At 45.2% G+C, this 115,343-nt stretch carries 102 protein-coding genes, 3 tRNA genes, 3 rRNA genes, 3 pseudogenes and 2 riboswitches (1 of these 113 only partly in view); of the genes and pseudogenes, 39 read left to right on the top strand and 72 right to left on the bottom strand.

Translation table 11 applies throughout. From position 1 onward, the window contains the following. Together J4N40_RS00860 and btuB are read right to left on the bottom strand one after the other, a co-directional pair. Positions 1 to 20: the 5' end (the start) of a Dph6-related ATP pyrophosphatase gene (locus J4N40_RS00860; RefSeq protein ID WP_005378675.1), read on the bottom strand. Its footprint begins 673 nt before the window's first position; 20 of the gene's 693 nt are visible here — the first part of the coding sequence; its start codon is at positions 18 to 20; its stop codon lies beyond the left edge, outside the window. Positions 21 to 79: 59 nt separating this feature from the next. Next, positions 80 to 1,915 carry a TonB-dependent vitamin B12 receptor gene (gene btuB, locus J4N40_RS00855; protein WP_054579652.1) on the bottom strand — a complete coding sequence of 612 codons (1,836 nt, stop codon included), beginning with the start codon at positions 1,913 to 1,915 and terminating at the stop codon, positions 80 to 82. Positions 1,916 to 1,971: 56 nt separating this feature from the next. Next, positions 1,972 to 2,169: riboswitch (cobalamin riboswitch) on the bottom strand. A 186-nt stretch (positions 2,170 to 2,355) separates the two neighbouring features. Between btuB and trmA the strand changes: the two genes are divergently transcribed. Continuing rightward, positions 2,356 to 3,465 (top strand): tRNA (uridine(54)-C5)-methyltransferase TrmA, encoded by a 1,110-nt coding sequence (trmA, locus tag J4N40_RS00850; protein ID WP_064376997.1) that lies wholly within the window; start codon positions 2,356 to 2,358, stop codon positions 3,463 to 3,465. A 191-nt stretch (positions 3,466 to 3,656) separates the two neighbouring features. On the opposite strand, the gene J4N40_RS00845 is transcribed toward trmA, so the two are convergent. From J4N40_RS00845 to J4N40_RS00835, 3 genes are all read right to left on the bottom strand, one after another. Then, positions 3,657 to 4,880: a RelA/SpoT domain-containing protein gene (locus J4N40_RS00845; RefSeq protein WP_025593654.1), complete on the bottom strand. Its 1,224-nt coding sequence runs from the start codon at positions 4,878 to 4,880 to the stop codon at positions 3,657 to 3,659. Further along, positions 4,877 to 5,344: a Panacea domain-containing protein gene (locus tag J4N40_RS00840; protein ID WP_005378671.1), complete on the bottom strand. Its 468-nt coding sequence runs from the start codon at positions 5,342 to 5,344 to the stop codon at positions 4,877 to 4,879. Before J4N40_RS00840 ends, J4N40_RS00845 begins: the two co-directional genes overlap by 4 nt. 328 nt (positions 5,345 to 5,672) lie before the next feature. After that, positions 5,673 to 6,344 (bottom strand): hypothetical protein, encoded by a 672-nt coding sequence (locus J4N40_RS00835; protein WP_025593651.1) that lies wholly within the window; start codon positions 6,342 to 6,344, stop codon positions 5,673 to 5,675. Between the two features lie 144 nt (positions 6,345 to 6,488). Between J4N40_RS00835 and J4N40_RS00830 the strand changes: the two genes are divergently transcribed. After that, positions 6,489 to 7,505 (top strand): hypothetical protein, encoded by a 1,017-nt coding sequence (locus tag J4N40_RS00830; protein ID WP_229644735.1) that lies wholly within the window; start codon positions 6,489 to 6,491, stop codon positions 7,503 to 7,505. A 182-nt stretch (positions 7,506 to 7,687) separates the two neighbouring features. After that, a complete protein-coding gene (locus J4N40_RS00825; protein WP_025593649.1) occupies positions 7,688 to 8,332 on the top strand; it encodes an inovirus Gp2 family protein in 645 nt (214 codons plus the stop codon). Positions 8,333 to 8,371: 39 nt separating this feature from the next. Here J4N40_RS00825 and J4N40_RS00820 read toward each other — a convergent pair whose 3' ends face one another. Further along, entirely contained in the window at positions 8,372 to 8,818 is a 447-nt protein-coding gene (locus J4N40_RS00820) for a hypothetical protein (protein ID WP_025593648.1), read from the bottom strand. Positions 8,819 to 8,927: 109 nt separating this feature from the next. Then, on the bottom strand, positions 8,928 to 9,917 hold the full coding sequence (locus J4N40_RS00815; RefSeq protein WP_025593646.1) for a GTPase family protein: 990 nt from the start codon (positions 9,915 to 9,917) through the stop codon (positions 8,928 to 8,930). Positions 9,918 to 9,994: 77 nt separating this feature from the next. Between J4N40_RS00815 and J4N40_RS00810 the strand changes: the two genes are divergently transcribed. Continuing rightward, positions 9,995 to 10,204, top strand: a complete 210-nt coding sequence (locus tag J4N40_RS00810) for a helix-turn-helix transcriptional regulator (protein WP_025593645.1) — start codon at positions 9,995 to 9,997, stop codon at positions 10,202 to 10,204. A 58-nt stretch (positions 10,205 to 10,262) separates the two neighbouring features. Here J4N40_RS00810 and J4N40_RS00805 read toward each other — a convergent pair whose 3' ends face one another. The 3 genes and pseudogenes from J4N40_RS00805 to radC all read right to left on the bottom strand — a co-directional run bounded on the left by J4N40_RS00805 (position 10,263) and on the right by radC (position 11,645). Next, entirely contained in the window at positions 10,263 to 10,694 is a 432-nt protein-coding gene (locus J4N40_RS00805; RefSeq protein ID WP_140279178.1) for a DUF2787 domain-containing protein, read from the bottom strand. A 38-nt stretch (positions 10,695 to 10,732) separates the two neighbouring features. Beyond that, positions 10,733 to 11,181 (bottom strand): annotated as a pseudogene (locus tag J4N40_RS00800) (DUF2787 family protein). Then, on the bottom strand, positions 11,178 to 11,645 hold the full coding sequence (radC, locus tag J4N40_RS00795; protein ID WP_025593642.1) for a RadC family protein: 468 nt from the start codon (positions 11,643 to 11,645) through the stop codon (positions 11,178 to 11,180). The pseudogene J4N40_RS00800 and the gene radC overlap by 4 nt, the downstream one beginning before the upstream one ends. 343 nt (positions 11,646 to 11,988) lie before the next feature. Between radC and J4N40_RS00790 the strand changes: the two genes are divergently transcribed. The 4 genes from J4N40_RS00790 to J4N40_RS00775 all read left to right on the top strand — a co-directional run bounded on the left by J4N40_RS00790 (position 11,989) and on the right by J4N40_RS00775 (position 16,608). Continuing rightward, complete coding sequence (locus J4N40_RS00790) at positions 11,989 to 13,371, top strand: COG3014 family protein (protein ID WP_025593641.1); 1,383 nt, start codon at positions 11,989 to 11,991, stop codon at positions 13,369 to 13,371. Between the two features lie 8 nt (positions 13,372 to 13,379). Then, entirely contained in the window at positions 13,380 to 13,982 is a 603-nt protein-coding gene (gene lpoB, locus J4N40_RS00785; RefSeq protein ID WP_005393740.1) for a penicillin-binding protein activator LpoB, read from the top strand. 66 nt (positions 13,983 to 14,048) lie between these two features. Further along, positions 14,049 to 15,476, top strand: a complete 1,428-nt coding sequence (locus J4N40_RS00780) for a DUF6844 domain-containing protein (RefSeq protein WP_140279177.1) — start codon at positions 14,049 to 14,051, stop codon at positions 15,474 to 15,476. A gap of 1 nt (position 15,477) precedes the next feature. Beyond that, positions 15,478 to 16,608 carry a hypothetical protein gene (locus tag J4N40_RS00775; protein ID WP_140279176.1) on the top strand — a complete coding sequence of 377 codons (1,131 nt, stop codon included), beginning with the start codon at positions 15,478 to 15,480 and terminating at the stop codon, positions 16,606 to 16,608. Positions 16,609 to 16,715: 107 nt separating this feature from the next. On the opposite strand, the pseudogene J4N40_RS00770 reads toward J4N40_RS00775, so the two are convergent. Further along, positions 16,716 to 17,126: pseudogene (locus J4N40_RS00770) on the bottom strand (type I restriction enzyme endonuclease domain-containing protein); the annotation flags it as partial. Between J4N40_RS00770 and J4N40_RS00765 the strand changes: the two are divergent. Then, a pseudogene (locus J4N40_RS00765) lies at positions 17,092 to 17,439 on the top strand (hypothetical protein); the annotation flags it as partial. The pseudogenes J4N40_RS00770 and J4N40_RS00765 overlap by 35 nt on opposite strands. Positions 17,440 to 17,502: 63 nt before the next feature. Beyond that, complete coding sequence (locus J4N40_RS00760) at positions 17,503 to 18,291, top strand: hypothetical protein (RefSeq protein WP_025593094.1); 789 nt, start codon at positions 17,503 to 17,505, stop codon at positions 18,289 to 18,291. Positions 18,292 to 18,463: 172 nt separating this feature from the next. Here J4N40_RS00760 and J4N40_RS00755 read toward each other — a convergent pair whose 3' ends face one another. Next, positions 18,464 to 20,026 carry a sensor domain-containing diguanylate cyclase gene (locus J4N40_RS00755; protein WP_140279175.1) on the bottom strand — a complete coding sequence of 521 codons (1,563 nt, stop codon included), beginning with the start codon at positions 20,024 to 20,026 and terminating at the stop codon, positions 18,464 to 18,466. Positions 20,027 to 20,394: 368 nt separating this feature from the next. On the opposite strand from J4N40_RS00755, the gene J4N40_RS00750 reads away from it, so the two are divergent. Continuing rightward, entirely contained in the window at positions 20,395 to 21,930 is a 1,536-nt protein-coding gene (locus tag J4N40_RS00750) for a putative bifunctional diguanylate cyclase/phosphodiesterase (RefSeq protein WP_250654334.1), read from the top strand. 469 nt (positions 21,931 to 22,399) lie between these two features. Here the strand turns inward: J4N40_RS00750 and J4N40_RS00745 are convergent, their stop codons facing one another. The 4 genes from J4N40_RS00745 to fabR form a co-directional block, all read right to left on the bottom strand. Beyond that, positions 22,400 to 23,305, bottom strand: a complete 906-nt coding sequence (locus tag J4N40_RS00745) for a sensor domain-containing diguanylate cyclase (RefSeq protein ID WP_025593100.1) — start codon at positions 23,303 to 23,305, stop codon at positions 22,400 to 22,402. Positions 23,306 to 23,734: 429 nt separating this feature from the next. Next, complete coding sequence (locus J4N40_RS00740) at positions 23,735 to 25,012, bottom strand: tyrosine-type recombinase/integrase (protein WP_025593104.1); 1,278 nt, start codon at positions 25,010 to 25,012, stop codon at positions 23,735 to 23,737. 295 nt (positions 25,013 to 25,307) lie between these two features. Then, complete coding sequence (locus tag J4N40_RS00735; protein ID WP_005378634.1) at positions 25,308 to 25,673, bottom strand: YijD family membrane protein; 366 nt, start codon at positions 25,671 to 25,673, stop codon at positions 25,308 to 25,310. Continuing rightward, the gene (fabR, locus tag J4N40_RS00730) at positions 25,673 to 26,314 is read right to left on the bottom strand and encodes an HTH-type transcriptional repressor FabR (protein ID WP_005378632.1); all 642 of its coding nucleotides are present in this window, start codon (positions 26,312 to 26,314) and stop codon (positions 25,673 to 25,675) included. The genes J4N40_RS00735 and fabR overlap by 1 nt, the downstream gene beginning before the upstream one ends. Before the next feature lie 293 nt (positions 26,315 to 26,607). On the opposite strand from fabR, the gene sthA reads away from it, so the two are divergent. Beyond that, entirely contained in the window at positions 26,608 to 28,008 is a 1,401-nt protein-coding gene (gene sthA / locus J4N40_RS00725) for a Si-specific NAD(P)(+) transhydrogenase (protein WP_005393772.1), read from the top strand. Positions 28,009 to 28,065: 57 nt separating this feature from the next. On the opposite strand, the gene dinF is transcribed toward sthA, so the two are convergent. The 3 genes from dinF to lexA form a co-directional block, all read right to left on the bottom strand. After that, entirely contained in the window at positions 28,066 to 29,415 is a 1,350-nt protein-coding gene (dinF, locus tag J4N40_RS00720) for an MATE family efflux transporter DinF (protein WP_170960433.1), read from the bottom strand. 55 nt (positions 29,416 to 29,470) lie between these two features. Beyond that, the gene (locus J4N40_RS00715; protein WP_005378679.1) at positions 29,471 to 30,265 is read right to left on the bottom strand and encodes a class I SAM-dependent methyltransferase; all 795 of its coding nucleotides are present in this window, start codon (positions 30,263 to 30,265) and stop codon (positions 29,471 to 29,473) included. 194 nt (positions 30,266 to 30,459) lie between these two features. Then, positions 30,460 to 31,080, bottom strand: coding sequence for a transcriptional repressor LexA (lexA, locus tag J4N40_RS00710; protein ID WP_005378682.1), 621 nt, complete (start codon positions 31,078 to 31,080; stop codon positions 30,460 to 30,462). Positions 31,081 to 31,448: 368 nt separating this feature from the next. Between lexA and plsB the strand changes: the two genes are divergently transcribed. After that, entirely contained in the window at positions 31,449 to 33,875 is a 2,427-nt protein-coding gene (plsB, locus tag J4N40_RS00705) for a glycerol-3-phosphate 1-O-acyltransferase PlsB (RefSeq protein ID WP_053307422.1), read from the top strand. Between the two features lie 64 nt (positions 33,876 to 33,939). On the opposite strand, the gene ubiA is transcribed toward plsB, so the two are convergent. After that, the gene (gene ubiA, locus J4N40_RS00700; RefSeq protein WP_005378684.1) at positions 33,940 to 34,794 is read right to left on the bottom strand and encodes a 4-hydroxybenzoate octaprenyltransferase; all 855 of its coding nucleotides are present in this window, start codon (positions 34,792 to 34,794) and stop codon (positions 33,940 to 33,942) included. After that, positions 34,795 to 35,334: a chorismate lyase gene (locus tag J4N40_RS00695; protein ID WP_005378686.1), complete on the bottom strand. Its 540-nt coding sequence runs from the start codon at positions 35,332 to 35,334 to the stop codon at positions 34,795 to 34,797. A gap of 161 nt (positions 35,335 to 35,495) precedes the next feature. Between J4N40_RS00695 and J4N40_RS00690 the strand changes: the two genes are divergently transcribed. Continuing rightward, on the top strand, positions 35,496 to 35,906 hold the full coding sequence (locus J4N40_RS00690) for a flagellar basal body-associated protein FliL (RefSeq protein ID WP_115386361.1): 411 nt from the start codon (positions 35,496 to 35,498) through the stop codon (positions 35,904 to 35,906). Positions 35,907 to 35,968: 62 nt separating this feature from the next. Here J4N40_RS00690 and glpG read toward each other — a convergent pair whose 3' ends face one another. The 6 genes from glpG to ftsY form a co-directional block, all read right to left on the bottom strand. Further along, positions 35,969 to 36,811 carry a rhomboid family intramembrane serine protease GlpG gene (gene glpG / locus J4N40_RS00685; protein ID WP_025768168.1) on the bottom strand — a complete coding sequence of 281 codons (843 nt, stop codon included), beginning with the start codon at positions 36,809 to 36,811 and terminating at the stop codon, positions 35,969 to 35,971. Then, entirely contained in the window at positions 36,811 to 37,131 is a 321-nt protein-coding gene (gene glpE, locus J4N40_RS00680) for a thiosulfate sulfurtransferase GlpE (protein ID WP_005378691.1), read from the bottom strand. The genes glpG and glpE overlap by 1 nt, the downstream gene beginning before the upstream one ends. Before the next feature lie 493 nt (positions 37,132 to 37,624). Then, entirely contained in the window at positions 37,625 to 38,482 is an 858-nt protein-coding gene (rpoH, locus tag J4N40_RS00675) for an RNA polymerase sigma factor RpoH (RefSeq protein ID WP_005378693.1), read from the bottom strand. A 176-nt stretch (positions 38,483 to 38,658) separates the two neighbouring features. Next, a complete protein-coding gene (ftsX, locus tag J4N40_RS00670; protein ID WP_005378695.1) occupies positions 38,659 to 39,627 on the bottom strand; it encodes a permease-like cell division protein FtsX in 969 nt (322 codons plus the stop codon). Further along, positions 39,617 to 40,291: a cell division ATP-binding protein FtsE gene (gene ftsE, locus J4N40_RS00665; protein ID WP_005393800.1), complete on the bottom strand. Its 675-nt coding sequence runs from the start codon at positions 40,289 to 40,291 to the stop codon at positions 39,617 to 39,619. The genes ftsX and ftsE overlap by 11 nt, the downstream gene beginning before the upstream one ends. A 22-nt stretch (positions 40,292 to 40,313) precedes the next feature. Further along, positions 40,314 to 41,558, bottom strand: a complete 1,245-nt coding sequence (gene ftsY, locus J4N40_RS00660; RefSeq protein ID WP_047103980.1) for a signal recognition particle-docking protein FtsY — start codon at positions 41,556 to 41,558, stop codon at positions 40,314 to 40,316. A 230-nt stretch (positions 41,559 to 41,788) separates the two neighbouring features. Between ftsY and rsmD the strand changes: the two genes are divergently transcribed. Then, positions 41,789 to 42,388, top strand: coding sequence for a 16S rRNA (guanine(966)-N(2))-methyltransferase RsmD (gene rsmD / locus J4N40_RS00655; protein WP_005378702.1), 600 nt, complete (start codon positions 41,789 to 41,791; stop codon positions 42,386 to 42,388). 25 nt (positions 42,389 to 42,413) lie between these two features. Then, entirely contained in the window at positions 42,414 to 42,680 is a 267-nt protein-coding gene (locus J4N40_RS00650) for a DUF1145 domain-containing protein (RefSeq protein ID WP_005378704.1), read from the top strand. A 57-nt stretch (positions 42,681 to 42,737) separates the two neighbouring features. Here the strand turns inward: J4N40_RS00650 and J4N40_RS00645 are convergent, their stop codons facing one another. The 4 genes from J4N40_RS00645 to J4N40_RS00630 all read right to left on the bottom strand — a co-directional run bounded on the left by J4N40_RS00645 (position 42,738) and on the right by J4N40_RS00630 (position 45,790). Further along, the gene (locus J4N40_RS00645) at positions 42,738 to 43,322 is read right to left on the bottom strand and encodes a YhgN family NAAT transporter (protein WP_005389671.1); all 585 of its coding nucleotides are present in this window, start codon (positions 43,320 to 43,322) and stop codon (positions 42,738 to 42,740) included. A gap of 106 nt (positions 43,323 to 43,428) precedes the next feature. Beyond that, positions 43,429 to 43,650 carry a YecH family metal-binding protein gene (locus J4N40_RS00640; protein ID WP_005378711.1) on the bottom strand — a complete coding sequence of 74 codons (222 nt, stop codon included), beginning with the start codon at positions 43,648 to 43,650 and terminating at the stop codon, positions 43,429 to 43,431. A gap of 69 nt (positions 43,651 to 43,719) precedes the next feature. Then, a complete protein-coding gene (locus J4N40_RS00635) occupies positions 43,720 to 44,340 on the bottom strand; it encodes a lysoplasmalogenase (RefSeq protein ID WP_005389670.1) in 621 nt (206 codons plus the stop codon). A 1,081-nt stretch (positions 44,341 to 45,421) separates the two neighbouring features. Then, positions 45,422 to 45,790, bottom strand: coding sequence for a hypothetical protein (locus J4N40_RS00630; RefSeq protein WP_005378717.1), 369 nt, complete (start codon positions 45,788 to 45,790; stop codon positions 45,422 to 45,424). A gap of 328 nt (positions 45,791 to 46,118) precedes the next feature. Between J4N40_RS00630 and J4N40_RS00625 the strand changes: the two genes are divergently transcribed. Then, the gene (locus J4N40_RS00625; RefSeq protein ID WP_005378719.1) at positions 46,119 to 46,448 is read left to right on the top strand and encodes a DUF2500 domain-containing protein; all 330 of its coding nucleotides are present in this window, start codon (positions 46,119 to 46,121) and stop codon (positions 46,446 to 46,448) included. Here J4N40_RS00625 and J4N40_RS00620 read toward each other — a convergent pair. The 7 genes from J4N40_RS00620 to rhtB form a co-directional block, all read right to left on the bottom strand. After that, positions 46,445 to 47,458 (bottom strand): acyltransferase, encoded by a 1,014-nt coding sequence (locus J4N40_RS00620; RefSeq protein WP_064354407.1) that lies wholly within the window; start codon positions 47,456 to 47,458, stop codon positions 46,445 to 46,447. The two genes, J4N40_RS00625 and J4N40_RS00620, sit on opposite strands and share 4 nt — an antisense overlap. Before the next feature lie 283 nt (positions 47,459 to 47,741). Continuing rightward, a complete protein-coding gene (gene arsJ, locus J4N40_RS00615; protein WP_054575539.1) occupies positions 47,742 to 48,959 on the bottom strand; it encodes an organoarsenical effux MFS transporter ArsJ in 1,218 nt (405 codons plus the stop codon). Positions 48,960 to 49,213: 254 nt separating this feature from the next. Continuing rightward, complete coding sequence (locus J4N40_RS00610; protein ID WP_005383629.1) at positions 49,214 to 49,708, bottom strand: cyclin-dependent kinase inhibitor 3 family protein; 495 nt, start codon at positions 49,706 to 49,708, stop codon at positions 49,214 to 49,216. Positions 49,709 to 49,720: 12 nt separating this feature from the next. Next, entirely contained in the window at positions 49,721 to 50,722 is a 1,002-nt protein-coding gene (locus tag J4N40_RS00605) for an ArsJ-associated glyceraldehyde-3-phosphate dehydrogenase (RefSeq protein WP_005383630.1), read from the bottom strand. Positions 50,723 to 50,764: 42 nt separating this feature from the next. Next, positions 50,765 to 51,100, bottom strand: a complete 336-nt coding sequence (locus J4N40_RS00600) for a metalloregulator ArsR/SmtB family transcription factor (RefSeq protein ID WP_005378730.1) — start codon at positions 51,098 to 51,100, stop codon at positions 50,765 to 50,767. A 154-nt stretch (positions 51,101 to 51,254) separates the two neighbouring features. Then, positions 51,255 to 52,478 carry an EAL and HDOD domain-containing protein gene (locus J4N40_RS00595; protein WP_053304474.1) on the bottom strand — a complete coding sequence of 408 codons (1,224 nt, stop codon included), beginning with the start codon at positions 52,476 to 52,478 and terminating at the stop codon, positions 51,255 to 51,257. A 24-nt stretch (positions 52,479 to 52,502) separates the two neighbouring features. Further along, on the bottom strand, positions 52,503 to 53,120 hold the full coding sequence (gene rhtB / locus J4N40_RS00590; RefSeq protein WP_054729573.1) for a homoserine/homoserine lactone efflux protein: 618 nt from the start codon (positions 53,118 to 53,120) through the stop codon (positions 52,503 to 52,505). 65 nt (positions 53,121 to 53,185) lie between these two features. Here rhtB and J4N40_RS00585 point away from each other — a divergent pair, with 65 nt between their 5' ends. Next, the gene (locus J4N40_RS00585; protein WP_005378733.1) at positions 53,186 to 54,196 is read left to right on the top strand and encodes an alpha/beta fold hydrolase; all 1,011 of its coding nucleotides are present in this window, start codon (positions 53,186 to 53,188) and stop codon (positions 54,194 to 54,196) included. Positions 54,197 to 54,440: 244 nt separating this feature from the next. Next, the gene (locus J4N40_RS00580) at positions 54,441 to 55,265 is read left to right on the top strand and encodes a Cof-type HAD-IIB family hydrolase (protein ID WP_005378734.1); all 825 of its coding nucleotides are present in this window, start codon (positions 54,441 to 54,443) and stop codon (positions 55,263 to 55,265) included. A gap of 50 nt (positions 55,266 to 55,315) precedes the next feature. Here J4N40_RS00580 and J4N40_RS00575 read toward each other — a convergent pair whose 3' ends face one another. Continuing rightward, positions 55,316 to 55,786 (bottom strand): EVE domain-containing protein, encoded by a 471-nt coding sequence (locus tag J4N40_RS00575; RefSeq protein WP_005378735.1) that lies wholly within the window; start codon positions 55,784 to 55,786, stop codon positions 55,316 to 55,318. Positions 55,787 to 55,833: 47 nt separating this feature from the next. On the opposite strand from J4N40_RS00575, the gene J4N40_RS00570 reads away from it, so the two are divergent. Further along, positions 55,834 to 57,384, top strand: coding sequence for a COG3650 family protein (locus J4N40_RS00570; protein WP_054577269.1), 1,551 nt, complete (start codon positions 55,834 to 55,836; stop codon positions 57,382 to 57,384). Next, the gene (locus J4N40_RS00565; protein WP_033907272.1) at positions 57,384 to 57,980 is read left to right on the top strand and encodes a tRNA-uridine aminocarboxypropyltransferase; all 597 of its coding nucleotides are present in this window, start codon (positions 57,384 to 57,386) and stop codon (positions 57,978 to 57,980) included. The genes J4N40_RS00570 and J4N40_RS00565 overlap by 1 nt, the downstream gene beginning before the upstream one ends. 83 nt (positions 57,981 to 58,063) lie before the next feature. Here J4N40_RS00565 and J4N40_RS00560 read toward each other — a convergent pair whose 3' ends face one another. From J4N40_RS00560 to lptM, 7 genes are all read right to left on the bottom strand, one after another. After that, the gene (locus tag J4N40_RS00560; RefSeq protein WP_115386363.1) at positions 58,064 to 60,550 is read right to left on the bottom strand and encodes an EAL domain-containing protein; all 2,487 of its coding nucleotides are present in this window, start codon (positions 60,548 to 60,550) and stop codon (positions 58,064 to 58,066) included. 138 nt (positions 60,551 to 60,688) lie between these two features. After that, complete coding sequence (gene yigB, locus J4N40_RS00555) at positions 60,689 to 61,405, bottom strand: 5-amino-6-(5-phospho-D-ribitylamino)uracil phosphatase YigB (protein WP_053350826.1); 717 nt, start codon at positions 61,403 to 61,405, stop codon at positions 60,689 to 60,691. An 8-nt stretch (positions 61,406 to 61,413) separates the two neighbouring features. Further along, positions 61,414 to 62,346 carry a tyrosine recombinase XerC gene (gene xerC / locus J4N40_RS00550; protein WP_053350819.1) on the bottom strand — a complete coding sequence of 311 codons (933 nt, stop codon included), beginning with the start codon at positions 62,344 to 62,346 and terminating at the stop codon, positions 61,414 to 61,416. After that, positions 62,312 to 63,043: a DUF484 family protein gene (locus J4N40_RS00545; protein ID WP_005383398.1), complete on the bottom strand. Its 732-nt coding sequence runs from the start codon at positions 63,041 to 63,043 to the stop codon at positions 62,312 to 62,314. The genes xerC and J4N40_RS00545 overlap by 35 nt, the downstream gene beginning before the upstream one ends. Then, positions 63,037 to 63,867 carry a diaminopimelate epimerase gene (dapF, locus tag J4N40_RS00540; RefSeq protein WP_006743008.1) on the bottom strand — a complete coding sequence of 277 codons (831 nt, stop codon included), beginning with the start codon at positions 63,865 to 63,867 and terminating at the stop codon, positions 63,037 to 63,039. Before dapF ends, J4N40_RS00545 begins: the two co-directional genes overlap by 7 nt. 10 nt (positions 63,868 to 63,877) lie before the next feature. Further along, positions 63,878 to 65,131 carry a diaminopimelate decarboxylase gene (gene lysA, locus J4N40_RS00535; RefSeq protein WP_033907276.1) on the bottom strand — a complete coding sequence of 418 codons (1,254 nt, stop codon included), beginning with the start codon at positions 65,129 to 65,131 and terminating at the stop codon, positions 63,878 to 63,880. A 61-nt stretch (positions 65,132 to 65,192) separates the two neighbouring features. Further along, entirely contained in the window at positions 65,193 to 65,309 is a 117-nt protein-coding gene (lptM, locus tag J4N40_RS24640) for an LPS translocon maturation chaperone LptM (RefSeq protein ID WP_005378746.1), read from the bottom strand. A 74-nt stretch (positions 65,310 to 65,383) separates the two neighbouring features. On the opposite strand from lptM, the gene cyaY reads away from it, so the two are divergent. After that, positions 65,384 to 65,698, top strand: coding sequence for an iron donor protein CyaY (gene cyaY, locus J4N40_RS00525; RefSeq protein ID WP_005383391.1), 315 nt, complete (start codon positions 65,384 to 65,386; stop codon positions 65,696 to 65,698). Between the two features lie 69 nt (positions 65,699 to 65,767). Here the strand turns inward: cyaY and J4N40_RS00520 are convergent, their stop codons facing one another. Beyond that, positions 65,768 to 68,296, bottom strand: coding sequence for a class I adenylate cyclase (locus tag J4N40_RS00520; protein ID WP_005378748.1), 2,529 nt, complete (start codon positions 68,294 to 68,296; stop codon positions 65,768 to 65,770). Between the two features lie 346 nt (positions 68,297 to 68,642). On the opposite strand from J4N40_RS00520, the gene hemC reads away from it, so the two are divergent. The 4 genes from hemC to J4N40_RS00500 are packed head-to-tail and all read left to right on the top strand — an operon-like array spanning position 68,643 to position 72,722. After that, entirely contained in the window at positions 68,643 to 69,581 is a 939-nt protein-coding gene (gene hemC, locus J4N40_RS00515) for a hydroxymethylbilane synthase (protein WP_005383388.1), read from the top strand. A 2-nt stretch (positions 69,582 to 69,583) separates the two neighbouring features. Beyond that, a complete protein-coding gene (locus J4N40_RS00510; protein WP_053350816.1) occupies positions 69,584 to 70,312 on the top strand; it encodes a uroporphyrinogen-III synthase in 729 nt (242 codons plus the stop codon). Between the two features lie 17 nt (positions 70,313 to 70,329). After that, positions 70,330 to 71,541 (top strand): uroporphyrinogen-III C-methyltransferase, encoded by a 1,212-nt coding sequence (locus J4N40_RS00505; protein ID WP_250654333.1) that lies wholly within the window; start codon positions 70,330 to 70,332, stop codon positions 71,539 to 71,541. Beyond that, positions 71,541 to 72,722: a heme biosynthesis protein HemY gene (locus J4N40_RS00500; protein WP_136977226.1), complete on the top strand. Its 1,182-nt coding sequence runs from the start codon at positions 71,541 to 71,543 to the stop codon at positions 72,720 to 72,722. Before J4N40_RS00505 ends, J4N40_RS00500 begins: the two co-directional genes overlap by 1 nt. 676 nt (positions 72,723 to 73,398) lie before the next feature. On the opposite strand, the gene J4N40_RS00495 is transcribed toward J4N40_RS00500, so the two are convergent. The 12 genes from J4N40_RS00495 to trxA all read right to left on the bottom strand — a co-directional run bounded on the left by J4N40_RS00495 (position 73,399) and on the right by trxA (position 85,056). Further along, a tRNA-Ser gene (locus tag J4N40_RS00495) sits at positions 73,399 to 73,489 on the bottom strand. A 70-nt stretch (positions 73,490 to 73,559) separates the two neighbouring features. Beyond that, positions 73,560 to 73,676, bottom strand: a 5S ribosomal RNA gene (gene rrf / locus J4N40_RS00490). Positions 73,677 to 73,769: 93 nt separating this feature from the next. Continuing rightward, positions 73,770 to 76,659: ribosomal RNA gene (locus J4N40_RS00485) — 23S ribosomal RNA — on the bottom strand. A 291-nt stretch (positions 76,660 to 76,950) separates the two neighbouring features. Then, positions 76,951 to 77,026: transfer RNA gene (locus J4N40_RS00480), tRNA-Ala, on the bottom strand. 42 nt (positions 77,027 to 77,068) lie between these two features. Then, positions 77,069 to 77,145: transfer RNA gene (locus tag J4N40_RS00475), tRNA-Ile, on the bottom strand. A gap of 66 nt (positions 77,146 to 77,211) precedes the next feature. After that, positions 77,212 to 78,764: ribosomal RNA gene (locus tag J4N40_RS00470) — 16S ribosomal RNA — on the bottom strand. Together the 16S, 23S and 5S rRNA genes with 3 tRNA genes alongside form the textbook arrangement of a ribosomal RNA operon. Positions 78,765 to 79,235: 471 nt before the next feature. Next, the gene (gene fre, locus J4N40_RS00465; RefSeq protein ID WP_213867454.1) at positions 79,236 to 79,949 is read right to left on the bottom strand and encodes an NAD(P)H-flavin reductase; all 714 of its coding nucleotides are present in this window, start codon (positions 79,947 to 79,949) and stop codon (positions 79,236 to 79,238) included. Positions 79,950 to 79,963: 14 nt separating this feature from the next. Continuing rightward, a complete protein-coding gene (locus J4N40_RS00460; RefSeq protein WP_009696789.1) occupies positions 79,964 to 80,233 on the bottom strand; it encodes a 2Fe-2S iron-sulfur cluster-binding protein in 270 nt (89 codons plus the stop codon). Then, positions 80,230 to 82,083, bottom strand: a complete 1,854-nt coding sequence (ubiD, locus tag J4N40_RS00455; protein WP_085570149.1) for a 4-hydroxy-3-polyprenylbenzoate decarboxylase — start codon at positions 82,081 to 82,083, stop codon at positions 80,230 to 80,232. The genes J4N40_RS00460 and ubiD overlap by 4 nt, the downstream gene beginning before the upstream one ends. A gap of 91 nt (positions 82,084 to 82,174) precedes the next feature. Next, positions 82,175 to 83,167, bottom strand: coding sequence for a hypothetical protein (locus J4N40_RS00450; protein ID WP_033907315.1), 993 nt, complete (start codon positions 83,165 to 83,167; stop codon positions 82,175 to 82,177). Between the two features lie 106 nt (positions 83,168 to 83,273). Next, the gene (gene rho / locus J4N40_RS00445; RefSeq protein WP_005378757.1) at positions 83,274 to 84,533 is read right to left on the bottom strand and encodes a transcription termination factor Rho; all 1,260 of its coding nucleotides are present in this window, start codon (positions 84,531 to 84,533) and stop codon (positions 83,274 to 83,276) included. A gap of 196 nt (positions 84,534 to 84,729) precedes the next feature. Further along, positions 84,730 to 85,056: a thioredoxin TrxA gene (gene trxA / locus J4N40_RS00440; RefSeq protein ID WP_004745500.1), complete on the bottom strand. Its 327-nt coding sequence runs from the start codon at positions 85,054 to 85,056 to the stop codon at positions 84,730 to 84,732. 111 nt (positions 85,057 to 85,167) lie between these two features. Here trxA and rhlB point away from each other — a divergent pair, with 111 nt between their 5' ends. From rhlB to J4N40_RS00425, 3 genes are all read left to right on the top strand, one after another. Beyond that, a complete protein-coding gene (gene rhlB, locus J4N40_RS00435; RefSeq protein ID WP_250654332.1) occupies positions 85,168 to 86,493 on the top strand; it encodes an ATP-dependent RNA helicase RhlB in 1,326 nt (441 codons plus the stop codon). Between the two features lie 20 nt (positions 86,494 to 86,513). Further along, complete coding sequence (gene gppA / locus J4N40_RS00430) at positions 86,514 to 88,007, top strand: guanosine-5'-triphosphate,3'-diphosphate diphosphatase (RefSeq protein ID WP_005382885.1); 1,494 nt, start codon at positions 86,514 to 86,516, stop codon at positions 88,005 to 88,007. Between the two features lie 172 nt (positions 88,008 to 88,179). Then, the gene (locus J4N40_RS00425; protein WP_017633802.1) at positions 88,180 to 89,823 is read left to right on the top strand and encodes a sugar nucleotide-binding protein; all 1,644 of its coding nucleotides are present in this window, start codon (positions 88,180 to 88,182) and stop codon (positions 89,821 to 89,823) included. A gap of 222 nt (positions 89,824 to 90,045) precedes the next feature. Here J4N40_RS00425 and J4N40_RS00420 read toward each other — a convergent pair whose 3' ends face one another. The 3 genes from J4N40_RS00420 to recQ all read right to left on the bottom strand — a co-directional run bounded on the left by J4N40_RS00420 (position 90,046) and on the right by recQ (position 93,105). Then, positions 90,046 to 90,720 (bottom strand): 7-cyano-7-deazaguanine/7-aminomethyl-7-deazaguanine transporter, encoded by a 675-nt coding sequence (locus tag J4N40_RS00420; RefSeq protein ID WP_005378770.1) that lies wholly within the window; start codon positions 90,718 to 90,720, stop codon positions 90,046 to 90,048. A gap of 234 nt (positions 90,721 to 90,954) precedes the next feature. Beyond that, positions 90,955 to 91,260 carry a DUF3630 family protein gene (locus J4N40_RS00415; protein WP_005378772.1) on the bottom strand — a complete coding sequence of 102 codons (306 nt, stop codon included), beginning with the start codon at positions 91,258 to 91,260 and terminating at the stop codon, positions 90,955 to 90,957. A 9-nt stretch (positions 91,261 to 91,269) separates the two neighbouring features. After that, a complete protein-coding gene (gene recQ, locus J4N40_RS00410; protein WP_005451195.1) occupies positions 91,270 to 93,105 on the bottom strand; it encodes an ATP-dependent DNA helicase RecQ in 1,836 nt (611 codons plus the stop codon). A 178-nt stretch (positions 93,106 to 93,283) separates the two neighbouring features. On the opposite strand from recQ, the gene rarD reads away from it, so the two are divergent. The 4 genes from rarD (at position 93,284) to ggt (ending at position 97,699) form a co-directional block, all read left to right on the top strand. Further along, positions 93,284 to 94,201: an EamA family transporter RarD gene (gene rarD / locus J4N40_RS00405; RefSeq protein ID WP_170890942.1), complete on the top strand. Its 918-nt coding sequence runs from the start codon at positions 93,284 to 93,286 to the stop codon at positions 94,199 to 94,201. A 71-nt stretch (positions 94,202 to 94,272) separates the two neighbouring features. Next, on the top strand, positions 94,273 to 95,070 hold the full coding sequence (locus tag J4N40_RS00400; protein WP_017633800.1) for an AraC family transcriptional regulator: 798 nt from the start codon (positions 94,273 to 94,275) through the stop codon (positions 95,068 to 95,070). Between the two features lie 91 nt (positions 95,071 to 95,161). After that, positions 95,162 to 95,821, top strand: coding sequence for a LysE family translocator (locus J4N40_RS00395; protein ID WP_005378776.1), 660 nt, complete (start codon positions 95,162 to 95,164; stop codon positions 95,819 to 95,821). A gap of 111 nt (positions 95,822 to 95,932) precedes the next feature. Next, a complete protein-coding gene (gene ggt / locus J4N40_RS00390; protein WP_213962157.1) occupies positions 95,933 to 97,699 on the top strand; it encodes a gamma-glutamyltransferase in 1,767 nt (588 codons plus the stop codon). Between the two features lie 919 nt (positions 97,700 to 98,618). On the opposite strand, the gene uvrD is transcribed toward ggt, so the two are convergent. Then, a complete protein-coding gene (gene uvrD, locus J4N40_RS00385) occupies positions 98,619 to 100,793 on the bottom strand; it encodes a DNA helicase II (protein ID WP_250654331.1) in 2,175 nt (724 codons plus the stop codon). Between the two features lie 281 nt (positions 100,794 to 101,074). On the opposite strand from uvrD, the gene J4N40_RS00380 reads away from it, so the two are divergent. The 4 genes from J4N40_RS00380 (at position 101,075) to J4N40_RS00365 (ending at position 103,528) form a co-directional block, all read left to right on the top strand. Then, positions 101,075 to 101,335: a BufA1 family periplasmic bufferin-type metallophore gene (locus J4N40_RS00380; RefSeq protein WP_005378779.1), complete on the top strand. Its 261-nt coding sequence runs from the start codon at positions 101,075 to 101,077 to the stop codon at positions 101,333 to 101,335. Positions 101,336 to 101,434: 99 nt separating this feature from the next. Next, on the top strand, positions 101,435 to 102,307 hold the full coding sequence (gene bufB, locus J4N40_RS00375; RefSeq protein WP_005378781.1) for an MNIO family bufferin maturase: 873 nt from the start codon (positions 101,435 to 101,437) through the stop codon (positions 102,305 to 102,307). Continuing rightward, a complete protein-coding gene (locus J4N40_RS00370) occupies positions 102,304 to 103,062 on the top strand; it encodes an HvfC/BufC N-terminal domain-containing protein (RefSeq protein WP_005378782.1) in 759 nt (252 codons plus the stop codon). The genes bufB and J4N40_RS00370 overlap by 4 nt, the downstream gene beginning before the upstream one ends. Before the next feature lie 10 nt (positions 103,063 to 103,072). Beyond that, positions 103,073 to 103,528 carry a DoxX family protein gene (locus tag J4N40_RS00365; RefSeq protein WP_005378784.1) on the top strand — a complete coding sequence of 152 codons (456 nt, stop codon included), beginning with the start codon at positions 103,073 to 103,075 and terminating at the stop codon, positions 103,526 to 103,528. Positions 103,529 to 103,559: 31 nt separating this feature from the next. Here J4N40_RS00365 and tsrA read toward each other — a convergent pair whose 3' ends face one another. Further along, the gene (gene tsrA, locus J4N40_RS00360; protein ID WP_005378786.1) at positions 103,560 to 103,841 is read right to left on the bottom strand and encodes an H-NS-like global regulator TsrA; all 282 of its coding nucleotides are present in this window, start codon (positions 103,839 to 103,841) and stop codon (positions 103,560 to 103,562) included. Between the two features lie 91 nt (positions 103,842 to 103,932). Then, positions 103,933 to 105,126 carry a multidrug effflux MFS transporter gene (locus J4N40_RS00355; RefSeq protein ID WP_005382927.1) on the bottom strand — a complete coding sequence of 398 codons (1,194 nt, stop codon included), beginning with the start codon at positions 105,124 to 105,126 and terminating at the stop codon, positions 103,933 to 103,935. A gap of 107 nt (positions 105,127 to 105,233) precedes the next feature. On the opposite strand from J4N40_RS00355, the gene J4N40_RS00350 reads away from it, so the two are divergent. Together J4N40_RS00350 and J4N40_RS00345 are read left to right on the top strand one after the other, a co-directional pair. Further along, entirely contained in the window at positions 105,234 to 106,175 is a 942-nt protein-coding gene (locus tag J4N40_RS00350; RefSeq protein ID WP_053303014.1) for a LysR family transcriptional regulator, read from the top strand. Between the two features lie 203 nt (positions 106,176 to 106,378). After that, complete coding sequence (locus J4N40_RS00345; protein ID WP_115386369.1) at positions 106,379 to 108,169, top strand: aminopeptidase P family protein; 1,791 nt, start codon at positions 106,379 to 106,381, stop codon at positions 108,167 to 108,169. A gap of 114 nt (positions 108,170 to 108,283) precedes the next feature. Here the strand turns inward: J4N40_RS00345 and thiH are convergent, their stop codons facing one another. The 7 genes from thiH to crcB all read right to left on the bottom strand — a co-directional run bounded on the left by thiH (position 108,284) and on the right by crcB (position 115,318). Next, positions 108,284 to 109,396 (bottom strand): 2-iminoacetate synthase ThiH, encoded by a 1,113-nt coding sequence (thiH, locus tag J4N40_RS00340; RefSeq protein ID WP_115386370.1) that lies wholly within the window; start codon positions 109,394 to 109,396, stop codon positions 108,284 to 108,286. A gap of 34 nt (positions 109,397 to 109,430) precedes the next feature. After that, a complete protein-coding gene (locus J4N40_RS00335; RefSeq protein ID WP_171343425.1) occupies positions 109,431 to 110,198 on the bottom strand; it encodes a thiazole synthase in 768 nt (255 codons plus the stop codon). A 5-nt stretch (positions 110,199 to 110,203) separates the two neighbouring features. Beyond that, positions 110,204 to 110,458 (bottom strand): sulfur carrier protein ThiS, encoded by a 255-nt coding sequence (gene thiS / locus J4N40_RS00330; RefSeq protein ID WP_009703038.1) that lies wholly within the window; start codon positions 110,456 to 110,458, stop codon positions 110,204 to 110,206. A 38-nt stretch (positions 110,459 to 110,496) separates the two neighbouring features. Continuing rightward, on the bottom strand, positions 110,497 to 111,270 hold the full coding sequence (locus J4N40_RS00325; RefSeq protein WP_213900110.1) for a HesA/MoeB/ThiF family protein: 774 nt from the start codon (positions 111,268 to 111,270) through the stop codon (positions 110,497 to 110,499). Next, entirely contained in the window at positions 111,257 to 112,672 is a 1,416-nt protein-coding gene (locus J4N40_RS00320) for a thiamine phosphate synthase (RefSeq protein WP_250654330.1), read from the bottom strand. The genes J4N40_RS00325 and J4N40_RS00320 overlap by 14 nt, the downstream gene beginning before the upstream one ends. Beyond that, on the bottom strand, positions 112,672 to 114,612 hold the full coding sequence (thiC, locus tag J4N40_RS00315; RefSeq protein ID WP_213972581.1) for a phosphomethylpyrimidine synthase ThiC: 1,941 nt from the start codon (positions 114,610 to 114,612) through the stop codon (positions 112,672 to 112,674). The genes J4N40_RS00320 and thiC overlap by 1 nt, the downstream gene beginning before the upstream one ends. 163 nt (positions 114,613 to 114,775) lie before the next feature. Then, positions 114,776 to 114,874, bottom strand: a riboswitch (TPP riboswitch). A gap of 60 nt (positions 114,875 to 114,934) precedes the next feature. Next, on the bottom strand, positions 114,935 to 115,318 hold the full coding sequence (crcB, locus tag J4N40_RS00310; protein WP_005378811.1) for a fluoride efflux transporter CrcB: 384 nt from the start codon (positions 115,316 to 115,318) through the stop codon (positions 114,935 to 114,937). Positions 115,319 to 115,343 lie beyond the last annotated feature (25 nt).

Genomic DNA, 115,343 nt, shown 5'->3' with positions numbered 1-115,343 from the left:
ACTCGCTTGGGTTTCTTCATTCGATTTTCCACCACAAAATATTAAAAACCGCCCGAAGGCGGTTTGTGCTCATTCACGATTAGAATTCGTAGCCAACGTTGAGATAGTACGCTCGCTCTGCAGCAGGGTAACCTTTTGCCATCTCATACTCTTCATCAAGTAGATTATCGATACGAGCACTAATAGAGGTCGACTCATTCGGATAGTAAGTCACTGCCGTATCAACCAACGAGTAAGAAGAAAGCGTAATATCTTGTGAAGGCCAAGTGCTGTAATCCACATCTGGACGCTTACCGACGTACTGATAGCTAACCGACCAATCCACTTTATCGAAGCTCACTAAAGCATTCCACTTATACATTTCTTTAGCGCGACGCTGCAACTGATGCCCTTTATCGTCTTCAGCATCTTTGTAATCTGCACTCAACTGGTGCTGCACAATCCCTGTATCAAACTCAGCAACAAGCTCCACACCTTGGATATGTGTTTCACCATCGACATTCAAATATTTGTATGTGGTTTGATGGTAATCGATAAGATTCGTGATTTTATAGTCATAACCCGTTACGGACCAAAAAACGCCTTGGACATCACCGCTGAATGCTAGCTCCCAAGCATCTGACTCTTCCGGCTTAAGATCTTTCTCACCGTATGTTGGGTCATACTGTTGATATAGGTTTGGAGCCTTAAACGCAGTACCAAAAGAAGCTTTAACCCCAAACTCTGGCACAAACTGGTAACCAGCCGCTAAGCTGTAAGTGAACTCACTACCGTATTCTTCGTTATCATCAAGGCGAGCACTGCCCTCAAGCATTGCTTTATCAATACTGGTGGTTGCCATACCAAACAGAGCGCCATTGGTACGATCAAACGTTTTATTCGCACTCTTGTCTTTATAAGACTCATTACGCCAGTCAATACCACCAGCAAACGTCGTATTGTTGTTTAGCAAGTAACTGTTGGTCCACTGGACATTTTGCTGCTCAAGTTCATCTTCAGTACCTGAGTGTTTGCCTTTTGCTTGCTCATAGTTCCAAGACTTCTGTTTCTGTGCTGTTACTTGTAGTTCTGACATCACATTATCAGACTGATACTTACCGCCCAGAGTGACAGAAAGATCGTCTTTTTCTGCTTCGTAGTAACCGCGACTGCCGTAGCTGCTGTCATATTGATAAACATTTTCGTAAGCACGCAGGTTACCAAATGCAGACCACTGGTCATTGAAGTTATGCACGTAACCTAGCAGACCATTCTTTGTATCAAAGCCATGGCGATCACCGTCATTAACTCCCGGTACAGGACGAACGTTATAACCATCATCACTTTCACTACCAAGCGCGATATTTAGCTGGCCGCTCTCTGTGACTTTAATACCAGATGCCACACTCAATTCCTGGTAATCTAAGCTGCCTAAACCCGCACTTAACTTCGTTCCTTCTTCGTCAGCACGCGCAATGGTGATGATATTGATCACGCCACCAATCGCTTCTGAGCCGTAAAGTGACGCACGCGCACCACGCACGTACTCAATACGTTGAACGTAAGTAAGTGGGATTTGGTTAAAGTCCACAGCGCCCTTCGCTGCTCGTGCAAAACGCACGCCATCAACCAGTACTAAAACTTGGTCGGAACTGGTTCCACGAACAAATAAAGACGCTAGCTGACCACGACCACCATTTTGTGAAACTTGAATCCCGGTAAGGCGACGCAATACATCTGGTAGGGTTTTCGCTTGAATGCGATCGATGTCTTGTCGAGTAACTACTTCGACATCTGCCAACGTACGGCTTTCGGCTTGCTCAAAACGGTTTGCCGTAACAACGATGGTTTCGTCAGTGGAGGTTTCTTGGGCCTGTAGATAAGAGACAGGTGAAAGCAGCGATGCCAAAGTGATCGCCAGTGCGGATTTTCTCATTGTATTGTCCTAAATCGCGTAATTCCTTCCGAGCCCTGTCATCATGACAGTCCAGTGCTGTGGCTCAGTTGTTGGCAGGTATTCGGACTCAAGAGCACGGGTGTACCGCCTACTTGCTCGACTTCCCACATAAACTAATGCAGTGTCTGATGAGCGTTCGTTCTCTTTTACCGCTGCGCGTCAGTTCTGGATTCACACCAGATTCCCATTTCAGCCATCTAGATTGCTAGATAGCACCAACTTGAGGCAAATATTATTCAGCTATTGATTATTTGTCCAGCCCATATTGCCCTTAGAAGTTGTAACGTTTTGATTGATTTTGCTTTCTACTCTGCCTGTACGCACTATCTTTAAATCAATTCCAGTACAAAACTGGACATCCTATTGAGATTGAATAAAATCTGCGCTCTTAAATTGAATGCACCATAAAAGGTAAGATCATGGCTACTCTTGATGTAAACCCACAACGCTACCAAGAACAACTGGCTGAAAAAGTCGAACGTCTCACGGATATGTTCGCGCCATACAACATGCCAGAACTGGAAGTGTTTGAATCACCAGAGCAGCACTACCGCATGCGTGCTGAGTTCCGTGTTTGGCATGAAGGCGAAGATCTTTACTACATCATGTTCAACCAAGAAACTCGTGAGAAGTACCGTGTTGACCAATTCCCTGCAGCAAGCCGTCTGATCAACGACCTGATGCCGCTATTGGTTGAAGCGATGAAAGACAACGACTCACTACGTCGTAAACTGTTCCAAGTGGATTTCCTATCGACGCTAAGTGGTGAGATTCTGGTCTCACTCCTTTACCATCGCCAACTTGATGAAGAGTGGATTGAAAACGCGAAAGCCCTTAAACAGCGTTTAAATGATGAAGGCTTTAACCTAAACATCATTGGTCGCGCTCGTAAGATGAAGATTGTCCTAGACCGAGACTACGTTATCGAGAAGCTCGATGTAAATGGTCAAAGCTACATCTACCAACAAGTAGAGAACAGCTTCACTCAGCCGAACGGCAAAGTCGCAGAGAAGATGCTGGAATGGGCGGTCGACTGTACCCAAGAAAGCACTGGCGACCTACTAGAGCTTTACTGTGGTAACGGTAACTTCTCGCTGGCGTTGGCACAGAATTTCGACCGCGTACTGGCAACTGAGCTAGCGAAGCCATCTGTGGTATCTGCACAGTACAACATCGCCGCCAATAAGATTGATAACGTACAAATCTTACGTCTATCGGCAGAGGAATTTACTCAAGCGATCGAAGGTAAGCGTGAATTCCGTCGTCTACAAGATGCAGGTGTGGATCTGAAGAGCTACAACTGCAACACGATTTTTGTCGATCCACCACGTGCTGGGATGGATGTCGATACTTGTAAAATGGTGCAAGGTTACGAGCGCATCATGTACATCTCTTGTAACCCTGAGACTCTAAAAGAGAACTTGGACATTCTATGCGAAACACACAACGTGACGCGTTTTGCTCTGTTTGACCAATTCCCTTATACCCACCATATGGAGTCTGGAGTGCTTCTAGAGCGCATAAAATAAGGACATGAACGGCTTTTATCTTTAGCAAAAAACACCCTGGGTACGGCTTGGGGTACGGGGACAATAAAGTCTAACCCTCAAGCCATCACAGGAAGCCATATTTTACACATACCAAATTCGATGACAGATTGGGCACGTTTTAACAAGCAGGATTAGATACAAGGGTCAATAACAACAAGAAAGGTTTGTATTTAACTTTCACCAGACAGCATTGTGTCTTCAAGCAGAGTGATGAATGAGGCACAATCGCCTAGATAGTTAGGGTAGGCTTCCGAAAGTTGGCCCATATTTTTTGTGGATATGAGAAGGGTATTGAGTCTCGAGGTTGCTCGTGAGTAGCTACGAGTGACTTTCTCAGCTGCGTTATAAACTGAAATTGCTTGGCTGTAATTTTCAAACTCTTCACTAAAGATCAATTCTCGTGAAGTTTCGTTAATAACTAGCAATACGTGCTCAATGGAACTATCACAGTAAGAATTAACCTTTTCAGATAAAATTTTAAAACTACTCAACCGATTTAGCGCATTGATTTCGCGGTCCAAGACGACCAAACGCTTTGAAAAATCGGCTTTATCGATATCACTTAACTCTATAGCCCCTTCAGCATCAGCAATGCATTGGCTCATTATCGAAAGCAATTCTTCCCACTGAACCTGTAAACTGCTCTTGCCTTCATTTGAACTGTGAGAGTGAGTCTTAATCTTGGTACCTTCTAGGATGTCGACAATTTCCACTGTAGTAGCCCAAAGATGTTGAAGTCGAGTACGTAGCTGAGCCTCAATGTTAAAACTTTTACCGCTAGCATGGTCATAGCGATAAATCACATGCAAGCTTCGGTAACCACAATCATTAGGTTTAGGACTAGTAATATAGTCATCAATATCTTTAATTCTAACTCGGCCTACCTTCTCAACTGTAAGTTGCAGTTGAGATTTCACCTTCTCCAATGAAATTAAATCCGGAAAAATCGCCCTGCAGCCGCCAATATCATTCATATTGGTTACACAAGTAGCATTTGCCGTTTCACCATCAAGAGATTTACGCTGCAACTTATCTACGATTGTTTCTAAGCGCTTTAACCGTGTAACTGGTTTAACATCTATACCCAGCTCACGGCAACAGCGACCAACAAGATATGCGATAGTGTTTAATGGCTTTTCGTGTGCGGCTCGAAACTGTTGGATTGTAGCAGTAGCTGACTTGAGGTCGCCCTCTCTCTTGCGAAGCCGTCTTCCAGCTTTCTTTACTCCATTATTTGAGTACGAGAAGTCTTCAGCAGCACTTTCATTTACCGTTCTTTCTATAAAATCTTGAAAGTCCAGTTCGTAGTCGTCTTGGAAGGTTTTTGAAGCTTGTTCAGCTGTGGGAGTGTCGTCAATGTAAAAACTGACGACACTATTTTCTTTGTTACTCACAGGCTAGCTGTTCGTCCGGATTGTTTGATTTGAGTGTAATGGGCTTGAATCAAATGGTCCGGAATCACTTTTTGGTGTGTGCCATCCCATACCTGATGCCATGGACTTCCTTCGCGGTGAGTTAAATCTACAAGTTGAGGCCCCGTCAAATGGCCCAGCTTAGAGACTACATCTTTAACAATAGACTCACTTTCTTGGTCTAGTGCTACATCACATTGTTCAGTGATCACACTACTACCGTAAGATTTAAAGCGAAAGTAAACAGATGGCACCACTGGACCAAACTTCCAAGCAAATACATCATCTACGACGAGAGGACGCTGGAAGTGTGCCAATGATAAACCATGACAAACATAGGTAAGTTTTTGTAGCTGCAAATTGGAGAAGCATTTACCTTGCTCTTTCGCATGCTTGAGCAAGCTCCATGCAACGTCTACAGCACTGTATGTGTGATATGCTTTCATTTTTTATTCCAATTTCGTCCAAATAGTTTACATAATCCGGTTGATATAACGCAAAAAGTGTAAACCATCGCTGTATTTAAAGACAGTGATTTTATTAACTGTTAGATGCTAGTTCGCAAAAATAAGCAACATGTTCATGTGGATAGTCAGCGCTGACAGCGCGTTATATGCTCACATGCAGTAAGCAGACAATTTCCTTACATTAAGCACACCAAGTGTGTATTTTCACCCAAGCTGATCACTCAATAACCCGATCTCCTTCATGTTAATACTCACACCAAGCGCCTAGCCACCAGCTCTACTAGTGGTATTTATAGTGTAAAGATGCTTAGTCTTGGTCACTGTCCTTTGGCTGCATGTGAATAATTGAACGACCTTTTCTTTCTAGAGTCAGTTGTAACGGTTCATCTGCATGATGGTTAGTAGAAACATTGTCGCTTTCAGAGGCCTTGTGAAGGTTCTCTTTTTTAAGAGTCGCAATTTTTGACTCCAACTCTAAAATTTTTTTTCGAGCAGAGCCTAACTCCTTTTCTAACGTGGTATTGGCTGTAGCTTCTAGTGATAGAATTCTATCAGTTTCTTGTAACTTTCGAACTTCGAGCATTGATGTTAATGAACCATTTACAAGCTCTTCAAGAACCTTCTGCTGAGTCTGTCCCCTCTTTGTGGCTAAAGCTTGAAGATTTTGACCAAATTCTATCGTGAGTTCAAAATTATACTGTTTTTTCCCCTTCCGCTTTTGCTTTTCTCTTCTCGACCTTTTCCCCCAAGCTCCATGCATAAGTAACCAGATCTCTCTACCATCAGCTGAATTTTTACAATCTATAAAAAAATTTTGAAGTCGTTTTTTAGGTGATGCTGATAACTGAAATAACCCAAAGTAATGCTTTTCGACAATTGGATTAGTTTTGGCTTTTGCTAGATACGTATTTAACCATTTCACATGAGATTCATTGTTGAAACTAAAACCTTCTAATGGACGTATTTTTTTCTCACTCATATCACTCTAGCTTCCAGCGTTTTTAATATAGTTGGCATCCTTCACACTATAACTATGTCTTTGGACGTAGTCCAAGGACATAGAAAGAAAAACCAAGTAATATACATACCAAAACGCCCTATAAATAAATATAAATGTGATTTTATGATTGTAAACTGGACTTTCCAAGAGAATGACAAACTAAACGCTGAAGCTAGAATGCTACTGCTGCTTATGTATTTGGATGCCGAATCAGACAATTTTTACAGAAAACCTGTTCTATATATGGCCCGAAAATACCAAGCCTCAGAACGCCTTATAAGGCGCTGTCTACGCTTATTGATAGAGGCAAAAGTTATTCTCTTGATACCTGAGAAAGAAGTACCTAGAAAACGAGGAAGACCAGTCACACGCTATCAACTTACAGGCATTGATTTTGATGAGTTGAGTAGTCAGTTTGAACAACGCCCCATCTATATGAGGAGGTGGATGAATCATCTTTGGTATAGTAATCAGCATGCTAAAGAGTTGACGCTGTCAAATCGCTTAATGCTTACCCATCTTTTAAGTGAGGCTACGGAATCTGGGATTGTTGATAGTATAAGCCTTAGAGATTTATGCAGATTTATGGGATGCACTGAACGTAAAGCTCAAGCAATGCTCAGCAAGCTTAGAAGACTTGGTTATATCAGGGGATATATCAAAGGTCTCAGCCACTCTGTTCTAAAGAAAAGAAAGTCAATAATTTTTCTGAACTTATCCATGTACGATCAAAAAAGCTACTACAGCTTTATCGCCCATTTAAAATCGTCTGGTGCGCTGAATCCCGTTTACAACCTCACAATACCTTTATTATTTCAAAAAGTTGCTGACGTAAAATGCAATAAAGAGTTTGCAGAACACATAGATTACTTTATTGAAAGTGAAATCATTAAGTTCATCAATGTCGAAGGAAAGGTTTGTACAGACATTGAGTGGTATGAGCGTGTTATACGTGAACATTTTGCCTGGTCAACACTTAAGCTTGAGAAAGAGAAAGTCAATAAGTTAATCGAATTTCTTGCTTATCGTGCATTGGACCTAGCACGTACAATCAAAGCCCTTGATGTTGTTGATGGAAAGCAATTTGCGATTGGTATCAATGAGAAAAATCAGAGACTCCTTCTCAAACGGGGGGCCTAACTTTTTATCAGAGTAACTTTTGCAAGTTTTGAAGCTACAGGACGCCTTGTCGAGCAAAGATGCGTGGCTGGAGGAAGGGAGTGAAAAACTGTCGGTAATAATAGTATTTATATGAACCTTATCTAATTAATTACAACAACCTATCTACCTATTGAGAACACTAACCAATAGGAATGATAGAAATGAATAACATCAACAATGCATGTAAGTTACACATCAACGGTATGCCATTGAGTTTCAATACCAACAAAGGGGCCCTTGAACCAAAGTACTTACGAAAAATCAAGAAGACTTTCGATTATGCGTTAAGCCAATACCCTCGAACACGGCTAATGCGATTTGATTTACATTACCCGGATGGTTATCCGGTTAACGGGGTAACTGGCAAACAGATTACTAAGTTCCAAGAGTCCTTCAAAGCTATCATGTGTGCTTATCTAAAACGTAAGAAGCACAACCGCCACTCTCAACCTCGATTTATCTGGTGTAGAGAGATAGTCACTTCAGTGTATCCTCACTATCACGTAGCCATATTGCTCAATGGTGATGTTTTTCAAGGAATAGGGCCTTATGATGATCTTACGGGTGAATACGTTTCAGGGATGGTTGCTAAGGCTTGGGCAAGTGCAATCGGTATTACGGTCGGGCAAGCAAGTAGTGCGATTTTTTTCCCTAATAACGGTACTTATGAAATTAATAAGCGACTAGATACGGAGACTTTTTACAACCAATACAATCAGGCTTTTTACCGTGTCAGCTATTTAGCAAAACTTGAAAGTAAGCCTTTTGGGGATAAAGGAAAAAACTTCCACAGCAGTTGTAAGTGAGAAGACAAAAAAGAAAGGCCCTTGTGGCCTTTCAGTTGTTTAATCCGCATTAAAGCGGTAACTCCCTTCACTAGAGTGAATGTCAATTTGTAGGACTCTACAGGGCATTGTAGTGACATAACCAGTAGACTCTCCGTACTTCAAATCCACTTCGGAATAAGGAAGCCATTTCACACCACTAGACTTGTTGTTACTGGAGGGCTTTTTGTAATCAGGGTTGCTCATGTTTTTGAGTAACTCTTCAGATTGACTGTACTTATTCTTGTTGACGGTAATCTTTGGTGTTTCTGGTCTAGCGACTTCACAGTTACCTCGGTTAACTTCGATCCTGAAGACAGTCGAGTAGTCAAAGAGGGACGTTACATATATTTTCGTCTTTGGTCCCCATCGGGTGTTGATGTCTTTGTATTCGACTTTGTAGCCCTCAGCAGACGCAGTAAAGGTCATGAGCAGTGTTAGTGCTGCGGTAATTACAATAGGTTTCATGAGAGATATCCTTTATATATTATTCAATGAGTTGATATTAAAAGGTGGTTGCGACAACTTATGTCGAAGAGAGATTGGCTTTGAGAGATGTAACCGTAGCGGCGCTTATCTACCAGCCAAAGAGATAGCGTAAACCGCCTAAGCATGCCCCTAGCGCACCGCCTATAATTTTGCCTAGGTGCTTGCCCGTAGTGCCAAACACACTTCCTATTTCTTCGCCGTATTGCGCACCTTCAGTCGTAGTGTCGAAGATTGCCTCCCACAAACTAAGACTGGTTTTTTTGTTGTAATCACTGGCATCGTTGTCTTTCCAATTCTCATGTCGAGGGGAAAGCGTGCGATTCGCCAGTAAGAGCCGTTTATTTTTTGGTAAACGTTCAACAATCAAATACAGCAACTTGGAAAGGTTATAGGGCCGTTGCTTGGCCAATCCATCACAGTGCCCCGCAACGTAGTAGACGGGCTTTAGATAAACCCCTGTTGCACGCAATACGCGTCGATGAACCGAGCGCACCATGGTTTCAAGATAAGCTTTTGATGCGGGTGTCGGTGTATTGCTTTCGTAGTCCCAGGCTTGATTTCCTTTTAACGCATTATCGGCTTGATTAATGGCGATGATTAAACGGTGCTGTGCGTCTTCGCCTAATACCGGAATAAGCACATCGCTAATCAAGGTGATAGGTGTACCTAAATCGCGTGAGCTACCATCAAGAATCACAAGTACCAAGTCAATCACGAAACGGTTCTGCTCATCTCTCGCTCTCAGCGTATTTTTCAATAAGCGGGCATGGCGCTTATCTTCTTCGATACCATCCCCCAGACCAGGACTATCCCAAAGAATAAGATTGTTCAGACGATATTGCGTAACACCCTGAGTGTGCGGCTCACAACTGATTCCCACCTCTGCAACACTCATGTCAAAGAGTGCGTTAATCGTTGAGCTTTTTCCTGCTCCGGTGGCTCCTGTAATGAGAATGTTGAGCTCGGTGGCTCTCATTTGTTTGAGGTTATCGAGTAACTTGGTGCGAGTACGTTCATTGAGGGATGCCTGGCGTATCTCGCTTTCAAGCGTAGTGAAAAGATCGTGCTGTTCGGACATAGGCGCTCCTTAGTTAGCGTCCGGAAAAATTACAACTAGCTACCTCCTTATGACGAACAAATCATGAGGACAGAAAAATGAGACTAATTCGACTAAAAGAAGTGCTGGATAATACAGGTTTGAGCCGTGCGTACATGTACAAGCTCATGGCTGAGGGTAAGTTCCCTAAATCGGTATCACTGGGCTTTCGCAGCGTGGCTTGGGTAGAAAGCGAAGTCCAAGACTGGATATTAGAAAGAGTGACAGAGCGAGATGAACAGTTGGGATTACCACAATCAGAAGTTTGATTGATTCTTTGGTGGAGATATAAAGCAGCAGGTTAAAGCTTAGCTAGATTGATAAAAGTTAATGAGAAATCTGAATGTCGTCGTAACACTCCCATTCGACGTACTGAAGAAAGTTTTGCTCCCACATTTGATACAGCTCATCGATACCTGGAGAGCGAATGCTTTGCCATCCAGTGGCGACGGTAAAAGCGACTTGATTGCCAAAATCAAAATCAATGCATCGCTCTAGCTCCGGATAATAGTTCCCCATATACGCAAAATCGGTAATGTAGAGAATATCAACCGTTTTACCATTCACAATGTTGAGGCCAATCTCAACCGGATGATATCCCCCCTCTTCCGCGCTATAGCTTTTGTCTCGAAAATGGATAGAGAGGGCATGGCTGGTGGACTGTGTTGATTTCATCGAGGCATGACAATGTTGGTTTAATAACGTCAAAAGCTTATTAGAAACAGCAAGAGCTGACGGCGTAAAATGCAGTATAGACATGGTTAGATCTCCTAAAAGTGACCGAGGTTAAAATGTGATCATGAATGGTGTTCATCGAAGGTTTGAATCATCGATAACTGAATGTCATCAAAGAGAGACTGAGTAAGGTGTCGAGAGAGCGCGTTCAGCCAAGTATCTAACAGCGCTTTCACTTGCGGGTCTGCAAGACTTGCAGCACCGCTATCTGGTTGATAACACCAAAGATTGAAGAGATGAAAGTAGAGTTCAGGCTCCATCTCACTCGGTTTATTTTCCGAATAAGAAAACTCGCTAAGCAAACAACCTGCCAATCTTCACTGACCGATGTACGACGAAATTGAATTTCAATGGGATGAAGCCCCTGCCCTGTCTGGTAATAGCGTCTTTGTCGACAGTTCAGGACCATACGTTGAGCTTGTGGAGGAATCGAATAACGTTGGATTACCAAAAGCAATGCTCGATGAAAGCTATCCTGCAATTCCAGTTCACCCGATGTTTTCTGGATCATAGTAGCCCCCTCTCTGCAAAAGAGATGGCACTATCGCCAACCACGATATGATCAAGAACTCGAATGTCCACCAGCGCTAAAGCCTCTTTGAGCCTTTGCGTAATTTGTTTATCGGCTTGGGAAGGTGTGGCATCACCAGAAGGGTGATTGTGAGCAAATATGAGTGCGGCGGCATTGACTTTTAAAGCCGCTTTGAGGACTTCTCTGGGATAGACACTTGCCGAATCTATTGTGCCAAAGAAGAGCTTTTCAAAAGCAATAAGACGATGCTGATTATCTAGAAACATCACCGCAAACACCTCTCTTTCATGGTGTTTTAATTTGCAAGATAAATAGGTTTTTGTTGCTTCGGGATTGCAATACTGATCGCCTCGGAGAGCCCGTGTAGCAAGGATTTCAGCAGCCGCGTCGAGCACCTTATTTGCTGTGACAGGACCATCAAAATAGTAGTTGTTTTCGTGCATAAAAAGCTCCTAAAAATGAAACCGTTGGGATATACACGAAGATAATATCTATCTGAAATTCCTTTCATTACTACTACACATAATGAAATGGTCCAATTGAGATAAGAAGAGCTTCCCTACTGATAACAATAGATATTCGCTTACGTTTAGTAGATACACTCAACTTTCAAAGACAAGAGACGCATGTGAGCCTAATGACATAAATCAAATAAATAGCATTCAATAATCGGATAATACTAAAAGTGTTAATTAACCACACATTAAGAGCTTGATTGCAGTGCTATTTGTGAGTATAAGGTGATTCTAGTTCAAAAATTCAATCATTTAGATAACAATAAAGTCAATGAATATAAAACTAATTAGCAGTGCGATCAGTATGGTTATGTTGTCAGGCTGTACAAGTATGATGCAGAGAAACGACTTCGATAGCTTCAATTCAAAGCTTGATTCTGGTGACTTTTCGGGAGCATCTCAAGTAGCCTTAGAACATGCTGGCTACGATAACGATTCAGGTGAAACAAGCGACCTACTATGGACATTGCAAGCTGGTGCAAGCTTGAACTATGCAGGTGAATACGAATTATCCACCAAGCTGCTTGATGAAACAGAAATAATGATGAAAGAAGAAGATACGGAAAGTACTGCTTCTGAGGGAGTTGAGCTTATTGGTTCAATGGTTGGAAATGACGCCATGTTGGCTTACGAACAAGCGCATTACGACGGCATCATGACAAATACCATTAAAGCATGGAATTTTATATCACTTCATGACTATCAAAATGCTCGCGTTGAACTAAATAGAGCAGAAGAGCGACAGCGTAGAGCAGCTCAACATTTTGCAGATATCATTAAGGAGCGAAGCGAAGAACTGGAGTCTGAAGCTGGTGAGTCAAGCGCTTTGGTAAAGCAGACCATAGAATCGGATTTGACACAAAATACACTAAAAAAAGCAGGTATTGAGCAAGGCCAATGGAAACCTTATGAAGGCTACGTAAACCCTTTTACTACATACTCTTACGGTCTTCATTTACTCATCACAGGTAAATCTAAGTCAGACTTTGAAAAAGCTGCTAACTCTTTCAAGCGTGTACACTCTCTTACTGGTTCACCTGCTGCCAAAGCGGACTATCAATTGGCACGTAGTATGGTTAAAAATCCAAGCCAATCTAGGCTAAAAGATCAAGTTTGGGTGATTTTTGAAAATGGCAAATCGCCAGTGAAAGAAGAGCGTCGAATTGATCTGCCAATTTTCTTACTGTCTAACAATGTATCTTATGCTGGTATCGCAATTCCTACCTTGAAAAAACGCGGTACAACATTTGACAGCATTACAATTAATGGTTCAAAGACCAGCACTATTGCAGATATGGATAAGATAATTAGTGCCGAATTCGATCAGGAGTTTCCATATATTTTAGCTCGTGAAATCACCCGAGTAACATTAAAAACCATCGCTCAAAAACAAGTTAAAGATGAAAACGCTTTACTTGGTGATGCATTAGCCATTTTACAAATGGTGACTACTGGTGCTGATATTCGAACTTTCTCAGCCCTACCGAGTGAATATCAAGCAACTCGAATCAAAGCCAAACACAATACAGTTGAAATAAAGGCAGGATCTTTCACTATTCCAGTTGAGCTTAGCACAGAATCTAACAAACACATCATCTACGTGAAAGCGGTCTCTCCATTAATAGAACCATCCGTAAAAGTCGTAAATATTTAAGGATAAACATGAAAAAATTGACAATTGCAGCTGTTGTAGCTGCGATGAGCTTGGTTGGTTGTAAAACAACCACATCTTATATTGATGCTGCTGATACAACGACAAATGTGGTAGCAGCCCTCTCTTACGCTGATTTCTCGAAAGCAGCAAATGAAATGGCTGATGACATTATTTCTAATAAATTGATGACTCACCCTCAAGCAGATGTTGGTGGTCGATACATTATTTATGTAAGTGGCATTGAGAATGACACTATGCAGCGCTTAGACACTGATCAGCTAACCAAATCTTTAAGAGTAAAGTTACTTCAATCAGGAAAATTCTTAGTAACAACTGCATTCGGTGAGGACGATGCCACAAAAAAAATGCGTGATTTAAAAAATTCCAAAATGGTCAAACAGGCAAGTGTCAAAGGAGATAACCAAGTACTAGCCCCAGACTTTAGCCTATCAGGCAAAATCCTTCAGCGAGACTCAACTCTAGATAACGGAGATACACGAATTGAGTACTATTTCCAAATGTCACTAACCAATATAGAAAATGGTTTAGCGTATTGGGAAGGAGAGCGAGTAGTCGGCAAGGTAGCGGATGGCTCAAGTGTGAGCTGGTAGGTAGCGTCAAATGATGGGCAGTGAAAGCTGCCCATTACTTTTAGTTAGAGGGTTAGGTGATTAAAAATGAAATTAAACCAATTATTTACAGCAATGGTAATCGCTGGCTTGTCATTACCAACACATGCATCTCAAGAAGGTAATTTAGTAGATACAACAACGGTAGCAGAAATAACAGAAGAGGCTGCGGGCAAACAAACCGATAAAGATGTGGTCCAAGTTCAAAACGATGTTGATACCACTGATGCCATTGATGAAAAGCTTGATGCTTATGTGTCAAACGTAAAACGCACCTTATATAAACAGGGTAAGCAACATAGTGTATTTATTTATTCTGGTTCTGCTGAAATCATGGCAGATCGCAATGACCCTCGATGGGCAGAGTTTCGAGTAGCAGCATTAGATAAGGCCGTATTAGAGGCGCAAAAAGAATACTTACAAACACTAAATACCAGTGTCGAAAATAACATGCTTTACTCCATGACAAAAAATAGCGGCTTGCCGACCCCGACTGAAGAGGATTTTAAGAGTGACTCTCAGATGGCGAGCTTCTTAGATAAAGTGGTTGCGGTGCTAGAAGGTAAACTTGATGCAGAATTACAAGAAATGGGGATTGATCCAAAAGAGTTTGAAGCAGCCCCACCATCGATCAAGCGCGATCTATTTAAAGAGTCAGTGATCAAGCAGACTATAAGGTCTTCATACGGTGATTTGGCTGGAATGATGATTATCAAAACCTATGAAGAAATCAGAGATTCTGGTCAAGGGACAGTTGGGGTTGTTCTTGCTTTGTCTGCAAATAAACGAGATCAAGTTCGTGCAATGATCGATTCCGGCGGTCAAATTACACCACAGAAAGATAAAGCTAACCCTAAAATGACATCTATCTACGATATGTTCTATAACCAAAAAGACAGTCTATATCTGAAGGTAGGAACTCAAGTTAGCTATGACTCCGACGGCTATCCCATGTTGATTTCATACGGTCAAGCAGGCGTTACTTATACATCCTCACCAACGGAAAGAAAAATTGAACGTAAAGCAGCTAAGAGCTTTGCAACGAACAACGCTTGGGCGAGCTTGGCACAAACCTATAATCTGAATGGCGATTTCCAAGAGTCAACTTCAGAAGAAAACCGTGTCAGTAAAGCTGAGCAGTTCGATTTGATAACAGGTGCTGTTCGCAAAAAGTCCCCAGGCTTAACTAATGAATTAATCAAATCCGTTCAACAAAGTGCTTCAATGACATCAAGTGTACAAAATATGACTGGTGTAAGTACTGAGTTTGAATGGCGTCGTAAGCACCCTGTGATGGGGCATGAAATGGTGGGGACGGTACTCGTTTGGCATCCTAAGAAGATTGTGAGTGCAAAAAATATGGCAAGTGGAATGAGTGCTGAAAAGCTGGAGCAAGAAGCCCTGGGAGCAGAAACTCTCTCTGATAACATTAACTCGGCTGAATCGGAAGATATGTTTGATGTGGCGGATTTTTAACATGAATAAAAGGCTTATACTACTTTGCGCAGCAAGCTTATTCTCATGTTTATCTAGTGCTGCAAGTTATGAGAAAGTTATAACAAATGGGCAAGGAGAAACATTAGATCAGGCTATTGATGTCAGTTTAAGGCGTGCGGTAGAACAGGTCTCAGGTGTATCTATTGAAAGTGCCCGCACTTCACTCCTTACATCAATTAACGACGGAAAGACAAAACAGTTAAACGACTCTATGGCAGATGGCACTGCAACATACTCGCGAGGGAACGTTAAGTACAAAGTGCTACATGAAAAGTGTTCAAGTTATGGCTGTGAGGTAAAGTTAGAGGTTAAGGTTGAGGTTGACCCTAGAGAGAAAATAAAAGATCAAAATGCCAAAAGAAGAACAATCGCTATTGGTAGTTTTTCTGGCCCAAAAGGCACTATTATCGGCAAAAAAGTCGAAGAACTTTTGGTGCAAGACCGAAAGTTCAAAGTACTATATGACAAACTCGACCCAACGTTACAGTATTTTGTAACTGGTCAGGTTGTTACTGCTAACACTAACGAAAGTGTCGTCGATAACTCACGTACCGTAGAGCTCACAGGGGAAAGCATTAAAGATGTGAAAACCTACTATAGCTCTAAAGTTTTGGTAAAATTTCAAATTCTCGATGTTGTCAATAATCAAGTGAAATGGTCAGCAACTATTCCAACCACTTCAAGTAGAAACAATTTGAATCTTCTGGTTGATATTGCTTCGAAAAAAATATTTAACCAACTAAAAGATAACATTTATCCGTTAGTGGTTTTAGTTGGCGATAATGGCTCTTTAGTTTTGAACTCGGGCGGCAATACAGTTAAGCAAGGACAATACTTTGATGTCTTCAATTTGGGTGAAAAATTTATCGATCCTGTGACAAAAGAGAGTTTAGGCCACGATGAAATCAAAGTTGCGACCATTGAAGTGACCAAAGTATTGCCTAAGTTTGCCTATGCAAAAGTAGTAAAAGGAAATATTGCAGAAATCGAAAATCATAGTATTGCACGTAAGTCCGCTTATACGAAGTCAAAACGAAAGCATACAGAGCATGCGAAGCCAAAAGTCGTTAAGCCTAAAGAGGAAAAGAAAACTACAGGGATCATTCTCTAAATACAAACACACTTTAAATAATATTCAGCAGAAAGTGGGATGATAAGACAGGACCAATGTCAGCACTAATAGAAAGGCAAGGCTATCAGACCTTGCCTTTCATTTAATCATGCCGCATACCACCCGTCAGCCAGCACTTCAGCTTGATCCAGAACCAGCTTAATTGCCTCTTCTGCGGCATCAGGTGGATATTTCTAGCGACGCAATAAACGGCGTACAAGGTTGCGCATCCGAGCACGCACGCTTTCTCGTTTCTGCCAATATACAGTAGCCGATTTACGCAGTTGGTGCGTGAGTTCAATAGCGAGTTGGCGCAAGTTGTCATCGCCTAAGGTGCGCACAGATGCCTCGTTGGTGACCAATGCACGGTAAAACGCAATTTCATCAGTGGAAAGCCCCAGTTTTTCCATCATCTCAGCGTCAGCTTGCATCTCTTTCGCCCACTGTATCAGCTCTTCAATCACCTGCGCAGTTTCAATGTTGCGATTATGGTATTTCTGCAGAAGAGCCATCACTCTATTTTCTAGCTACCTGTTTGATATCAAAAGTGAAGAACATCATTTCTTCGATTCTAAGAACTTAATTCATCTTCTGGGTAACGGCCCTGAGCCAATCACAAAAGAGTGGTTTAAAGATGAATGCATCGAATGTTGGGAAGCGCTTTATGTAGATGGCCCACGTTATGCTTATACCGAGCTTGCCTACCCTGACGACAGTGGTGTCATTTTTGAAGAATACTTACCACTAGTCATGGTAAGTGAAGATGTATGGGATTCGCTTTATGAGCGCTATAAAAACAAACTGAAAGAACATGTAGAGTTCGCCCAATAACTCTTGTGTCTTACCTCTCATCAAACTACGAAAATAACCGTCAATAATAGGAACCAAGAGAAAATGACCGCGACAATTTCAGTCAGTAAAAGTGCGATATTTGAGCTAATCATGGCTGGTTTAGAGGCTTATGCGATAAAGCATGAGGGCAGAAAATCAGTCTCCATAGAGACAGCGGCCCACCTTTGGGGATATGCGAATAAAGCCCACCCATTTAAATGTACGATAAATCATGTTTCTGTTGAAACATCAGCTAAAAGAAAACGCTCTTCAGTTGAATGGAACCCACTCTCTCTTTCAATAAAAAAAGATATCGCTAAAGTGTTCGGCGAGGATTATCAATACATTGGAACGGCTCATTCTCATCCCTACTTACGCGAAGAGGTCATTGACGCAGCAACGATTAGAAGCAATAAACTGTACGAGCTATCTTCTTCGGATCACTGGTGTGAGCTTGCGCGTCCTGAACTACAGGTTGCAGGAAGATCATACAGTGTGGCAATAATATTAACGGTTCACTCTATGCTAAAAGCCAACAATCGAATGGATGGGATTTATGGTGAAGCACCGCTTATTGAATTTTCACTAGGAAATATCAAATGCTGGTTATATGGTCGAGTATTTGAGCACAAACTTAAGTCATCTTTAACTGACGAAGAACAACACAGCTTTGAGCGCTATCAACTGGATATTAACGATTTCTCAGACGATGAAACTCTCGCAGTACCTGTAGAAACCATCTTAGAAAGCGACATCACTCTTGATGTATTATGTGAAAGTTTTGGTCGGCTGAAATTTGAAGGGAATAACTCAACATATCACTCGGCTGACGATGCTGAGGGCAGATGGTAAAGAAACGAAGCAGAAGTCTCGTGAAATAACTACCTCTAGCCACCTATCAAAACTAATTCGCCCCGACTTCTGTTCTTCAAAATACTTGAAATCAGGTATTAGGAAGGAGCAATGACCTTCCTAATACTTAAGCACTGCGCATAATGGGGCTATATCATTAATTTCAGGCCTCTCACTTGAAGAGAGCGATTTCGGCGCGATTCCTACCATTATGTTTAGCTTGATAAAGAGCATCATCGGCACGTTTAAGAGTCGCGCTAATCGGCTCATCTTCTGCTGACCAATGAGACACTCCGATAGAAATCGTAACATGCCCTACTGCATCAAACTTGTTTAATGCAATATATTTACGAATTCTCTCGGCAACGAGTTTAGCCTGATGTATGTCCGTTTTGACTAAGAAAACGATAAACTCTTCGCCACCAGAGCGGCAAACAATATCAACTTCTCGTGCCTGAGCCTTGATCATACTTGCCACACTGACTAATAAATCATCGCCGACATCATGACCAAAGCTATCATTCACTTTTTTAAAGTAATCAAGATCCAAAGCTAGCACAGAAAAGGGAGTTTTTTGTGCTCGCAAGGTATCAATCGCCTTACCTTGACCTCTGCGGTTCAGTAGCCCAGTCATGGGATCAGTTAAAGTATCTAGGTGCAGCTGATCAATAGTGCTGGATACAATATTGAACGTGCTGAGAAATGAACGTTTCAAGTATGACGCTTCAAAATACCAAGGCTTCACTTCATTTAAGTCTTGCTCGGTAGAGTTATGGCTTTCAAAACTTTTGACTACACTGGCTAATTGCCATAAAGGTTTCGATATAAAAATCGAAGAAACCCAAATAATCAAAAATATAAGAACACTAACTGGGAGTGACTCTATAAACATATGCCACATTTGATCGTCAAGCATAGACAAAACGCGCTCTTCTGGCTTCTCAGCAATAACCCCCCAGCCAGCATGTTTTACGGGCGCGTATCCAGAGAGCATGCCAACGCTATGGGAGTTAACGATAGCTTTTCCCCCTTCCTCACCACGACTTACCGCTCTTATTGCTTCGTTATTAGTAATAACTTCTCCAATTCGTTGCGGATCAGGGTGATAAATCAACGTCTGATGCTTATCGACAACATACAAATATGACCCATCTTTGTAACTATGCTGCCCAAGAATTGTCCTTAATATATTTTTTTGATCGAGGTAGATGGTTCCCGCAACATAGCCTAAGTAATCGCCGTTTTCAGAAAAGATAGGATACGACATGCTTGTCAAATAGTTGCCAGCAGGGGATACAAATGGATTCGTGATAAGTGGAGTTTTCGCATTTAGAGACTGTAACGCGCTTTCTTCAGTTAATTGAACACCTTTCACTTCAATAGTTTCTGGTGAAACCGATATGATGACGCCGTCCGCATTAACAATTACGACAGAGTTGAAAGAGTCGGTTTGAGTTCGCAATCGATTTGCCTCTTGCTGCAATACAAGCGGCTCAAGCATTCTACGGCTGATTATCGGTGCGCTGTACTCTAGTTGGGATAAAGCATAATCAATAAAAGTATCCGTTATTTCCGCCATTTTAACGGCATATACACGGTTGGACTCTATGGTATTGTTAACTAGCAGCTCATGCTGAACTCTATATATGGAGTGAAAAGTATTAAGAAGAGTGACTAGTACACTGAACACACTCAGGCACAGAATTAACTTTCTCAGATTTAACTTATCCCTCATCTGTTACATTTCCTCCATATACTCCATAAGTTAAATCATCCATTTTTTCATTAGATATAAAAGACATTGCCACTCACAGATCTATACTAACTCAAAGACTTAATCAGACCTTTGAATACTCTGTATGAAACATCACTCCTTACTTAGAGTTATCTTGAGCAAAACCCCATAGAGAGTAACTCCAAGAAGTGACTAACCAACATACATTAAAACGCCAGAATAGCCCTAACAGTCTGTGATTGATGCTCGATGTAACATTTTAAACACTTTAGTGATGTGCCTCTAGATTGACATGCAATTTAATGATAATTTACTTATTTAAGTATAAACTTACTCATGGGCAGTACACAAATAATACTGTGGTCAGTATGAAAAGAGATATAAAATCCTCCACTAAGTTCGTTTTTACTTACTTTGTGTTTGCGTCGCTATGGGTTTGGTTCTCAGATAAAGCAGTAGAACTCCTATCGAGCAATACACAAGTCTATACCTTGGTTCAATCACTGAAGGGAATGTTATTTGTAGTGGTCACATCTTTATTGCTGTGGGGACTGGTAAAAAAGAACAATCGAGAACTTGAACAAGCGAATGACATTGACTCTGTAACCGGTTTACACAGCCCTTTGGTATTTTTTCGCTACCTAGAACAAAAAATCCAAAGTGCCAAAGAAGATGAACACTACGTTCTTTTTCTTCTTGATATTGATAACTTTAAACCCATAGCCGATCACCTCGGTTTTACGAAAAGTAGTCAGTTTCTAAAGGATATCGCACAATCTATTGACTCTCATACGGTCTTTCCTCTTCTCTCATCACGAATACACTCTGATGGGTTTGCTTGTTTGGTACGAATGCATGATGAAAACCAAATAGCTCTGCACTTAGCTCGCGTTCAAAAGCAGTTTAATCAACATGCAAAAAATCATGAAATTGATGTGACATGCTCTATTGGTGTGGCCTTCTACCCGTATGATGGAGAGAGTGTCAAGCAACTCATGTCGTCGGCAAAATATGCTCTAGCTCAGGCAAAAAAAACAAAAAATACTATCCGATACCACGACAAAAAACTCGCTGAAGAAGATTTCCAAAAACAACGCATGATTATAGAGTTGCGTCATGCGATTCAAGAAGAGCAAATACAGATAGTCTTTCAACCAAAATATCGCCTAAAAGACAAGAGAATAGCGGGAGTTGAAGTGCTATCTCGCTGGACCCACTCTCAATACGGAGATATACCTCCATCAGTATTTGTTACGCTGGCAGAAGAAAATAATCTTAGTAGCGCTTTAACGAAGCTAGTAATCAAGCAAGCATCAAAGCAACTTAAAGAAGCTCAGCTCCTAGGCCGTGTCATCCAAAGCGTATCTGTAAATATTTCAGCGACTGAGCTAAATAGCACTAAGGGTATCCATCAAATTGAGTATCAGCTAAATCAAGACACTGAACTTTCAAAATACCTATGCCTTGAAATCACAGAGACAGCCACACTTAAGGATATAGAAAAATGTGCAAGCCTAGTAACAAAAATGAAAAGGTCTGGTGTAACGTTCTCTATCGATGACTTTGGGGTCGGTTATACCTCATTTGGAATTTTCAATAGACTCGACGTCGATGAAATCAAGATAGATCGTTGTTTCATCAAAGATATTGCGGTTGATTATCGTTCAAGAGCGATCACTTCAGGCATTATCGACATTGCAAAAGGGTTAGGAATTCAAGTCGTTGCGGAAGGAGTAGAAACCGATCACCAGTTACGAATTCTTGAAGAGTTAGGCTGTGAACAAGCCCAAGGTTTCTATCTAAGCCGCCCAATACCTGTTGAAGAATTAAAAGAGAAATTAAATATAACTTCGCAAGACAATAAAGTTGATTTCATTGCGGTGTCTAGCAGACCCAAAAACTGAAGGAGCGTTTGTCCCAAACAGCATGCTGTGGAGGATTGCTGAACTGCCGACGACAAGCATCATTAATTGAGCGCGTTACTCAATACTGGTGTGATGCTAGACAACTTGTTCTATCGAGGAGAAACAACTCCCCCTGAAACGGTTTTCAGTGCTTGATGTTTACTTTTGCTTTTTGTTTTTTTCTGCTTCAATTTTGCTAGTAGCTTAACTGCTTCAGCCCTAGTCAAGTGAGGTTCATTTTTAAGCAACTTCTCTAGTTTTCTCTCTATATGACTGACCACAACTCAAATCACCTACGGCATCTTAGTTCATCAGTCAAACTACTAAAACTTTCGAGTAGATACCATACTCTTTGCAAATCGCTTTGTCCCATTGTGAGTTACGACACCAGCACATTCGCAGTACGACCTAGTTGTACTAACCTGTGGGTTTGTAAGGTCAAGCATGAGTTGCGACACTTTAGTTCAGTCTAAATCTTCTTTACTCGCGTTTTCTCGTAGTACATATTCTCATCGGCTTTAGTTATCGCTGACTCTAGGGAAAAGTCTGCTCCTTCAATAATATACTTACCTATTGACGTACCTACCTGCACCTTACCTTTGCCGATATTTATTGGACCAGCGAGTGCACTCTCAATTCTCGACATCACCTCTTCCGTGTAGTATTCCGCTTCTCTATTGCTACTCCCAACGCTCCCTAAAAATACGACAAACTCATCTCCGCCATACCTTGATACTAGGCCGGAAGCCCTCACACTACTTTTCATACGTTCACTTACTTCACGTAATATGTGATCGCCTACTGTATGGCCATGATCATCATTAATTTTTTTGAAATCGTTCAAGTCAATAAATAGAAAAGCAGAAAAAGTGTTTTCACTTATCCTCTTTTTTAGGTATTGTTGTACGCTTTCGATGAGTCCACGCCTGTTGAGAACTTTAGTTAATTCATCCATTTGAGCTTGCTGGCATGCCTTCTTTTCGAGTTCCTTTTGCTTTGTAATATCAGTCGCAATACCTAAGATAGCTACAACCTCATTAGAGGATTCGGAGCTATAAATTGGTGATTTCATCTCAAGATAAATCCGTTGCTTACCATTTGCATCATTAATGAAAACCTCTTCCCTAGTCGTTTCTCCCTTGATGACCTTAGCATCAATATGCTTTATGAACTCAACGGTATCCTCTGGTAAAAAATCCGAATCTCTTATTTGACCCAGTTTTTTCTTATCAATTCTCATTAACTGCAGGCTTAGGTTATTTGCATAGATATATCTGGATTGCGTATCTTTGATGAACACATATGTCTCGAGATGATCAAGAGATTCAATAAGATCATTAAGATTAACTCCCAACCTTCCTACTTGAAGATACATTATGGCCTCCAGCATGCAGCAAAATATTTTATGTATATGATAATTTTTTGTTATGTTTATTGGTGTACTGCATTACATTTGAAAATATTGATTTTAGCAATACTAAAGAGGTATTAAACATCCCACTCAATAGTACTAAAGCACCGTCAATGTGAGGGACTTTTTGGAGTAGTTATTTGATCTATCTAACAGTCAACGTTTTGATGAAGGTTAACCCTAAGCTCGTTTAGTTGGAGAGATGATAGTGGATGCTGCCGATGGACAAGAGAAGGGAGCATACGAAAAATCTCAGCGAGTTATGTATTCTCTCAATCGTCCTCCAAAAGACTTCCCCATTCATGAAGCCCACATAGTCAAAGAGCCACGATTAAATTTCGCTCAGATAAAGAGTAACACCCCCCTAACTAGTAAGAATAATCTCTAAGAATTTTACAAATGCTTAGGCAACTTCATCGACTCTAAAGGAATGACATTGCTTGTATCTAACGCTTGCAACTTTTCTCCCCATGCTTGCAGTACCACTAACTGCTCTTCAAGGTAGTCGTGATGGTTATATACCCGCAACATACCTGGTAGCTGGTGACCAACCGTCTTTTCAATCGCCACGATATCCAGCCCCATTTCGCTACAACGGCTGATAAAGGTGCGGCGTAGATCGTGTGGCGAAAAACGCTCAAAATCTTCCGGTAAATTGCGTTTGATCAGAGCACGTACTGCTGCGGGTTCTTGAAGTTTGTCATCCATAAGCTGCGGCCAAACAAGTTTCCATTTGCTTGGTACATTCTCACGCTGCTCTTTAATAAGTTTCAGTAGGTAATCACTTAATGGTACTTTTCGGCTCTCCTGACTCTTGGTGTGACGTTCTTTTGAACTGGCTGGCAACAACCATACCTTCTCTTGCAAATCTACCTCACTCCAACGCATTTCAAGCACAGCACTAATACGTTGCCCACACCCGAGCAAAAACTGCATTAGACGGACGTTTGAGGGCTCTGTACGCCAAGAAGGCAAGCTTGTTAGCAATGTTTTCAATTCTGAAAAGCTCAAATTGCGTTTTGTGACCTTAGAACCACCACCGACATCCTTGGATTTCAAATGTGGTGCAGGGTGTGCACCAATCATATTCAAAGCTAGCGCATGGTTGATCACCTGATTGATAATTCTATGGCATGCATTAATCGCACCCGCTTTTCGCTGTCCATTCTCATCAACCTTTGCATCAAATACTTTATTAAGATCATGAATTCTCAACTCTTCTAATTTGATGTGACCAAGAAATGGTTTGACATCCCGGCTATAGGTTGCCCTCGCTTGTTCTCCTCGTAGCTGCTTGGACAAACGCTTCTCGTCAAAACTGGCAAAAGCATCATCAAAAGTTTTTGCTTCCTCTTGCTCGCGCTGTTCACGTGCCAGTTCCTGTTTCGGATTTTTATTGTTTTCCAGCCAGCTACGGTAACGCCCCGCTTCTGTTCGAGCCTGTTCAAGTGTCATCCCCGTTTCCGGTTTCAACTTAACATACCGTCCCATGGTGATTTTTTCGTGTTTGTTACCAGCCTGAAAGCGAAAGATCCAAGTCATCGTGCCCGTTGGTCGAACGCGAATATTCAACCCTTCGATTTTCTTATCTGGAATTAAATATTCCTTGCCTTGTGGCTTCAATGCTTTCAGCGTGGCATTCGTACTAATTTTATCGACTGGCTTGATCATGACTGAAAAACCTCTGTATTTCTGGGTACGGCTCTGGGTACGGCGTGGGGTACGGGGAAAGACGAGTTTTCATTGTACGGCTAAAGACATCCTTGGACAAGGAGAAATTAAAAACCAAATAAAAACAACAAATTAAAATTTAAACCTGGATTTTGGAAGACATTACAAGATTCAGAGTTCGATTTACCCACCACATGGAAGCTGGCGTGCTATTGGAACGTAAAGCTTAGTCCACCAGCTTCAGACAAAAAAAAGCGAGCTCAATGGCTCGCTTTTTTTAATTTGATTCGTTTGCTTATTCCGCAGAAGTCTTCTTGCTGACAAAACCTAGCTTCTTACCAATCCATGCGAGTAAGATCATTGAAACCATGATCGCGAAGAAGTTTGAGCCTGCTTCTGGGTATTGCGCTTTAATAAACGCAGAGTGACCAAACGCACCTACGAAGAAACACGCCAAGCCAACTAATGGGATATCTTCTGATACCGGATTATTTAGGTACTCTTGGTAAAGAGCTTGTACAGCCAGTACGAGTGCAATCAATGGGAAGATTGAAAAAGACACTTCACTCATGGTCAACCATGACAACAAAGCATCACCACACATACCTGCAACCAGTGCCAAAATCAGCGTTTTCTTTTCAGATTTATTTCCATTCGACATTATTCTATCCCGCCTTTTAATCGGTTACGTTCACGTTCTTTGCGATACCAATAGGCCCCTTTGGCTATCATTCGCAATTGCATGATCAATCGCTCGGCGAGTTCATCGCGCTCACGTCGATCTAAATCTAAAGCTTCAGCCCCGGAACTGAAAACCAAAGTCACAGACGCTTCTGCTTGAGTATACGCCTCTTCTCTGGTCACGCCGGTGCTCATTAAATACTCGGTTAATTCTGCCGCAAAATGCTGGATTTCTCGAGCAACAGCGGTACGAAATTCAGCAGAAGTGCCGGAGCGCTCACGCAACAACAAACGAAAAACGTTCGGACTACTTTCAATGAATTCCATAAAGGTTTCGACCGAGGTACGAATTACGCTACCTTCTTTCACAATACGTTGACGCGCCTGACGCATCAGTTGGCGTAGTAGCAAACCGCCTTCATCAACCATGGTTAAGCCTAGCTCATCCATATCTTTGAAGTGACGGTAAAAAGAAGTCGGTGCAATCCCTGCCTCTCGGGCGACTTCTCGCAAGCTAAGGCTGGAAAAGCTGCGATCCGCACTTAATTGACTAAATGCCGCATCGATCAATGATCGACGTGTCTTCTCTTTTTGCTGTGCGCGGATTCCCATCGATTTCATTCTTAACTTGCTCTTTTTCTGTAGGGTACAAGAGCCTCAATATAACGCAATTTGCTCCTACGGAGAAAGATATGTTGCTTCGCTCGCTCTGAGCGCCGAGAACGTTACTATTGGCATGCATCTAATTGCAATGTTCTCGATGCAATTTATAGACATACAACATACCAAATCATCCTTTTGGTCGATTCTGCGTGATCACTTCCACTCTCTAACAGGCATGACGTGTACCAATAGAGTAAATGAGTTAAAATCGCGCTAAAGCAATGTTAAGCAAATATAACAAGGAAGGCATCATGGCGCATGTTAATCACTATGACGTGATCGTAATCGGTAGTGGCCCTGGCGGAGAAGGGGCTGCAATGGGATTAACCAAAGCGGGACTGAATGTTGCCATTGTCGAGAAAGAAAGCAGTGTCGGCGGCGGTTGTACTCACTGGGGTACTATTCCATCAAAAGCACTGCGTCATGCCGTTAGCCGCATCATCGAATTTAATAGCAACCCGCTATTTTGTCGAAACAACACCAGCGTTCATGCAACATTTTCTGACATTTTAGGTCATGCTAAATCGGTCATTGATAAGCAAACTCGACTTCGTCAGGGCTTTTATGACCGTAACTCATGCACACTTTTGTTCGGAACCGCGCGATTTATCGATAACTACTCAATTGCAGTGATGCAAAGCGACGGTACAGAAGAAATCTATTCTGCGGATAAGTTTGTCATCGCGACGGGTTCTCGCCCGTATCAGCCTAACGACGTAGATTTCTTGCATGAGCGCATCTACGACAGTGATTCCATTTTGAGCCTGAAACACGACCCTCGCCATATCATCATTTACGGTGCGGGCGTTATCGGTTGTGAGTACGCCTCTATCTTCCGCGGCCTTGGAGTGAAAACCGACCTTATCAATACCCGCGACCGCTTGTTGGAGTTTTTGGATAACGAAGTGTCAGATGCGCTGTCTTACCACTTCTGGAACAGCGGTGTGGTAATTCGTAATGATGAGACCTATGAAAAAATCGAAGGCACAGAAGATGGCGTGATTATTCACCTACAATCTGGCAAGAAGATGAAGGCAGACTGCTTGTTGTATGCGAATGGTCGAACAGGTAACACCGATAAGTTGAATTTGGGTGCAGTGGGTCTGGAAGCGGACTCTCGCGGACAACTAAAAGTAAACCGTAACTACCAAACCGATATCGAACACATTTACGCTGTAGGCGATGTCATCGGTTACCCTAGCCTTGCAAGCGCCGCTTATGACCAAGGGCGATTTGTCGCACAAGCCATTACGAAAGGTCAGGCAGAAAACTACCTGATTGATGATATTCCAACGGGTATCTACACCATCCCAGAGATTAGCTCTGTGGGTAAAACCGAGCAAGAGCTAACAGCTGCGAAAGTACCGTATGAAGTAGGACGCTCTTCGTTCAAGCATCTAGCTCGTGCACAGATCGCAGGGAAAGACATCGGTAGCTTGAAGATATTGTTCCATCGTGAAACCAAAGAAATTTTAGGGATTCACTGTTTTGGCGAACGTGCCGCGGAAATTATCCACATCGGTCAAGCCATTATGGAGCAAAAAGGCTCAGCGAATACCATCGAGTATTTCGTCAATACCACCTTCAACTATCCAACAATGGCCGAAGCGTATCGTGTCGCTGCGTTGAATGGTTTGAACCGCTTGTTCTAATCTATGCTTCTTGATAGCAGACAGAAAAACAGCAGGCTTGGACCTGCTGTTTTTATATCAACATTGTGCTAGGAAGGTATCCTTGTGCCATTGGTAGAGAAAGATAACCCCTAAACCAATACCCCGCATCAACATAAAGCTCGTCATTGCAAACCACAGCGCGTGATTTTCCCACTCGGCGAATAAGTAAAAGACAACGAAGAAACTGCTGGTCGCGACAAACATACTATTGCGCATGTCTTTGCCTTTGGTTGCACCGACAAAAATGCCATCCAATAGAAAGCACCACATCGACGCAAGTGGCATCACCACCAGCCAAGGTAGATACACCGCTGCTTGCTGTTGGACCGTCTCAATTGAAGTGATCATGGCGATCAACTCCGATCCCGCCAAACCAAAGAGCGCGGTCAGTCCTAAGCAAATAACCAAACTCCAAAAGAAAGTGCCGACAAGCGATGCACTCAATTGTTGCCTATCTTTGGCACCAATCGCCTTCCCGACCATGGCCTCCATTGCGTAAGCAAAGCCATCCATGCCATACGAGATAATCATCAGGAAGCTCATCAGAACCGCATTTGCAGCGACAACCTCATCACCAAAGCTCGCACCTTGGAACGTCATAAAGCTAAAAGCCGCTTGCAGACACAAAGAGCGCAAGAAAATATCTCGATTCAATTTCACGAAGCGCCCTAAACCGTGTTGAGTGCTGGCTAGCAACTTTTGAGGTGATGGTAATTGCCTCTCTCGCCAGGTTTTCCAGACACACATGAGACCAAAACCCATACCTGAGTAGTCAGCAATCACCGATGCCAGCGCAGCGCCTTCTACTTTCCACTCCAAACCGATAACAAACAACAAATCGAGGACAATATTAGTCACGTTAGTGATGATCACCATCCACATTGGTGCTTTGGAATTTTGCGTTCCGAGCAGCCACCCCAACAACACAAAGTTCATTAGCGCAGCGGGGGCACTCCACACACGGATAGAGAAATATTGCATGCCGTAGTGTTTTACCTCTGCGCTGGCGTCACTCCAGCCAAAGATCAAATCAGCAATCGGGTTATGGGCAATAAGGAAGACTAACGCAAACAGCAGCGCCATAAGTGAGCCTTGCATAAACACCAAGGCAAGTTGCTTTCGGTCTTCACCGCCATAGGACTGCGCAGCCAACCCAGTAGTCGACATACGCAAAAAACCAAGCAGCCAAAACGTCACGCTGATCATGGTGCTGCCCAACGCAACACCGCCCAAATACCAAGCGTGGTCTAGATGACCAATCACCGCAGCATCGACCAAACCGAGCAATGGAACAGTAATATTCGACAGCACCATAGGTATCGCTAAAGCTAAGACTTGGCGATGAACTTTTGGGTTAGATAAAGGAGAGAAGATTGAATTTGTCACAGGCACCTCATCAGTAAGATCGACGAGTGTACCTGAGCGCTTAACGACTAGCCAATTACCACTTGATGTGAACGAGGACTGGCGTGAGGCGATGCTTCAACATTGGAATCTTATTAAGCCAACGCTGCCAAGCTTTCCAACGAGAACAGAATCTATCGAATGGCGAGAAAGCTTTCACCCACTGTGCCCATGGTAACCATTGCAATATCTGTGCTGCAGGCGCTTCAAAGCCATGAGCATAACGATCAGAGCCAAGCTTTTGTCCCCACTTGGTTTCCGTTAAATCTCCTGCCAGCACCATACATAGCTCAGCAGAAACAAAATGTCGACCCAAGGTTTGAATAAATTTCGCGACTTGACGCTCTGTGCAATCGAGCAGTGCCATTTCACATAAAATGAGCACCGGTGCTTGCTCTGGAATGGCTAACGTCTCTAGCCACGACATTTCATCCACACTGCCACAGCGATGTTCATAGCGTTCATTTTTGTGGAACAAGCGCTGACGCCATACCAAATTTTCCGTCACATCCAGCTCTATCCAATGGCAGCGTCCATTATCCAAACGATAAAAGCGGGTATCCAACCCCGCTCCGACATTGATTATCCAAGCATCGGGATACTGCTGTAAGAAGTGACTAACCTGCTGGTCACAAAGCTGAGTCAGCGTCACGTGCAGCAATTGCTTCTGCGCAATATCACCACTCAAACAATCCGGCGCCATCTTACAGCTCAAACACGCTTTAGCAGCTATCGGATCGTACACCAAGCCATTGTCGACCATGCTTTCACGGCTACGCAATAACAGTGGCTTCAATAGATGGTTAGGAACTTGATGTTTAGACTGAGACATGGGCATTTCCTGCGCCAGAGAGAAAACATAGACATTAATAAAGATGATAATGAATATCAATTACATTATCAAGCTTATAAATTGGTCAAAACAAACAAGGTCAAGATGATGAGCAAGCTTTTGGAGGAAGTAGAAAAAGAGAAAAGAAGAGAAAAGACAAAACAGCCCAGGTCAACTGGGCTGCTTAAATACACTTACATCCAATCGGTATTACGAATAATACCAACGGCTAAGCCTTCAATCGTAAGGTGCTGAGACGTTAAGTCCACTTGGATTGGGGCAAACTCTTCATTCTCAGCATGCAGTAATATGGTTGAGCCTTTGCGCTCCAAACGCTTCACAGTCACATCATCATCAACACGCGCAACGACAACTTGACCGTCTCTCACGTCTTGGGTTTTATGCACCGCGAGCAAATCGCCATCCATAATCCCGATGTCTTTCATACTCTCGCCATTTACACGAAGTAAGAAATCCGCTTGCGGTTTGAACATCGCAGGATCGACTTGGTAGTGCGCCTCTACGTGCTCTTGAGCCAGAATTGGCTCACCCGCTGCAACTTGACCAATCAATGGCAAACCCTGCTCATCATTGGCTGCGTCTTCAAGCAGGATACGAATCCCACGAGAAGCGCCTGGAATAATTTCAATTGCTTGCTTACGAGCAAGCGCTTTTAGGTGTTCCTCTGCGGCATTCGCAGAGCGGAAGCCAAGCTCACGCGCAATCTCTGCACGAGTTGGTGGCATTCCGGTGTCATCGATTTTACTTTTAATCAAATCGAAGACTTGTTGTTGGCGTGGCGTTAACGGCTTCATGTCTCACCTGTCTTTTTATACAGTTAACTGTGAGTATATCCAGTAAATGCTCAAATGAAAACCCAATTGGTTGTTTTTTAATTTATTTGTGGAGAGCTTTCAGCTTACCGATTAAGTTCATTCTTTATTCGTTTAAAACACCGACTTTTCAGTTAATCAAGTCAAAGCAATAACTTAGGGGTTCGACTAATTTACAGCCAATAAAATTAAAAGGTTTGACCAGTTTCTGGTATCCTTGCAGCGCTTAAATTTTATCGCCTAGGCTTATTTCTATTGCCGTACTCATCTCTTTTTATAGAGAAGACATGCAAAGCGGAAACTGAAATAAGGTTAGGCCTGTTTGAATACCTATTGAGGCTGTGAACTTTATGTCTTCTGGACAATCATTTTCACGTTCATTACTAAAACTACCTTTATCGGTACTGGTAAAGGGCACCACAATCCCGTCGAACCCGATTGAAGATCTGAACATCGACCTAACTAAACCGATTGTATATGCCCTGCCGTTCCGCTCGAACGTGGATTTGCTGACACTGCAAAAACAAGCCATGAGCCTTGGTCTACCCGACCCGCTCAGCCCGCTGGAAATCAATGGCAAAACGCTGAACCGTTTCGTCTTTATCGCTGCGCGTCCAACTGTGATGAACAACGATAATGATGTCCCAACCGATTCTGTTTCTCTGTTCACTGACTTACTGGAACTGCACAAGCTGGATAGTGAGTTGGATGTTCAAATGATCCCTGCAACCGTGCTTTGGGGTCGTAAGCCAGGTAAAGAAGAGAACCAAAAGCCTTACCTTCAACCGATGAATGGTCCGCAAAAAGCCAAAGCAGTAATGGCGGCGGGACGCGACTGCTTAGTTCGCTTTAGTCCCGTGGTATCTCTGCGTTATATGGCAGACTCTCACGGTACCGACAGCGCAATTGCGCACAAACTGGCTCGCGTGGCGCGTATCCACTTCTCACGCCAGAAACTGGCTGCTTCAGGCCCAAACCTGCCACAACGACAAGTGTTGTTTGCTCGTTTACTAAAATCTCCAGCTATTGAACTGGCGATTGCTGACGAAGCCAAGAGCAAAAACATCTCGATTGATAAGGCACGTAAAGAAGCCCACGACATCATGGATGAAATCGCTGCCGACTTCTCCTATAGTCTGGTGAAAAACGGCGACCGCATCCTGAGTTGGTTATGGACAAAACTATACCAAGGTTTGCACATCAATAACGCCTCGACTGTGCGTCGTTTAGCGCAAGACGGCCACGAAATTGTGTACGTTCCTTGTCACCGTAGTCACATGGACTACCTGCTTTTGTCTTATGTTTTATACCATGAAGGCATGGTACCTCCGCACATTGCGGCAGGCATTAACTTGAACTTCTTCCCGGCCGGTCCTCTTTTCCGTCGTGGTGGGGCGTTCTTTATTCGTCGTAGTTTTAAAGGCAACAAACTGTACTCAACCATTTTCCGTGAGTATCTAGCTGAGCTGTTTGCCAAAGGCTATTCAGTCGAGTACTTCAGTGAGGGTGGTCGTTCACGTACAGGTCGCTTACTGCAAGCGAAAACGGGTATGCTGGCTATGACCATCCAAGCAATGCTACGTGGTCTAAACCGCCCAGTAACACTAGTGCCGGTCTACATCGGTTACGAGCACGTAATGGAAGTGGGCACTTACGCGAAAGAGCTGCGTGGCAAACGCAAAGAGAAAGAAAACGCAGGGCTTGTACTGCGTACTCTGCGTAAACTGCGTAACTTTGGTTTGGGCTATGTGAACTTCGGTGAGCCAATTCAGCTCAACCAATACTTGAACGAGCATGCTCCTGAGTGGACGAAAGACATCGACAGCATGGGTGGTAACAAACCACAATGGATGAATCCTGTGGTCAACGACCTTGCTAATAAGATGATGACGCACATCAATGATGCGGCGGCAGCAAACGCGTTGACCTTGTGTGCAACCGCACTGCTTGCTTCTCGTCAACGTGCACTTTCTCGTGACTCGCTGATCAATCAGATCGAGTGTTACTTAAAGCTACTCAAAAATAATCCGTACTCAAGCACCTCCACTATCCCTACCGAAAGTGCTGAGGAGTTGGTTGATCATGCAATTTCGCTTGATAAGTTCGTGATTGAAACCGATAGCATGGGTGACATCATTTCGCTGGACCGTAGCCAATCGATCCTGATGACTTACTATCGCAACAACATCATTCACTTGTTCGCTCTGCCGTCATTAATTGCCCAAATGCTCATTCGTCAGCGCAACCTTTCGGTAGCCAAGATTCAAGCTAATGTCGCGCAAATCTACCCATTCTTGAAGAAAGAGCTGTTCTTAAGTTACCAAGAAGACGAGTTGGATGAATTGGTCGTTAAAACACTGCATGAATTTGCCGATCAGAAAATGATTAGTCTTGATGGTGATAAGCTGGAAATCAATCAATCGAACAACCAGCCTTTGGTTCTGCTAGGTCGTACGATAACTGAAACGCTGCAACGCTACTCTATCGCGATGAACTTGCTTGTTGCTTACCCTGAGCTGGGTAAATCGGACCTAGAGCAGAAGAGCCAAGATATTGCTCAGCGCCTAGGGCGTTTGCACGGTATTAATGCGCCAGAATTCTTCGATAAAGGTGTGTTTACCGCCATGTTCAATACGCTCAAACAGCAAAAATACCTCGATAACGATGGTAACTGTGACACGAAGAAAACGCAGCAATTTGCACGACTACTGTTCACTCTGCTTTATCCAGAAGTGAAACTGACGATCGAAGAGAGTATTCACCAACTTCGGTCGTAACCGTTTTACCTTCTTCCAATAAGAAAAAAGGCATCCAATCGGATGCCTTTTTCTATTTCTTCGCTTACCAAAATGCGACCAGTAACCCTATCGCTATCACCATGCCAACATAATTGTTGTTAAGGAAAGCCTTAAAGCACAACTCACGCTCACGGTGACGAATTAAGTGCTGCTGATAAACAAACAACGACGCTGCAATCAAAAGGGTCCAGTAGTAACTTTGTCCCAATTGGTAGAACTGCCCTAACCAAACCAACATCGCGAGTGTAATCAGTTGCAACACGCCAATAATAAGCTTGTCATGACGACCAAACAGAATTGCCGTCGATTTAATGCCAATCTTTAGATCATCATCTCGGTCTACCATCGCATATTGAGTGTCGTACGCAATGGTCCACAAAGCGTTAATGAGGAACAAAAACCAAACAATCAATGGTAATTCCCCAGTTTGTGCAGCCCACGCCATTGGAATCGCCCAGCTAAAAGCCAAGCCTAAAAATAGCTGTGGAATATGAGTGTAACGCTTCATAAATGGATAGATGAACGCCAACACAATGCCAGCGAAGGATAGCTGAATCGTCAGCGGGTTCATGGTCAGCACTAACAAAAACGAGCTGATACCCAAAACCAAAAATAATCCAATCGCTTCTTTTGCTGTCACTTTCCCTGATGGCAGTGGACGTTGCTTAGTACGCTTTACATGGCCGTCGACTTTGCGATCTGCAAAATCATTAATCACGCACCCCGCACTACGCATTAGGAATACCCCCAATACAAACACGATGAATACATCCCAACTTGGCATCCCTTGGGCTGAGATAATTAGCGCCCAAATCGTTGGCCACATCAGTAACAGTGAACCAATCGGGCGATCCATGCGCATCAGTTGCCAATATGCTTTGGCTTTTTCTGCGGACATTTACACTGTCTCCTTAGCGTAAACTGGTGAATTAGATAAGAATAACTCGGCGACTAGCATCGGTTTGTGATTCATCCACAACCTTGAGCGTCGCGCTAACAAACGTCCTTCTGGTACGGCTACCCATCCCATTTGCAAAGAGTCCCGCTCAACGTTATCTGCGCTGAACACAGTTAGTCCTAATGGGATATCCCCTTGTTGAGCCAAATCATACTGCTGATCAACTAAGGTTGAGCGAGGAATCAATGTCCGCCCAATAACCCAGTTATTATTGTCACCGCACAAAATTACCTCTCTCAGTAAGCAATCTTGTTCGGACAATAACTGGCTTTCGTCCTGTTTTAATGTCGCTGCAGTGACGATCTGATTTTGTAGCAATTCTACCGTTAACGCTTGGCAGTGCTGTTTTAAACGACGTGACAAAGACCCTTGCTCTTCAAGCCAGTGCTTGGCAAATTCATTTGGAAATTCGAATTCTTCGGGGTTTTGCCACTCTACTTCCAATAAAGAAGCAAGATAGAGTGATGTTGGCTGATTCATACTAGTATTCAATTGGAGGCTTTATGCGTACAATAAAGCAACAACTTACCGTCCATAGTAATGTATGTAACCGTAAGTTCCGTTATTTGTTATAGACGGCCCATTGTATCAAGACTGAAGCGATTCGAATATCGCGATCCAGAGAAAGAAAAGTTAGAAATATGTACAAACGTTATATAGCCCAAATTATTTTTGCGTTAACCATACTATTCGCCGCACCAAGTTGGGCTGAAACGGAAGAATCTGGACCTAAGTTGGCATACTTTACCCTAGAGCCTGACCTCACTACTAACTTTTACACCAAAGGCAAAAAGTTAGGTTATGTGCAAGTGCGCATCGACATCATGGTAATGAGTCAACAAGATTTATCAGTTGTTGAGCATCACCAACCTTTGATTCGCGATGCAGTGATTGAATTATTGGGTAAGCAAACAGAAGATACGATTAAGTCCCTGTCTGGCCGAGAAGATCTGCGCAAAACCTTAGTGACGACCCTCAACGAAACGCTTTTGCCTGAAACAGGTAAAACCATCATTGCCGATTTGTTGTTTACAAAATACCTTTATCAATAAACCCAAATCCGTTTTGAACATAAAAAAGACCGCTCTTGAGCGGTCTTTTCATTTCATCTGCTTTAGGCTTGCTGTTGGTATTTCATCTTGCCTGAATCAAACAGCGCAATCGCCATCCCCGACAGTAGCCCAACTAAGTGAGCGGTGTTTGCAATCGCCATAAATGGCTGCACAAAACCAAGAACTAACCATACCAACATAAAGACGATGATTGGCTTGGGTAGCGTAAGGCCTAAATGTGGCAAGCGGTAACCCAATATCCACAAATAACCAAGCAGTGCATAGACCACGCCAGACAAGCCGCCGAAGTTAGCCCCTTCAACATAGAACTGGCCTGCCCCTGAAAACGCTGCCGACACCACAAAGAGTTGCAATAGCTTACCGGAACCGAGACGACGTTCGATGTCGCCACCCAACTGCCACCACCATAGTAAGTTAAACACGATGTGAGTTACTGAAAAGTGCAGTAACGCATGACTTAGCCATCGCCACACTTGCCATTGTTGCCCCTCAAAAGCCGGGAAGTGCAACAACTTAAACACGCCATTGCCAAAGCCAAACATTTGTAACAAGTAGATGATGATACAGACTGTCATGATCAGCAAAGTCATGGGGCCAGCTTTCGCTTTGACCATGCTCATGATACTCGGGCTGGAATAATGAAATGTGCTCTTACGAGTATCGGCAACGTCCCACGAGGCGGCGCTGTATTTTGAATCAGACGGGTTAGCAAGGAACAGCTTAAGTTCGGCTTCCGCTTCTATTTCATGCTGGCTATCAGTCAGCCACAGCGCAAATTGCCCATCCCCTTCTGGCATCATTTCGATGTCAATTTGGCGAGAGGCCATATAATCAATAAAGGCTTGCGCCATACGTGGATTATTTAACGTTACCAATCTCTTCATTAACTTCTCACTATCGGTAGTTCTGCTCGATGCCAGGCTTCAAAGCCACCATCTACACTGTACACCTGTTCAAAGCCTTGGTTAACCAAATATTGCGCCGCACCTTGGCTACTAATGCCGTGGTAACACATCACTAAAATAGGTTGTTCGAACTCCACTTCATCCATAAACGCAACGATCGTATCGTTAGTTAAGTGATACGCGGACTCCGCATGCGCAACGGCAAACGATTGAGGGTCACGGATATCTACAAGCTTCGCATCACCCTGCTCGAGCAGCGCTTGCGCACCTTGTACATCGATATGCTTAAACTGATCCATTTACTTTCTCATTGTCTTATTAATATACCCAAGCAACCTCGAACCTAACGTACTAATCAGCACCCGTGGTACAGCATAAAATCCATATTTGAAGCTGCTTGGGTATACTGCCGCTATTGTAACCTATCCAACGGCAAACTTAGACACATGGATAATCAGGGTTTTCAAAAGTGTACACATTCCAACCATTTGTGGATAAAGCTGTGAATTGCGTTGATAAAGTGTATTTGGATCTTTTGATCCACAATATGTAGTGATGATCCTGATCTAACTGTGTGTATATCTATAACTATCCCCAGATGGAAAAGTGCTTGAATCCCTTATTTTGTCCGGGTTTCGAACAGTTGATAAATAATTACTTCACAGAGTTATACACAGGTAGCACATAAAATCCGGATCGCAAACGCTATCGATTTTCGATCGACAATAAAAAAGCCGAGATCACATGATCTCGGCCTTCTATGAAAATCTTACTTTCAATTAGCAGTGGAAATTAAAATTCACCCACGGCCAATTTTAGTTTCTTCATTGCATTTTTTTCTAGCTGGCGAATACGCTCGGCAGAAACACCGAACTCATCAGCTAAGTCTTGCAATGTTGCTTTCTCATCATCTAACCAACGAGAACGCACGATGCGCTGACTACGCTCATCCAAACTCGCTAATGCATGACCCAAGCGATTGTTGGTATGCATTTCCCAGTTGGCGGCTTCAATGTTGTCGGCCACATCAGACGATTTGTCTTCTAGGTATAGCATCGGCGCTGTGTAAGCGTTTGAGCTATCGTCTTCATCTGTTGGCATATCAAAGGTTGAATCCACCGCCGCTAAGCGTGATTCCATCTCGCGAACTTCAGAAGGCTCAACACCTAACTCGCGCGCAACGGTTTCCACTTCACCGTTGTTAAACCAACCTAAGCGCTTTTTCGACTTACGCAGGTTGAAGAACAATTTACGTTGCGCTTTAGTGGTCGCAATTTTCACGATACGCCAGTTACGTAGCACGTATTCGTGGATCTCTGCTTTGATCCAGTGGACAGCGAAAGAAACCAAGCGAACCCCTACTTCTGGGTTAAAACGCTTAACGGCTTTCATTAGACCGATGTTACCCTCTTGCACAAGATCCGCCATTGGCAAACCGTAGCCAGAGTAACCACGAGCAACGTGAACAACGAATCGTAGGTGCGAGAGAATTAGACCTTTTGCAGCCTCAATCTCACCTTTATAGTGTAATCGTTCTGCCAGCTCACGCTCTTCGTCTGCAGTCAGCATTGGGTAGCTGTTTACTGAGCGAATATAGCTATCAAGGCTATCTTGCGTGACTAGAGCCATCGGATACGCTTCTTTTGTCATTCAATTCCTCATCAATCTCTGATCTGGAGCATTACATTGCAATTTAGCTTCGATATCTTGAACTCAAAATGAACAAGTTTCAAGAAGGGGAAGCAATTATCCATAAACATTTGGTCTAAGCAAGGGTTCAAAATTAGCTAGTGCTAATGAAATCCAAGTAATAAGACCGCCATCACTTAAACTGGTTCAATTTCTTTTAAATGTCGTTGCGCAGAAAAACGCGCCGCAATACATCCCAAAAGACTCCCAATGATGATTAATAACAAAGATTCATCCCAACTTAGACCAATCAGGCGGAACTGGCTATCGTACAACGCAGCAAGGTCTTCCACCGCACTATTCATGACAATGGTCACTAAAGCCGTTACCAACCACGCAATAGTGGCACCTAACACGCCAAACCACATGCCTGTGTACAAGTAAGGGCGCAGAATAAAACTGTCCGTCGCACCGATCAGTTTCATGGTTTGAATCTCTTCTTTATTCGCCAGCACATTAAATCGCAATGTATTGCCAACGATTAAAAATACCGCACCGAGCATCAGTACTGTCAGGGTAATGACAATAATACTCGCGAGAGTTTTGATGGCATCAAGACGCGCCAGCCAGTCTTCGTCAAGTCTCACGTCGGTCACATCTTGTTGCTCTCGAACGTCTTTGGCTAATGACTGAATATCACTTTTTAGCTCCGAATCTGGCGTAATCACCAACACACCAGGTAGCGCATAGCCACTTAAAAGACTGATAGCTTGGTCGAACCCTGCATATTGGCTTAAATCAGATAGACCTTGTTGCGGTGAAATATATTCTACCTCTTTTACCAAAGGCCAAGTTTCAATTTGATCTTTGAGAACCATCACTCGCGCATCCGGCATGCCTTCAACTAAGTAAGCACTAACTTGTGAAGGAGAAGCGACATCTTCCGCTGCCCCCGCAACGTTTTTCCCCAATAGATACAAACAAGCTGGCATGGCAAGTGCCATGGAGATGACCGCTAGGGTCAGAATGTTGCCTAGTGGTCGTTGCCATAAGGCGCTAAAAGAGGATTTAGCTTGTTTTGCGTGGACAGAGAAAAAACCATCGGTATTCGCACGCTTGGCACTACGGCCTTTCCCCTTCTTTTGGGAGTGCTTGTTACCTGCCATAGTCTTCTACCTCACTTAGGAAGCCTTGGTTCAATTCAAAATGACGATACTGTGGGCGAGTGTTTACTAACCCCACATCGTGCGTGGCAAGTAGGATAGTCACGCCCGCACGGTTAAATTCTTCGAATAGACGCAACACACGGTTGGATAATTCTGGGTCAAGGTTACCCGTAGGCTCATCAGCCACCAGCAACGTTGGTCGATTAACCACAGCACGGGCAATACCGACGCGCTGTTGCTCACCACCAGAAAGTTGACTAGGTAGACAACGAGCTTTATCGAGTAAGCCCGTTTTATCTAACGCCGCAGAAACACGGCGTTTGATTTCGTTTTCAGAAATCGATTCGATACGCATTGGCAGAGCGACATTGTCGTACACACTGCGATCCATCAATAGGCGATGATCTTGAAAAACAATCCCAATATTGCGGCGCAAAAAAGGGATGTCTTTGCTTGGAATACGCGTGATGTCGTGACCATTAAAATGGATTTTGCCATCGGTTGGTCGCTCTATCGCGCAGATCAATTTCAGCAAGGTACTTTTACCAGCCCCGGAATGTCCGCCTAAAAACGCCATTTCACCGCGCCTCAGGTGAAAATCGACTTTTTGCAGTGCTTGTCGACCACCTCGGTAAGCTTTGCTTACTTGCTGAAATTTGATCACCGTTGATTTCCTCTAACTCTTTTTATTCTTCACGACTAAACAGTGCGTCAATAAACTCTTGAGTTTCAAATGGACGCAAGTCTTCGATACCTTCACCCACACCAATGTAACGAATTGGAATACCGAACTGATCAGCGATAGCGAAAATTACGCCGCCCTTGGCTGTACCATCCAGCTTAGTCAAAGTAATCCCGGTTAGAGGGGCAACATCACTGAAAAGTTTCGCTTGGCTAATGGCATTTTGTCCTGTACCTGCATCAAGCGTTAGCATGATCTCATGTGGTGCAGAGTCATCAATTTTCTTCATCACACGTACAATCTTACGCAGCTCTTCCATTAGGTTCGCTTTGTTCTGTAGACGACCTGCTGTATCAGCAATCACCACATCCACACCACGTGCTTTTGCCGCTTCAATCGCATCATAGATAACAGAGGCACTGTCTGCGCCAGTATGTTGAGCAATCACAGGAACATTATTACGTTCACCCCACACTTGTAACTGCTCAACCGCTGCGGCACGGAAAGTATCGCCCGCTGCAAGCATCACTTTTTTGCCTTGAGTTTGGAACTGCTTCGCTAGCTTACCGATGGTCGTGGTTTTACCCACGCCATTTACACCCACCATCAAGATGACGTAAGGCGTTTTGTTGCTATCGATTTCTAGTGGCTGTTCGACTTTAGAAAGAATCTCAGCCATTTCTTCTTTCAACAAACCATAAAGGGCTTCGCCGTCTTTCAGATCGCCACGTGTGGCTTTTTCTGTCAGGTTGTTGATAATTTTTGTTGTGGTATTCATGCCCACATCAGCAATAAGAAGTTGCTCTTCTAGCTCTTCAAATAAGTCCTCATCGATTTTCTTACCGCTGAACAGACCGAAGAAGCCAGCACCAATATTTGCTTTTGTTCGGCTTAGGCTGCGTTTAAGACGAGCAAAAAAGCTTTCTGTTGGCTTTTCTTGTTCTTGAACACGAGGCGCGGCCGATACGACTTCTGGCTCTTCTGCTTCTGCTTCTGCTTCTGCTTCTGCTTCTGCTTCTGCTTCTGCTTCTGCTTCTGCTTCTGCTGGGGCAGCCTCTGATTGTTTCGCTTCTTCTTCAAGTTCTGGCGTTGCTTCCGCTTGCTCAGCAACCGCTTCGGTTTGCTGCTCTTCAGAAGGCGCTTCCACTGCTTCTTCTTTTACTGTTTCTTCAGTTTTTGGTTTTGGGCTTTGTTCTTCGTCACCAAAACCTAGCCACGAAAGTAATCCGCGCTTCTTTTTTTCCGTCATCTGGGGCTATCCTAGATTGTTCTTTTATCTATTAATGACTCTTTTTTGACAAGATTATTATCTGTCTAAAAAAGGCTAATGACAAAGTTCTGAAAACTTTCCGATTAGGTAATTCTAATCTTATTAGTGTTACACTCTGTCATCTTGAATATTCTGGGCTGTATCCAAGCTCCAAGCTCATTGCTTGGGCGATTAGATATAGTATCACTTTATTAGCGGTCAAAAAATCTATGGTAAGACGTCGCCAGCAAAACTCATCACAAAAAAAGCCAACAACGGGCTTTGTTCGCATTATTAGTGGCTTATGGAGAGGCAGAAAACTTCCTGTACACGATGCTGAAGGCTTACGCCCCACGACAGATCGCGTCAAAGAAACGCTGTTTAACTGGTTAGCTCAAGATGTACCACAGGCAAAATGTCTCGACTTGTTTGCTGGCTCTGGCGGCTTGGGATTTGAGTCAGCTTCGCGCCAAGCAGAGCAAGTGACCATGGTTGAGCTAAACCCACAAGCTTTCCAACAATTACAAAAGAATGTTGCCTCTCTTAACGCGAACAACATCCAAGTGGTAAATACCGACGCACTGAGTTTTTTGAAGCAACCGGGTTCTGCTCACCATGTGGTGTTTATTGACCCACCGTTTCGCAAAGGCCTATTGGATGAGACCGTGGCTCTGCTAGAACAAAATGGCTGGCTCGCGGAAGATGCGATGATTTATATTGAAACAGAAAAAGAACTCAATATTGCCGACTTACCAGAAAACTGGCAATTACATCGAGAAAAAACAGCAGGCCAAGTGAGCTATCGTCTGTACGAACGTACCTCCGCATAACGCCTCGATTTAAAAGGACACTTAAATGAAAGCACTAATTATGCTGGCCAAAGCGGCTATCGCCTTTGTTTGGTTAGTATTAATCCTAAATATTTTTATGCCCTTTCCCGGCAATGCCGCGATTGCGCTATACATCATGACCGCTTTTTTGTTCATCATGCACGGTTTACAAATGGCCATCTTCATTGGTGCATTTGGCGACAAAATAAAAATGAGCAGTTGGGAAAAATATTCAATCCTGATTTTTGGTATTTTTGCCCTACTCGATATTCGTCGTAAACACATGATGTAATCGCTCAGATACGAAAAAGCCGCTCTTGTGAGCGGCTTTTTTTCTGCGTTTCGTTCGTCACCCAATGTAACTTTTTACACCATCCAAGAACATTTGAGTGGAGATCATCACCAGTAACAAGCCCATTAAGCGTTCTACCGCCTTCAAGCCACGTTCACCCAACAAGCGATTAAAGAAGCCATAAAACATCAGTATAAAAAATGTTGCGCCCCACGCAATTACGACTGATGCTGACATTTCCAACATTTTCTCTGGATGTTGCGAAGACAGTAAAAGCAAGGCTGCAATCACTGAAGGGCCCGCGATCATAGGAATGGCCATCGGAACAATAAAGGGCTCCTCGCCTGCTGCCAGTCCAGTGATGCTGCCAGCACTCGGGAAAATCATCTTAATCGCAATAATGAAGAGAATAATGCCACCTGAAATGCTGAGCGTTTCTGGCTGGACATGCAAAAAACTTAAGATGCTTTGTCCTGCAAACAGAAACAACATCAAAATCAGTAAGGCAAACAGTAGTTCACGAATCAATACCTTACGACGACGCTTGGGATCGATATGTTTGAGAATAGACAACACAATCGGCAAGTTACCGAGAGGGTCCATGATTAGAAACAGCATGGTCGCTGCAGAAAGAATGTCCATATTCTGGCCTCACCTAAAAAATGGCGGCCAGTGTATAGCAAACTGACAACATGAGTATATGACTGAGGGCGAAAACACCATATTCACCCTCGATCTTAGCCGCCGTTTAGTGATTGCAAACTCGCGCCATATTGACCACAAACTTACCTTCAAGCTCACGAATTTTGTCGCGCTTGAGCAAAAATGCTAGTAATGCATCTAAGTCTAGATCATTCAGTTTACAGGTGTGAAAGCGAACGCTAGCACCAAAGTGCTGTGTGAGGGCTTCGCGATCCATTGGTGTTTCTCTAAGTAGGTTTAGCAGCTCGTGAGCATGGATTTCACTCATTATTGACTCCAGTTATTAAGAACAATGCGTTCAGTTTACTGAAATCCTCAAGAGCTGCTTTGACTTAAATTAGTAAATGATTGAGGCAACAATGAGGGCATGAGCAAAAAAGTAACTGCCACTCACCCACAAATAGGCGTGTTTCATCGGTTTTCGATAACCGTGTATCGCGTATGCCAGCGCCGAATAGATCAGAACTAAGGTTCCGCTAAAACCGATAGCATTGGCGTAACTCGGCACTTGTAACCAAACTTCACCGGCTGCCCAGGCAAGTTGAACCAGCATCATCCCCATGATCACAACAGGGAATACCAGAGAGTCGAGTTGAGGTAGCAACAAAAAGAACGCCACGATACTCGCTGCAAGCAGCAGGGCCAACAGCCACCAGACAATCTCACCATTAAGCTGCACCCAAAATGACTTGCTGTAGCATACCTGGGCAACCAGATAAGCCGTAAAATAGATTAGCTTACGAGTTTTAAACGAGTGCAGCGTATCTGCCACCATAGACACAATAAGCCCACCCGCAATCCAGTAGGTATATGTTGCGGATGCACCTTGAGTTAACACCAACACAAGAAGAAGTAGCAGAGTAAAGATTTTAAACACGAGGGATTGTGTCGGGTTAGCTTGCTTTGCTCCCAACACGGAATACACACCTGATAGCCCTATCGCCAGCCAACTCCACATGCAGTATACACCTTTTACTTAAACTCGCCGCTAGTCTAGGTAGACCAGTTTTGATGTAAAGACACAATCTACGAAAGTTGGATCTCGCTAGCGATTCGAAACATTTTGTAACCCTCAGCCTACGTAATAATAAAGCCGATGAGCCTGAATGATGCCACTAAACATTGGGGCCAAGCTTTGCTCATCAGCCGAACCCATCAAATCACACGACACAATAACCAGCGCTTTCTAAAACTATTTAACTGAAAAACAGATAAGTGCTCCAGGTAAGCCGCCATTTCACAAACTGACGATTAAACCACCAGGATGTATGTAATGCAGGCAACAAGAATAAATAACAGACACAAAATAGAAAATAGTCTAAGTAGCGTTCTAAGAGAGGAGGAACTACTGATGATTAGGGGTAAAAACTAAGAAAACTGACCTTAATTCAGTAAAAAAAACATCAGACAAGAAAAGTAAGTCAATGATAAATAAAATCATAATTTCAATAACAGATAAAAGTGCGGACTTCATAAACCATAAAATCACTAAACACTTTTGAAGCCCATATTTTCTCATAAGGTAAGAAAATCTCACTCCATGCTTTCGATTTGACGATGCAACCTCATAGCACATTTTTTAATTTTCTCAATTTTTGAGAAATACAGACAAAATAAAGACCCAACATACCATTCGAAGCAAAAAACAATTACAAAGCCAACACCACAAACCATTTAACATTATAAAATCAAACACTTAAAACCAAAAAGGATAAAAACAAAACAATGTGAACACTTTAAATACAGGACAAAAAACATAGTTTCATTAGTCAGAATCACGTAAAACCAGACAAGTTAAGTGTGGTTTTTGAAAAGATTAACGAGCATATGTTGATCAAACCCCAAAAACAGTGCTATATTAAATTCATCGAGTTCATCAAAGATTAAGGGGTAGTGTTATGATTTCATCTTCTCAAAAACAAGGGCTGGTTATGATTGCAGTGGTTGTGGGTTTAATGACACTGCCAATGATGTACTAACCCAATGATTTAAAATAAAAAAGGACGCAAATGCGTCCTTTTTTATTTATCTGTATTGCTCTACTGAATGTGCTTAGACAAAATATCCCAGTGCATATAGTAGAAACCAAGAGCGGCCAGCGTAATCAACGTCATTAGCAAAATTGCTGTACGCCAAATAAAGCGAGAGCTTCTTGGTGTCAGCTCTTTTTCACAAGCATCACATGCCGCCATAAAGCCTTTACGATCATCCAGCTTGTAATCGTCTTCGTGCACCACTTTATTACGCACTGTCGCGATGAATCGAAGCTTTGCTATCACGTCATGCGGTAAACGTTCTTCACAACTATTAATAAGTTGGTGCAACCCTTTCCCTTCTGCATGGTACTGAGTACGCAAAAGTTTTTCGATCGTTCGGGTACGCATGACTACTTTTTCAATATCTGACATCGTAACCCTCCTTACCAGACCCTTCCTATGTTCATTATTTTTATTCTTCTATAAATTTAGAGCTTTTTCGAGCCGTTAAGTGCAATTTTACTTTCAATTTGTGCCCTTGAGCTCATATAGCCAGACAAGTGAAAGCTGCTTAGTTCAGCTTTAGTGACGTAGCTTACAGATGAAGCAACAATTTCATCGCGTCCCCATTGAGATAAACCGTGAAGTGCGCCGAATAAAATTCATGTCCCTTTCATTAGATTATGAATAAGTTACCTCAACTCATCGTTTCGTCAGCGAGTTCTGTAGAATGGGACCCGATAAAACATTGGAGGTTAATATGCCAATCTCACTTATTTTCGCCCTATTCGCCCTTATTGCCTTGGGCGCGTGGGTGTTTTTCCGTTTTTATAGTAAGCACTATGTGGGCGAAGACGCTCCAGAGCAAAGCGCGCAGGTAACGGTTTTAGATAAACAAGCGATAGACATACCAAACGCACCACCAGGTCAAGACGATCAAGAGTATTGGATTTACGTTCAACGTGGTTCTATCGGTCCAAAGCGTGAATTCCAAATTGGAGTGCATTACTACCATGCACTCAACCCTGGAGATAAGGGAACACTGACCTATCGCGGCAACAAGTTCCTTCACTTCGCTATCAAACGTTAAGGCAGTAACCAACGAGTCTTGGCAGAAAGAGAAAAGAGATAGCTCATCGCCAAGGCTCCAGATCCACTTAGAACGATCCAGACTGGAATCACCCACGCAGGATGTCCTGTGTACCAACCGAACTCTTTCATCGGCCATAAGAAAATAGGGTGAAGTAAGTAAATCCCTAAGCTGTGCTGACTGATCACACTAACCACTTTTTGTACTTTTGGTGATAAGCCTTCACCGAAGTAACGCCCGATCATAAAAATCATCGAAGCCGCTAGAATCACATTCAGTGTTTTATAAGAGAGCCAGCGCCCAACCGTATACTTCTCCGCCTCTAAGCTATTTGTCACAACCATCGTAAAGGTCACTGCCAACGCCACGAGTCCTAGCCCAACAAATAAGGTCACCATAGAGCGATTCGAAGGTACCTTTTGAAATAAAACATACCCCAGTGGAAGGTAACCCATATAAAGCCACATCTGATTACTCCAAGGGCCATCAATCTTGAACAAGAACAGTGTGCTGGTGAAAAGCCAAAATGCGAGATAGGTATACAAGACGTTGTCATCCACGTTGCGTACCATCCATTGAAACAGCGGAATCACAAAATACAGTGGTATAAAGTAATAGAAAAAGCCGAGATGGTAATACGTTGCGTGGAATGGGCTATTGCTTAATACCTCTTTTACGGTTTCAAAATCAAAGCCTTGAGAAGTCCAGCCTGAAAGGTATGCATAAAACATCGACCAAATAAGAAATGGAACTAAAACTTTGCCCAAACGCCTTTTGATATAATACTTACCGTCAAATGGTCGAGTGTCACTGAGCATTAGCGCTCCGGTGATCAAAATAAAAACTGGCACTGCCCAGCGGGTTACGCTATTCACGCCTACCGCTGTCAGCCATTGGTCAAATGGAATCACTCCTAACTCATTTCGATACGGTGCCAAGACGTGAATGGCGATCACTGCTACCGCTGCGAAGCAGCGCAATAAATCAAAAAACAGAACCCTTTCTCTCATACCTTTCCCTACTTTGAGTCGCTTATCGTTTATAGCATAGGGTAAATCTCAACCAGTGAAATGGTTAACAATCTGTTTTTGCTTATTTTTAACTCAACAATGACCTACAACGGGGATTTCATCACCACTCTAATCACTTAACGAGAACCAAAAACCAAGCATCAGTATTCACTCTCCATGCCAAACCGACACAATCTGATTACACCAAACGGCGCATAAGAAACAAAAATGGCTCCGATTTGGAGCCATTTATACCATCTACAGATAGCGATACTGGGGATAGTTACGCAGTAGCAACATCAGCTTTTGGCAACTTAATTGAAATCAGCGTCGTCAGTGCCAAGAAAGCAAAAGAAACCCATAAGCACGCCGCAAGACCAGCCTCTTGGTAGATCCAACCCGATAATACCGTGCCAATCAAACGTCCCATCGCATTGGCCATGTAATAAAAACCGACATCCAACGAGACGCCATCGCCTTTAGCGTAGCTCACTATCAAGTACGAGTGCAGCGAAGAGTTAATGGCAAACACAGCGCCAAAAATCATCAAACCTACCACAATCACCAATTCAGGCTGCCAACCGATTTGCACACCATAAGCAATACCAGCCGTAATTAACGCTAGGACTCCTGCCCACACCAATGCTGCACTACCATCAGGCACACGACCTTGCGCTTTGCCAGTAATACGCGGCGCAATGCCTTGCACAAACCCATAAGCAATGACCCACGCAGCGAGAAAGCTACCAACCCACAAGTGATCCCAGCCAAACACGCTACCAAGATAAATAGGCAGAGCAACGACAAACCACACATCACGAGCACCGAATAAGAACATGCGAGCTGCGGATAAAATGTTTATCGATTCAGACTTGGAGAATATTTGGCGAAACTTAGGTTTACTCTTTGCTTTACCCATGTCCGCTTCTAGCCAGATCATGCTGCAAACAAACACTAATGTAAGTACACCCGCCATAATAAACATCGAGTTTTGAAAACCCACCCAAGACAGCAGCAAGCCGCCAACAAAAAAGCCCGCTCCTTTGAGTGCATTCTTCGAGCCAGTCAAAATCGCTACCCATTTGTAGAGCGCACCTTGCTGTTCGTCTGGTACTAGCGTTTTAATCGCGCTCTTAGCACTCATTTTGTTCAGATCTTTGGCAATCCCCGACAGAGCTTGCGCTGCCATCACCCAAGGGATGGTCAGCCATGCATTTGGTACTGCGAGCATCAGCAACGCAAACACTTGCATCGCTAAACCAATGTTCATGGTTTTATTTAGGCCTAACCTTGCGCCCAACCAACCACCAACCAGGTTTGTCACCACACCAAAAAATTCATAGAAAAGAAACAGTGAGGCAATAGCTAACGTGGAATAACCTAAGTCATGAAAATAGAGCACCACCAGCATACGCAGTGCGCCATCGGTCACCGTAAAGTTCCAATAGTTAAACGTCACTAACATGTACTGACGAATACTTTTGCTTAATTGAGAAATCATATTGACCTCATATGTACAGCGATAGAAGCATTTAGATCATCATGTTCTAAATACTTCCTAACCTGTACAGCAACATTGACCAATACAATGTTGCTGTGATTTTCAAAAAATGCCCCAACATCAATAAAAAGCAAAATACACCTTAAAAACAATGCATTAGTTAATATTAATGGCTTTTCTTGTAAACAGTCGTATCCTGAAGAAGCTCGAATTTAGCTTTTGGATCATAATGAACCAAAAGCTATTTAAGCTGATCAAGCGTCTTGAGCCACGCGTTCGATGTACTCAACTTGCACAGGTTTTGTAAATGCACCAGGGCGCAATGCCTGCACTTCTCGCACGATATCTTCTAACTGCCATTCCTTTTCTAGGAGTAGGTGAGCAGCGAACAAACCTGTGCGCCCCGAACCACCCATGCAATGCATCGCAACTTTGCCACCTTGAGCAAGAATCGCGTGCAGTTCCGGACTGGCTTGTTGCCACTTCGTCGCAAATTCTTCATTTGGTGCGCAGTCGTCTTCAATCTCGATCTGGAACCATTTCATACCCAGTTGCTGAGTGGCTTCACCCAATGCAGAGACATTCTTCGCAGCTAATTCACTATCATCTAATGCAGTAACGACCGCTTGAACACCCTGCTCTTTCAACTGTTCTAACGACGCATGCAAATCGACACCTTTCGTTCCTGGGCACGGTGTTAAGATTAAAGCACCGGAGTCCAAATCTAATTGCCATGTAGGATGAGACATTGTGACCCCCTTTTAAGCCAAACCAACGTTACGAACCAGCTCTGCTGTGCGCGTTGCATAACCCATTTCGTTATCGTACCAAGCGTAAATCTTAACCATACGAGAACCCACAACCATGGTTGATTGCGCATCAACGATGGTTGAACGTTGGTCGCCTTTATAATCGATAGAAACTAAAGGACGCTCTTCGAAGCCAAGGATGCCTTTCAAATCACCTTCAGATGCTTCTTTTAACAGTGCATTCACTTCTTCTGCTGTGGTATCACGCTTCACATCAAAAATGATGTCTGTTAACGATGCGTTTGCTAGAGGTACGCGAACCGCATGACCATTAATTTTGTCTTTTAATTCTGGGAAAATTTCGACAATCGCCTTCGCGCTACCCGTCGTAGTCGGGATAAGGCTCATGCCGCATGCTCTTGCACGGCGTAGATCTTTGTGTGGCGCATCCAAAATAGTTTGCGTATTCGTCAGGTCGTGAATGGTCGTAAAAGAAGATTGTTCGATACCCAATTTCTCATGAATGACTTTAACCACAGGTGCGATACAGTTAGTCGTACACGAAGCTGCTGTCACGATACGATGTTTTTCAGGGTCGAAAATATGGTCGTTCACGCCCACCACAATGTTCGCGATACCTTCTTCTTTCACAGGTGCGCTTACCACGACACGTTTCACGCCTTGCTCTAGGTATTTGTTTAGGAATGATGTTTTGCGATGTACGCCTGTCGCTTCAATCACAACATCACAATCAGACCAGTTCACCGCATCGATATCGCGTTGTTGAGTCGTGGCGACACGCTTGCCGTTGATGACGAGCTCACTGCCTTCGACCTGAACTCCATGATGCCAACGACCTTGCACTGAATCGAATTCTAATAAGTGACCAAGCGTAGCGGCGTCACCTGCGACATCGTTGATTAACACAAACTCCAATTCTGGCCAATCAAATGCCGCTCGCAGCGCTAAGCGACCAATTCGGCCAAAGCCATTAATTCCTACTTTAATTGTCATAGTTTTACCCTCTAATCTTCTACCTTGAATCTCTATTCGCTGTTAACAGCAAGCCTCACGACTTTTATCGTGTAAGCGTGTGATGTCGTCTTGGTATTCCTGCTTCAAACAGTTTGATGCCACTAAGTCTTCAATTAACTTTCGCATCCAACCTGGTAATTGCTGTGATAACTCGTAATACACCCATTGCCCTTGGCGTTTATCCACCAAGATGCCACTGGATCGTAACTGAGCAAGATGACGAGAAACTTTCGGCTGGCTCTCTTGTAGAGCAAACGCCAAATCGCCAACGCAAGTTTCACCTTCACGGGCCACGAGCATTAAACAACGTACGCGTGTTTCATCGGATAACAGCTTAAAAAACTGATGTGGAAGCATAATGAACATACCTATATATGGATATGCGTATATATTTATTTAATTAAGATATATCGTCAAGAGGAAACCGTCCATCGTCATAAAAGTTTCACATCTAACGAACAGCTTGATTGTAAAGAGAGAGATTCAAAGAGATAAAAGATAAGACAAGAAATTATGCAGTCGCGATGCTTTGACTCCAGCGAACCGCTTCACCTAAGGAGAGCTTCACTTCCTCTAAAGGCAACCCCAATTGCATCGTGATTTTTTCAACCCCTGACCAATCGGCACGCTCGTAGCACTCTTCAAGGGAAATAAGTGCGCCATAAACCCCTTTGCGATGTAATAGCGCTTGTTGTACTGAATGACTAAGCGGTAACTGCCTAACTAAAGATTCCACCGAAAGATCCAGCAACGCATCTAGAATCGACAGCAAACCAACCATGAAACCTTGTTCGTTGAGATGAGAGAATGGCTGATAGCGCGACATCAATTGGCAAAATTGAGCTCGTTGCAATGAAAGGTGATACAGCTCTCGAGGCTTGTTACTGGAGATATACGATGCCACAACCAAAGAGACAAACTGCTTAAGGTTATCCTGGCCAAGATAAATCAATGCCTGACGAAAAGAGCTGATTTCGACAGCCAAATTCGGCGCTTGCGTATTTACAAAACGCAATAATTTATATGACAACGCGACATCTTGCGTAATGATGGACTCGATACGAGTAAAGTCAGGCTCAGGAGCACAAACTTCACGAAACAGTTGCAATGCCAACACTTGCTCAGGACTGACGTATTTAGTCTGCGAGACGAGTGGCTTGCTAAAAAAATAACCTTGGAAAAATTTAAAGCCAGCCGCTTTCGCTTGCTCAAACTCTTCTGCGGTTTCAACACGTTCTGCTAAAAAGTGGTATTTGACGCGTTTGGCAAGGTGTGTTTTGACCAGTTCACAGGCCTTTTCGAGCCCCATCGCCATAATGTCGAGCTTCACAATATGCACATATGGCAAAAAACGACGCCATTCTGGTGTTAGGGTGAAGTCATCCAAAGCGATCAAGTAACCTTCTCGATAAAACTCACGAATCGCATCAAGAAGCTCATCCGTAGGTTGGCACGTTTCCAACACTTCGATGACAATTTTGTTTTTCGGCAAACTGCGCGGCAAACGTCGCACCAAGCTTTGATGAGGAAAGTTAATAAAGCATCTTGAAGAGGCAATCACTGGGTTAGTACCCAGCGATAGAAAGTTTTCGACGATCAGTCGGTATGTCGCTCGATTTGAATCAATATGTGAAGGGTATGCGTTACTCTCCCCGTCTCGAAACAACAATTCATAACCCAGCGTCTGTCTTTTTCGGTTAAAGATCGGCTGGCGAGCGACATACGTTGTATTCATGCTAAAGAAGGACCTATAAATGGCTTATGACTTTGCAGCTGCTAATAATGCACCACAACCCATGAACATTGAACCGAATACTTTGTTTATTTTTCCCATGATTTTATCGGAGCGAATAAAGCGTCCCATTTGTGCTGCCAAGCTCGTGTAACCCAACATTACACACGCATCAATCACGACCGTAGTGACGCCAAGCACCAACAGTTGCGTGATTTGGTCTTTTGCCGGGTCAATAAACTGCGGGAACAACGCCACCAGAAAAACAATCGATTTAGGGTTGGTGAGGTTAATTAACACTGCCTTGTACAACAGCGCCGTGCCTGACATCTCGTTGTGGTTTTCAGCTGCGACTAAGCTTGATGTGTCGCGCCATTTCTGAACCCCCAGCCAAACCAGATAAGCGGCACCAACCCATTTAATGACAGAAAAGGCGGTTGCTGACTGCGCGACAAGCGCACCAATACCCGCCCCCACCAGCGCGATGTGGATAACTAAACCAATTTGTAAGCCAATAATGGCACCCAGTGATTTACGGGTACCGTAACTCAAACCATTACTGATTGAGTTCACCGTGCCAGAGCCCGGAGCCAAACTAAAAACGATTGCTGTTACTACATAAGCTAACCAGACATGGGTATCCATTGCATTTCCTCACTAATTCTTCGATGATACATCGCGTAAACAACGTATCTTCAGGTAATCAACTAATGGCGACTAACCATTCACCTTTGACTTATACTCAAGAGACATTATTTGAGCAAGCAATTGGTGGTCCGATCGCAGCACTTTGGCAAACTCGCCAAGAGGGCTTTGTTAAAGGGACTGAGAAAAAGAACATTTACTGGTGCAAGCTAACCAACCCAGAGCATAAAAAAGCCGTGCTCATTGTAAATGGACGCATTGAGTCTTCCTGGAAATACCAAGAGCTGTTTTACGATCTCTACCGCCAAGGTTTCGATGTCTATTCCTTTGACCACCGCGGACAAGGTTTATCAGATCGTTTATTATCTGACTCAGATATGGGTCACGTCTATGACTTTACTGATTATATTGATGATATGGACATCGTCGTAAAAAAACACGACCTTAGCGAATATCAACAATGCTTCATCATCGCGCACTCTATGGGCGGCGCGATCGCCACACGTTACCTGCAAACTCACCCAGAACACCCTTTTACTGGTTTGATTCTAAGTGCGCCCATGTTTGGCATTAACCTGCCATGGTACCTCTCACCAATAGCGATTCCGGTCACACAAATTATGTCAGCGGTATCGACTTTGCCACGCTATGCACCAGGACATCAGGCCTACTTCCCTAAGCCCTTTGAAGATAACCCACTTAGCCAAAGTTACGGCCGCTACCAATGGTTCCGAAACCTATATACGGAAAAACCGGAACTGCAAGTCGGTGGGCCAAGCACTCGCTGGGTTTGGCAAGGGCTCATGGCCGCTAAGCAGTGCTTTTTATTAACTCGCCAAGTCAAAATACCAGTAATCCTAATCCAAGCCGGAAACGATCGGATTGTTAGCAACCTCGCGCAAAAGCGTTTTATTGATAAATTGCGGAAAACCAACCCGCACGCGGAGCTGCTTTCCATCGAAGGCGCACAGCATGAAATCTTATTCGAGACCGACAAGTATCGTAATCAAGCGCTCGATGCGATTTTCCGCTTTATGAATGACCCTAAATCGCCATCAAACGAACAAGCACAATAAGAACTCTAGGCGACCATTTCACGACTAAGATTAAAGAGGAAATGTCTACACATCGATTTACCCTCTTTTTCATCCTCATTTTGGCGTACACTGCTTGAACTTGGCTACTTTGACACAGTGTTTAACCGCATAGTGCTACGGGCCCAAGTTCCCCCGCATTCGGAGCAGTACGATCTAGTCAGTCTGCTGTACTCCGTTTGCAATTCACCTGTTCCACACTATCCAAACCGTTTACGAGGACTTCATGAGCACATCGCTACCTTGCAAAGAGATCACCAAAATCGTTGCCTCTGATCTGGATGGCACGTTACTCGCACCAAACCATCAGCTCAGTGCTTACTCAAAAGAGACGCTAAAAGCGCTGCATGAAAAGGGTTATACCTTTGTCTTTGCAACCGGCCGTCACCACGTAGACGTTGCGAGCATCCGTCGCCAAGTTGGCATTCCAGCTTATATGATCACGTCGAATGGTGCCCGAGTGCATGACCAGGAAGATCAGCTAATGTACAGCGAGAATGTCCCTGCGGAACTGGTACAAGGCGTGATCGACACGATCAAACATGATCAAGAAATACTTATTCACATGTATCAAAATGATAGCTGGTTGATGAACAAGGATGATGAAACGTTACGTGACTTCCACGATGAATTCACTTACGTCTTATTTGATGAAGACCAAGCCCCAACTGACGGTATTGCGAAAGTTTTCTTTACTCATCCAGGAGAAGACCACGAACGTTTGGTCGTATTTGAAAACAAACTACGTGAGCAGTTTGGTGATAAGCTGAACATCGCATTTTCAACGCCTTGGTGTTTGGAAGTAATGAGCGCTGGCGTGTCTAAAGGTCATGCTCTTGAAGCGGTAGCGAAAAAACTCGACCTCACGTTAGAAAACTGCGTAGCATTTGGTGATGGCATGAATGACGTAGAAATGCTGTCGATGGCAGGTAAAGGGCTAGTTATGGGTACATCACACGAAAAAGTGATGAAAGCTCTACCAAATAATGAAGTGATTGGCAGCAATGCGGAAGATGCGGTTGCACACTACCTACAAGAACACTTGCTGTAAGCTTCGATACTCCAAATAATGAAGGGCTGCACATTCGCAGCCCTTTTCTTTTATCGCTGACTTGGCAGCTTCTCTTTGCCAAGAATCGCGTCCCATTCTTCTTCTGTCACGGGCATAATCGACAAGCGATTTCCACGTTTCACCAACGGCATGTTCTCAAGTTCTGGCATCGCTTTCATCACCGACAACGGAATCACTCGCGCCGTTTTACGTACAAACTCGACATCCACCATAATCCAACGCGGGTTGTCTGGGTCTGACTTTGGATCGTAATAATCGCTTTCGGGATCGAATTGGAAATGATCGGGATAGGCTTCTCTCACAACTTTAGCAATACCTGCCACGCCAACATGTTTACAGGAAGAGTGGTAAATCAGGACTAAATCGCCCACCTTCACTTGGTCACGCATCATATTGCGCGCCTGATAATTACGAACTCCCTCCCAACATGAAACCTTTTGGGTTCGAAGCGTGTCAATAGAAAAGGTATCTGGTTCAGTTTTAAATAACCAATATGCCATAATGCCATCCGATGCCGATTGAGTAACAATAATGAGGAAGATATAACATGAAGGCTTTGAAAAACCCAGTGGCGCTTGCCACCCTGCTGGTTCTGCAAGCATGTAGTTCACAGCCGCCACAATCTGGTGCTGCTGACCCAACCTCTCCACCAGCAACCTTAGATAAGCCTGAAACCATTCAACCTCAAACTTTTATGCTGCGCGGAAAAGTGATCGTCGGTCACGAGAGCCAATACATCATGCCTTGTGGCAGCGACAAGCAATATTGGTTGCAACTATCACCACAGCAAATGCAACGAGCAATTCAGTTAAATAACGAGCCTTACCAGACTATGTATGGCGAGGTTATCGGCCACCTCAACCCACCGGGCATCGATGGGTTTTCTGCTGATTTCGATGCTAACTTTGTCGTGGAACAAGTGAACTTCCTCACAACGGAAAACCCAAACCGTTGTCAGCAACCAAACAAACCAACTCGCGTGTTTGGTAATGAGCCTTCTTGGTCGGCAAGCTTTGAGGCTAATGGACTAACATTCCAGCAAATCGGCAAACAAACCACAAAATTAGCGATTAACAGCAGTCAGCTTCAACCTCGCCAGCGCACTTATCAACTGCAAGGTGGTGAGCTTCGCTTAACAGAAAACCTCTGCTCAGACACAATGAGCGATTCTTTGTATGGCTGGAAAGCAACACTAAAACATGATGGCGAGACGTATCAAGGTTGTGGTATGGCTGCAAACGTCGATGCAACGCTTGGCTGGGCTAATACCTATGTCGCGACCTCAACCCAATCACAAGGCTTTGAAGTACAAATGACCTTAAACCCAGACCACAGCGCCACAACAAAATACCGTTACGCCAATGGACAAGCACCATTAATCGAGCGTGGTTACTGGCAACAGTTAAGTCCGTCTCAGGTTCAAGTTGTCATGACGCATCATCAACAGCAAAGGCTAATGTCAGAGCGACTGTTTACTCGAGAAGGCAATCAGCTCAAAGCGACCAAAGAAAAAGTCGGTAACTTGGTCTACCCAATCGCCGATGGTGGTTTAGTCCTTTATCCTGCCACCGTTCGTGATGAAGGCATCATGCAACCAGCCGAAAAACGCACCAACAACCCCATCGGTAGTGCTGACGTCCCTTCTAGTGCAGAGTTTGATTCAAAAGTAGATGCCGCGGTGCGTAACTACTTCTTTATCCATCAAACCAACCCCAACAATAACCAATACCGTTGGCTAACTTACGACCTCAACAGCGATGGTAACGAAGAGCTATTGGTACAGTTGGATTGGTGTGGTTCCGGTGGCTGTACATTGCTAATATTTGAACATCACGAAAAGGAATGGCGCTTTAATAGCCGCATTACACTAGTGCAAAGCCCGATTATGCTCGGCCAACAAACCTCTCATGGTTGGCGAGATCTGATTTTTAATGTCAGCGGTGGCGGAGCTAAAGCGGCTCAACACGTGATGCAATACACTGGGGTTAGCTACCCACTCAACCCAAGCATGGCGCCAACGGCAACGCCGAACCAAGTCAGTGGTGTGCGTCTGTTCTCTGATGGGATAAGCCCGGTGCGCGAAGGAGTTCGTCTGTAATGTCACAACCGTGTCCAACCTGCGGTTTTCAATTCAATTGTATGTGCTCGCTAATGCCGAAACTTAACAGTGAGCACAACATCCTGCTGTTAATGCATCCGAATGAACTGAAGCGTGATACTAATACCGGCCAGCTACTAGAGCAGTGCCAACTCAACATTGAGCGAGTAATCTGGGATCGCAAACAGCCACCAGCAGAATTGCTCACTCTATTAGCTGATCCGTCGCGGTATCCGGTGTTGCTCTTCCCCTGTGAAGAAAGTATCACACTCGAACATGTGGTACTCCAAAGCCAGCAACAAACCAAAACTCCGCTGTTTATTATTTTAGATGCCACCTGGCAAGAGGCGCGCAAGATGATCAATAAGAGCCGTTGGTTAGAAGGTATCCCTACTATGGGATTGTCTGCGTCGGCGGACTCACAATATCAGCTGCGACGCAACCAACAACAAGGTAATTTGTGTACGTTTGAAGTCGCTGCACATTTGCTCGGGCAACTTGGAGAACAAAACAACCAACAACAAATGCAGCGCTTTTTTGCCCATTACCTCGCTCTGTTCCAAGCTGAAAAGAGTGGACACGCTCTTAAGCGTTAACCATTAAGCTCAGTAGAAGAACCAAACAAAAAACGCAGCCTACGCTGCGTTTTTTACGACAAGAAGTTTCACGTGAAACATCATTAAAACAGTCGAGTCGGCTCGCCAAGATAGTAACCCTGCAAATAATCCACCCCCATGTCTTGTGCAATGGTACACACCTCCTGATTGTGGACGAACTCCGCCACCGTCTCCGCGTTAAACACCTGGCACAAACGCACCAACTGGGAAGCGATCTTGCGCTGTTTTAAGTCTTTATCAATATCACGAATCAAGCTGCCATCGAGCTTTATGACTTCTGGCTCCAACTTTAGGATTTCATCGATATTCGAATAACCGGACCCAAAGTCATCAACAATGATACGCGCCCCTAAGCTTCTAAAATGACTGCACACTTCTATCATTCGGCCGTAGTCTTTGATCTGCTCAGATTCCAGCACTTCTAAACCAATTCGCCTTGGGTCATTTAGCTGGCTAATTTCATGCTCTAAAAGCATTAAAGTTTTATCACTGAGCAAATCTTGCGGCGATAAGTTTATAGAAAAGTCACCTTGCTTATCTCGCATATAATGCAACGTAGAATGAATCATGTGCCGACTTAGTCGAGTGTAAAGATGCGTATCAGAGATAATTGGCAGAAAACGCCTTGGCGCAATCACCGTTCCATCGGCTTCCAGAATACGAACCAAACATTCTTGGCTTGCCAATTTGTGGCTACCAGCATGCACAATGGGTTGGCTATAAGTGATGATGTTCTGTTTGAGAATGGCTCTACTGACGCAACTTAGCCATCCAAGTTGCTCTTTACGCACATCCTCACTGACTTCAATATCTTTCGCATTACAGATATGAGTATTACTGCGTACACCGGAGCGTCTCGCTTCGATGCCTTTGAGTAAGAGCTCATCCACTGAAGCGGATGGAAAATCTCGGCGACTCACTAAGCCGCCGCATAGCGAGATAGAAAGATAATCTATTTCACGTAGGCCAATTGGCTCAAAATTAGTTTGTTCTACCGCGTCAGCAAAACGCGTAAAGTGCTGTTTGATGGTCTCGCTGCTTTGATCAGCTTTAAATATGAACGCCCATTCACCAACCCCAATACTATAAAGCTGCAAAGCCGTTGGCATGCCGAAACGCTTTCGTAGTCGATTCGTAAAGTGCATTGAGAGATCTTTGAGTAATTGATCTCCCACTCGGTAGCCGTATTTTTCGTTAATATGACTAAAGTTAAGTAGCTTTAGAGTCAACAAATGCTCATCCAAATCGATGTTACTCAGCCGCTCTTGCAATGCGACCCGGTTTTGTAACCCCGTGCGACTGTCGCGTCGATAGCTTTCTTGTAACTTGCGCGTTTGGCGATCGAGTTGATATCCCATATGCGCGTTCATATGGTTGAGATCGCCGATCGCATTTCGAATCAAGCTAAACAACGGTGAAATAGAGGAGCTAACGGGCGACTTAGGCAAGTTCAATGTTTGCACTTCGTCTCCCTCTCGCATCGCTAAATACGTCAGGCTGTGATGAAGAATTTCGGGCTGACCAATACCACCATGCAGTTCCCCCATACAGTAACTACCAAACGTCGTCGCAATATCTTTAAAGGCTTGGACTTCGTCGCTGCTGTCAATAAAGTCTAACCGTGACGCGCAGTTAAAAATCATCACGACTTCAGGTTGGTGCATGGCTAACTCAACCACACCATGCCGCACTTGCTCGAGCGTTAACGAGGGATGGTTATAGCAAAATTGCACTTCGTCACCAAGACACCAGGGCCTGTCGAAGCTCATACTGCCATCAGCGTGTAGCTCCGTTACCGTACAAACTTCCTTTCGCCCTAAGCTTTCTCGATACAAAGGAAAGCTGAGCAGTTGACTCAGCGTCACGTCATGGCCATCCGCCAAGTAACGCTTGTATACTTCCAGCGCTTTCTTCTCACCTAAACAATACAAGCGCGTTCCTTTTGCATGAGTGACTTTGTGTGGCATGCCAATCGGGTTCCATTCCGAATACGCATTAGTCCATAGCTTCAAAGTATCACTGTGCAAAGCTACGGCAACCACAGCGTTATCGTAAACTCGGTTTTGATATAGCACCCAGCAGCCATCGTCAATACTCTGCGCCAACCCTCCAGAAATCACTACTTCTTCACTGGCGAAGGTTTGAAACAAGGGATAGTCACGTCGTTCAATTTGCACAGCAAAGCTGAGGATCACCTGTGAATTATGCTGCATTAGAAGAGAGCGCTTGAGCTCCCCGCCATCAATGTCAGGGGAGTAAGAGTATGTTTGTACCGCAGAAGTCAGCGTGGTTTGCTCAAATTCAATCACACTCACTAGGCAACCAGAAGTAAATATCTCCCCTTCCAGAATTACATTACGCGTACTATGCCCCATAACATGAGCATTCGGCAGCGACGACAAAACGGCGTCTGCAAGTGTGGTCGTAAATTCGCGCGATTGCGTCGACAATATTTGTACTAAATATTGTTTATCTGAGGAAGTCGGAAAAGTGACTAAAAAGTCATTCAGTTGACTGACATCGTGAACCAGTTTTGAAAAAGCTCGCATGGACCTACCACTGCCGTAACACTATCTTCACCACGACGTGTGGCGTTACTATTTTTATTTAATAGAGAATAATTTACGTGGCTTTGAGCTGCTTTTCTAGACACAAAATGAGATTAGAATGGATTAATGCGAAAGCAATTAAAAAAGTGTGAGTAACGGCTGCAAACTATTGATTTCAATATCAGGTAAAGTACGTGTTTTTGAATGGTTAATGACATTTTTATTCATATCATTAAACCAACAGGCTGCAAAACCAGCCAACTTTGCACCATGCACATCCGTGGTTAGATGATCACCGACATGCAGAATATTCTCCGCAGGAATATCCAAGAATCGCTTCGCTTTAGTAAACATATCGGTTGCGGGTTTCGCCAATCCATCTGGTCCTGCTTTAAGTACCTGTTGGAAATAAGGCGTAAGACCGATGCGGTCTAAATCCACATTACCGTTGGTGATTGCCACCAACGGGATGTGCTGCGCGAGTTCCTCCAGTACATCGAGGCTTTGCTGCGGCACTTCAAAACGGTTACGCCAGTCCAACGCAACGTCTACTGCGGCTTTCGCGGCGGCATGTGCTGCGTCTTCGTCGTAGCCTACTTGGGAGAAGGCTTGCTGAAGTTGCACTAAACGCCATAAAGTGACATCGCTCTTCAGCTCGGGTTGTTGCTGCACAACTCGCTGTTTGAGAGCAAACCAATCCGCTTTGTTCATATGAGCAACCGCTGGATGATGGTGCTTGAGCCAAGATAGCAACTCACGCTCCATGCGAACGATCACAGGATAGTTGTCATAGAGGGTATCATCTAGGTCAAAGGTCATTGCCTTAATAGGCTCGATACGGCGATAAAATTTCATACTTCGGCTCACTCCCCGTTCTTTTTGCGTGCGCGTGGGTGGGCTTGGTCGTAGGCTTGCGCCAAATGTTGGAAATCCAAGTGCGTGTAGATTTGGGTCGTCGAAATGTTCTCGTGCCCTAAAAGCTCCTGCACCGCACGTAAGTTATTGCTTGATTCGAGCATATGTGTCGCAAATGAGTGACGCAATTTATGCGGACTAATATGGCTTGCGACAGACTGTTTCTGCCCCCATTCAGCCATGCGCTTTTGCACGCTACGATGCGAAATACGCGTTCCGAGCTTAGATACAAACAAGGCGGGCTCACCTGGAGCGGCTAAATCACCACGAACGCGTAGCCACTTCCCAACCCACTCGGTTGCCATCCCAGAGAACGGCACTTTACGTTCTTTATCGCCTTTACCAATAACACGAAGCTCACCACTACGCAGTTGTACGTCACGTACATCCACACCCACCAGTTCAGCCAAACGTAAGCCGGCGCCATACATCAGCTCCATCATGGCGCGATCGCGCACAGCCAACGGGTCGTCCTCGTTGACTTCAAGTAATTGGCTCACTTCGTCAACATCGAGGTTTTTGGGCAACGGGCGTTTTTTGCGAGGTGCTGAAACCCCTTTGGCTGGGTTAGCCGACATCTCGCCACGCAGAATAAGGAAATCGAAAAAGCTACGCAGCGATGAGAGGCGCGTTGCCAAACTGCTGGCTTTCATGCCTTCTCGCATGCCCTTACCTGCTAATTGGCGCACCCAACCAGCATCCACTTGAGACCAATCTTTGAGCCCCATTTCAGCTAGGTGCTGCGCCATTGTTTCTAGCTGCTGTTTGTAATTGCGCTGAGTATGTAGGCTAAGCCCCTTTTCGCTTCGTAAGAATTCATAGAAGCGCTCAAGAGGCTTTTGCAGATTATTTGGCAGAGGAGTGTTGGGAGTTGTCGTCATCGTAACTTTGCCATACCAGTGTTTGAGCGAGATGTGCCACTACTAATGATAGGTGACGCAAAAACAAGGTATCCATATCTGGCTGAAAATGGCCGCCATCTTCACTAGAAAAAGCAAGCACGCCCAGTGTTTGCTGTTTCACGAGCGGTAGTACCACATAGGACCCCATTTCCGGCACTTCCATGTTGCCAAACAAAGCTTCACGATCCACTTTGCGAAGACGTCCTAAGTACGCATCTTTGCCATTTAAGTGAGTGGTCGCAAAGCGTTGATAACTTTCCTTACTCAATTGAATCGATGCGTCGCATTGACTAAACAATCGAACAAACGCACGTAAGCCCAATGCTTTGGCTTTCTCTTCGATAGAGTGAATGACTTGTTTAAAGTCACCACACTTTAGAATCTGCCCCTGCAAATCCATAAATTCGTAAAAGGTGCGATCATTGTTCGCCGCAAGCGACATTAGTGTAGTGATCTCTTCCTCTAACTCTTCAATGCGCTGACGTTGGCGATTCATTTGGATGTGTACCAAAGATACCGCGCCTAAGTCTGAGTGTGGGAAAGATAAACGATCCACAAGCTCTGGACGCTGCACAAAAAAATCGGGATGATCTTTGAGGTACTCGGCCACCACTTCAGCCGTTAAGGCATCTGCTTCTACTTGAGACAAACCGTTTCCTTTTTCTTCTACTAGCAAGACAATTGACCATCAAATACATGCGTTGTAGGTCCGGTCATAAACAACGGCTTACCCGGACCTTGCCACGCAATTCGCAGTTCACCACCTGGTAGAGAAACCTTAACGTTTTCATCCAACAAGCCCTGCAGAATCCCAACCGCTACCGCCGCGCAAGCGCCGCTACCACAAGCTTGTGTTTCACCTGCGCCTCGCTCGTAAACTCGAAGACGAATATGGTCACGACTCACCACCTGCATAAAGCCAGCGTTGACGCGCTCTGGGAAACGCTCGTGCGACTCAAGCAGCGGGCCTAATGTATCGACATCAGCAGTATCCACGTCATCGACCACCGTCACCACATGCGGGTTACCCATGCTTACCGCGCCACAGAACAGCGTTTTTTCACCAGCGCGCATGATGTAAGTTTTCTCTTTTTGCTTCGCTTTGAAAGGAATTTTGTTCGGTTCAAACTCTGGCACGCCCATGTTGACCGTCACTTCCCCATCATCTTCGATGTTGAGAATCATCTTTCCTTTCTTGGTGCTTACGCTGATGCTGTATTTATTGGTCAGCCCCTTCAAGCGAACAAAGCGGGCAAAACAGCGTGCACCGTTACCACACTGTTCAACTTCACTACCATCGGCATTAAAAATCCGATAATGGAAGTCGGTTTCAGGGTCGTAAGGGGCCTCTACCACAAGCAATTGGTCAAAACCAACGCCAGTATGACGATCCGCCAAGCGGCGGATCAGGTCTTGCGAGAAAAACACGTTCTGGGTAATACAGTCGACGACCATGAAGTCGTTGCCCAAACCGTGCATTTTGGAAAAGTGGAAATGCATTTGTTGTGTGTTACTCCGGTAGAATCTGTTCCAGCTGCCACAAACTGGTCAGCTCCTCACGCTGGCGAACTAAGTGGCTTTGTTTACCGTCCACCATCACTTCTGCCGCTCGGGTACGAGTATTGTAGTTCGAAGACATCACAAAACCATAGGCACCTGCTGAACGAACCGCGAGTAGATCACCTTCTTGCAAAACGAGTGCGCGATCTTTACCCAAGAAGTCGCCGGTTTCACAAATAGGACCAACCAAGTCGTAAGTCTGAGCTTCACCCTTTCGCGGTGAAACTGGCACAATATCTTGCCATGCTTGGTATAGCGCAGGACGCATCAAGTCGTTCATTGCAGCGTCGATAATCGCAAAGTTTTTATGCTCAGTATGTTTTAAAAACTCAACACGCGTTAGCAAGATACCTGCGTTCGCAGCAATTGCACGGCCTGGCTCAAAGATCAGCTCCAAGTCTTGGTGATTTTCAAGACGGCCTAGTAACGCTTTGGCGTAATCAGAAGGCTGAGGTGGTAATTCATCACGATAGACCACACCCAAACCGCCACCGACATCAAGATGGCGAATGTTAATGCCTTGCGCTTTTAAATCATCAATCAGAGCTAATAAACGGTCTGTCGCGTCGATAAATGGGTCTATATTGGTCAGCTGAGAACCAATGTGGCAGTCGATACCTTGCACATTCAAGTTAGGCAGGCTTTGCGCGAATTTATAAACATCTGGCGCACGATCAAACGCAATGCCGAATTTATTGTCGCGAAGACCAGTCGAAATGTAAGGGTGTGTTTTCGCGTCGACATCTGGATTGATACGAAGAGAAATTGGCGCAATCACACCAAGCTCACCCGCAACCTTGTTCAAACGTTCTAGCTCTGGCTCAGATTCAACGTTGAAACATTTGATACCTAGCTCAAGAGCGCGCTTCATCTCTGCCGATGTTTTACCAACACCAGAGAAAACGACTTTTTTCGGATCACCGCCTGCGGCAATCACACGCTCAAGTTCACCACCCGACACGATGTCAAAACCCGATCCCAAACGCGCTAGCGTGTTCAATACGCCTAAGTTTGAGTTGGCTTTCACCGCGTAGCAAACCAGGTGAGGATGCTGACCCACAGCACTATCAAACGCCTTCCAATGGCGCTCTAGCGTGGCTCGAGAATATACGTAAAGAGGAGTGCCATATTGCTCTGCAAGAGCTTGAAGTGGGACGTCTTCGGCCCAAAGCTGGCCATCATCCTGATAGTTGAAGTAATCCAAAATTCGCTTCCCTTATTTTATTCGACTGCTGAACCCTAATTTCACCCTAAGGTGCGGTTATTTATTGTGATTGCTCATTCTGTTGAGTGTCATCTGGAATGTATAGTGAGCCAGACTGACCACACCCCGCTAAGGTCGCGGCAACCATCACAAACAACACAGTAACTAATTTTTTCATTTCGCATATCGTGATTATTGAATCAATGCCCCCTATAATCGCACCACACTCAGGAAAAGCAATAGGATAGACGGATGAACGATACTGAATTTCATCAACTGGTGGATGCGCAGATGCAAATCATCGAAGAATCCATCGATGATTCAGGCGCAGACATTGATTACGAAGTCACTGGCAACGTAATGACATTGGAATTTGAAGACCGCAGCCAAATCATCATTAATCGCCAAGAGCCGATGCATGAGATCTGGCTAGCGTCCAAATCTGGTGGTTTCCACTTCAAACTTATTGAAGGTAAATGGACCTGCTCAAAAACGGGTATGGAGCTATTTGAAATGGTGAAGCAAGAATGTGAAAAGCACGCGGGCGAAGCCATTGATTGGGCATAATTCTGGTCAATCGTCACCAAAACAAAAAGAGCACCGAAGTGCTCTTTTTGTTTATTGATACGGGTTTAATTACGCGTTCACAGTTTTGGTCGGGCGACTCGGTGAACAACCGTCATTACGGTAAGGAATGATATACGCATTCCCCTCTTCAGGGTGAATAATTTGATAGTACTGAGGCAGGTTAAAGTTAATAAACTTAGACGCGACGCGACTATCGTCTTTTACCGACGTGTAGAAGCTGTTTACAGACGAAATCATTTCATCTTTAGAGCCGCTAAATTGGTGATACACTTCCACTTGATTTGACTCATCCAACACATAAATATTGAAGCCATCTTCGTTATCTTCAAAGAAGAACTGCACCAGACCTTCACTGGCAAACCCATCCACCGCTTCCGGCATTTGATATTCTTGCTCACGATCGAGCATTAACAGCGGCGAGCCTTTGAGTTTGTTAGTAGAAATGCTGCGGTAGAAATCGATGGAATTTTCTAGCTTCTGCACCGACACACCACGACGTTCAAAGAACAACCCATAAGTCTGGTTACCAAGACGCATCGCTTTAAAGCGGCGGCGTTTCTCTTGCTCTACTGGTTTCAAGCGTAAGTCGATACATTCAGCTAAAAGCTGGTAAACCATATTACGCATCACACCACGCATGTTCTTCGCATAGCAGAACACATCCACTGATTCTGGTGGCAACGCATCTTGGTGCATTTTGCCCAAAATGGTTTTCAGTGCATCCAGCATCGCCGTTTCCCCTTTGAAATGCAGCGTACGCACTTCATGCCAAGAGTTACGGTAAACAAGGTCAACACTGCCGACTAAATTTTTATGTTCTGGACCAAAGCTAAAAATATCGGTGTTCTTAACATCCACTTTCAGCGAACGACCAGAAAGTTCAGACGTCGGATCATTTTCGAAGTTGATGAACATCGCAAGCTGGCTTATTTCACAAGGACTCGCTAGCGCCTGCATAGATGGACGACGCTTACGCAACGCAAAAGTATTTCGTAAGTCACTCACCATTTGGTAAAACTTATCAATATCTAGCTGCGCTTCACGTACCACGGCATGTAAACGAGTCGATTCGGTGATCAAGCCATTGAAGAATGCCCAAGCAACCAACTTACTCAAGTATTCATGATGCTCTAGATATGGTTGCCCCAAAATGCGGTGCGCAATAAGCGGTTGTTTATAGAGGTACCAACCAGACTTGTTCACTCCCCCTTTTTTCACTTCGATAAAGCTCAAGTCAGGCTCGTGCAGATCAGGTGAAATCTGTGGGTTTAGTAACGTTACTTTGCCCGGCAATACTTCAAAAGCAGCGTAGAGTTTACGGGCCAAAATACTGATGTCTTGCGGACTGATAGCAGAAGTGATGTCGTTACGACGCGCAAATTGAATCAAGTTACGGTAGCTTTGCATCAACGCATCCAGCAATGCATGATGTACCACCTTTACTTGTTCAACCTTCCAATTACGGCGGTCATCGAGCTCTGCAACGACACTGGCATCCCAATTCCATTTTGCAATCATATCGCTCAGTGCTTCACGACGCCAAGCTACTGAGCCAATATTCGGCTCACGAGATAGTTTTTCATGGGTTTTGAGATAGAAACAGCGACGCACCAAATCCAAACGTGTATCGTCTTGAATTCGCTCTAAGTAACGGGTTACTTTTTCCAACATTAAGTAGTACGCATCCATGCCATAGAGGTCAGGCTCATGGGCAAAGAAACGACGCTTAGTGTCGATACTTAACAATTGAGTATGCGGGTATTCCCACGAGTAAGCTTCTAGCAAGATGGCTTTTAATACCGATTTGTAGGGAGAGTCGATGCTTTTGTATAACTGCCACAAGTTCGAGCCGAAGTATTCTTCAGCAGGAATGCAGTTCAATTTACCAAAGTCGATCCATTCACTACAGTCGATGTAACCATCACTGCACAGTTGAGAAACGTACTCGTCGTAACACTCTTCCATTTCTGGCGGCACGATTTGCCATAACAAACGCTGTCCGGCAATACGCACCGCACTACGATAGAATTCATCTAGCAAAAGTAAGTGCTGAGATGAACCACAGTTATCACCTGTCATCTCCTCAGAATGATTGCTTCTAAAGCGCTCTTTATCCATTAAGAAAAAGTTCGCTTCCACGCCTTTGCTTTGTGCCCAATCCGTGATGAGTAGGCATTTATTGGTCAATAACTCGCGTTCGTCACAATCCATCTCTGGTGAAATACACACCCAAATATCCAAATCACTGGAAGTACTTTGACCAATCGAGGAGGTACTGCCCATGGTGTACAAACCCAATATAGCGGGCTTTTCTACCGTCTTGAGCGGCTGACCAATGGCAAGTTGAATATCATCTATGAATTGTTGCTGAATGCTATTTAGTTCAAGCCCATGCACACCAAACGGGACATCGGCATCATAATAGCCAGGAATTACAGGATGGTTGTAGTTCAACAAGGCAGGAATCAAGTGGAAGACTTGCTGGCTTTGCGAATCCATAAGCGCCAACGCGCGATCAACTCGCTGCTGATTCAAATTATCTAGTCGCTGGATGATTTTTTGGGTGTAAGCCTGCAAGGGGAATTCCTTGGTTGAACAATCACGAAAATCTGCTGACGTTTTAAACCAAAACGGCTTAAAAACGTGATCAATTTAACACTTTTATTGGTGCGGGTAAAGCTTCACGCCCGTGTATCACTCCGGATACAAAACCATACTTTAGTCACAAAATTAATCGCGCGGTAGTGTCGCTCTTATTACCTATTACTAATAATAGTCCTTAGTCTAATTGAGAATCCAGTCACACTATTTTCATAACGTCATGTAATTCCATTCATAGCCTTCAGAGATAACGAACTAACAGTAAGCATTTCTTGATGAGAATGGTAGGATAAACCCAAATCCAAACAGCATTGAGAAGATCATGACACAATCCACACCGATTCGCATTGCAACTCGAAAAAGCCCTCTTGCTTTATGGCAAGCTTACTTTGTTAAAGACGCCCTTCAAGCCGCTCACCCAGGCTTGGAAGTCGAGTTAGTAACCATGGTGACCAAAGGTGACGTGATTTTAGATACACCACTAGCAAAAGTTGGCGGCAAAGGCTTGTTCGTAAAAGAGCTTGAAATCGCGATGCTAGAAGGACGTGCAGACCTCGCCGTTCACTCAATGAAAGACGTACCCGTCGATTTCCCAGAAGGCCTTGGCCTCGTGACCATTTGTGAGCGTGAAGATCCTCGTGATGCCTTCGTCTCTAATACCTATAGCCACATTGATGAGCTCCCTCAAGGTGCCGTGGTTGGTACTTGCAGTTTGCGCCGTCAATGCCAACTGAAAGAATATCGTCCGGACATCATCATCAAAGAGCTTCGCGGTAATGTGGGCACTCGCCTTGGTAAGTTAGATGCGGGTGAGTATGATGCAATCATTCTTGCTGCGGCTGGCCTTAAACGATTGAAGCTTGAAGAGCGCATTCGTAGCTTTATCGAACCAGAGCAATCACTACCAGCGGTAGGCCAAGGTGCTGTCGGTATTGAGTGCCGCCTTGACGATGAAAGACTGCTTAAACTGCTTGAGCCACTTAACCACCAAGACACCGTAGACCGCGTTTTGTGTGAGCGCGCAATGAATCTGACCCTAGAAGGCGGCTGTCAGGTACCTATCGGCAGCTATGCCCTACTAGACGGCGACAACATTTGGCTACGCGCATTAGTTGGCGAACCAGATGGCAGCGAAATTGTTCGTGGTGAAATTCGTGGCCATCGTAAAGATGGCGAAGCATTAGGAGTGCAGCTAGCCAATGAGCTGCTAGATAACGGCGCTCGTGAAATCCTAACTAAGCTGTACGCAGATCACGAATAACCATGGCAGTGTTGGTCACTCGGCCGGGAGAGCAAGGCAGCGCGCTTTGCTCTCTGCTCGAAAGGCACGGCATTTCCGCATATCACCATCCTCTGATCGACATTGTCGCCGATCTCACGGACACGCACCTCTCTAAACATCTACATCAAGCTCAAATTGTTATCGCTGTTAGTCGACATGCAGTGCAATGTGCACAGCAAATCTTAGCCAGCAACGGGATGTCATGGCCGAAACAAGCTATTTACCTTGCCGTTGGTCAAAAAACAGCACACTATTTAAGCAAATGTACCCAACAGAAAGTACACTATCCCCAAGTCAGTGATAGTGAACACTTATTGCGACTGCCAGAGCTCAACAATGTGGCACAACAACAAGTTCTTATCCTTCGTGGTAACGGCGGAAGAGAGCTGATCAAAGATGCATTGGTGAGGCGTGGCGCAAAAGTTCACTATAGTGAGACTTACAAGAGAGAATTCATCCCATTCGATCCAGTAAGCTGTATCTCACTATGGAAAAACCTACAAATTAACCAGATTATTGTCACCAGTGGTGAACAACTGGATTATTTGTGCAGCCAATTGACGTCGGAGCAATTGACTTGGCTTAATCAACAAGAGTTGTATATCCCCAGTCAGCGTATCGCTGACATCGCAATTCAAAGGGGGTTCACTCGCGTGAGATGCACGGGAAGCGCATCCAACCAAGAATTACTGGCGGCTCTCCAGCCCTAGCTACACAGGATATAGGCATGACAAGTAAAAATAACGACCAAAAAAATAACGATAAAAACCTTTCCGAAGAAACCTCATCGGCACCGCTAGTCGAAAAAACCACATCGCAGCAGGATGCGGACCTTAAAAAAGAGCAACCACAAGCGGCCGAGCGCCCAAAAACAGCAGAGCCAACCAAAGTCGAGTTTGAAGAAAAACAAGGTAAACGTGGTGTCAAACTAGGTACGGTCGCTATCATCTTATCGATTATTTTTGGCGGTGGCCTCGCGTACAAGCTGCATCAACAGCAAGCCGATTACCAAGCGCAGATCGCCCAACTAAAAAGTCAGCTAGAAAGCACTCAAGCTTCCATGAAGCAAGAACTCAGCCGGGTACAAGAAGAAACCATCGAGAAAGCAACAACCGTGACACACAAAGCGGAAGTGGTACTTGGACAGCAACAGAAGAGCATTGAAAGCTTACAGCTCGCCGTTGCCGATGTGAAAGGTCGTCGACCAAACGACTGGCTATTAGCGGAAGCCGATTACCTTGTCAAATTAGCTGGTCGTAAATTGTTCTTAGAGCACGATGTAGAAAGCGCGACTCAACTGATGGAAAGTGCAGACCAACGCATTGCAGCACTGAATGACCCTAGCCTCGTCAAACTACGTAAAGCAATGGCGAACGATATCACCAAACTTCGCACGATCCCGCTAATTGACCGTGATGGATTGGTACTACGCTTAACTGCCCTACAACAGCAAGTAGACAAGCTCCCTCTCGCCAATGCACTGCTACCTGAAGCTGAAGCCGTAGAAAACACTGAAGTGTCTGAAGATATCGCAAACTGGCAAGATAACTTAATGACCTCTTTGAAGGACTTTTCAGAAAACTTCATTACCTTCCGCACGCGCGATGGTAACGTCATTCCACTGCTTTCTCCTGAGCAACACTTTTACCTGAAAGAAAACATCAAAGCCAAATTGGAAACGGCAATAAAAGCGGTGTACCAAGAGCAAGGTGAAATTTACACCACGTCTCTAAAAACAGCAGACAAATGGGCATTAGCTTTCTTCAACCAAGACGATAATTCTGTTAAAGAGTTCAACAAAACGGTTAACCTACTAAGTCAGCAAAATATTCAAGTGGAATACCCAACAAAACTGCAAAGTCAGTCTCAACTATCAGATGTCATCCGTGAACGCCTACGTCGTGAAGTCACAACGATGACAGGCATGGAGGATAAGTAATGTTTCGTCTTATTTTCCTATTTGTTGTACTAGGCGCAGGACTATTTGTTGGCACCCAGTTTTCTGGTCAGCAAGGCTATGTACTCATCTCCATTGCCGAGAAAACGATCGAGATGAGCGTAACGACATTAGTGGTTTTCGTTATCGCTGCACTCGCAGGTCTTTTTCTGCTTGAGTACCTGATTAAGAAGTTAGTTTATGCTAGTTCTACAACATGGAACTACTTCAGTGTTCGCAAAATGCGCCATTCCCGCCGATACACCAATGAAGGCATTATTAAACTTCTAGAAGGTGACTGGAAAGGTGCTGAGAAGAAAGTAACTCGCTGGGCAAATCATCACGATATGCCGCTGCTTTGCTACTTGGTTGCGTCTGAAGCCGCACAAGGCCAAGGTGATAAAGCAAAACGAGATCACTATCTAGCGCTAGCGAGCCAACAAGAGAACGCCCATCTCGCAGTAGAACTGACTCGAGCGAAACAATTTATCCGCGACAACGAGTTCGAGTCCGCTTTCGATACCTTGCAATCGTTAAAAAGTCAGTATGCGAGTAACTCTATTGTATTGAACTTGCTGAAAACAACGTACATGCAGCTAAAGTTGTGGCAACCTCTTATTGACCTCTTGCCACAACTAACCAAAGCAAAACTCATCACGGAAGAAGAACATGCAGAGCTGATTCAAAAGGCGCAGTGCGGCTTACTCCATGAAGTAGCGCAACAACAAGGTAGCGAAGGGCTAATCTCCCATTGGAATAGTCTCTCACGTAAAGTGAAACAAGACACAAACCTCGTTGCCTGTTTTGCTCGAGAACTCATCACACGAAAAGCTGATGCAGAAGCCTTTACCGTGCTAAAAGAAGCATTAAAAAAACAACCTGCCCCAGAGCTTTATCAACTTCTGCCAGATCTAAACCTGCCAGATACCCACCCTGTCGTGGTCTTCTTAGAGGGAGTAGTGAAGAAAGAACCGGATAACGCCGCTGCCCATAGCGCATTAGCGCACTTCTATTTCCGTCAAGAGAAGTGGCAAGAAGCCCAGGATCACTTTGAGATCGCCTTAAAGCTTCGCTCTGACGTCTCTGACTATGCATTCCTAGCAGACACACTAGAGAAGCAAAATCTAACCAAAGCTGCTCACGAAGTCTCTCGTAAAGCTCTCACGCTCGTACAGAATGACTAACTTAAGATGACCTAACCAAGCCGACAGCTTACCTGTCGGCTTTTTTATTGCCTGCTATTAACCCTTCAGTCCTTACATCAATATGTTTATCAAATTCATTGGTTCCCAAGTAATTTCCAACTTCCTAGCAACTCACTATCGTTTCACTTTCACTCTTCTCTTTTGACTACTCTGATCCTGTCATTCCAGCAGAATCCAAAAACAATTTTAAAAGATGCAGGAATACGTAACTTTAGCCTGTTGATGTATGGTTTTAAGACGTAGCTAGATTTAGGCAATAGAGCACACGCATCGCTAGACTGAGCAAAACAAAAAGATACATCAGTGAAACAGTGGCTATTTTAGTATGCTTATTTGTTCGGTCTATCCGGTAAAAGGGGCTAGAGAAGCAATGGTAGTGCTTTAAGAGAACGATAAGGCAATAGATGGTTCAACACCTTAACAAAGCATCTCCAACAACCTTATCGGGACAGCATGCAGTGATGAGGATGAACAGCTTTAGAGGCAACTGCACTTCTTAGCAAAAATCAAAACGTCACAACCAATACCGATCCCAATATTACTTTGTCGAAAAGTAGATCGCATATGGAATTGATTTTTGGCAAGCATAGATAGAGTAATAAAGATGTGCGGAAATGAAAAAAGCCTCGCTATTTCTAGCGAGGCTTCTTAATAGTGGCGGAGAGATAGGGATTTGAACCCTAGATACGCTATTAACGTATGCCGGTTTTCAAGACCGGTGCTTTCAACCACTCAGCCATCTCTCCACAAATTGTCATCAACAGATTAGTACACTGGTGATGTTGTTACTTGTCTATGCAAATAACGATATTTAAAGCCTGGCGATGTCCTACTCTCACATGGGGAAGCCCCACACTACCATCGGCGCTATTTCGTTTCACTTCTGAGTTCGGCATGGAAATCAGGTGGGTCCAAAACGCTATGGTCGCCAAGCAAATTCTTTAATCTGGAAAGCTGTTTTTTAATTCTCGTTCTTACACATTCAATGTTCTTTCATTGAGTCCATCAAAACCCCTTGGGTGTTGTATGGTTAAGCCTCACGGGCAATTAGTACAGGTTAGCTCAACGCCTCACAACGCTTACACACCCTGCCTATCAACGTCGTAGTCTACGACAACCCTTTAGGATACTTAAAGTATCAGGGAGAACTCATCTCAAGGCTCGCTTCCCGCTTAGATGCTTTCAGCGGTTATCGATCCCGAACTTAGCTACCGGGCAATGCGTCTGGCGACACAACCCGAACACCAGAGGTTCGTCCACTCCGGTCCTCTCGTACTAGGAGCAGCCCCTTTCAATTCTCCAACGCCCACGGCAGATAGGGACCGAACTGTCTCACGACGTTCTAAACCCAGCTCGCGTACCACTTTAAATGGCGAACAGCCATACCCTTGGGACCGACTTCAGCCCCAGGATGTGATGAGCCGACATCGAGGTGCCAAACACCGCCGTCGATATGAACTCTTGGGCGGTATCAGCCTGTTATCCCCGGAGTACCTTTTATCCGTTGAGCGATGGCCCTTCCATTCAGAACCACCGGATCACTATGACCTGCTTTCGCACCTGCTCGAATTGTCATTCTCGCAGTCAAGCGGGCTTATGCCATTGCACTAACCTCACGATGTCCAACCGTGATTAGCCCACCTTCGTGCTCCTCCGTTACGCTTTGGGAGGAGACCGCCCCAGTCAAACTACCCACCAGGCACTGTCCGCAACCCCGATAAGGGGTCGACGTTAGAACATCAACACTACAAGGGTGGTATTTCAAGGACGGCTCCACGCAATCTAGCGACTGCGCTTCAAAGCCTCCCACCTATCCTACACATGTAGGGTCAATGTTCAGTGCCAAGCTGTAGTAAAGGTTCACGGGGTCTTTCCGTCTAGCCGCGGGTACACTGCATCTTCACAGCGATTTCAATTTCACTGAGTCTCGGGTGGAGACAGCGTGGCCATCATTACGCCATTCGTGCAGGTCGGAACTTACCCGACAAGGAATTTCGCTACCTTAGGACCGTTATAGTTACGGCCGCCGTTTACCGGGGCTTCGATCAAGAGCTTCGACCGAAGTCTAACCCCATCAATTAACCTTCCGGCACCGGGCAGGCGTCACACCGTATACGTCATCTTGCGATTTTGCACAGTGCTGTGTTTTTAATAAACAGTTGCAGCCACCTGGTATCTGCGACTCTCAATAGCTCCATCCGCAAGGGACTTCACCGTCGAGAGCGTACCTTCTCCCGAAGTTACGGTACCATTTTGCCTAGTTCCTTCACCCGAGTTCTCTCAAGCGCCTTGGTATTCTCTACCCGACCACCTGTGTCGGTTTGGGGTACGATTCCTTACAATCTGAAGCTTAGAGGCTTTTCCTGGAAGCATGGCATCAATGACTTCACATCCGTAGATGCTCGACGTCGTGTCTCAGCCTTAAGAGAAACCGGATTTACCTAATTTCTCAGCCTACGCACTTGAACCTGGACAACCGTCGCCAGGCCCACCTAGCCTTCTCCGTCCCCCCATCGCAATTGTAAGAAGTACGGGAATATTAACCCGTTTCCCATCGACTACGCCTTTCGGCCTCGCCTTAGGGGTCGACTTACCCTGCCCCGATTAACGTTGGACAGGAACCCTTGGTCTTCCGGCGAGGAGGTTTTTCACCCCCTTTATCGTTACTCATGTCAGCATTCGCACTTCTGATACGTCCAGCATGCGTTACCACACACCTTCAACCGCTTACAGAACGCTCCCCTACCCAATGCACTAAAGTGCATTGCCGCAGCTTCGGTTTACTACTTAGCCCCGTTACATCTTCCGCGCAGGCCGACTCGACCAGTGAGCTATTACGCTTTCTTTAAATGATGGCTGCTTCTAAGCCAACATCCTGGCTGTCTGAGCCTTCCCACATCGTTTCCCACTTAGTAGTAATTTGGGACCTTAGCTGGCGGTCTGGGTTGTTTCCCTCTCCACGACGGACGTTAGCACCCGCCGTGTGTCTCCCGGATAGTACTTACTGGTATTCGGAGTTTGCAAAGGGTTGGTAAGTCGGGATGACCCCCTAGCCTTAACAGTGCTCTACCCCCAGTAGTATTCGTCCGAGGCGCTACCTAAATAGCTTTCGGGGAGAACCAGCTATCTCCAGGTTTGATTGGCCTTTCACCCCTAGCCACAAGTCATCCGCTAATTTTTCAACATTAGTCGGTTCGGTCCTCCAGTTGATGTTACTCAACCTTCAACCTGCCCATGGCTAGATCACCTGGTTTCGGGTCTATATCCAGAGACTGAACGCCCAGTTAAGACTCGGTTTCCCTACGGCTCCCCTAGATGGTTAACCTTGCCACTGAATATAAGTCGCTGACCCATTATACAAAAGGTACGCAGTCACAGGACAAGCCTGCTCCTACTGCTTGTACGTACACGGTTTCAGGTTCTATTTCACTCCCCTCACAGGGGTTCTTTTCGCCTTTCCCTCACGGTACTGGTTCACTATCGGTCAGTCAGTAGTATTTAGCCTTGGAGGATGGTCCCCCCATATTCAGACAGGATATCACGTGTCCCGCCCTACTCGATTTCACTGAACACACGTCGTCAACTACGGGACTATCACCCTGTATCGTCGGCCTTTCCAGGCTGTTCGTCTAACGCGTGTAAAGCTTAAGGGCTAGTCCAATTTCGCTCGCCGCTACTTTCGGAATCTCGGTTGATTTCTTTTCCTCGGGGTACTTAGATGTTTCAGTTCCCCCGGTTCGCCCTGTTGAGCTATGTATTCACTCAACAGTAATACCTTATGGTATTGGGTTTCCCCATTCGGAAATCCCAGACTCAAATGGTTTTTACTACCTAATCTGGGCTTATCGCAAGTTAATACGTCCTTCATCGCCTCTGACTGCCAAGGCATCCACCGTGTACGCTTAGTCACTTAACCATACAACCCGAAGGAGTTTCGAGTTGATGTTCAAATCACCAAAGTTGTCTCTCATTATTTGAATGAGCGAGAGACATTCGATTTTGCCGGACTCAATTTCGAATAATCACTGTAAAAGTGATATTCCCAAGAACACTTGAATGTGTTTTTTGGTGTTTGTCATAAAGACAAACATTGAGAACTTTACAAACAACAATAAATTGTTGTTTTGTCAGCTTTCCAAATTGTTAAAGAGCTAGATTTTCTGATGAAAACCATTTTTAAAGGTTCTTTTTCAAGAACACTTAAAGATGGTGGAGCTATGCGGGATCGAACCGCAGACCTCCTGCGTGCAAGGCAGGCGCTCTCCCAGCTGAGCTATAGCCCCATCAAGGTGTCGATACTGTCGCCAATTCCTTGGGAAAGAAATTGGTGGGTCTGAGTGGACTCGAACCACCGACCTCTCGCTTATCAGGCGAACGCTCTAACCACCTGAGCTACAGACCCAGTATCGTCTCTTTACTTCATAAACCGTATCAATCTGTGTGAACACTCATCGCAATAATCATCGTATAAGGAGGTGATCCAGCGCCAGGTTCCCCTAGCGCTACCTTGTTACGACTTCACCCCAGTCATGAACCACAAAGTGGTAAGCGTCCCCCCGAAGGTTAAACTACCTACTTCTTTTGCAGCCCACTCCCATGGTGTGACGGGCGGTGTGTACAAGGCCCGGGAACGTATTCACCGTGGCATTCTGATCCACGATTACTAGCGATTCCGACTTCATGGAGTCGAGTTGCAGACTCCAATCCGGACTACGACGCACTTTTTGGGATTCGCTCACTTTCGCAAGTTGGCCGCCCTCTGTATGCGCCATTGTAGCACGTGTGTAGCCCTACTCGTAAGGGCCATGATGACTTGACGTCGTCCCCACCTTCCTCCGGTTTATCACCGGCAGTCTCCCTGGAGTTCCCGACATTACTCGCTGGCAAACAAGGATAAGGGTTGCGCTCGTTGCGGGACTTAACCCAACATTTCACAACACGAGCTGACGACAGCCATGCAGCACCTGTCTCAGAGTTCCCGAAGGCACCAATCCATCTCTGGAAAGTTCTCTGGATGTCAAGAGTAGGTAAGGTTCTTCGCGTTGCATCGAATTAAACCACATGCTCCACCGCTTGTGCGGGCCCCCGTCAATTCATTTGAGTTTTAATCTTGCGACCGTACTCCCCAGGCGGTCTACTTAACGCGTTAGCTCCGAAAGCCACGGCTCAAGGCCACAACCTCCAAGTAGACATCGTTTACGGCGTGGACTACCAGGGTATCTAATCCTGTTTGCTCCCCACGCTTTCGCATCTGAGTGTCAGTATCTGTCCAGGGGGCCGCCTTCGCCACCGGTATTCCTTCAGATCTCTACGCATTTCACCGCTACACCTGAAATTCTACCCCCCTCTACAGTACTCTAGTCTGCCAGTTTCAAATGCTATTCCGAGGTTGAGCCCCGGGCTTTCACATCTGACTTAACAAACCACCTGCATGCGCTTTACGCCCAGTAATTCCGATTAACGCTCGCACCCTCCGTATTACCGCGGCTGCTGGCACGGAGTTAGCCGGTGCTTCTTCTGTCGCTAACGTCAAATGATGCAGCTATTAACTACACCACCTTCCTCACGACTGAAAGTGCTTTACAACCCGAAGGCCTTCTTCACACACGCGGCATGGCTGCATCAGGCTTGCGCCCATTGTGCAATATTCCCCACTGCTGCCTCCCGTAGGAGTCTGGACCGTGTCTCAGTTCCAGTGTGGCTGATCATCCTCTCAGACCAGCTAGGGATCGTCGCCTTGGTGAGCCCTTACCTCACCAACTAGCTAATCCCACCTAGGCATATCCTGACGCGAGAGGCCCGAAGGTCCCCCTCTTTGGCCCGTAGGCATCATGCGGTATTAGCCATCGTTTCCAATGGTTATCCCCCACATCAGGGCAATTTCCTAGGCATTACTCACCCGTCCGCCGCTCGACGCCGTTATCGCCACCCGAAGGTTCAGATAACTCGTTTCCGCTCGACTTGCATGTGTTAGGCCTGCCGCCAGCGTTCAATCTGAGCCATGATCAAACTCTTCAATTTAAGATTTTGTTCGGCTCAATGAATACTGAACATTACATAAGTAATGTTTGAATTGACTGTGCTGAATCTTTCGATTCAATGGTCACTTCGTTTCATTGAAACCTAAATTGTTTCCGAAGAAACTATTTGGATTATCATCAACGAGTGCCCACACAGATTGATAGGTCTATATTGTTAAAGAGCTTGCTTTGCGAGAAGTTTTTCTCTCAAAGCGGAGGTGCATTCTAGCGATTTAATTGACAGTGTCAAACACTTTTTCAATTTTATTTTTCGTAGAAGCTTTCACCTCTCCGACCCTGCTGAAGCCTTATCGCGTCTGCCGTGTCGGTGGATGCGCATTATAGGGAACTCAGATCCGTTCGCAACCCTTTTTTGAAAAAAAATGGAAAAAAATGACTGTTCGATGACTATTTCATCAAAAAAGCAAAAAAGAGGGTAAAAAACCCTCTTTTTCTGCCTTCAAAGCCGTATTTAAATGAATGCGTACGCGTCTGCGAACATACGTTCGCTCTTCGCTTTCTTGTTCTGAGTGAACTGTTCACGTGCTGCGCCAGCCATTTCAAAACGACCTGCAATATAGATATCGTAGTTTTCTAAGCTTTCGAAATCTTCAGCTACAGCTTGTAGCACGTTACCAACTTTACCTTGCCAGTCTGCAGGTGCTTCTTCTACTACTGGCACAAAGTGAACATTGGCAAACTTGTCGGAGATCTCGACCAGTTCGTCTTTAGCATAAAGTTGGCAGTTATCGCGCGCCCCCCAATATAAATAGATAGGATTGGTTTTATTCTGCGCTACGCAGTGATCCAGAATCGAGCGAACGTAACTGAAGCCTGTACCACCAGCAATTAATAATAATGGGCGTTCGCTTTCTTCTTGAACCCAAGCATCGCCATGTGGCGCATCAATTTCAATCTGACCATCAGTTTCAAGCGCCGCTTGCATTGCTTCGACAACTTCTTGTGCATAAGCGTTGTGTTCCGCCGCACCGATGTGCAGTTCAAGTTCACCTTCATGACGACAAGGGCTGCTTGCGATAGAGAAAGGACGTTTGTCTTTTTCACCCATCACCACCATTAGGTACTGACCCGCTTTAAAAGGCACTGGTGATTCTGGATGAAGAAGGATTTGGTAAGTATTACAAGCTAACGGCTGAATAGACTTTACTTTACATTGGATGGTCATGGTGTTCCTCTCACTTACTCGTCAAAAGTAAGCACTAAATTACTTTCTGTATAGGCTTGGCAAGGGAATATCCAACCTTGCTGTTGCTCTTTTTCGGTTAGCATAGGTTCGAGGTGATAGCTCACCTCGCCCGTTAGCTTTTTACACATGCACATGGCGCAAGCGCCAACTTGGCAACGGTGTGGGAAGCGAATATTGTTGTTGAGCGCAGCTTCCAACACCGTCTCCCCTTCTTTTACTTGGAATGTAACGTCCATTGGTAGAAGGTGGACTTGATGACTCATAGAATACCTAACTGGTCCCAAATCTCATCGACTTTAGCCACAAGTTTAGGATCTTTTTTGATAGGCGTGCCCCACTCGCGCGTGACTTCAGATTCGAACTTGTTTGTCGCATCCAGTCCTAATTTGGATGAACTCTCAGTCTTACCAAGCACTTGAATCGTGTCTCTATCTGGGTCCATTCGAGTTGTCACCGCCCAAATGATGTCATTCCAATCTCGTGCATTAACGTCATCGTCGCACAAAATGATGAATTTGTTATCCGTGTACTGAGCAAAGAAGCCCCATAGATATTCCATCAACTCTTGGGATTGACCAGCTTGGTCTTTCTTCATAGTCACGACAGCAAATTGGTTGTTTGCTGTAACTGGAAGATAGACGTCAACAATCTCAGGGCGTTGCTGTTTCAACTCATTCAGTTCTGCTTCGGTAATCGCTTTGCTGTCTCGCTCAGTGACCTCGGTTCGCGTCGCCAGCTCGGCATCCCATTTAATGGTCGCATCCAAGCCCATTTTGGAGCCAAGCCCAACCACTGGTGAAGCAAAGTCGAGCGAGTCGATTGGCGTGTTATCTATCATCAAGGTATCACGTACAGGATCCATATGCTCTGACATGGCTTTCACGACATCATTCCAATCTCGTGCGTTTACCGATTCATCGCACACAATAACAAACTTGGTATACATGAATTGACGTAAGAAAGACCACACGCCCATCATTACGCGCTTGGCATGTCCTGGGTACTGCTTCTTCATGGTGACGACGGCCATTCGGTACGAACAACCTTCTGGCGGTAGATAGAAGTCTTCAATCTCTGGGAATTGCTTTTGCAGAATAGGTACAAACACTTCGTTTAATGCCACACCCAATACAGCTGGTTCATCTGGCGGACGACCTGTGTAGGTGCTGTGATAAATAGGGTCTTTACGCATAGTAATGTGCGTAATAGTAAATACGTGGTGCTTTTCTTTTTCGTTATAGTAGCCAGTGTGGTCACCGTAAGGACCTTCATCAGCAAACTCGTTCGGGTCGATATAGCCTTCCATCACGATTTCCGCGCTCGCTGGCACTTCCAAATCGTTGCTGACTGACTTCACGACTTCCGTTTTGCTTCCACGTAGCAAACCTGCAAATGCGTATTCCGATAGCGTATCTGGCACTGGTGTTACTGCGCCAAGAATGGTTGCTGGGTCTGCACCAAACGCGACCGAAACTGGGAAAGGTTTACCTGGGTTGGTTTCCATCCAATCGCGCAGATCAAGCGCACCACCACGATGGGCTAACCAACGCATGATGATTTTGTTCTTGGCAATTTTCTGCTGACGGTAAATGCCTAGGTTCTGACGTTTCTTATTTGGACCTTTGGTTACGGTTAAGCCCCAAGTAAGCAGCGGCGCTACATCTTCTGCCCAGCAGCTCATTACCGGAATTTTATCCAAGTCGACTTCATCACCTTGCCAAACAATGTCTTGGCATGGTGCTTTACGTAAACGCTTAGCCGGCATGTTCAATACTTGTTTGAACACAGGCAGTTTTTCTAAAGCGTCTTTGAAGCCTTTTGGTGGCTCAGGTTCTTTTAAATAAGCCAGCAGCTTACCGACTTCTCTTAATTCTTTAACGTCTTCACGTCCCATGCCGATTGCGACACGCTCTGGTGTACCAAACAGGTTCGTCAAAACAGGTACGTCGTAGCCGATTGGGTTCTCAAACAACAGCGCAGGTCCACCAGCACGCAAGGTGCGGTCGCTGATTTCTGTCATTTCATAAGCGGGATCGACAGGGTGAGTGATGCGTTTAAGTCGACCTTTCTGTTCTAGGTGGTCGATAAATTCGCGTAAATCCTTAAAACTCATAGGCCTTCATGCTGGCTGATTAAACTGTCCGCAGTATAACAAATAGGAGGACGCTAAGATCCTCCTATTTTGTGTGGGTATGTGAGCCAGATTACTTTAATACTTGTTCAATCTGCCGAGTCTTTATCTGATGGTTCGAAGATACTAACTCTTCCAACCAGGTTTGATGCCCTTGTTGAGCAAGCTCTCGAGCAACCATGGTTGCTTCTTCTGATAACGCCATTTTTCTAACTAGAAACTGCTTTACTTGCGGAGATAGAGGGTTAGATTTTGTAAGTAGACTAATCGCTTCTGGCTTGAGTGATGGGTTAACTGTGGCATTCATCAATTGCTGAATGGAAAAAACGTCTCCAACCGCAGCTAAACGCTCAAGTTCGGACTGGCTGTTGTAATCAGCTTTCATCCGCCAGAGTAAGTTGTACACTTCCTCATCCTGACTAACTTGTGCCAACCTGACTATCACGGCCGTCGATGGTAACCAACTGGTCACATTTGCTTTGGTTAACTGGGCCGTTAATGCAGCAAGCGCATTGGGTGATAAGCTGTCTAACTCTCGAATCAAAAGCGCTTCACGCGCTTGAGCTTGTTGAGATGGCCCTGTAAGCCATTGCTTTAAGTTAAGCTCTCTTCGTTCAGCTTGTAAGACAAAGTCCAAGGTACTTTGGTCTTGTTTCCAACGCTTAATCAAGCGACTCGCAATAACGGGAAAGTTAAAAGCGGGTACACTAAATTCATACCCATCACCTCGCTCTAACACTTGATAAGTCGGGGTCATACGGATCTGGGACTCAACAAACAGAGCCATTCGAGGCGTGAGAATCACATCTTGCTTTTCAAGCTTTTCCAATAATTGAAAGCGCACCACCTCTTGTTGAGGCAAAGCAAGTCTATCAAGGGCAAATTTAAGCGAGTCGACTTCATCTCTGACAGCGTAATCAAGCAGTTCAGAGACTTTAGTATGTATTTGAGTATCCTGAAGCCACTGTTCTACTACAGACTCATGCATTTCCTTGGCAGATAATGTCGCAGGTAGAGTGATAAGTGACAAGCTCAGGAGTAATGACGACAACATTCCTTGTTGCATGTTAACCTCCCGATAACATTTCCTTCATTCTGATACTTCTATCGGGAGAAAGCAATAAAAAAGCCACCGATATACGGTGGCTTTTCGCAGAATAACTTATCTGAGACTATTGACGACGCATCGCATCGAAGAACTCATCGTTGGTCTTCGTCATCGCCAGCTTATCGATTAGGAACTCCATTGCGTCGATTTCGCCCATTGGGTGAACGATCTTACGCAGAATCCACATCTTCTGTAGTTCGTCAGTCTTCGTCAGTAGCTCTTCACGACGTGTACCTGAGCGGTTAAAGTCAATCGCAGGGAATACACGCTTCTCAGCAATCTTACGGTTCAAGTGCAGTTCCATGTTACCTGTACCCTTGAACTCTTCGTAGATAACTTCATCCATTTTAGAACCAGTATCTACTAGTGCCGTTGCGATGATAGTTAGGCTGCCGCCTTCTTCTACGTTACGTGCAGCACCGAAGAAACGCTTAGGACGATGTAATGCGTTTGCATCCACACCACCTGTTAGTACTTTACCTGATGAAGGCACTACGGTGTTGTAAGCACGAGCTAGGCGAGTGATAGAGTCAAGCAAGATAACTACGTCTTTCTTATGTTCAACAAGACGTTTTGCTTTCTCGATCACCATTTCCGCTACTTGTACGTGACGAGATGCTGGCTCATCGAAAGTCGACGCAACCACTTCACCTTTAACTAGGCGCTGCATCTCAGTTACTTCTTCTGGACGTTCGTCGATAAGAAGAACCATCAACTCACACTCTGGGTGGTTGTACGCGATGCTTTGCGCGATGTTTTGCAGAAGCATTGTTTTACCCGCTTTAGGCGGAGCAACAATCAGACCACGTTGACCTTTACCGATTGGCGATGCCAAGTCTAAAACACGTGCTGTAATGTCTTCTGTTGAACCGTTACCACGCTCCATAACCATGCGCTCATTCGCATGTAGAGGGGTAAGGTTTTCAAATAGGATCTTGTTACGGGCGTTGTCTGGTTTATCGTCGTTAACGGTATTGACTTTTAGAAGGGCAAAGTAACGTTCACCGTCTTTTGGTGGACGAATTTTACCAGCGATAGAGTCACCAGTACGTAGGTTAAAGCGACGAATCTGACTTGGTGATACGTAGATATCGTCCGGACCCGCAAGGTATGAACTATCTGCACTGCGTAGGAAACCAAAGCCGTCTTGCAGAATTTCCAGAACCCCATCGCCAAAGATGTCTTCGCCGCCTTTCGCGTGCGCTTTTAAAATCGCGAAGATGATGTCTTGTTTTCTTAAGCGAGCTAGGTTCTCTAATCCTAAGCTTTCGCCCAGTTTTACAAGGTCAGACACAGGTCTGTTCTTCAGTTCGGTAAGGTTCATGGTGGTGGATTCTTGTTTAGTCAAAATAAGATCTGTTTTCTAGTTAAGATGGATTTGGTCTCAGGATCGACCAAGAAGAGAAATTTGTTCAATTAACGCGCGATAAGTTAGCACTAATTAGTATTCTAGTCCAGAGTTAGAAAAACAAAACCGTGCATTGTAACTTTGCACGGTTTTATCTGTAATCACTTGGTGATTATAAGTTTGCGTCTAGGAACTCTTTTAGTTGAGTTTTAGACAGAGCACCTACTTTCGTTGCCGCTACGTTACCATCTTTAAATAGTAATAGCGTTGGAATGCCGCGAATACCAAACTTAGGTGGTGTACCTGCGTTATGGTCGATGTTTAGTTTACCGATAGTGAGTTTGCCTTCGTACTCGTCTGCGATTTCGTCCAAAATAGGAGCGATCATTTTACAAGGACCACACCATTCTGCCCAAAAATCCACTAGAACCGGGCCTGCAGCGTTGATTACATCGTTTTCAAAACCGTCATCAGTTAGCTGCAAAATCTTATCACTCATCTTCCACTCCAATGTGTTTTTCGAAACTGGTTGGATGATAACCAGTAATTAGATGCCCTATTGGAATGTATTTACTTTCGTATTGCAAGCTTTAGCTGATATTCTATAGCCATGAAAAAGACGCATATCACAGAGCAAAAGTTCGCCGATTTGGGCTTAAAGCCCCAAGTTATTGAAGGATTGGACAAAAAAGGGTTCGAATTTTGTACCCCTATCCAAGCCTTGGCGTTGCCGGTCCTGCTCACCGGCCAAGACATCGCAGGCCAGGCCCAAACGGGTACTGGTAAAACGCTCGCGTTTCTTACTGCTACGTTCAACCACCTTCTGACGACTCCGGAACATGAAGGTCGTAAGCCTACACAGCCACGCGCAATTATTATGGCGCCTACACGTGAGCTCGCTATTCAGATTTACAATGATGCAGAATCATTAACTGAAAGCACAGGTCTAAAAACCGCTCTAGCTTACGGTGGTGAAAGCTACGACAAGCAACTTGCGAAACTGCAAGACGGCGTAGATATTCTGATCGGAACAACAGGCCGTATCATCGATTTCTACAAACAGCGCGTATTTAACCTCAACAACATTCAAGCTGTTGTTCTGGACGAAGCCGACCGCATGTTCGATCTTGGCTTTATTAAAGACATTCGCTTCTTGTTCCGTCGTATGCCTGAGCCAAAAGAGCGTTTGAACATGCTGTTCTCAGCAACGCTGTCTTACCGCGTTCAAGAACTGGCATTCGAACACATGAATACTCCTGAGCATGTCGTTGTCGAACCAGAACAAAAAACTGGCCACCGTATCCAGGAAGAGCTTTTCTATCCTTCGAATGAAGACAAAATGGCGCTGCTTCAAACACTAATTGAAGAAGAGTGGCCAGATCGCGCTATCATTTTTGCCAATACCAAGCATAAGTGTGAATCGGTTTGGGGACATTTGGCTGCCGATGGACACCGTGTAGGCCTTCTTACTGGCGATGTACCGCAGAAGAAGCGTGAGAAGATTCTTGAGCAATTCACCAAAGGTGATGTCGACATCTTAGTTGCAACTGACGTTGCAGCGCGTGGTCTGCATATTCCTCAGGTAACGCACGTTTTCAACTACGACCTTCCTGACGACTGTGAAGATTATGTTCACCGTATTGGCCGTACTGGTCGCGCTGGTGCGAGCGGTCATTCGATCAGTTTTGCTTGTGAAGAGTACGCGGTTAACCTACCAGCAATCGAAGAATACATTGAGCATACAATCCCAGTTTCAGAGTACGATTCGTCGGCACTGATTCAAGATCTACCAGCTCCGATTCGTATGCGTGCACCACGCAACCAACAGCGCCGCACGAATACTGGCGGTACCCGTTCTGGTTCTGGTTCTGGTAACCGTAAGCCGCAGGGACGTCGTCCACGCCAACCGCGTCAATCGGCACCAAAACAATCGTAATAGGAAACTGAGTTCGTTTTATGAGTCAAGCAGGATCATCACCGCTATATGCCGCCATCGACCTCGGGTCGAACAGTTTTCACATGCTCGTTGTGCGTCACATCGATGGCAGCGTTCAAACAATGGCTAAAATTAAGCGCAAAGTTCGTCTAGCAGCGGGCTTAGATGAACATAATTCTCTTAGTATGGAAGCTATGCAGCGAGGATGGGACTGCTTAAGTCTATTTGCGGAACGCTTGCAGGACATTCCTAAACAAAACATTCGCATCGTCGGTACTGCAACATTACGTACCGCGACCAATGTAGATGTGTTTTTAGAAAAGGCTAACCAAATTCTAGGCCAGCCTATCGAAGTGATTACTGGTGAAGAAGAAGCTGCCACTATCTATAAAGGTGTCGCTCACACCTCTGGCGGTAGTGGTCGTCGCCTTGTAGTCGATATCGGTGGAGCAAGTACCGAACTGATTATCGGGGAAGGTTTCGAAGCCAAAGCACTGACCAGCTTAAAAATGGGCTGCGTGACTTGGCTTGAAAACTTCTTTAAAGATCGCCAATTGAATGCTCGTAACTTTGACGCGGCAATTGAAGGAGCGAAACAGACCATCCAGCCGATTTTAGAACGTTATACAGAAATTGGTTGGGATGTGTGTGTTGGTGCATCAGGCACTGTTCAGGCATTGCAAGAGATAATGCTGGCGCAAGGCATGGACGAAGTAATCACTCACTCCAAACTCAAGCGTCTACAGAAGCAAGCCATGTTGGCCGACCATTTAGAAGAGCTCGATATTGAAGGCTTAACACTTGAGCGTGCATTAGTGTTCCCTAGTGGCCTCTCTATTTTGATTGCCGTTTTTGAATTGCTTGAAATCGATGCTATGACACTGGCTGGCGGCGCACTACGCGAAGGCTTAGTGTATGAGATGGTTGAAGAGCTTCGTCAAGAAGACATTCGTGCCCGCACTATCGCTAGCGTACAAAATCGCTATCAGCTCGATCACCAATACGGCGAACAAGTCGCTACTCTGGCACACACGCTTTTACAGCAAGCTGGGGGCGATGAGTGGATTACAGAGCCTCAGGGCAAGATATTACTCGAGACCGCCGCAAAACTGCATGAAATTGGCTTAACTATCGATTTCAAAAAAGGCGGAGAGCATAGTGCTTACTTGCTACAGAATTTGGATCTGCCTGGTTACACGCGCGCACAGAAGTTCTTTATTGGTGAAGTGGCTCGTCGCTATCGCGAACAGCTCACTTCTTTACCTGAGCAGCATGCATTATCAGGCTCAAGTGCCAAACGAGTATTGAGACTGTTGCGTCTTGCGGTTCTACTCAGCCATCGTCGCAATCCTGATCTAGAGCCAAATGTGACTCTAACAGTTGAAGGCGACAATCTAACGTTACACATTGATGCGCAATGGCTAGAGAAAAACCCACTGACTGCGGCTGAGTTGGAAATTGAATCCAACCGTCAGACAGACATCGGCTGGCCATTAAATATCGTAGCAAAATAAGCGAATATCACTGCCTTACAATACTAAAGCCCAGGCGTTCGCTTGGGCTTTTTTGCATCTACTTCCCCTACAAAACGTGCTGCCCAGCAAAAATCTCAGCTTCTCCGCTCTACATCGAAAAACAGCCATGCTTTATTGATAAGCACGATTTAGCCAACCAAGATGCACCATAATGAAAACCGTTTTAATGACTGGCTTAACTGGCACCCTCGCCCCTAAAGTTGCTCATCAGTTCCACCTCCGTGGCTGGAACGTATTGGAATGGAATCACCACCAAATCCCACCAGATGATCCACAGCAAAGTGAGCAATTTTGGCAACAGCACCACATTGATGCGGTGTGCCACATGGCGATGGGGAGTGAAGCGTGGGCAGCGTGGCTTGGTGAGCACTGCAAACAGCGCAACATTCCTTATCTTTTTGTCAGTACAGCAATGGTATTTGATGCCACAAAAAATGGGCCTTATGGCATCTTTGAAGAAAGAAACACCCAAGATGAATACGGCAAATACAAAGTTCGTTGTGAAGATGCAATCTGGCAAGCAAATCCAGATGCGATGATTGCTCGAATTGGTTGGCAGCTCCATCACCAAGCAGAAGGCAATAACATGTTGGCGCATCTCGACCGCCAATATGAAGAGAACGGCGTTATTACCGCTAGTACAGTTTGGTATCCCGCGACTTCTCATATGGACGATACTGCACTCGCCTTTTTGCAGCTTATTGAGCGGAACGAAGCAGGTTTATACCATTTTGATAGCAACTTAAAGGATAAGTGGAATTTCTACGAACTCGTTTGTGCACTCAAGCAGCATTACAACAAGCCATGGCAAGTGCTGCCAAGCAATGATTATCACCATGACCAACGTCTAACAGATGAACGAATTGCCTTGCCGCCATTGAGTGAACGTTTCAACAAGCCAGAGCAAATCAAACAAGCTGGCATCATAGGCATCAACTGGGGACGCACGCACATTCCCCACTATCGAAACAATGGTGTATCGGTCACAACGTTATGCGCCAACCAAATAGAACCGCTTCAGCAAGCGTGCAGTGAGGAAGCAATCCCAAAGGCAGAAACGAACATCAGCGCACTCAAACTACTTGATGTCGTGACCATCGCGACACCTGCGCATACTCATGCAGAGATCATAAAGACGTTAGGTTCAACCAAGCTTATCTGTGAAAAGCCATTGGTGGGATTGAATTCTGACATAACTCACTGGCAGCAACCGAACGCCAACCTATTGGTTAATTACGCCTTTGCTCAGCTTAATACCGCCAAGACGATAGAGAAGTGGCTCACTTCGCAAACCCAACCTTGTGTGGTCAATCTAGTCACCCAAGTTAACCTACCGGGCACCTTCACGCTCAAAGAGTGGTTTCTTGAAACTGCCAGTCACCCTATATCTTGGTTGCTGCACTGCTTTGGAGACTATTATCAATCGACACTGGTTGAGGAAAACGGCCAACTGATCGTTGATCTGCAATGTGGCGACCACCAGCTAAGGTTTGTATTTGAACTAACAGGTGAACCGGGCATCGAGCACAATCTAACGATTCAATCCAACCAGACCTTAACCAGCAAAGGCTACTACCGTGTCGGAGAAAAATGGCGTTTCGAGCCCATTCTCGTTAATGGCAACGCGATAAATGATGGAGAGTACAGCGAGTCTGATTGCTGGCAGGACGCCAATCAACGCAGTGTCGGTTTGATGTTGGCGATGTTCAATCAAAGCATCAGCTGGGATAACGGCCTGCAACTTGGCGCCTTCGATGCGCAAAAAGCCATTTTGATTGAGAAGATGCTCTGTTAGCCATTTCACCAGCGAGCTTCCTCTACGTGCCGTACCTTCGATTAAAAGGTCTCACTCGGGACCTTTTTTACTGCTCATTTTTACCTTCGTACAGCTCAGGGAGCTTTTGGACACCCATGATCTAATTGCTCCCCACGCTGTACAAAACCCTCTAAATCCCAGTAAGCAGGTACAAAAAAGCCGCTTGATTTAAGCAAGCGGCTTTCGGGGTTCCCACTGATATTAAGACTGAACGCTTGTCGTCACCTTAAAGTCAGGGTTCACCGCAGTCAGCTTCTTAATTAGGTAATTCAGTAATACGCCGTACATCGGAACGAACAAACCAAGACTGATAATCAGTTTGAAGCCGTAATCCACCAGCGCGATTTCCGTCCAATGCTCTGCCATAAATGGATCTGGGCTTTGATAGAACGCAATGGCGAAGAAAGCGATGGTATCAAGTGCATTACCGAAAAGCGTTGAACACGTTGGTGCCACCCACCATTGCTTCATTTGACGTAGGCGGTTGAACACGTGCACATCCATGATCTGACCAAGTAGGTACGCCATGAAGCTAGCAATCGCGATACGAGCAACGAATAAGTTAAATTCCCCTAGGTGACCAAAACCTTGGAATTGACCTTCGAAGAACACCACCGATAAGAAGTAAGACACTGCCAAAGCAGGCAACATCACTAAGAAGATGATCTTACGCGCCAACTGAGCACCGAAAATACGCACCGTTAAGTCAGTCGCTAGGAATATAAATGGGAAAGTGAATGCGCCCCAAGTGGTATGGAAACCGAAAATAGTAAACGGTAGCTGAACTAGGTAATTGCTAGATGCAATAATGACTAGGTGGAATAGAACCAGATAGATAAGGGCGTTGCGCTGCTGCGCAGGGGTAAAGTTACTCATGCGATACCTTTTTAGTTTGGTTTGGGGGTGAGGGAACCCAAATCGAGTCACTGAATAAAGTGGCTCTTACCAACAATGTAAAATGAAAAATAAACTGGCTTGGCTCTTTCTGAGCGAAGCGGTGGGCGATTATACATTAACCACTTTTCGCCGCAAGTCGTCTGTTTTACGCAAACGTTTGAGCATAAAAAAGGGTGTTTCATGTGAAACACCCTTTCAAGAAAAGTTCTATTTTTAGAAGCCGCGTTGAAACAATCCTGCGAGATAATCCAACTCTTCCCTGCTCTCTTCAATCGCTAACGCTTCAAACCAAATCGCTTCGCTGTAATGCTCTGCTTTCATAAACAGTCGGCAACCTTCAAAGTCGATCAGCCAAGAGTGAATGTCCGCATCCCACTGCTTTTCCACCACAGTAGCAGAAAGCAAGCCGACTAAACGCTCACCTAAAGCAGGAAAGCTATCAAGGTCAAAGCTCGGCGCAGTAATGATTAAGCGACCTTCTTGTGCCATGTAGTCCGCTAAGCCAAATTCCTTTTGCATCTTGGTTCCTTATCCGTGGTGAGTAATGTGTTCTTGAATCAAATCAAGGAATGGGTCGGCGTACTTCTCTAGTTTGCGCTGACCAACACCGCTGACTGCCAGCATTTCGCCGTAAGACGTTGGCAGAATTTCCGCCATATCAATCAGAGTCGCATCACTGAAGACCACGTATGGTGGCAAACCATCTTCATCAGCAATCGACTTACGCAGCTTACGTAACTTAGCAAACAGCTTTTTGTCGTAGTTCTTGCTGGTCAGTTTATCTGATTTCGCCGCACGTGCTGCGGTGTCTAAACGCGGAACCGCTAACTCTAGAGTCACATCGCCACGCAACAACGGACGCGCCTCTTCGGTAAGTTGCAACGTTGAGTTACGCGTGATGTTTTGGAACAACAGCCCTTTGTGGATTAACTGACGGAAGATACTCACCCAGTAATCGTGGCTGTGATCGCGCCCTATCGCGTAGGTAGAAATCTTATCGTGACCGTTTTCACGTACACGAATGTTTTGCATGCCACGTAGCACTTCTACCACGTAGCCCATACCAAAGCTCTGATTCACTCGGTACACACAAGACAACGCCTTACGCGCTTCTTCCGTGGCATCAAAGTGTTTCGGTGGATCTAAGCAAATATCACAGTTGCCACATGGCTTCTCACGATACTCACCAAAGTAATTCAATAGCACCTGACGACGACAGGTTTGCGCCTCAGCAAAGGCACTCATCGCATTCAGTTTATGGGTTTCCACCTGCTTCTGTGGACCATCGTCTTTCTCATCCAACATACGACGCAGCCAACTGATGTCCGCCGGGTCATACAACATCATCGCTTCGGCAGGCAAACCATCACGCCCTGCACGACCGGTTTCCTGATAGTAGGATTCGATATTGCGCGGGATATCAAAGTGAACCACAAAACGCACGTTTGGTTTGTTGATGCCCATACCGAATGCCACGGTCGCCACCACGATCTGGATATCATCGCGTTGGAAAGCTTCTTGAACGTAAGCGCGCTCATCGGCATCCATACCTGCGTGATAACCAGCAGCACGAATGTGGTTGTTGCACAGCTTCTCGGTCACCATCTCAACTTTCTTACGGCTACCACAATAGATGATGCCGCAATTCCCCTTTTGGGTTTCAAGATAACGAACGATTTGCGAAACCGGCTTGTGCTTCTCAACTAAGTTGTAGCGAATGTTGGGACGGTCGAAGCTGCCTAGGTAAACCTCTGGATTATTCAGTTGCAGGCGTTCAAGAATATCTCGGCGCGTTGCGTCATCTGCTGTCGCCGTCAGCGCCATAAATGGCACATGGGAAAACTGCTGCTTAAGCTGACCAAGCGCGGCGTATTCTGGCCGAAAATCGTGTCCCCACTGGGAAATACAGTGCGCTTCATCGACAGCAATCATCGATAGCGGCAAGTTTTCCAAGCGCTCAATGAAATCACGCATCAATACGCGTTCTGGTGAGACGTACACCAACTTAAGATGACCAGTGTGCATGCGGTTATATACGCTGAGCAGTTCTTCACGAGGCATGGTCGAGTTAATGCATTCAGCCGCTACACCGTTGGCTTTAAGCTGGTCCACTTGGTCTTTCATCAGCGAGATAAGCGGAGAAATCACCAAAGTAATACCAGAGCGAACCAAAGCAGGGATTTGATAACACAGCGACTTACCGCCACCAGTAGGCAGGATAACTAAGCTGTCGCGACCTTCTACCGCAGCATCAATCACCAACTGCTGACCATCACGGAACTCTTGGTAACCAAACACATCCTCCAACACACGTTGAGGCGTTACAGGCGAATCAGATTGTTCGGCTAACAAGGTCGAGGTCATGAAAAGTCTCAGATTGGGTCTTAAAAAAGAGGTGCTTATGCATACCACTGGCACACAAAGTGAGGGCACATTGTAATGGGGTTTCATGGTGAATAAAACCGCAAATTGTTAGGTGTTTCGCATCACGACTCGTATACTGATTTTCTGCTCTATAAAACACACAATTAGGTGACACTTCATGACACCAGAAGACGTACAACAACGCGCGCGGCAAGGCATCTTGCTAGCGATTGGCGCGTATACCATGTGGGGCATTGCGCCGATGTACTTTAAGTCCATCGCACAAGTATCTCCTTTGGAAATTCTCAGCCACCGAGTGATATGGTCTTTCTTTTTGCTTGCTGCACTCCTCCATTTTGGCCGTCACTGGCGCTCGGCTTACCACATCGCGAAAGACAAAACGAAAATCGCTTACCTGATCGCAAGTTCCATGTTAATTGGCGGCAATTGGTTGATTTTCATTTGGGCGGTAAACTCGAATCATATGCTCGACGCCAGCTTAGGTTATTACATTAATCCACTGATCAACGTCTTACTCGGGATGGTCTTCCTTGGTGAGCGACTGCGTAAATTACAGTGGTTCGCGGTTGTATTGGCAGGTTGTGGCGTACTCGTTCAACTGATTGTATTTGGCTCCGTACCCGTTGTTGCGATGGCGTTAGCAATGAGCTTCGGCTTTTATGGCTTATTAAGAAAGAAAGTCAGTGTCGATGCAAAAACTGGCTTGTTTATTGAGACATTACTTCTACTGCCAGTGGCCGCTGTTTATTTGCTTTTTGTTGCCGATACACCAACCTCAAATATGCTTACGAATCCACTTACGTTAAATAGTTTGTTGATCGCAGCTGGGGTTATAACAACCCTGCCACTGCTGTGCTTTACGGGTGCAGCAACAAGACTCAAATTATCGACTTTGGGCTTTTTCCAATATATAGGCCCAAGCTTAATGTTTTTACTTGCAGTATTGATGTATGGCGAACCCTTTACCATGGATAAAGCGATCACTTTCGTCTTTATTTGGGGAGCACTAGTCGTGTTTAGCTTTGATGGATTACGTAATAACCGTCGCTCACGCCGAATCGTTCAGCCACAGTGATCGTTTTTTACAAGACAAGTTAGAAATTGCCAGATAAGCTTGGTCATAATGTGACCAAGCTTTTTTATTTAATGGAACATATTCAGTACTACGCAACCGACCATGACAACTTGAGTCTAATAGAGGCGAAATACCAGAAATTTGCTTTTCAAAGGCATTACCATCTGGATTTTCATCTCGGCCTGATCACGCATGGTGCGCAGAAGTTCCAATACCAAGGTAACAGCCACCAAGTTGGTCACGGGCAAATTGTGATTATGCCGCCGGATGAGCTGCACGACGGGCAATCTAAGCTCGAGAGTGGCTACGAAGTAAATGTGTTTGCGATCGAACCTCACCTATTGAGCGATCTAGCCGATCTTAAGAAAAACGGTCAAATAATACACTTCAACGAACTGATCATCTCGGATCCCCAGATATTTTCACAACTTAGTAACTTACACGGGCTACTTCGTCGTGAAAACCTCAGCCAACTCACTAAAGATTGCCTTCCTTTTGAAGGATTTAACCAACTTTTTGATCGCTACGGATCGCTTGAGCGACAAAAAGTGGTGCCGCTAGGAAACCAATCGCTTGGGACGTTAAAAGATTATCTAATGGCTAACCTTGACCAAGCGGTGCGTTTGGATTCACTTTCAGAGCTGTGCCAACTGAGCCCAACTCAGTTCCAGCGCCACTTTAAAGCGCAAACCGGCATGACGCCTTATGCGTGGTTCGCACGCCTGCGCCTTGAACAAGGCATGAAGTTACTGCAAGCTGGTCAATGTGGTACCGACGTCGCCCACCAGATCGGTTTCTACGATCAAGCGCATTTCAGCAAAGCGTTTAAACAGACCTACGGCGTTTCCCCTTCTCAAGTGGCTCGTTAATTTCATTTACCGAGAAAGCTGTCAGTTTTTTACAAGCGCCACAGGTGACTTACCACGACAATAGCCGCATTGGTTAAATTTGAGATGTGTTATGAATGAATCCACCATATTGCTGACACTCGCCAGCATTCACTTTATTGCCCTAATGAGTCCAGGTCCGGACTTTGCGCTGGTCGTACAAAATGCGACGCGTCATGGTCGTCAAACTGGCTTGTACATTGCGTTGGGATTGTCCGTCGGTATCTTGCTACACTCTTTGTTCAGCCTGACAGGTGTGAGTTTTGTCGTCCACCAACACCCAGTGCTGTATTCCGTGGTACAACTGCTCGGTGGTAGTTACCTGCTCTACTTAGGAATTGGCGCATTGCGTGCCGTGATCTCGATGATCCAAAACCCACTGACGGATCAACCTAAGAAGCAAAATAACCTAGTGATCAGCAATAAGCGTCAAGCGTTTGCTAAAGGGTTTGCGACCAACATTCTTAACCCAAAAGCCCTGGTGTTCTTTGTCAGTTTGATGTCGAGTTTAGTCCCAGCAGGTATGTCGATTACTGGCAAAGGTATTGCACTGGTCATCCTGTTTGGCTTGTCGCTATTCTGGTTCTCTAGCCTTGCATGGATGCTGTCGACACAGCGCTTACAGCGTAAATTGCAACAAGCGGGTATCTACATCGACGGTCTATGCGGCGTGGTATTTACTCTAGTGGGCGGCAGTATTCTATACCAAACTATCAATACTTTTATCGGATAAAGTACTGATTTAAAAGCGTAGCACAATCGACATTTCTAAGATTGCTGACTCGACGTGACTCTCCATAACTGCCAAGCTCAAAGCACAAAACTGGCAACATGGAGAGTCATCATGCATTGGACGTTCAACCGACTCGTGACCACGGGTCTTTTTCTTACTTCCCCACTCGTCTTATCCACCTCAGCCTTTGCTAACCAAGCAGCAGATGCGGTTGCACCGGAGCACAGTACTGGCTTCGAGCAAAAGCAATTGATCAAAGCGAAAGATTATATGGTTACCGCTGCTAACCCAATTGCAACCCAAGCTGGTGCGGATGTTATTGCCCAAGGTGGTAATGCTATTGATGCTATGGTTGCCGTGCAGCTGATGCTGGGCTTGGTAGAACCGCAATCATCAGGCATTGGTGGTGGCGCCTTCTTAGTGTATTGGGACAGTGAGAAACAAAAACTGACTACGTATGATGGACGCGAAACCGCACCGCTCGCCGCAACGCCGAAACTCTTCCTAGATGACAAAGGACAACCACTGCAATTTTACGATGCGGTTGTCGGTGGGCGTTCCGTTGCCACTCCTGGTACAGTGAAACTGCTGTGGGACACGCACCAGAAATACGGCAAGTTGGAATGGAAGAAGATAATCCAACCCGTGATTACCTTGGCTGAGCAAGGTTTCGAAGTCAGTCCTCGCCTCGCGAGTTTGATTGAGAAAGATGCTAAGCGCCTATCACGCTTCCCTGCGACTAAGGCTTACTTCTTCAATCCAGACGGCTCACCAAAAGCCGAAGGCACGTTGTTGAAGAACCCTGAATACGCGCAAACTCTGACGGCAATTGCAGAGCAAGGGGCAAAAGCTTTCTATCAAGGCGATATCGCCACAGACATCATCAAGACCGTACAAAATGCACCGGGCAATCCTGGCGTATTGGCACAACCTGACTTTGATGCGTTCCAAATCAAGCAACGTGAACCGGTTTGTGCGGCTTACCAAAGCTATGACATCTGCGGCATGGGACCACCTAGCTCTGGCGCATTGACGGTTGGACAGATTCTCGCGATCACCGAGCAATACGATCTTAAAGGTTGGGGAGCCGAAAGCGCGAAATCATGGCAAGTGATCGCCGATGCATCGCGCCTTGCGTTCGCGGATCGTGGTAAATACATGGCTGACCAAGATTATGTGCCAATGCCAACCGAAGGCTTGCTTGATAAAGATTATCTCAAACAACGTGCTGAGCTCATTCAAGTCGGTAAAGCCTTGAGTAAGGCTGAAGCCGGTAATCCTCCTTGGTCGCACGCCATGAACTTAAGCATGGACCAATCGATCGAGCTGCCTTCCACCAGCCATTTCAATATCGTCGATAAGCAAGGCAATGTGGTTTCAATGACAACAACCATCGAGAACGCCTTTGGCTCACGCTTGATGGTACGCGGCTTCTTGCTCAATAACGAACTGACCGATTTCTCTTTCCGCACGCATCAAGATGGTGTGCCAATCGCAAACCGATTAGAACCGGGCAAACGCCCACGTTCATCTATGGCACCAACCATTATGATGAAGGATGACAAGCCTTACATGGCAATTGGCTCACCGGGTGGCAGCCGCATTATTGGTTACGTCGCACAAGCCATTATCGCCCACACGCAATGGGATATGGACATCCAAAGCGCGATTAATCAGCCACGATTGCTGAACCGTTTTGGCACCTTAGATATTGAGCAAGGTACCGCCGCAGAGGGCTTACAGCCTGCTCTGGAGAAGATGGGCTTTAAAACCGATGTTCGGGATTTGAACTCTGGTCTGCATGCGATACGCATAACAAAAGACGGTCTTGAGGGCGCAGCCGATCCAAGGCGTGAAGGTGCCGCTATCGGGCAGTAAGAGTCTTTCGCTCGACCCCTTGTGCGAGATCTCTCACAAAGGGTTGAGCAAACCTCTCTTTTTTAATGGTAAAACCGTACAGCAAAGAGCATAAGCCATTGAATTTGATACTCATGTATCTTTTTTGAACGCTAAGAGAGTTAAAAAATGTGAGATTAGCCCGTTGTTGGAAATCGTTAAACACGTAATATTAAACCTGTCGGAAGGATGCTGACACGGAACAGGAAACACCACGGACTTGGTGAACTTCAGGAAGAAGAAACGGTTATTCAGGATGAATAGTCGGGCATGGATTGCAAAATTGGACATTGAACGGAATCAATAGTGACTAGGATGGTTGCTACTAAGGACGGGAAATGGACACCTCTGGACGAGGCAAGGATTTGAACATCAGGATGATGTCAGGGACACCGCTCAGGGAACAAGTGATGAGAGCTAACGAGGATAGTTAGCAGACCAGGATAAGGTCATTAAGGACACCGCTAGGAAGGCGACGTAAGGATTAAGCTGACGGATTCAGCACACTATCATGGATTAGATGCATGGAGCACTCTTAGTAGCTGGATTGCTGCGAGTAAGACTATAACCCCGATGGGCGCAAGCCCTCGGGGTTTTTCTTTGCCTAAAGTTTTTCTCATCTGCACCGTTAAATCGCGCTTTCGAATTCCATTTTTTTACTGCTTTATCGACGCCAAAACCGCACAAACAAAAAGAGCCGCCGAAGCAGCTCTTAAGTGGATGATACCAATCACAATAAATAAGTGATCAGAAATAGCGTAGGGAAAATGCTTGAGAACAAGGCGCAATTTTTCGATAAGTAGTTATTCTACAATCAAAAATTGCAACGCAGTTATCGAGTATTTTAACAAGCTAGAATGACCAGTTATTTACTACGATTGGTATGAGTTTTGGTCAAGCCTTACAGTTTCTCTAGTCGTGCGTAAGCAGTTACCAACCATTTGATGCCTTCACCGTTAAAGGCAATCTGTACGCGGCTTTGTGGACCACTGCCTTCGAAGTTGATGATGGTGCCTTCACCAAACTTAGGATGCATCACGCGAGAACCTAGCGTAAAGCCAGTTTCATTGAAGCTCTCTTTCACCGCCGTTTGGCTAAATCGACCACTGCTTGCAGGACGGCTAACTTGCGCCTTCATGCGTACTTCGTCTAAACAAGTTTCTGGCAGTTCACGGATAAAGCGAGACGGTTTATGGTACTTATCCTGACCGTACAAACGACGCATTTCAGCATAAGTGATGTACAGTTTCTGCATCGCACGGGTCATGCCTACATAACACAGACGACGTTCTTCTTCCAAACGCCCTGCTTCTTCTGCCGACATTTGGCTTGGGAACATGCCTTCTTCCACACCGACCATAAATACCAATGGGAACTCTAGACCTTTCGCACTGTGCAATGTCATGAGCTGAACCGCGTCTTCAAACTCATCTGCTTGTCCTTCGCCCGCTTCTAATGCTGCGTGAGTTAGGAATGCCGTCAGCAGTGACATGTCTTCGGCTTCTTCTGGTTTCTCGAATTGGCGAGTTGCGGTCACCAATTCCTCCAAGTTCTCAATACGCGCCTTAGACTTTTCACCCTTCTCCTGCTCGTACATCGCGAACAAGCCCGAGTATTTGATCACATGGTCAGTTTGGTGATGCAGCGGCATCTCGATGGTGTCGTCTTCTAGTGCTGTGACAAGCTCGATAAAACGGCTCAGAGCACCAGCAGCACGACCAGCAAGCACCTTCTCATCCAACATCGCCACACTCGCTTCCCACATGGTGCAACCACGATCACGAGCCGCAAAACGAATTGTTTCAAGCGTCTTATCACCCAAACCACGTGTTGGCGTATTCACTACACGTTCAAATGCCGCATCATCATTACGGTTGGCAATCAAACGCATGTAGCTCAAGGCATCTTTGATTTCCTGACGTTCGAAGAATCGCATGCCGCCGTAGATACGGTAAGGCAGACCAGCTTGGATTAATGCTTCTTCAAGTACACGCGACTGGGCGTTGTTACGGTAAAGCATCGCAGCGTCATTCAGAGCACCGCCCTTGTCTTGCCACTCTTTGATTTTGTTCACCGCAAAACGGGCTTCATCTAATTCGTTGTAAGCGCTGTAAACCGAGATAGGCTCACCGACCACGCCATCCGTCCACAACTCTTTACCCATACGCTCGGTGTTATTCGCAATCAGGGTGTTAGATGCTTCCAGAATGGTCTTGGTTGAACGGTAGTTTTGCTCAAGACGAATGGTATTTACGCTTGGGAATTCGAGCGTAAACTTCTCAATATTCTCGACTTTTGCACCACGCCAACCATAAATCGACTGGTCGTCATCACCTACGATCATCACGTGACACTCAGGACCCGCCATCATACGTAGCCAAGCATATTGAATGTTGTTGGTATCTTGGAACTCGTCCACCAAGATATGCTTAAAGCGTGCTTGGTAGTGTTCACGGACGAACTTGTTATCACGCAGTAGCTCATGTGCGCGCAGCAAGATTTCCGCAAAATCGACTAAACCAGCACGATCACACGCTTCTTGGTAAGCGGTGTACAACTGCAGATATGTCTTGGTTACTGGATCATGGTACGCATCAATGTGCGACGGACGCAGACCTTCGTCTTTCTTACCGTTAATCCACCATGCCACTTGGCGTGCAGGCCATTGCTTCTCATCGAGGTTTTGCGCTTTGATCAAACGCTTTAGCAGACGCTGCTGGTCGTCACTGTCAATGATTTGGAAATCTTCCGGTAGCTTCGCATCAAGATAGTGTGCTCGCAGAATACGGTGACAAATGCCGTGGAAAGTACCATTCCACATACCGCCTGCACTGCCCATCATTAGCTCTTCGATACGTCCACGCATCTCTGCCGCCGCCTTATTGGTAAAGGTTACCGACATGATTGAAAACGGAGAAGCTTGCTCGACCGACATCAGCCAAGCGATACGGTGAACAAGAACGCGTGTCTTACCACTTCCTGCGCCAGCAAGAACGAGCAAGTTTTCTAGAGGTGCTGCAACGGCTTCACGTTGTTTATCGTTCAAACCGTCGAGTAATAGAGATGGATCCATCATGATGAGAGCTACTGGTTATTTATACATAAAAACCGATTATAACCTAAACAACCGGGTGCTGTTTAGACAAAACTTGATAAAAAAATCGATGTTTTTTTGCCCAATACATCAATTAGTTATATCTATTTGACCCTACAAACCCATTTACTTCAGAAATTTTTCTGAAAGTTTTTTAGCCAGTTTCCTATCTTTTAAGTTAAGCAAGTTGATAACAAAAACGCCAAAACAGGCGATTCATCTTGCCAACTTAAAGTAAAGGAAATCATTCAGAGGAATTTATTATGAAAAAGTCGAATCTAGCTGTTACTGCTGCTGTTACTGGTCTTCTAGCTCTTGGTGGCACAATGCTAACTGCAGCTCCAGCTGTCGCTGCTGAAAAAGAAAAGTGCTATGGCGTTTCTAAAGCAGGTAAAAACGACTGTGCAACAAAAAGCAGCTCATGCGCTGGTACTTCTAAAGAAGATAACCAAAAAGACGCATTCGTAGTCGTACCAAAAGGTCTTTGTGACAAACTCGCTGGCGGTAGCACTTCTTCTTCATAATCTTTTATCGCTAGCTATTGTGAGGATGCGTTGACGCTCAACCAACGCAAAGCCAAGACGCATCCTTCTCTTCCCGCACGATTTGAAAAGGAGTTTCACGTGAAACACCACACCTTCCACGACCTTGTTGGAGTTGGATTAAGAACCCCTCACCTCGATTACTTTAGCCAATCCCAGCCTGAGTTGTCTTGGTTAGAAATCCACAGTGAAAACTATTTCCAACCCAATGCAACAGAGCGCCATCAGCTACAAACGCTTCGCGAGCAATATCAAATTAGCTGCCACGGTATTGGTTTGTCGCTAGGTTCGGTGGAACGTGTTAGTCAAAAGCATCTTGCGCAACTTAAATCACTGATTGACTCAATCGACCCAATTCTTGTTTCTGACCATTTAAGTTGGAGTGAAAACGGCGGTCACTACTTTAATGACCTGCTTCCACTTCCGTATACGGAAGAAGCGCTCAACGTGTTCACTCGTAACGTGAATGAAGTGCAGGAATATTTGCAACGCGAGATCTTGATAGAGAACCCATCTAGTTATGTGAAGTTTCAACATTCGACCATCAGCGAATGGGAGTTTCTTACCGAAGTGCAAAAGCGCACTGACTGTCGTTTATTGCTCGATCTAAACAATGTTTATGTTTCGGCGTTCAACCACGGTTTTGATTGCGACACATACCTAGATGCGATTCCAGCCGACAAAGTGGATGAGATTCACTTGGCAGGTTTTACCATCAAACAACTCGACAAAGGTGAGATATGGATTGATACCCATAGCCGCCCAGTTAGTGATGAAGTTTGGCAACTGTTCGCGCAGTGGACAAAAAAACACGGTCCACGTCATACGTTGATTGAATGGGATTTGGATATCCCCGCGCCAGAAGTCTTATTAGGAGAAGCGCAGAAAGCATCGCAACTGCTGTTGCAAGGCACACTTCCAAGTGAACAAAGCGAACCAAGGAAGGCATCATGAATCTAGCCACCTTACAAAGCCAGTTTGCTAAAGCCCTGCACTATCAAGCGCTCGGTGAAGACTGCGATATTGCCAGTGATGAGTTTACCGCTGATGAACGCATACAAATTTACCGCAATAACTTTATCGTCAGCTTAAGCGAAGTGTTGTCCGCGACCTACCCGATGGTTGAAGCGCTGCTTGGTGAAGAATGCTTTGAACAGATAGCTCGCCAGCATGTTCTTTCTTACCCATTAAAAGAAGGAAATGTGGTGCATTATGGCGAAGGCTTTCAAGACACCATCATGCAGTTTAGTCAGGTGATCGCACAAGCACCTTACAGCCCTGAAGTCGCACGCTTCGAGTGGCATATCGACCTAGCTCGTCAAGCACAGTATGAGCAATCCAATGCAGCGGAATTAAAACCGCTTGCGTTACTTGGCGAAGTGAGTGAAGAGCAACAACCCGCTTTAGTCTTACACCTTAAAAAGGGCTGCCGCAGCTTTGACTCCAATTACGCAGTATTCGATCTATTTAGTGCGATTCAAACTGGGCAATTCGAACAACTTAATATCAACCAATTACAGCAAGGTGTCATCTCGATTCAAGCCAATGGAGAAGCCTTGTGTCACGCACTCGATGCCGATGTGTTCCAACTGCTGCAATGTTTAGAGCAGAAGCAGAGTTTGAGCGAAATACCTGAAGTTTTACTCGCTCATCTCAATCGCATCATGGCACTCGATATTGTTGACGGCTTTACATTGCAATCAATCTAAGGAGCACTCTATGACGGATACGGTTAAAAACTTAGTGAATCGGTACGACGATTTAATCAGTACCCTACAAGCTGGCTTTGTCCCTTTACTACTTCTCTTTTGTCGCTTGTGGGTAGCCTGGGTGTTCTTCAATTCAGGACTAATCAAAATCTCATCTTGGGATAGCACGCTGTACTTATTTGAGCTGGAATACCAAGTGCCAATCTTGCCATGGGAATTGGCGGCTTATTTAGGTACGGCTGCGGAGTTGGTTCTACCGGTGTTCTTGGCACTGGGATTGATTACCCGCCCGATGGCAGCAATGCTGTTTGTGTTCAACATCATCGCAGTGATCTCTTACCCACTGTTGTGGGAGAAAGGTTTTTATGACCACCAACTTTGGGGATTGATGATTCTTATCGTAATCGTATGGGGGCCAGGACCGCTGTCTTTGGACCACATCCTGAAAAAGAAAATGACGAGCTAAAAAAATCCCCGCATCATGCGGGGATTTTTTATTATTTATTCAAGTAAGCCAGTAGCTCTTCTGCTGAGATACCTTGCTGAGCGAGGTCTTTTGCCATCTGCTCGACTTGTTCATCTTTGCGTGACTCAATCACTTGCTGAAATTGGTACACGATATCACGCAAAATTGGCAGAGGTACTTGTTTCGCCGCACTACGAATACGCTCGGAGCTTTGATTACCCAGCTCATTAAGCAACTTGCCAAACATCACCTTTTCTGGTGAATCTTCCATTTGCTCTAGAATACGAGCCATTTCATACGTGGTTAACGACATTACTTTTTGAGTTCCGTTATGGTGTCAGGAAAAGTCTGAGTGACAAATATACACGCCTTACTTACATTGGAAAATACTAAATTACACTGATTTACGCTTTCGCAAAGCTCGAGTGCCAGTTCTTCCCTGCTTTTGTAAACAGAACGACCAACGCAGGTAATAGGACCCACATATGAATTGCGATCAAGGTTTGTGGATCCAGAGATAAGCGTTGCAGTGTACCCACCAACAAACCAGAGCCACTCATTTGGAACAATCCAAGCAGTGCAGCTGCCGTGCCCGCCTTATCACCAAACGGTTCTAACGCTTTCCCTGCCGCTGCACCCAGAATGAATGCAAAACCTACAGAAGACATAAAGATAGGTAACATGAAAGAAAGCGCGGTATTCTGACCATTCATCACTAGCATGATCACACCTGCGAGACCCAGAGTTGAGATCCCGGTGACTAAGGTGTTGTGAGTTCCAACGCGCTCCATAAACTTAGGCGCCAGCATACATGCCGCAATGTTTATCACCGCATTTACACCAAACCAGAAAGTGAATTCATTCATCGACAGCCCCATCCCCGTCATCAATACCGACGGTGCTGAGGTAACGTAAGCAAGAATAACCGCCATCGCCATCAAGCATAATGACGCATGGAAAACAAAAGATGGTGTGCTAAGCACTGCCCAATACCGACTAAGCTTAAACACGGCTTGCTTTTCTGTTGACGGGTTAGTCTCTTTCATCATGAAAAACATCAATGATCCAGACACCACAGCAAAACCAGCCATAAAGCTAAAGTTAGCACGCCAGTCAAATTGCTGAGTTAACCAGCTACCTAGAATTGGAGCTAAAGCCGGAATGAAACAAATCGCACCGTTAAGGTAGCTGATCATTTTGCCGCTTTTTTCCGGGCCAAAGATATCGCGAACTGTTGCAAAGGCTGCTACCGATGTCGCACACGCACCTAAGCCTTGTAGCAGTCGGGAAACCAACATCCACTCAATATTTTGAGCACTCCACGCCAATAAAGCGCTCATCGCGTAAATGGTGATACCGCCCAATGCAACAGTTCGACGTCCGAGTTTATCTGCTAGGGGACCTGCGAATAGCTGACCAACACCCATAGCAAATAAGAACCAAGTGATCGTGTCTTGTGCTAGCGCATTATCGACCTGAAAAGTGGAAGCAATAAGAGGTAAAGCAGGTAGATAAATATCAATCGCTAAAGGACTGAAAAGAACCAAAAGGGTCAATAACGCCATCTGTTTTTTACTATTAGAAAACTGGCTAGACACACAACACTCCGAATTGGATAAAGAACTTTGGGTAAAGCTTAATCATCTGATGATATGAATGGAAATGATGTATAATCATGAGCATTATTCCTCAGAGGAAATTCACTGTGAACGTCGAAAAACTGGCTCGTATCGATTTAAATCTATTGGTCTGCTTTAAAGTGCTGATTGAAGAGTTAAACGTTACTCGTGCGGCCCACCGATTGTGCTTAAGCCAATCTGCCGTAAGTAAATCACTGGCTAAACTGCGCATTCAATTTGATGACCCGCTTTTCACTCGAAACTCACATGGATTAACACCTACGCCGCGCGCATTGTTTCTTAAACCGAAACTGGATCTGTTGATAAATCAGTTAGAAGTGCTGACTCAACCCGAAGAGTTTTCTCCCCAAAGCAGTGAATACCGTTTTCAAATAGCAGCGGTAGAGAGTGTCTACCCTCTCATTCTACCCCATTTCTTACCGGCGATTTTTCAACAAGCACCTGGCGTGACAATTAGCACACACCCGTGGTCGGATAATACATTTAAAATGCTTCAACGCGGCGAACTGGATTTAGGCTTAACTGGAAAAGATATCGATATAAACGATGCCAAGCTGACTCTTCAACCACCCGATGACATTTGCGAGTTGGAAATTTATCGTGATTACCAAATGTGCATCATTCGCAAAAACCACCCTGCGCTAAAACAACCTTGGAATCTGGAAGCCTATCTCGCCCTACGCCATGTACAAGTACGTTGTGATGGCAACGACCGTTGGTTGCTGGATTATCGCCTTGCAGATATTGGCACCGACCGCGATATTGCCGTCACTGTGCCCGACTTTAACAGTGCCGCAAGTTTATGTTCATACACCGACTTTATCTTTACTGCGCCAAGTCATTTTGTGCAACTTGCGGCCAAACAGCTTGATTTGGTCGTGCTGCCACTACCGTTAGAATTCCCACCTATGGCTTACACTTTATTCTGGCACCGAGACAGAGAAAACGACCCTGCATTAGGCTGGCTACGTACGATGATCACACAAAAAACCGATCACCTTAGATAAAAACACCGCGCTCAATTTGCGCTTAGCGGCTAAAATGAGTAGCTTAACTGTCGTAGTCCTTTTTGGCTCATCTATGGCCTAGTTGTACTCCGACTCTATTGAAGTGATTGCGAACCTCAATGGAATCGTAAACTGCATGAAGCAGATGGAAACAGCTCCCACACCTGAGCATGAAGGAGCGGTAATTTGAAGGAATAACACAGATGCACAACGATACCCAAAGCCGCGTGAATGCAATTCGCGAATGGCTAGCACAACAGAATATTGATGCCCTACTTGTCCCTCATGAAGACGAGTACTTGGGTGAATACGTACCAGCGCACAACGAGCGTTTACATTGGCTAACTGGCTTTACTGGTTCTGCTGGTGCTGCGGTAATCACCAAAGACAAAGCCGCTATCTTTGTTGATGGTCGCTACACAGTACAAGTAACAAAGCAGGTTCCTGCTGATCTATTCGAATACCGTCACTTGATTGAAGAGCCTGCACTAGATTGGATTAAAGACCATCTTGCAAATGGCGCGTCTGTGGCAATCGACCCTCGCATGCACAACGCTGCTTGGCTAGACATGGCACAAGCAAAACTTGCTGGCGCACTTGAGCTTAAGATTCTCGATAGCAACCCAATTGATGAACTGTGGCACGACCGCCCTGCTCCTGTGGTTTCTGATGTTCGCCTAATGGCAACAGAAGCAGTTGGTCAGTCAAGTGAAAGCAAACGCCAAGAAATCGCAGAGCTCGTGAAAAAAGCCGGTGCAGACAGCGCAGTGATCACAGCACTTGATTCTATCTGTTGGTTGCTCAACGTTCGTGGTCTAGATGTCTCACGTCTTCCGGTTCTGCTTTCTCACGCGATTCTGCACTCAGATTCAAGCGTGGAATACTTCCTAGATCCAGCTCGTCTACCGGCTGAGTTTGACGCTCACGTTGGTTCAGGCGTGACCGTTCATCACCCTGAAGCATTGCAAACACGACTAGAAACCCTGACTGGCAAGAATGTATTGGTTGACCCTGCGACAAGTAACGCATGGTTTAAGTTGGTTCTGCAAAACGCCGGCGCAACCGTGGTAAGCAAAGCAGATCCATGTCTAATGCCAAAAGCAGCGAAGAACGCCGTTGAAATCGCAGGCATGAAAGCCTGTCATATCCGCGATGGCGTTGCGATGAGCAAGTTCCTATCTTGGTTAGATGCAGAAGTCGTTGCGGGTAACCTGCATGATGAAGCGACGCTGGCAGACAAACTGGAAGCGTTCCGTAGCGAAGACCCAACACTTATGGATCTTAGCTTCGATACCATTTCAGCTGCCGGCGGTAACGCGGCAATGTGTCACTACAACCACGAAAACCAACCTGAACCTGGCAAGCTAGAACTGAACACACTTTACCTCGTGGATTCAGGCGGTCAGTACCTAGATGGTACGACAGACATCACGCGTACCATTGCCATAGGTCAGCCTTCACAAGAGATGATTAAACAATTCACTCTTGCGCTAAAAGGTCACATCGGTGTTGCACGTGCACGTTTCCCGAAAGGCACACGTGGTTACCAAATCGATACGCTAGCTCGTCAGCACCTATGGGCGGAAGGCTACGATTACGATCACGGTACTGGTCACGGTGTTGGTCACTTCCTAAGTGTTCATGAAGGTCCAGCGAGCATTTCGAAGAAGCAAATCGATGTGCCTCTGACAGAAGGTATGGTGCTATCCAACGAGCCAGGTTACTACCGTGCAGATGCGTTTGGTATCCGTATCGAGAACCTAGAGCTTGTTGTTGAAACCCCGACTAACGGTGACTTCCCTGTTCTATCATTTGAGTCGCTAACACGCTGCCCAATCGACAAGCGCAACATCAACGTTGATATGCTAACTCGTCCAGAACTTGCTTGGCTGAATGATTACCATCAGAAAGTATGGGATGAGATCAGCCCGCTAGTTGAAGGTGATGTGAAAGAGTGGCTTCGTCAAGCAACGCTACCAGTAGCACACAGCTAGAAGCTAGAAGCTAGAAGCTAGAAAAAAGTAGAGGGTTGATGTTTTGCATCAACCCTCTTTTTTTGCCTATGTTTCACGTGAAACATAACGATGACTAGTGGCTTTCTTTGCTACTTAACCAGAATACGCCGAGTGCCAATCTCGCCATACTGGGTCAAAGCCTTTGGCTCGAATCATATCTTCCACAGAACCCGCGCTTCGCTCATCACTGATCTCAAACTGCTCGAGTTCAACATCATCCATCGCATACCCACCCGGCTGAGTTTTCGATGCAGCAGACATGCTGGTGATGCCTAACGGTAATGCATTGTCTCTGAATTTCGGTGATTCACGAGTCGATAATGACAACTCAACTTCTGGATTTAGCAAACGATAAGCGCAAATCAACTGCACAAGCTGCTTATCCGTCATGACTGATTTTGGTTGGAGCGCGCCCTCACAAGGACGTAAACGCGGAAATGAAATGGAGTAACGAGTCTGCCAATACGTGCGCTCAAGATAGTCCAAGTGCGCTGCCACATAAAAGCAATCTGTTCGCCACTCTTCCAACCCTATCAAAGCGCCAATACCGATCTTATCGATGCCTGCTTTTGCAAGACGATCGGGTGTATCCAATCGGTATTCGAAATCCATCTTATTGCCACGCAGATGGTGCTCGGCGTAAGTCGAAGGATGATACGTTTCTTGATAGACCATCACCGCATCCAAACCCAATGTCTTGAGCTCGGCGTATTCGTCTTGACCTAGCGGCTGCACTTCCATCGCCAAATAATTAAAGCGTTGCTTAATCATCGGCACCATTTCGCGAAAGTATTTCATCCCCACTTTGGTTTCGTGTTCACCAGTCACCAGCAATACGCTATCGAACTTCATGCGTTTAATAGCTTCAACTTCTGCAACCACTTCGTCCCTATTCAAGGTACGACGCTTGATTCTATTCTCCATTGAGAAGCCACAATAAGTACAAGCATTGGCGCACAAGTTAGAAAGGTACAGTGGAATGTAAAGCGACATGGTATTACCAAAACGCTTGCGAGTTGCCGAGTATGACAGCTGCGCCATTTGCTCTAAGTACGCTTCAGCCGCTGGTGAAATAAGCGCTTTAAAGTCTTCCAAATCACGCTTGGGTTTATTCAATGCTCGCTCGACATCTTGTGCCGTTTTCGCGTAGATCGACATCGAGATGTCGTCCCAATTCAGCTGCTTAAATTGTTCAACGAAGCTCATGTTTTCCTCGCTTAATAGCTAAACCAATCTAGGACTAAAGCTCATCTAGGAATGACGTCAGTGGACTCGACGCAACCGCATGAGAAACCTTACCAGCAAGTCCGGCTTCATAAGCCATACGCCCCGACTCTACCGCCAACTTAAATGCCTTCGCCATCGCAACGGGATCGCTCGAAGCTGCAATCGCAGTATTGACGAGCACGGCATCCGCGCCCATTTCCATCGCACGCGCAGCATGTGAAGGAGCACCGATACCCGCATCCACAACCACAGGAACATTAGCTTGGTCGATAATGATCTCTAGGAAGTCGTGAGAAACTATCCCTTTGTTAGAACCGATCGGCGCACCTAATGGCATGACCGCTGCACAACCCACTTCTTCCAATCGTTTACACAGAACCGGGTCAGCATGACAGTAAGGAAGGATAATGAAGCCTTCACGAACCAGTTGCTCAGCGGCAGCAAGTGTCTCAATTGGATCAGGCATCAAGTACTTCGGGTCTGGATGAATTTCTAGTTTTAACCAGTTAGTGCCCAACGCTTCTCGCGCCAGTTGCGCGGCAAACACAGCATCTTTAGCATTCTTTGCACCCGAGGTGTTCGGCAATAAGTTCACACCCGCTTGTACTAACGGAAGCAAAATATCGTCTTGTCGGTCGTTCACATCGACACGCTTCAACGCCATGGTCGCAAGTTGAGATCCCGACACTTGAATCGCTTCTGCCATTAATCGGCTGTTGGCAAACTTCCCTGTTCCCGTGAACAGTCTTGATTCGAATTGTTTATCACCAATTTTAAGCATCGACTTTAACCCCCTGCGATCGCTTGAAACAAAGAGATGCTATCTCCCTGTGAAAGAACTGTGCTAGCCCACTCACTGCGCGGCACAACATTGTTATTAATTGCAAAAACACAGCCCATTTCAGGCAGCGCAAATTGACTAATGATTTGCTGTAGATTTGACTCACTGGCAACTTGATGTGACTGGTCATTGATGACAATAGTGATCACATCTAAGTCAGCAGCGGTCATTTGTATTGTTTGTTGTTCTGATAACGTCATTGCTTCCAACTCTCTTAATTCTGCCAATTACTCGTAAGCTAAATCTGAGCACACACTTGGCACTGTTTGTCTTTGCTTATCGCCATGGTTTGCCATTGCAGTTTCAACCCATCAAACAGATGCAACTTGGCAGTCTCGACATGAAACTTTCCCGTCGCCAGTTTTTGAATTGCCGCTATCGCTTGGTAGTTACCAAGTGTGCCCACCACCGGACCAACGACACCACTCTCACTACACTTTTGCGTTTGCGGTAATTCGTCGAACGGATACAAACAGCGGTAACAGGCTTTACTCTGCGCTTCTTGTTCACTTGGTATTTGGTAATCAAAGACAGCAAATTGTCCTTGCCAACCAATTGCCGCCGCTGAGATAAGTGGCGTATTTTGCTCGAAACAAACTTGGTTAATGAGCTGACGCGTTGGCATGTTATCGGTGCAGTCGAGCACCACATCCGCTAGCATCACTTCAAGCTGCAGCTGTGCTTTGTCTAATCGCTTATTGAGAGCACGAACTTGGACCATAGAATTAAGTTCAGTGAGTTGCTTTACAGTCGCTTTTGTTTTCGCAACTTGGAGGTCTTGTTCACGATAAATGATCTGACGTTGTAGGTTACTGCTATCAACTTCATCGTCATCGACCACAACCAATTTACCAACACCCGCTGATGCCAAGTACAAACTCGCAGCACTTCCTAACCCACCACAACCGATGATCAGCACATTCGATTTACTCAACCGCTCTTGCCCAACTTCGGCAATTTCTGGCAGAGCGACTTGACGTTGATAGCGAAGGAACTGCTTATCCGTCAGCATGCTCGCCTCTCTTGGTATCCACCAATTTACTATTCTGATCAGTAAACGTTAGCTGTCTTTCCTTCATCAGTTGTACGAAGAACTCGATGACCGACTGAGGTGATTCTGCCAACGTAATAGCTCGCACAACTGCCAAACTAGAAACACCTGCTTGCCAAACTTGGGCTGCATTAGATTGGTCAATACCACCAATCGCGACCGTCGGAAAGCCAAGTACATTGCCAGTCACAGTTTTGTCTTTCGAAGGACGGAAAGCCGACGCTGTGTTTCCGTAAGGAATGCTATCAATCAGCTTTTGATACAGAGCCAAGCGCACCAAACCTTGTGGTTTCGATGGCATCTGTTTAGTGGTGGTTGGGAAAATATGCCCTAGCGCGATGTAACTAGGATGAATTTGTACGATGCGCAGTAGCTCATAATAACCATGAGTAGAAAGACCAAGACAAATGCCGGCTTTAGTTATCTGAGCCAAATTCGATTCTTCTATGTCTTCTTGTCCTAGGTGAACGCCATAAGCGCCATGCTTGATTGCCAACTGCCAATAGTCATTGATGAACACTTGTGCTTGATACTGACGGCCTAGCTCAATTGCTCGAATGATCTGTTGTTCTAAATCGGCTTGTTGTGGGTTCTTGATTCGCAGTTGAATAGTGTTGATGCCTAGTGGCAGTAGACGCTCAATCCAAGCAACATCATCAACGACTGGATAGAGCCCTAGACTTTGCTTAGTTAGAGTTGGAAAGCTAACGCTCTCACCTTGTGCAGACCAACCAACTTGAATATCGAGTCGGTTATCCTCTAGTACAGGTGTGGGGAAATCATCAAATTGGTCAGCCCACTGAGTAGATCGTCCCTCACCAAGGTTGTCATTCAACAGTGTTTCACGTGAAACATTCGCTTGTTGAGTTAGCATTCCTCGAGCAAGTGTTAACGCATCTTCGATAGGAAAATCGAGTACTGTCAGCGTTACTATCCAAGCAAGGTGATGTTCAGGATCGAACATTGCGTTGAATTTGGACTTAACGGAAAGCGCTCTCACTTCGTTGTTAATTAGGTGACGCCAGATATCAAGCTGAAGCACTTTCTCCTTTTCATCGGATACCTGCGTATCAGCAATGCCAATATGAATCGCTTTCGACGGTTGCTTAGCGCACGCTTCTACCGACAAAGCAGAACGGTAATAGAGCACAAATGAACTCTCATGCTCAGAGTCATAATCATCAATGAGATCAGTCGTTATGTGTGTGGTCTGTTGGCCGCGAACAAGCTGAATAGATTGAGTTGGGCTCACACCCAACTCAACGTCTTCGATGCTAAAACCCTGTTCTTTCGCCAACAACAAACATTGCTGAACTAAACCAGTCAGTTCAATCAATGATGACGGAATAAGGATTTTGCTCATTAGTCACTTACCTCGGCATGTGCTGCTGGGTGGTATAGCTCAGAACCTGTCTCTCTAAATTCTTGCGATTTCTGACGCATCCCCTCAAGAGGGTCATCCAGCATTTTGATCGATATAGCTTGGTCCGCAGCAACTTGCTCTGTGTCTTTCGCATATTCTCGAACCTCTTGCGAGATCTTCATCGAGCAGAACTTTGGCCCGCACATCGAACAGAAGTGAGCAACTTTTCCAGACTCTTGAGGCAAGGTTTCGTCATGGAAAGCGCGCGCGGTATCTGGATCGAGTGACAAGTTGAATTGGTCTTCCCAGCGGAACTCGAAGCGAGCTTTAGAAAGCGCGTTATCACGAACTTGTGCACCAGGATGTCCCTTCGCCAAATCCGCGGCGTGCGCAGCAAGCTTGTAAGTTATCATGCCTACTTTCACGTCTTCTTTGTTTGGTAAACCAAGATGCTCTTTAGGAGTGACGTAGCAAAGCATCGCACAGCCATACCAACCAATCATGGCTGCGCCAATACCTGAAGTAATATGGTCGTAACCAGGAGCGACATCTGTCGTCAGCGGACCAAGCGTGTAGAAAGGAGCTTCATGACAATGCTCTAGCTGCTCTTCCATGTTCTCTTTGATCATGTGCATTGGAACATGACCAGGACCTTCGATTATCACCTGTACGTCGTATTCCCACGCTATCTTGGTCAACTCACCAAGAGTGCGAAGCTCTGCAAATTGCGCTTCGTCGTTAGCATCGGCTACCGAGCCAGGGCGCAGACCATCACCAAGAGATAGTGCGACATCGTACTTAGCACAGATTTCACAGATCTCTCGGAAGTGGGTATATAAGAAGCTTTCTTGGTGATGCGCTAAACACCATTTCGCGATGATAGAACCACCACGAGAGACGATGCCAGTAACGCGTTTTGCAGTCATTGGCACATAACGAAGTAGTAAACCGGCATGGATAGTAAAGTAGTCAACGCCCTGCTCTGCTTGCTCAATCAGGGTATCGCGCATCACTTCCCAGTTAAGGTTTTCCGCAACACCGTTCACTTTCTCAAGCGCTTGGTACATTGGCACGGTACCGATCGGAACCGGACTGTTACGTAGAATCCACTCGCGAGTTTCGTGAATATTGCGTCCAGTAGAGAGATCCATAACGGTATCGCCACCCCAGCGCGTTGCCCATACTAACTTTTCTACTTCTTCCTCAATCGAAGAAGTGACCGATGAGTTACCGATGTTGGCGTTCACTTTGACCAAAAAGTTACGTCCAATGATCATTGGTTCGGATTCTGGGTGGTTAATATTTGAAGGGATAATAGCGCGACCTTCGGCGACTTCTTTACGCACGAATTCGGCGGTAATATCTTTTGGTAGGTTCGCTCCGAAGCTTTGACCCGGATGCTGTTGATTCAGCACTTCATCGCGATACTTGGCACGCCCCATGTTTTCACGCAGCGCGATATATTCCATTTCTGGGGTAATAATACCTTTGCGAGCATAGTGCAATTGAGTCACACAATGGCCATCTTTGGCACGTCGAATACGTGGTAGATTACCGTAACGAAGATCGTCTAGTGTTTCGTCTTCTAAGCGTTCTTTGGTGTACACCGAGCTTACTTCATCAAGTAGCTCAGTATCGGCGCGCTCTTCAATCCACCCTTCTCTCAGCTTAGGTAAGCCGTTATAGAGGTCTATGGTGTGCTCTGGATCTGTGTATACACCCGACGTATCGTAAACGCGTACTGGCTCATTAGGTTCGAATATAGGCGCTTCTTTTGTGCCTCCAATAAGGCTATCAGCGAGTGATATTTCACGCATTGGCACACGAATATCTGGACGTGAGCCTTCTACGTAGACTTTGCTTGAATTGGGGTACGGTTGTACCGAGAGTGTATCAATGAACTGTTTTGCTTCCAGTCTCGCTTGTTTGCGACTCGACATAGCATTTTTCCTTGCTTTGTTATACTAGATAAAAAGTAATTGGATAAAAATGCTTGGCGGATAGATGCGACAAGAGGAGTCAAATTAAGGCTAGTTAAAGCTTACGATATTTGCCTGTAACAACATTCGACTTTTGATAGGTCAACCAGAAAGAACTCCGGTGTGAATATCTTCTCTTGTTCCCTTCGCAGATTCTAATCTGATCAGGTTCAACGGATCCCGAATTAACGGTCTCAGCCTTATGGCACTCCGACAAGTGATATCAGTATATAAAAACGGCTTGGTGAAACCAAGCCGACCTGTTCAATTTTTAACTACTTTGCTAGCTGCGCATCAATAATTGAAAGCCTATCCACGCAGCTGAAATACTTAACACGACATTCAACAATACGTTCAATCCCATCTTAAAGAAAGCGCCCTGCTGCATGAGCAACACATTATCCATCGAGAAGGTGGAAAACGTCGTTAGTGCGCCTAAAAAACCCAAGCCAATCACTTGTCGCCAAGGTTCCGTTGCCAAAAGTTCATTATCGAAAGCTGCTATCAATAAGCCCATCATAAATGAGCCAACAACGTTAACGGTTAACGTACCATATGGAAAACCACGCCCCAATAAAATGACACAAAGTTCAGAAATTAAGTAACGAGAACATGCACCAAATGCACCACCCAATGCAATAAAACCCAAAACGGATAGTTGTCCCATAATTCCCCCAGAAAAGTTAATGGCG

The sequence above is a fragment of the Vibrio sp. SCSIO 43097 genome (assembly GCF_023650755.1).
In the GTDB taxonomy this organism is placed as follows: Bacteria; Pseudomonadota; Gammaproteobacteria; order Enterobacterales; family Vibrionaceae; genus Vibrio; species Vibrio alginolyticus.
Note: the sequence above shows the minus strand (reverse complement) of the source record. Positions and strands in the feature narration are given on the sequence as shown.

Bases quoted from the DNA above. Each gene is read 5' to 3' on its own strand.
- trmA (WP_064376997.1), top strand. From the start codon at position 2,356: ATGGCTACTCTTGATGTAAACCCACAACGCTACCAAGAACAACTGGCT.
- J4N40_RS00595 (WP_053304474.1), bottom strand. From the start codon at position 52,478: ATGAATACAACGTATGTCGCTCGCCAGCCGATCTTTAACCGAAAAAGA.
- lptM (WP_005378746.1), bottom strand. From the start codon at position 65,309: ATGAAAAAATTAGTTACTGTGTTGTTTGTGATGGTTGCCGCGACCTTA.
- J4N40_RS00320 (WP_250654330.1), bottom strand. From the start codon at position 112,672: ATGAGCAAAATCCTTATTCCGTCATCATTGATTGAACTGACTGGTTTA.
- J4N40_RS00500 (WP_136977226.1), top strand. From the start codon at position 71,541: ATGTTTCGTCTTATTTTCCTATTTGTTGTACTAGGCGCAGGACTATTT.
- hemC (WP_005383388.1), top strand. From the start codon at position 68,643: ATGACACAATCCACACCGATTCGCATTGCAACTCGAAAAAGCCCTCTT.
- J4N40_RS00830 (WP_229644735.1), top strand. From the start codon at position 6,489: ATGATTGTAAACTGGACTTTCCAAGAGAATGACAAACTAAACGCTGAA.
- yigB (WP_053350826.1), bottom strand. From the start codon at position 61,405: ATGAAATTTTATCGCCGTATCGAGCCTATTAAGGCAATGACCTTTGAC.
- J4N40_RS00450 (WP_033907315.1), bottom strand. From the start codon at position 83,167: ATGCAACAAGGAATGTTGTCGTCATTACTCCTGAGCTTGTCACTTATC.
- J4N40_RS00600 (WP_005378730.1), bottom strand. From the start codon at position 51,100: ATGCTTCCACATCAGTTTTTTAAGCTGTTATCCGATGAAACACGCGTA.
- J4N40_RS00755 (WP_140279175.1), bottom strand. From the start codon at position 20,026: ATGAGGGATAAGTTAAATCTGAGAAAGTTAATTCTGTGCCTGAGTGTG.
- J4N40_RS00395 (WP_005378776.1), top strand. From the start codon at position 95,162: ATGAATGAATCCACCATATTGCTGACACTCGCCAGCATTCACTTTATT.
- J4N40_RS00420 (WP_005378770.1), bottom strand. From the start codon at position 90,720: ATGAGTAACTTTACCCCTGCGCAGCAGCGCAACGCCCTTATCTATCTG.
- radC (WP_025593642.1), bottom strand. From the start codon at position 11,645: ATGCACGAAAACAACTACTATTTTGATGGTCCTGTCACAGCAAATAAG.
- rho (WP_005378757.1), bottom strand. From the start codon at position 84,533: ATGAACCTTACCGAACTGAAGAACAGACCTGTGTCTGACCTTGTAAAA.
- J4N40_RS00780 (WP_140279177.1), top strand. From the start codon at position 14,049: ATGAAATTAAACCAATTATTTACAGCAATGGTAATCGCTGGCTTGTCA.
- ftsX (WP_005378695.1), bottom strand. From the start codon at position 39,627: ATGGCAGGTAACAAGCACTCCCAAAAGAAGGGGAAAGGCCGTAGTGCC.
- J4N40_RS00810 (WP_025593645.1), top strand. From the start codon at position 9,995: ATGAGACTAATTCGACTAAAAGAAGTGCTGGATAATACAGGTTTGAGC.
- btuB (WP_054579652.1), bottom strand. From the start codon at position 1,915: ATGAGAAAATCCGCACTGGCGATCACTTTGGCATCGCTGCTTTCACCT.
- ubiD (WP_085570149.1), bottom strand. From the start codon at position 82,083: ATGAGTTTTAAGGATTTACGCGAATTTATCGACCACCTAGAACAGAAA.
- J4N40_RS00635 (WP_005389670.1), bottom strand. From the start codon at position 44,340: ATGTGGAGTTGGCTGGCGATAGGGCTATCAGGTGTGTATTCCGTGTTG.
- J4N40_RS00620 (WP_064354407.1), bottom strand. From the start codon at position 47,458: ATGAGAGAAAGGGTTCTGTTTTTTGATTTATTGCGCTGCTTCGCAGCG.
- J4N40_RS00580 (WP_005378734.1), top strand. From the start codon at position 54,441: ATGAGCACATCGCTACCTTGCAAAGAGATCACCAAAATCGTTGCCTCT.
- J4N40_RS00560 (WP_115386363.1), bottom strand. From the start codon at position 60,550: ATGCGAGCTTTTTCAAAACTGGTTCACGATGTCAGTCAACTGAATGAC.
- J4N40_RS00650 (WP_005378704.1), top strand. From the start codon at position 42,414: ATGAAAGCACTAATTATGCTGGCCAAAGCGGCTATCGCCTTTGTTTGG.
- lexA (WP_005378682.1), bottom strand. From the start codon at position 31,080: ATGAAGCCGTTAACGCCACGCCAACAACAAGTCTTCGATTTGATTAAA.
- rpoH (WP_005378693.1), bottom strand. From the start codon at position 38,482: ATGACAAAAGAAGCGTATCCGATGGCTCTAGTCACGCAAGATAGCCTT.
- dapF (WP_006743008.1), bottom strand. From the start codon at position 63,867: ATGCATTTCCACTTTTCCAAAATGCACGGTTTGGGCAACGACTTCATG.
- ggt (WP_213962157.1), top strand. From the start codon at position 95,933: ATGCATTGGACGTTCAACCGACTCGTGACCACGGGTCTTTTTCTTACT.
- trxA (WP_004745500.1), bottom strand. From the start codon at position 85,056: ATGAGTGATAAGATTTTGCAGCTAACTGATGACGGTTTTGAAAACGAT.
- J4N40_RS00625 (WP_005378719.1), top strand. From the start codon at position 46,119: ATGCCAATCTCACTTATTTTCGCCCTATTCGCCCTTATTGCCTTGGGC.
- J4N40_RS00820 (WP_025593648.1), bottom strand. From the start codon at position 8,818: ATGAAACCTATTGTAATTACCGCAGCACTAACACTGCTCATGACCTTT.
- J4N40_RS00610 (WP_005383629.1), bottom strand. From the start codon at position 49,708: ATGTCTCATCCTACATGGCAATTAGATTTGGACTCCGGTGCTTTAATC.
- J4N40_RS00805 (WP_140279178.1), bottom strand. From the start codon at position 10,694: ATGTCTATACTGCATTTTACGCCGTCAGCTCTTGCTGTTTCTAATAAG.
- J4N40_RS00715 (WP_005378679.1), bottom strand. From the start codon at position 30,265: ATGTCTCAGTCTAAACATCAAGTTCCTAACCATCTATTGAAGCCACTG.
- J4N40_RS00325 (WP_213900110.1), bottom strand. From the start codon at position 111,270: ATGCTGACGGATAAGCAGTTCCTTCGCTATCAACGTCAAGTCGCTCTG.
- J4N40_RS00740 (WP_025593104.1), bottom strand. From the start codon at position 25,012: ATGATCAAGCCAGTCGATAAAATTAGTACGAATGCCACGCTGAAAGCA.
- fabR (WP_005378632.1), bottom strand. From the start codon at position 26,314: ATGAAATCGATGGGAATCCGCGCACAGCAAAAAGAGAAGACACGTCGA.
- J4N40_RS00575 (WP_005378735.1), bottom strand. From the start codon at position 55,786: ATGGCATATTGGTTATTTAAAACTGAACCAGATACCTTTTCTATTGAC.
- J4N40_RS00505 (WP_250654333.1), top strand. From the start codon at position 70,330: ATGACAAGTAAAAATAACGACCAAAAAAATAACGATAAAAACCTTTCC.
- crcB (WP_005378811.1), bottom strand. From the start codon at position 115,318: ATGGGACAACTATCCGTTTTGGGTTTTATTGCATTGGGTGGTGCATTT.
- ubiA (WP_005378684.1), bottom strand. From the start codon at position 34,794: ATGTCCGCAGAAAAAGCCAAAGCATATTGGCAACTGATGCGCATGGAT.
- J4N40_RS00565 (WP_033907272.1), top strand. From the start codon at position 57,384: ATGTCACAACCGTGTCCAACCTGCGGTTTTCAATTCAATTGTATGTGC.
- J4N40_RS00640 (WP_005378711.1), bottom strand. From the start codon at position 43,650: ATGAGTGAAATCCATGCTCACGAGCTGCTAAACCTACTTAGAGAAACA.
- thiS (WP_009703038.1), bottom strand. From the start codon at position 110,458: ATGACGTTATCAGAACAACAAACAATACAAATGACCGCTGCTGACTTA.
- J4N40_RS00690 (WP_115386361.1), top strand. From the start codon at position 35,496: ATGTACAAACGTTATATAGCCCAAATTATTTTTGCGTTAACCATACTA.
- J4N40_RS00345 (WP_115386369.1), top strand. From the start codon at position 106,379: ATGCACAACGATACCCAAAGCCGCGTGAATGCAATTCGCGAATGGCTA.
- J4N40_RS00815 (WP_025593646.1), bottom strand. From the start codon at position 9,917: ATGTCCGAACAGCACGATCTTTTCACTACGCTTGAAAGCGAGATACGC.
- J4N40_RS00735 (WP_005378634.1), bottom strand. From the start codon at position 25,673: ATGTCGAATGGAAATAAATCTGAAAAGAAAACGCTGATTTTGGCACTG.
- J4N40_RS00750 (WP_250654334.1), top strand. From the start codon at position 20,395: ATGAAAAGAGATATAAAATCCTCCACTAAGTTCGTTTTTACTTACTTT.
- thiH (WP_115386370.1), bottom strand. From the start codon at position 109,396: ATGAGCTTCGTTGAACAATTTAAGCAGCTGAATTGGGACGACATCTCG.
- fre (WP_213867454.1), bottom strand. From the start codon at position 79,949: ATGACCATCCAATGTAAAGTAAAGTCTATTCAGCCGTTAGCTTGTAAT.
- J4N40_RS00380 (WP_005378779.1), top strand. From the start codon at position 101,075: ATGAAAAAGTCGAATCTAGCTGTTACTGCTGCTGTTACTGGTCTTCTA.
- rhlB (WP_250654332.1), top strand. From the start codon at position 85,168: ATGAAAAAGACGCATATCACAGAGCAAAAGTTCGCCGATTTGGGCTTA.
- tsrA (WP_005378786.1), bottom strand. From the start codon at position 103,841: ATGTCGTTAACCACGTATGAAATGGCTCGTATTCTAGAGCAAATGGAA.
- gppA (WP_005382885.1), top strand. From the start codon at position 86,514: ATGAGTCAAGCAGGATCATCACCGCTATATGCCGCCATCGACCTCGGG.
- J4N40_RS00415 (WP_005378772.1), bottom strand. From the start codon at position 91,260: ATGCAAAAGGAATTTGGCTTAGCGGACTACATGGCACAAGAAGGTCGC.
- J4N40_RS00630 (WP_005378717.1), bottom strand. From the start codon at position 45,790: ATGTCAGATATTGAAAAAGTAGTCATGCGTACCCGAACGATCGAAAAA.
- uvrD (WP_250654331.1), bottom strand. From the start codon at position 100,793: ATGATGGATCCATCTCTATTACTCGACGGTTTGAACGATAAACAACGT.
- rarD (WP_170890942.1), top strand. From the start codon at position 93,284: ATGACACCAGAAGACGTACAACAACGCGCGCGGCAAGGCATCTTGCTA.
- cyaY (WP_005383391.1), top strand. From the start codon at position 65,384: ATGAACGATACTGAATTTCATCAACTGGTGGATGCGCAGATGCAAATC.
- J4N40_RS00585 (WP_005378733.1), top strand. From the start codon at position 53,186: ATGGCGACTAACCATTCACCTTTGACTTATACTCAAGAGACATTATTT.
- J4N40_RS00760 (WP_025593094.1), top strand. From the start codon at position 17,503: ATGACCGCGACAATTTCAGTCAGTAAAAGTGCGATATTTGAGCTAATC.
- J4N40_RS00645 (WP_005389671.1), bottom strand. From the start codon at position 43,322: ATGGACATTCTTTCTGCAGCGACCATGCTGTTTCTAATCATGGACCCT.
- rhtB (WP_054729573.1), bottom strand. From the start codon at position 53,120: ATGGATACCCATGTCTGGTTAGCTTATGTAGTAACAGCAATCGTTTTT.
- glpE (WP_005378691.1), bottom strand. From the start codon at position 37,131: ATGGATCAGTTTAAGCATATCGATGTACAAGGTGCGCAAGCGCTGCTC.
- J4N40_RS00745 (WP_025593100.1), bottom strand. From the start codon at position 23,305: ATGTATCTTCAAGTAGGAAGGTTGGGAGTTAATCTTAATGATCTTATT.
- J4N40_RS00570 (WP_054577269.1), top strand. From the start codon at position 55,834: ATGAAGGCTTTGAAAAACCCAGTGGCGCTTGCCACCCTGCTGGTTCTG.
- J4N40_RS00825 (WP_025593649.1), top strand. From the start codon at position 7,688: ATGAATAACATCAACAATGCATGTAAGTTACACATCAACGGTATGCCA.
- ftsY (WP_047103980.1), bottom strand. From the start codon at position 41,558: ATGACGGAAAAAAAGAAGCGCGGATTACTTTCGTGGCTAGGTTTTGGT.
- J4N40_RS00335 (WP_171343425.1), bottom strand. From the start codon at position 110,198: ATGCTTAAAATTGGTGATAAACAATTCGAATCAAGACTGTTCACGGGA.
- J4N40_RS00400 (WP_017633800.1), top strand. From the start codon at position 94,273: ATGGAACATATTCAGTACTACGCAACCGACCATGACAACTTGAGTCTA.
- xerC (WP_053350819.1), bottom strand. From the start codon at position 62,346: ATGACGACAACTCCCAACACTCCTCTGCCAAATAATCTGCAAAAGCCT.
- glpG (WP_025768168.1), bottom strand. From the start codon at position 36,811: ATGAAGAGATTGGTAACGTTAAATAATCCACGTATGGCGCAAGCCTTT.
- J4N40_RS00510 (WP_053350816.1), top strand. From the start codon at position 69,584: ATGGCAGTGTTGGTCACTCGGCCGGGAGAGCAAGGCAGCGCGCTTTGC.
- recQ (WP_005451195.1), bottom strand. From the start codon at position 93,105: ATGACCTCGACCTTGTTAGCCGAACAATCTGATTCGCCTGTAACGCCT.
- thiC (WP_213972581.1), bottom strand. From the start codon at position 114,612: ATGTCGAGTCGCAAACAAGCGAGACTGGAAGCAAAACAGTTCATTGAT.
- sthA (WP_005393772.1), top strand. From the start codon at position 26,608: ATGGCGCATGTTAATCACTATGACGTGATCGTAATCGGTAGTGGCCCT.
- J4N40_RS00840 (WP_005378671.1), bottom strand. From the start codon at position 5,344: ATGAAAGCATATCACACATACAGTGCTGTAGACGTTGCATGGAGCTTG.
- J4N40_RS00695 (WP_005378686.1), bottom strand. From the start codon at position 35,334: ATGAATCAGCCAACATCACTCTATCTTGCTTCTTTATTGGAAGTAGAG.
- J4N40_RS00425 (WP_017633802.1), top strand. From the start codon at position 88,180: ATGAAAACCGTTTTAATGACTGGCTTAACTGGCACCCTCGCCCCTAAA.
- J4N40_RS00365 (WP_005378784.1), top strand. From the start codon at position 103,073: ATGACGGATACGGTTAAAAACTTAGTGAATCGGTACGACGATTTAATC.
- lpoB (WP_005393740.1), top strand. From the start codon at position 13,380: ATGAAAAAATTGACAATTGCAGCTGTTGTAGCTGCGATGAGCTTGGTT.
- J4N40_RS00605 (WP_005383630.1), bottom strand. From the start codon at position 50,722: ATGACAATTAAAGTAGGAATTAATGGCTTTGGCCGAATTGGTCGCTTA.
- J4N40_RS00460 (WP_009696789.1), bottom strand. From the start codon at position 80,233: ATGAGTCATCAAGTCCACCTTCTACCAATGGACGTTACATTCCAAGTA.
- J4N40_RS00370 (WP_005378782.1), top strand. From the start codon at position 102,304: ATGAATCTAGCCACCTTACAAAGCCAGTTTGCTAAAGCCCTGCACTAT.
- J4N40_RS00775 (WP_140279176.1), top strand. From the start codon at position 15,478: ATGAATAAAAGGCTTATACTACTTTGCGCAGCAAGCTTATTCTCATGT.
- arsJ (WP_054575539.1), bottom strand. From the start codon at position 48,959: ATGATTTCTCAATTAAGCAAAAGTATTCGTCAGTACATGTTAGTGACG.
- rsmD (WP_005378702.1), top strand. From the start codon at position 41,789: ATGGTAAGACGTCGCCAGCAAAACTCATCACAAAAAAAGCCAACAACG.
- J4N40_RS00835 (WP_025593651.1), bottom strand. From the start codon at position 6,344: ATGAGTGAGAAAAAAATACGTCCATTAGAAGGTTTTAGTTTCAACAAT.
- plsB (WP_053307422.1), top strand. From the start codon at position 31,449: ATGTCTTCTGGACAATCATTTTCACGTTCATTACTAAAACTACCTTTA.
- J4N40_RS00790 (WP_025593641.1), top strand. From the start codon at position 11,989: ATGAATATAAAACTAATTAGCAGTGCGATCAGTATGGTTATGTTGTCA.